General features: G+C 70.0%; 99 protein-coding genes and 3 pseudogenes (1 of these 102 cut by a window edge). 47 read left to right on the plus strand and 55 right to left on the minus strand.

The window, feature by feature from the left end:
• Positions 1-354 (minus strand): alpha/beta fold hydrolase (locus ACGFMK_RS23975; RefSeq protein ID WP_392767094.1); only part of this gene is annotated, 354 nt, incomplete at its 3' end.
• A 154-nt stretch (positions 355-508) separates the two neighbouring features.
• Here ACGFMK_RS23975 and ACGFMK_RS23980 point away from each other — a divergent pair.
• Positions 509-1156, plus strand: a complete 648-nt coding sequence (locus ACGFMK_RS23980) for a class I SAM-dependent methyltransferase (protein ID WP_392767096.1) — start codon at positions 509-511, stop codon at positions 1154-1156.
• A gap of 15 nt (positions 1157-1171) precedes the next feature.
• Here ACGFMK_RS23980 and ACGFMK_RS23985 read toward each other — a convergent pair whose 3' ends face one another.
• On the minus strand, positions 1172-2005 hold the full coding sequence (locus ACGFMK_RS23985) for an NAD(P)H-binding protein (protein WP_392767099.1): 834 nt from the start codon (positions 2003-2005) through the stop codon (positions 1172-1174).
• An 83-nt stretch (positions 2006-2088) separates the two neighbouring features.
• Between ACGFMK_RS23985 and ACGFMK_RS23990 the strand changes: the two genes are divergently transcribed.
• Complete coding sequence (locus ACGFMK_RS23990) at positions 2089-3045, plus strand: AraC family transcriptional regulator (protein ID WP_392767102.1); 957 nt, start codon at positions 2089-2091, stop codon at positions 3043-3045.
• Here the strand turns inward: ACGFMK_RS23990 and ACGFMK_RS23995 are convergent.
• From ACGFMK_RS23995 to ACGFMK_RS24005, 3 genes and pseudogenes are all read right to left on the minus strand, one after another.
• Positions 3035-4201, minus strand: a complete 1167-nt coding sequence (locus ACGFMK_RS23995; RefSeq protein WP_392767104.1) for a hypothetical protein — start codon at positions 4199-4201, stop codon at positions 3035-3037. The genes ACGFMK_RS23990 and ACGFMK_RS23995 overlap by 11 nt on opposite strands.
• Before the next feature lie 212 nt (positions 4202-4413).
• On the minus strand, positions 4414-5223 hold the full coding sequence (locus ACGFMK_RS24000) for an alpha/beta fold hydrolase (protein ID WP_392767106.1): 810 nt from the start codon (positions 5221-5223) through the stop codon (positions 4414-4416).
• Between the two features lie 55 nt (positions 5224-5278).
• A pseudogene (locus tag ACGFMK_RS24005) lies at positions 5279-5530 on the minus strand (epoxide hydrolase N-terminal domain-containing protein); the annotation flags it as partial.
• Between ACGFMK_RS24005 and ACGFMK_RS24010 the strand changes: the two are divergent.
• Positions 5493-6053: a TetR/AcrR family transcriptional regulator gene (locus ACGFMK_RS24010; RefSeq protein ID WP_392767109.1), complete on the plus strand. Its 561-nt coding sequence runs from the start codon at positions 5493-5495 to the stop codon at positions 6051-6053. The pseudogene ACGFMK_RS24005 and the gene ACGFMK_RS24010 overlap by 38 nt on opposite strands.
• A 239-nt stretch (positions 6054-6292) precedes the next feature.
• On the opposite strand, the gene ACGFMK_RS24015 is transcribed toward ACGFMK_RS24010, so the two are convergent.
• From ACGFMK_RS24015 to ACGFMK_RS24025, 3 genes are all read right to left on the minus strand, one after another.
• Complete coding sequence (locus tag ACGFMK_RS24015; protein WP_392767112.1) at positions 6293-9706, minus strand: S8 family serine peptidase; 3414 nt, start codon at positions 9704-9706, stop codon at positions 6293-6295.
• Between the two features lie 215 nt (positions 9707-9921).
• Positions 9922-10863, minus strand: coding sequence for a hypothetical protein (locus ACGFMK_RS24020; protein ID WP_392767114.1), 942 nt, complete (start codon positions 10861-10863; stop codon positions 9922-9924).
• Between the two features lie 126 nt (positions 10864-10989).
• Positions 10990-11631 carry a TetR/AcrR family transcriptional regulator gene (locus ACGFMK_RS24025; RefSeq protein ID WP_392767116.1) on the minus strand — a complete coding sequence of 214 codons (642 nt, stop codon included), beginning with the start codon at positions 11629-11631 and terminating at the stop codon, positions 10990-10992.
• A 211-nt stretch (positions 11632-11842) separates the two neighbouring features.
• Between ACGFMK_RS24025 and ACGFMK_RS24030 the strand changes: the two genes are divergently transcribed.
• Positions 11843-12889, plus strand: coding sequence for an LLM class flavin-dependent oxidoreductase (locus tag ACGFMK_RS24030; protein WP_392767118.1), 1047 nt, complete (start codon positions 11843-11845; stop codon positions 12887-12889).
• Positions 12886-13521 carry an isochorismatase family protein gene (locus tag ACGFMK_RS24035; protein ID WP_392767121.1) on the plus strand — a complete coding sequence of 212 codons (636 nt, stop codon included), beginning with the start codon at positions 12886-12888 and terminating at the stop codon, positions 13519-13521. Before ACGFMK_RS24030 ends, ACGFMK_RS24035 begins: the two co-directional genes overlap by 4 nt.
• On the opposite strand, the gene ACGFMK_RS24040 is transcribed toward ACGFMK_RS24035, so the two are convergent.
• Positions 13509-14486, minus strand: a complete 978-nt coding sequence (locus ACGFMK_RS24040) for a helix-turn-helix transcriptional regulator (RefSeq protein WP_392767124.1) — start codon at positions 14484-14486, stop codon at positions 13509-13511. The genes ACGFMK_RS24035 and ACGFMK_RS24040 overlap by 13 nt on opposite strands.
• Before the next feature lie 119 nt (positions 14487-14605).
• On the opposite strand from ACGFMK_RS24040, the gene ACGFMK_RS24045 reads away from it, so the two are divergent.
• A complete protein-coding gene (locus ACGFMK_RS24045) occupies positions 14606-15292 on the plus strand; it encodes an alpha/beta fold hydrolase (RefSeq protein WP_392767127.1) in 687 nt (228 codons plus the stop codon).
• Positions 15293-15419: 127 nt separating this feature from the next.
• On the plus strand, positions 15420-15800 hold the full coding sequence (locus ACGFMK_RS24050) for a DUF5684 domain-containing protein (RefSeq protein WP_392767130.1): 381 nt from the start codon (positions 15420-15422) through the stop codon (positions 15798-15800).
• A gap of 88 nt (positions 15801-15888) precedes the next feature.
• On the opposite strand, the gene ACGFMK_RS24055 is transcribed toward ACGFMK_RS24050, so the two are convergent.
• Positions 15889-17079: a PP2C family protein-serine/threonine phosphatase gene (locus tag ACGFMK_RS24055; RefSeq protein ID WP_392767344.1), complete on the minus strand. Its 1191-nt coding sequence runs from the start codon at positions 17077-17079 to the stop codon at positions 15889-15891.
• A gap of 229 nt (positions 17080-17308) precedes the next feature.
• Here ACGFMK_RS24055 and ACGFMK_RS24060 point away from each other — a divergent pair, with 229 nt between their 5' ends.
• The gene (locus ACGFMK_RS24060) at positions 17309-18310 is read left to right on the plus strand and encodes an RNA polymerase subunit sigma-70 (protein ID WP_392767133.1); all 1002 of its coding nucleotides are present in this window, start codon (positions 17309-17311) and stop codon (positions 18308-18310) included.
• Between the two features lie 37 nt (positions 18311-18347).
• On the opposite strand, the gene ACGFMK_RS24065 is transcribed toward ACGFMK_RS24060, so the two are convergent.
• Together ACGFMK_RS24065 and ACGFMK_RS24070 are read right to left on the minus strand one after the other, a co-directional pair.
• Complete coding sequence (locus tag ACGFMK_RS24065; RefSeq protein WP_392767135.1) at positions 18348-18914, minus strand: dihydrofolate reductase family protein; 567 nt, start codon at positions 18912-18914, stop codon at positions 18348-18350.
• Positions 18915-19004: 90 nt separating this feature from the next.
• Positions 19005-19724, minus strand: coding sequence for a DinB family protein (locus ACGFMK_RS24070; protein WP_392767137.1), 720 nt, complete (start codon positions 19722-19724; stop codon positions 19005-19007).
• Positions 19725-20098: 374 nt separating this feature from the next.
• Between ACGFMK_RS24070 and ACGFMK_RS24075 the strand changes: the two genes are divergently transcribed.
• Positions 20099-20647 carry an RICIN domain-containing protein gene (locus ACGFMK_RS24075; protein ID WP_392767139.1) on the plus strand — a complete coding sequence of 183 codons (549 nt, stop codon included), beginning with the start codon at positions 20099-20101 and terminating at the stop codon, positions 20645-20647.
• Positions 20648-20726: 79 nt separating this feature from the next.
• Here ACGFMK_RS24075 and ACGFMK_RS24080 read toward each other — a convergent pair whose 3' ends face one another.
• Positions 20727-23534: a BTAD domain-containing putative transcriptional regulator gene (locus tag ACGFMK_RS24080; protein ID WP_392767141.1), complete on the minus strand. Its 2808-nt coding sequence runs from the start codon at positions 23532-23534 to the stop codon at positions 20727-20729.
• A 572-nt stretch (positions 23535-24106) separates the two neighbouring features.
• Between ACGFMK_RS24080 and ACGFMK_RS24085 the strand changes: the two genes are divergently transcribed.
• The gene (locus ACGFMK_RS24085; protein ID WP_392767142.1) at positions 24107-24724 is read left to right on the plus strand and encodes a hypothetical protein; all 618 of its coding nucleotides are present in this window, start codon (positions 24107-24109) and stop codon (positions 24722-24724) included.
• A gap of 132 nt (positions 24725-24856) precedes the next feature.
• On the opposite strand, the gene ACGFMK_RS24090 is transcribed toward ACGFMK_RS24085, so the two are convergent.
• From ACGFMK_RS24090 to ACGFMK_RS24105, 4 genes are all read right to left on the minus strand, one after another.
• Complete coding sequence (locus ACGFMK_RS24090; RefSeq protein WP_392767145.1) at positions 24857-25654, minus strand: SDR family oxidoreductase; 798 nt, start codon at positions 25652-25654, stop codon at positions 24857-24859.
• Positions 25654-26535 carry an amidohydrolase family protein gene (locus tag ACGFMK_RS24095; protein ID WP_392767147.1) on the minus strand — a complete coding sequence of 294 codons (882 nt, stop codon included), beginning with the start codon at positions 26533-26535 and terminating at the stop codon, positions 25654-25656. The genes ACGFMK_RS24090 and ACGFMK_RS24095 overlap by 1 nt, the downstream gene beginning before the upstream one ends.
• Positions 26532-28202 carry a class I adenylate-forming enzyme family protein gene (locus tag ACGFMK_RS24100; protein ID WP_392767150.1) on the minus strand — a complete coding sequence of 557 codons (1671 nt, stop codon included), beginning with the start codon at positions 28200-28202 and terminating at the stop codon, positions 26532-26534. The genes ACGFMK_RS24095 and ACGFMK_RS24100 overlap by 4 nt, the downstream gene beginning before the upstream one ends.
• Positions 28203-28327: 125 nt before the next feature.
• Positions 28328-28708, minus strand: a complete 381-nt coding sequence (locus ACGFMK_RS24105; protein ID WP_392767153.1) for a winged helix-turn-helix transcriptional regulator — start codon at positions 28706-28708, stop codon at positions 28328-28330.
• 72 nt (positions 28709-28780) lie between these two features.
• On the opposite strand from ACGFMK_RS24105, the gene ACGFMK_RS24110 reads away from it, so the two are divergent.
• The 4 genes from ACGFMK_RS24110 to ACGFMK_RS24125 all read left to right on the plus strand — a co-directional run bounded on the left by ACGFMK_RS24110 (position 28781) and on the right by ACGFMK_RS24125 (position 32468).
• Positions 28781-29704, plus strand: a complete 924-nt coding sequence (locus ACGFMK_RS24110) for an NADP-dependent oxidoreductase (RefSeq protein ID WP_392767156.1) — start codon at positions 28781-28783, stop codon at positions 29702-29704.
• Positions 29705-29813: 109 nt separating this feature from the next.
• Positions 29814-30515 carry a TetR/AcrR family transcriptional regulator gene (locus tag ACGFMK_RS24115; RefSeq protein WP_392767159.1) on the plus strand — a complete coding sequence of 234 codons (702 nt, stop codon included), beginning with the start codon at positions 29814-29816 and terminating at the stop codon, positions 30513-30515.
• A gap of 118 nt (positions 30516-30633) precedes the next feature.
• Complete coding sequence (locus ACGFMK_RS24120; protein ID WP_392767162.1) at positions 30634-31251, plus strand: TetR/AcrR family transcriptional regulator; 618 nt, start codon at positions 30634-30636, stop codon at positions 31249-31251.
• Between the two features lie 197 nt (positions 31252-31448).
• Positions 31449-32468 (plus strand): NADP-dependent oxidoreductase, encoded by a 1020-nt coding sequence (locus tag ACGFMK_RS24125; protein ID WP_392767164.1) that lies wholly within the window; start codon positions 31449-31451, stop codon positions 32466-32468.
• Between the two features lie 520 nt (positions 32469-32988).
• On the opposite strand, the gene ACGFMK_RS24130 is transcribed toward ACGFMK_RS24125, so the two are convergent.
• Positions 32989-34623, minus strand: a complete 1635-nt coding sequence (locus tag ACGFMK_RS24130) for an MFS transporter (protein ID WP_392767166.1) — start codon at positions 34621-34623, stop codon at positions 32989-32991.
• A gap of 121 nt (positions 34624-34744) precedes the next feature.
• On the opposite strand from ACGFMK_RS24130, the gene ACGFMK_RS24135 reads away from it, so the two are divergent.
• Positions 34745-35212 carry a MarR family winged helix-turn-helix transcriptional regulator gene (locus tag ACGFMK_RS24135; RefSeq protein ID WP_392767168.1) on the plus strand — a complete coding sequence of 156 codons (468 nt, stop codon included), beginning with the start codon at positions 34745-34747 and terminating at the stop codon, positions 35210-35212.
• 125 nt (positions 35213-35337) lie between these two features.
• Here ACGFMK_RS24135 and ACGFMK_RS24140 read toward each other — a convergent pair whose 3' ends face one another.
• Positions 35338-36189, minus strand: coding sequence for a LysR family transcriptional regulator (locus tag ACGFMK_RS24140; protein ID WP_392767171.1), 852 nt, complete (start codon positions 36187-36189; stop codon positions 35338-35340).
• A 68-nt stretch (positions 36190-36257) separates the two neighbouring features.
• Here ACGFMK_RS24140 and ACGFMK_RS24145 point away from each other — a divergent pair, with 68 nt between their 5' ends.
• Together ACGFMK_RS24145 and ACGFMK_RS24150 are read left to right on the plus strand one after the other, a co-directional pair.
• The gene (locus tag ACGFMK_RS24145) at positions 36258-37148 is read left to right on the plus strand and encodes a DMT family transporter (protein WP_392767174.1); all 891 of its coding nucleotides are present in this window, start codon (positions 36258-36260) and stop codon (positions 37146-37148) included.
• Between the two features lie 28 nt (positions 37149-37176).
• Positions 37177-38445, plus strand: a complete 1269-nt coding sequence (locus ACGFMK_RS24150) for an alpha/beta fold hydrolase (RefSeq protein ID WP_392767177.1) — start codon at positions 37177-37179, stop codon at positions 38443-38445.
• Between the two features lie 117 nt (positions 38446-38562).
• On the opposite strand, the gene ACGFMK_RS24155 is transcribed toward ACGFMK_RS24150, so the two are convergent.
• Positions 38563-38910, minus strand: coding sequence for a putative quinol monooxygenase (locus tag ACGFMK_RS24155; RefSeq protein WP_392767179.1), 348 nt, complete (start codon positions 38908-38910; stop codon positions 38563-38565).
• Between the two features lie 126 nt (positions 38911-39036).
• Here ACGFMK_RS24155 and ACGFMK_RS24160 point away from each other — a divergent pair, with 126 nt between their 5' ends.
• Positions 39037-39957, plus strand: coding sequence for an AraC family transcriptional regulator (locus ACGFMK_RS24160; protein WP_392767181.1), 921 nt, complete (start codon positions 39037-39039; stop codon positions 39955-39957).
• A gap of 176 nt (positions 39958-40133) precedes the next feature.
• Entirely contained in the window at positions 40134-40595 is a 462-nt protein-coding gene (locus ACGFMK_RS24165; RefSeq protein ID WP_392767184.1) for a VOC family protein, read from the plus strand.
• Between the two features lie 23 nt (positions 40596-40618).
• Here the strand turns inward: ACGFMK_RS24165 and ACGFMK_RS24170 are convergent, their stop codons facing one another.
• From ACGFMK_RS24170 to ACGFMK_RS24185, 4 genes are all read right to left on the minus strand, one after another.
• A complete protein-coding gene (locus tag ACGFMK_RS24170; RefSeq protein ID WP_392767347.1) occupies positions 40619-41614 on the minus strand; it encodes a helix-turn-helix transcriptional regulator in 996 nt (331 codons plus the stop codon).
• Between the two features lie 439 nt (positions 41615-42053).
• Complete coding sequence (locus ACGFMK_RS24175; protein WP_392767186.1) at positions 42054-42971, minus strand: helix-turn-helix transcriptional regulator; 918 nt, start codon at positions 42969-42971, stop codon at positions 42054-42056.
• A gap of 86 nt (positions 42972-43057) precedes the next feature.
• Positions 43058-43954 (minus strand): MBL fold metallo-hydrolase, encoded by an 897-nt coding sequence (locus tag ACGFMK_RS24180; RefSeq protein WP_392767189.1) that lies wholly within the window; start codon positions 43952-43954, stop codon positions 43058-43060.
• A gap of 51 nt (positions 43955-44005) precedes the next feature.
• The gene (locus ACGFMK_RS24185; RefSeq protein ID WP_392767192.1) at positions 44006-44428 is read right to left on the minus strand and encodes an organic hydroperoxide resistance protein; all 423 of its coding nucleotides are present in this window, start codon (positions 44426-44428) and stop codon (positions 44006-44008) included.
• Between the two features lie 299 nt (positions 44429-44727).
• On the opposite strand from ACGFMK_RS24185, the gene ACGFMK_RS24190 reads away from it, so the two are divergent.
• Positions 44728-45792: a hypothetical protein gene (locus tag ACGFMK_RS24190; protein WP_392767194.1), complete on the plus strand. Its 1065-nt coding sequence runs from the start codon at positions 44728-44730 to the stop codon at positions 45790-45792.
• A gap of 36 nt (positions 45793-45828) precedes the next feature.
• Complete coding sequence (locus ACGFMK_RS24195) at positions 45829-47349, plus strand: carboxylesterase/lipase family protein (protein WP_392767197.1); 1521 nt, start codon at positions 45829-45831, stop codon at positions 47347-47349.
• Here ACGFMK_RS24195 and ACGFMK_RS24200 read toward each other — a convergent pair.
• Positions 47287-48132, minus strand: coding sequence for a helix-turn-helix transcriptional regulator (locus ACGFMK_RS24200; protein ID WP_392767199.1), 846 nt, complete (start codon positions 48130-48132; stop codon positions 47287-47289). The genes ACGFMK_RS24195 and ACGFMK_RS24200 overlap by 63 nt on opposite strands.
• A 166-nt stretch (positions 48133-48298) precedes the next feature.
• On the opposite strand from ACGFMK_RS24200, the gene ACGFMK_RS24205 reads away from it, so the two are divergent.
• Positions 48299-49306, plus strand: a complete 1008-nt coding sequence (locus ACGFMK_RS24205) for an NAD(P)-dependent alcohol dehydrogenase (RefSeq protein WP_392767202.1) — start codon at positions 48299-48301, stop codon at positions 49304-49306.
• Positions 49307-49362: 56 nt separating this feature from the next.
• Here the strand turns inward: ACGFMK_RS24205 and ACGFMK_RS24210 are convergent, their stop codons facing one another.
• Both ACGFMK_RS24210 and ACGFMK_RS24215 read right to left on the minus strand, forming a co-directional pair.
• Positions 49363-49986: an NADPH-dependent F420 reductase gene (locus ACGFMK_RS24210; protein WP_392767203.1), complete on the minus strand. Its 624-nt coding sequence runs from the start codon at positions 49984-49986 to the stop codon at positions 49363-49365.
• The gene (locus ACGFMK_RS24215; protein WP_392767206.1) at positions 49983-50936 is read right to left on the minus strand and encodes an NAD-dependent epimerase/dehydratase family protein; all 954 of its coding nucleotides are present in this window, start codon (positions 50934-50936) and stop codon (positions 49983-49985) included. Before ACGFMK_RS24215 ends, ACGFMK_RS24210 begins: the two co-directional genes overlap by 4 nt.
• Positions 50937-51060: 124 nt before the next feature.
• Between ACGFMK_RS24215 and ACGFMK_RS24220 the strand changes: the two genes are divergently transcribed.
• From ACGFMK_RS24220 to ACGFMK_RS24240, 5 genes are all read left to right on the plus strand, one after another.
• The gene (locus ACGFMK_RS24220; RefSeq protein ID WP_392767209.1) at positions 51061-51990 is read left to right on the plus strand and encodes a LysR family transcriptional regulator; all 930 of its coding nucleotides are present in this window, start codon (positions 51061-51063) and stop codon (positions 51988-51990) included.
• A gap of 101 nt (positions 51991-52091) precedes the next feature.
• Entirely contained in the window at positions 52092-52820 is a 729-nt protein-coding gene (locus tag ACGFMK_RS24225; protein ID WP_392767210.1) for an SDR family oxidoreductase, read from the plus strand.
• A gap of 222 nt (positions 52821-53042) precedes the next feature.
• Positions 53043-53960, plus strand: coding sequence for an aldo/keto reductase (locus tag ACGFMK_RS24230; RefSeq protein WP_392767213.1), 918 nt, complete (start codon positions 53043-53045; stop codon positions 53958-53960).
• Between the two features lie 616 nt (positions 53961-54576).
• Entirely contained in the window at positions 54577-55431 is an 855-nt protein-coding gene (locus ACGFMK_RS24235) for an NmrA family NAD(P)-binding protein (RefSeq protein WP_392767216.1), read from the plus strand.
• A 130-nt stretch (positions 55432-55561) separates the two neighbouring features.
• Complete coding sequence (locus tag ACGFMK_RS24240) at positions 55562-56557, plus strand: 4,5-dihydroxyphthalate decarboxylase (protein ID WP_392767218.1); 996 nt, start codon at positions 55562-55564, stop codon at positions 56555-56557.
• Positions 56558-56651: 94 nt separating this feature from the next.
• Here ACGFMK_RS24240 and ACGFMK_RS24245 read toward each other — a convergent pair.
• Together ACGFMK_RS24245 and ACGFMK_RS24250 are read right to left on the minus strand one after the other, a co-directional pair.
• Positions 56652-56987 (minus strand): annotated as a pseudogene (locus tag ACGFMK_RS24245) (hypothetical protein); the annotation flags it as partial.
• Between the two features lie 1117 nt (positions 56988-58104).
• Positions 58105-58413 (minus strand): hypothetical protein, encoded by a 309-nt coding sequence (locus ACGFMK_RS24250; protein ID WP_392767220.1) that lies wholly within the window; start codon positions 58411-58413, stop codon positions 58105-58107.
• 444 nt (positions 58414-58857) lie between these two features.
• On the opposite strand from ACGFMK_RS24250, the gene ACGFMK_RS24255 reads away from it, so the two are divergent.
• Entirely contained in the window at positions 58858-61506 is a 2649-nt protein-coding gene (locus tag ACGFMK_RS24255) for an alpha-L-rhamnosidase C-terminal domain-containing protein (protein ID WP_392767222.1), read from the plus strand.
• Between the two features lie 450 nt (positions 61507-61956).
• On the opposite strand, the gene ACGFMK_RS24260 is transcribed toward ACGFMK_RS24255, so the two are convergent.
• From ACGFMK_RS24260 to ACGFMK_RS24290, 7 genes are all read right to left on the minus strand, one after another.
• On the minus strand, positions 61957-63111 hold the full coding sequence (locus ACGFMK_RS24260; protein WP_392767225.1) for an FAD-dependent oxidoreductase: 1155 nt from the start codon (positions 63109-63111) through the stop codon (positions 61957-61959).
• A 216-nt stretch (positions 63112-63327) separates the two neighbouring features.
• On the minus strand, positions 63328-64608 hold the full coding sequence (locus ACGFMK_RS24265; RefSeq protein WP_392767226.1) for a thiolase family protein: 1281 nt from the start codon (positions 64606-64608) through the stop codon (positions 63328-63330).
• The gene (locus ACGFMK_RS24270; protein WP_392767229.1) at positions 64605-66164 is read right to left on the minus strand and encodes a long-chain fatty acid--CoA ligase; all 1560 of its coding nucleotides are present in this window, start codon (positions 66162-66164) and stop codon (positions 64605-64607) included. Before ACGFMK_RS24270 ends, ACGFMK_RS24265 begins: the two co-directional genes overlap by 4 nt.
• Before the next feature lie 50 nt (positions 66165-66214).
• Positions 66215-66841, minus strand: a complete 627-nt coding sequence (locus ACGFMK_RS24275; RefSeq protein ID WP_392767231.1) for a hypothetical protein — start codon at positions 66839-66841, stop codon at positions 66215-66217.
• Complete coding sequence (locus ACGFMK_RS24280; protein WP_392767234.1) at positions 66838-67188, minus strand: hypothetical protein; 351 nt, start codon at positions 67186-67188, stop codon at positions 66838-66840. The genes ACGFMK_RS24275 and ACGFMK_RS24280 overlap by 4 nt, the downstream gene beginning before the upstream one ends.
• Positions 67189-67215: 27 nt before the next feature.
• Positions 67216-68124, minus strand: coding sequence for an aldo/keto reductase (locus ACGFMK_RS24285; RefSeq protein WP_392767237.1), 909 nt, complete (start codon positions 68122-68124; stop codon positions 67216-67218).
• 41 nt (positions 68125-68165) lie between these two features.
• On the minus strand, positions 68166-68798 hold the full coding sequence (locus ACGFMK_RS24290; RefSeq protein WP_392767239.1) for a nitroreductase family protein: 633 nt from the start codon (positions 68796-68798) through the stop codon (positions 68166-68168).
• 266 nt (positions 68799-69064) lie between these two features.
• Here ACGFMK_RS24290 and ACGFMK_RS24295 point away from each other — a divergent pair, with 266 nt between their 5' ends.
• Entirely contained in the window at positions 69065-70030 is a 966-nt protein-coding gene (locus ACGFMK_RS24295; protein ID WP_392767242.1) for an AsnC family transcriptional regulator, read from the plus strand.
• 466 nt (positions 70031-70496) lie between these two features.
• On the opposite strand, the gene ACGFMK_RS24300 is transcribed toward ACGFMK_RS24295, so the two are convergent.
• Both ACGFMK_RS24300 and ACGFMK_RS24305 read right to left on the minus strand, forming a co-directional pair.
• Positions 70497-70709, minus strand: a complete 213-nt coding sequence (locus ACGFMK_RS24300) for a hypothetical protein (RefSeq protein WP_392767243.1) — start codon at positions 70707-70709, stop codon at positions 70497-70499.
• Positions 70710-70837: 128 nt separating this feature from the next.
• The gene (locus ACGFMK_RS24305; RefSeq protein ID WP_392767246.1) at positions 70838-71488 is read right to left on the minus strand and encodes an NAD(P)-dependent oxidoreductase; all 651 of its coding nucleotides are present in this window, start codon (positions 71486-71488) and stop codon (positions 70838-70840) included.
• Between the two features lie 119 nt (positions 71489-71607).
• Between ACGFMK_RS24305 and ACGFMK_RS24310 the strand changes: the two genes are divergently transcribed.
• The 8 genes from ACGFMK_RS24310 to ACGFMK_RS24345 all read left to right on the plus strand — a co-directional run bounded on the left by ACGFMK_RS24310 (position 71608) and on the right by ACGFMK_RS24345 (position 80205).
• Positions 71608-72234 carry a TetR/AcrR family transcriptional regulator gene (locus ACGFMK_RS24310; RefSeq protein ID WP_392767248.1) on the plus strand — a complete coding sequence of 209 codons (627 nt, stop codon included), beginning with the start codon at positions 71608-71610 and terminating at the stop codon, positions 72232-72234.
• A gap of 960 nt (positions 72235-73194) precedes the next feature.
• Positions 73195-73956 carry a 3-oxoacyl-ACP reductase FabG gene (fabG, locus tag ACGFMK_RS24315; protein ID WP_392767251.1) on the plus strand — a complete coding sequence of 254 codons (762 nt, stop codon included), beginning with the start codon at positions 73195-73197 and terminating at the stop codon, positions 73954-73956.
• Between the two features lies 1 nt (position 73957).
• Positions 73958-74410, plus strand: coding sequence for a MaoC family dehydratase (locus tag ACGFMK_RS24320; RefSeq protein WP_392767253.1), 453 nt, complete (start codon positions 73958-73960; stop codon positions 74408-74410).
• Between the two features lie 89 nt (positions 74411-74499).
• The gene (locus ACGFMK_RS24325) at positions 74500-75522 is read left to right on the plus strand and encodes a phosphotransferase family protein (protein ID WP_392767255.1); all 1023 of its coding nucleotides are present in this window, start codon (positions 74500-74502) and stop codon (positions 75520-75522) included.
• On the plus strand, positions 75522-76745 hold the full coding sequence (locus tag ACGFMK_RS24330) for an acyl-CoA dehydrogenase family protein (protein WP_392767258.1): 1224 nt from the start codon (positions 75522-75524) through the stop codon (positions 76743-76745). Before ACGFMK_RS24325 ends, ACGFMK_RS24330 begins: the two co-directional genes overlap by 1 nt.
• On the plus strand, positions 76742-77926 hold the full coding sequence (locus tag ACGFMK_RS24335; protein ID WP_392767261.1) for an acyl-CoA dehydrogenase family protein: 1185 nt from the start codon (positions 76742-76744) through the stop codon (positions 77924-77926). Before ACGFMK_RS24330 ends, ACGFMK_RS24335 begins: the two co-directional genes overlap by 4 nt.
• The gene (locus ACGFMK_RS24340) at positions 77923-79014 is read left to right on the plus strand and encodes an acyl-CoA dehydrogenase family protein (RefSeq protein WP_392767264.1); all 1092 of its coding nucleotides are present in this window, start codon (positions 77923-77925) and stop codon (positions 79012-79014) included. The genes ACGFMK_RS24335 and ACGFMK_RS24340 overlap by 4 nt, the downstream gene beginning before the upstream one ends.
• Positions 79015-79317: 303 nt before the next feature.
• Positions 79318-80205, plus strand: a complete 888-nt coding sequence (locus ACGFMK_RS24345) for an alpha/beta fold hydrolase (protein WP_392767267.1) — start codon at positions 79318-79320, stop codon at positions 80203-80205.
• Between the two features lie 11 nt (positions 80206-80216).
• Here the strand turns inward: ACGFMK_RS24345 and ACGFMK_RS24350 are convergent, their stop codons facing one another.
• From ACGFMK_RS24350 to ACGFMK_RS24360, 3 genes are read right to left on the minus strand one after another with little or no spacing between them, the layout of a single operon-like run.
• Positions 80217-80843, minus strand: a complete 627-nt coding sequence (locus tag ACGFMK_RS24350; RefSeq protein WP_392767269.1) for a TetR/AcrR family transcriptional regulator — start codon at positions 80841-80843, stop codon at positions 80217-80219.
• A gap of 43 nt (positions 80844-80886) precedes the next feature.
• Positions 80887-81846, minus strand: a complete 960-nt coding sequence (locus ACGFMK_RS24355; RefSeq protein WP_392767271.1) for a phosphotriesterase — start codon at positions 81844-81846, stop codon at positions 80887-80889.
• The gene (locus ACGFMK_RS24360; protein WP_392767274.1) at positions 81846-83486 is read right to left on the minus strand and encodes an AMP-binding protein; all 1641 of its coding nucleotides are present in this window, start codon (positions 83484-83486) and stop codon (positions 81846-81848) included. Before ACGFMK_RS24360 ends, ACGFMK_RS24355 begins: the two co-directional genes overlap by 1 nt.
• Positions 83487-83749: 263 nt before the next feature.
• Here ACGFMK_RS24360 and ACGFMK_RS24365 point away from each other — a divergent pair, with 263 nt between their 5' ends.
• Complete coding sequence (locus ACGFMK_RS24365; protein ID WP_392767277.1) at positions 83750-84541, plus strand: hypothetical protein; 792 nt, start codon at positions 83750-83752, stop codon at positions 84539-84541.
• Positions 84542-84552: 11 nt separating this feature from the next.
• Here ACGFMK_RS24365 and ACGFMK_RS24370 read toward each other — a convergent pair whose 3' ends face one another.
• Positions 84553-87630 (minus strand): glycoside hydrolase family 2 TIM barrel-domain containing protein, encoded by a 3078-nt coding sequence (locus ACGFMK_RS24370; RefSeq protein WP_392767279.1) that lies wholly within the window; start codon positions 87628-87630, stop codon positions 84553-84555.
• Between the two features lie 149 nt (positions 87631-87779).
• On the opposite strand from ACGFMK_RS24370, the gene ACGFMK_RS24375 reads away from it, so the two are divergent.
• Entirely contained in the window at positions 87780-88583 is an 804-nt protein-coding gene (locus ACGFMK_RS24375; RefSeq protein ID WP_392767282.1) for an enoyl-CoA hydratase-related protein, read from the plus strand.
• A gap of 131 nt (positions 88584-88714) precedes the next feature.
• Here ACGFMK_RS24375 and ACGFMK_RS24380 read toward each other — a convergent pair whose 3' ends face one another.
• The 6 genes and pseudogenes from ACGFMK_RS24380 to ACGFMK_RS24405 form a co-directional block, all read right to left on the minus strand.
• Positions 88715-89476: a hypothetical protein gene (locus ACGFMK_RS24380; protein WP_392767285.1), complete on the minus strand. Its 762-nt coding sequence runs from the start codon at positions 89474-89476 to the stop codon at positions 88715-88717.
• The gene (locus ACGFMK_RS24385; RefSeq protein WP_392767287.1) at positions 89473-90141 is read right to left on the minus strand and encodes a hypothetical protein; all 669 of its coding nucleotides are present in this window, start codon (positions 90139-90141) and stop codon (positions 89473-89475) included. The genes ACGFMK_RS24380 and ACGFMK_RS24385 overlap by 4 nt, the downstream gene beginning before the upstream one ends.
• Before the next feature lie 2 nt (positions 90142-90143).
• The gene (locus ACGFMK_RS24390) at positions 90144-92573 is read right to left on the minus strand and encodes a hypothetical protein (protein WP_392767289.1); all 2430 of its coding nucleotides are present in this window, start codon (positions 92571-92573) and stop codon (positions 90144-90146) included.
• Positions 92573-93529 (minus strand): SIR2 family protein, encoded by a 957-nt coding sequence (locus ACGFMK_RS24395; protein WP_392767293.1) that lies wholly within the window; start codon positions 93527-93529, stop codon positions 92573-92575. Before ACGFMK_RS24395 ends, ACGFMK_RS24390 begins: the two co-directional genes overlap by 1 nt.
• 290 nt (positions 93530-93819) lie before the next feature.
• Positions 93820-93984: a hypothetical protein gene (locus ACGFMK_RS24400; protein ID WP_392767296.1), complete on the minus strand. Its 165-nt coding sequence runs from the start codon at positions 93982-93984 to the stop codon at positions 93820-93822.
• A gap of 903 nt (positions 93985-94887) precedes the next feature.
• Positions 94888-97551: pseudogene (locus ACGFMK_RS24405) on the minus strand (lectin).
• Between the two features lie 190 nt (positions 97552-97741).
• Between ACGFMK_RS24405 and ACGFMK_RS24410 the strand changes: the two are divergent.
• Complete coding sequence (locus tag ACGFMK_RS24410) at positions 97742-98260, plus strand: dihydrofolate reductase family protein (protein ID WP_392767298.1); 519 nt, start codon at positions 97742-97744, stop codon at positions 98258-98260.
• On the opposite strand, the gene ACGFMK_RS24415 is transcribed toward ACGFMK_RS24410, so the two are convergent.
• The 5 genes from ACGFMK_RS24415 to ACGFMK_RS24435 all read right to left on the minus strand — a co-directional run bounded on the left by ACGFMK_RS24415 (position 98257) and on the right by ACGFMK_RS24435 (position 102380).
• Positions 98257-99804, minus strand: a complete 1548-nt coding sequence (locus ACGFMK_RS24415; protein WP_392767301.1) for an acyl-CoA carboxylase subunit beta — start codon at positions 99802-99804, stop codon at positions 98257-98259. The genes ACGFMK_RS24410 and ACGFMK_RS24415 overlap by 4 nt on opposite strands.
• On the minus strand, positions 99801-100571 hold the full coding sequence (locus ACGFMK_RS24420) for an SDR family oxidoreductase (RefSeq protein ID WP_392767303.1): 771 nt from the start codon (positions 100569-100571) through the stop codon (positions 99801-99803). The genes ACGFMK_RS24415 and ACGFMK_RS24420 overlap by 4 nt, the downstream gene beginning before the upstream one ends.
• On the minus strand, positions 100568-101320 hold the full coding sequence (locus tag ACGFMK_RS24425; protein ID WP_392767306.1) for an SDR family oxidoreductase: 753 nt from the start codon (positions 101318-101320) through the stop codon (positions 100568-100570). Before ACGFMK_RS24425 ends, ACGFMK_RS24420 begins: the two co-directional genes overlap by 4 nt.
• Positions 101321-101431: 111 nt before the next feature.
• Positions 101432-101731, minus strand: a complete 300-nt coding sequence (locus ACGFMK_RS24430; protein ID WP_392767309.1) for an EthD family reductase — start codon at positions 101729-101731, stop codon at positions 101432-101434.
• Positions 101732-101831: 100 nt separating this feature from the next.
• A complete protein-coding gene (locus ACGFMK_RS24435) occupies positions 101832-102380 on the minus strand; it encodes a helix-turn-helix domain-containing protein (protein WP_392767311.1) in 549 nt (182 codons plus the stop codon).
• A 77-nt stretch (positions 102381-102457) separates the two neighbouring features.
• Between ACGFMK_RS24435 and ACGFMK_RS24440 the strand changes: the two genes are divergently transcribed.
• Both ACGFMK_RS24440 and ACGFMK_RS24445 read left to right on the plus strand, forming a co-directional pair.
• Positions 102458-103342, plus strand: a complete 885-nt coding sequence (locus tag ACGFMK_RS24440) for an alpha/beta hydrolase family protein (protein ID WP_392767314.1) — start codon at positions 102458-102460, stop codon at positions 103340-103342.
• 64 nt (positions 103343-103406) lie between these two features.
• Positions 103407-104252: a CPBP family intramembrane glutamic endopeptidase gene (locus ACGFMK_RS24445; protein WP_392767317.1), complete on the plus strand. Its 846-nt coding sequence runs from the start codon at positions 103407-103409 to the stop codon at positions 104250-104252.
• Here the strand turns inward: ACGFMK_RS24445 and ACGFMK_RS24450 are convergent.
• Together ACGFMK_RS24450 and ACGFMK_RS24455 are read right to left on the minus strand one after the other, a co-directional pair.
• Positions 104201-104953, minus strand: coding sequence for an isocitrate lyase/phosphoenolpyruvate mutase family protein (locus ACGFMK_RS24450; RefSeq protein WP_392767320.1), 753 nt, complete (start codon positions 104951-104953; stop codon positions 104201-104203). The genes ACGFMK_RS24445 and ACGFMK_RS24450 overlap by 52 nt on opposite strands.
• Positions 104954-105065: 112 nt before the next feature.
• Positions 105066-106043, minus strand: a complete 978-nt coding sequence (locus ACGFMK_RS24455; RefSeq protein WP_392767322.1) for a sigma-70 family RNA polymerase sigma factor — start codon at positions 106041-106043, stop codon at positions 105066-105068.
• Positions 106044-106229: 186 nt separating this feature from the next.
• Here ACGFMK_RS24455 and ACGFMK_RS24460 point away from each other — a divergent pair, with 186 nt between their 5' ends.
• The 5 genes from ACGFMK_RS24460 to ACGFMK_RS24480 all read left to right on the plus strand — a co-directional run.
• Positions 106230-107327: a ferredoxin reductase gene (locus ACGFMK_RS24460; protein WP_392767325.1), complete on the plus strand. Its 1098-nt coding sequence runs from the start codon at positions 106230-106232 to the stop codon at positions 107325-107327.
• 16 nt (positions 107328-107343) lie between these two features.
• Positions 107344-108627 carry a fatty acid desaturase family protein gene (locus tag ACGFMK_RS24465; RefSeq protein WP_392767328.1) on the plus strand — a complete coding sequence of 428 codons (1284 nt, stop codon included), beginning with the start codon at positions 107344-107346 and terminating at the stop codon, positions 108625-108627.
• Between the two features lie 149 nt (positions 108628-108776).
• The gene (locus tag ACGFMK_RS24470) at positions 108777-111545 is read left to right on the plus strand and encodes a ricin-type beta-trefoil lectin domain protein (RefSeq protein WP_392767330.1); all 2769 of its coding nucleotides are present in this window, start codon (positions 108777-108779) and stop codon (positions 111543-111545) included.
• Between the two features lie 253 nt (positions 111546-111798).
• A complete protein-coding gene (locus tag ACGFMK_RS24475; protein ID WP_392767333.1) occupies positions 111799-113403 on the plus strand; it encodes a beta-1,3-glucanase family protein in 1605 nt (534 codons plus the stop codon).
• 88 nt (positions 113404-113491) lie between these two features.
• Positions 113492-114208, plus strand: partial view of a pentapeptide repeat-containing protein gene (locus tag ACGFMK_RS24480; protein WP_392767336.1) — the 5' portion only. The gene runs 459 nt beyond the window's last position; 717 of the gene's 1176 nt are visible here — the first part of the coding sequence; its start codon is at positions 113492-113494; its stop codon lies off the right edge, out of view.

Below are 114208 nucleotides of genomic sequence, written 5' to 3' on the forward strand. Positions count from 1 at the left end.
CTCCACGCGGTCCGGGTGGGCCGCCGCGTACGCCATCGCGGCGCAGCCCCCGGACGAACCGCCGAACAGGCTCACCTTCTCCCCGGCCGCGTCGACGACGGCGCTCAACGCGTCCACCTCTTCGGCGAGCGAGGTGACCAGCGGCCCGGCCGGGTCGGACATGCCGACACCGGGCCGGTCGTAGCGGACGAGCGTGAACCGGTCGCCGAGCAGCCCGCCGAACCGCCGGAACAGCGGGTTCCGCCCGTCCAGTTCGAGGTGCCCGCACCACCAGCTGCCGACGACCAGCGGCGGGCCCGTGCCGACGGCGGCCCAGGCGATCGGGCGATCGTTTGGGCCGCCTGTGAAGCGCACGACTTGGTCCTGTCCCGGCATTTCCCCAGCTTAGGTCGTTGCGCGGGCGGCCGTGGCCCATTCCGGCCAGCACCCGGAATGGCACGGGCGGGTGATGCGGCGGGCAGGCGATGGCTGATGTGCTGCGTCGTACAAGCGGTGCGGAGGAGGAACGATGGCCGGAGGGGACAGCGTGGGGGCACGGGACGGGCTCTGGGAACGGTTCGGAGCGGCACTGTACGACCCGTTCCTGCGCCGGGGGGAGCGGCAGGGCCTGGCCGGCCGGCGCGCGGAGCTGCTGCGCCGCGCGCACGGACGGGTGGTCGAGATCGGGGCGGGGACCGGCCTCAACGTCCGGCACTACCCGGAGACGGCGGAGGTCGTGCTGACCGAGCCCGTCCCGGCGATGTACCGGCGGCTCGAAAAGCGCGTGCGGGGACGCGCCGGGATGCGGCCGGTGGAAGCCGCCGCCGACGCGCTGCCGATGGCGGACGCCAGCGTCGACACGGTCGTGTCGACGCTGGTCCTCTGCACGGTGCCCGACGTCGACCGGGTGCTGGCCGAGCTCGTGCGGGTGCTGCGCCCCGGTGGGCGGCTGCTGTTCTGCGAGCACGTGCGCGCCGAGGACCCGAAGCTGGCGCGACGGCAGACGCGCCTGGCGGGGCCGTGGGCGGCGTTCGCGCAGGGCTGCCGGTGCGACCGCGACACGGTCGCGCTCGTCAAGCAGCGGTTCGACATCGAGGAGATGAGCACGGCGCGCTGGCGCGGGATGCCCTCGGTGGTGCACCCGCTGATCATCGGGACGGCGACGCCCACCCGATGACGCCGCCCGGCCGGGTCACCGCCGCCACCGTCCCGCGGCGGCGGCCTCGGTGACGTAGTCCTCGAACCTCCGCGGCGGCCGGCCGAGAGCGAGTTCGACGTCGCCGGTCGGCGTGGTGCCGAGGCCGCCTTCGCGGACTTCGGTGAGCACCCCGGCGAGCAGTCGCGCGGTCTCGGGAGCGACGCCGGCGGCGATCTGGCGCTCGGTGAACGTTTCCGGGGTGAGGTCGACGTGCCGGACGGCGCGGCCCGTGGCCGCGCCGATCAAGGCCACGGCTTCGCCGAAGCTCAGGGCGCGCGGGCCGGTGAGCTCGTAGGTCCGGCCGTGGTGCCGGTCGCCGGTCAAGGCCGCCGCGGCGACCTCGGCGATGTCTTCGGCGTCGATGAACGGGGCGCGGCCGTCACCGGTCGGCAGGTACAGGGTGCCGTCGAGGATTCCCATGCGCCAGAAGCTTTCGCTGAAGTTCTGCGCGAACCAGTTCGGCCGCAGGACGGTCCACTCGGCGCCGCTCTCGCGGATCGCCTGCTCCGCGTCGTGGAGCGGATGCTCCGGCCGGCCCGCGGCCGGGGCGGACAGCAGGACGAGCCGCCGGGCACCGGCCGCGACCGCGGCTTCGGCGAACCGGCGGATGCGCGTTCGGCCCGCGCCGGTCTGCAGCGCCGGTTCGACGACGTACGCGGCGACGGCGCCGTCGAGGGCGGGCGCCCAGGTCGCGGGCTCGCCGAGGTCGAAGGCGACGTCGCCGCCGGTGCGCGCCGCCGTCCGCACCGGGTGGCCTGCGCGGCGCAGGTGGTGGGCGACGCGGCGGCCGGTCTTGCCGGTGCCGCCGAGGATGAGGGTGGTCGTCATGGTCCTGATCGAAGCGGACCGCGGCGAGACGATCCATGGGAATTGGTCGCCGATAGCTTTGTGAACGTCTACTCTGCGCCCTTGTGGACGTCTTGAGCGACCTGCTGCGCCGGGCCCGGGCCGGCACGACCGAGGTGCGGCAGCTCGTCCGGCGGCCGCCCTGGTCGCTGACCTTCGCCGAGTCCGGCGAGCCGGGGCTGATCACCTTGCTCGCCTCGCTCGGCGGTCCCGCGCACCTGCGATCCGGCGGCCGTGGGTGGGTGCTCCCGGCGGGCGGGCTCGCCCTGGTCAAGGGCGCCGGCGGGTACACCGTCGCGGACAGCGCGGAGACCCCGGCCCAGGTCGTGATCGCGGACGGGCGCAAGCACGTCCTCGGCGAGGCGGGATCGGCTGCCCGGCAGCGCATCGGGCCCCGGACCTACGGTGACGGCCTGCCCGGTGCCACCACGCTGGTCCGGGGGACCTGCGCGCTCCACGGCGACGTGGGGGAGCGGTTGCTGGAGCTGCTGCCGCCGGTCGTGGTCGTCCCCGCCGGGGAGCGCACCGGCGCGGCGCTCGCGCTGCTCACCGCCGAAGCCGCCCGCGACGAACCGGGGCAGGACGCCGTGCTCCACCGGCTGGTGGACCTGGTGCTCGTGCTGGCGTTGCGGGCGTGGAGCGCCACCTCGGGCGAGCCGCCGCCCGGCTGGTACCACGCGCTGGCCGACCGGCACCTCGGCCGTGCCCTGCGCGCGCTCCACGAAGAGCCGGCGCGCCGCTGGACCGTGGCCGCGCTGGCCGCCGAAGCCGGGCTCTCGCGCGCCGCGTTCGCGGCCCGGTTCCGCGCGGCGGTGGGCCGGCCGCCCTTGACGTACCTGACGGACTGGCGGATGACACTGGCCGCGGATGCGTTGCGCGACACCGGGGACACGGTCGCGGTCGTCGCCCGCCAGGTCGGCTACGACGACGCGTTCGCCTTCAGCGTCGCGTTCAAGCGCGCTCGCGGGGAGACCCCGTCCGCGTGGCGCCGACGGGGCGGCGGCGTCGCCGTCACGCCGTGACGGTGCTCGTGTCGAGGGTCAGGTAGACGGCGCGGACGGCCAGGGTGCGCTCGATCTCGTCGATGATCGGGGCGAAGAACTGCTTGCGGTGCTCGGTGTCGCTCATCGACGTGACCGCGAAGTACATGCTGCCGAAGCCCGCGAGCAGGGTGGCGTTGCGCAGCAGGGCGACCGGGACGCCGGGCAGCAGCGGCGAGGTCGCCGGCGGGTGGCCGATCCACTGTTCGGCCGCGGCGGGGGTCACGATGATCACGCCGAGGAGCACGAAGAAGGCGAACAAGGCGAGGCCGATGACCGCGGCCTGCACGAGCTGGCGGGTGGCGAGCATCAGCAGCAGGTTGCGTTTCTGGCGTCCGTTGAGGCTGACCGCACGGACGGGGCCGTCGATGGTGACGGCGGCGAGCGGGGTGCCGGCGCAGGCGGCGGTCAGCATGGACGGGCTGAAGTCCTGTTCGACCCGGCCGATCTCCTCCCGGAGGCGGGCGGCCGCGGCGAGGACGGTGACGGCGCCGAAGAGGGCGACGACCAGCGCGAGGCGCCACCAGGCGAGCTGGTTCATCAGCTGCCACAGCTCGCCGGTGAAGAAGAGGAACAGGGTGACGAACAGCAGGACCGGCAGGGCCCGGCCGAGGACCTGCACGCTGTTGCGGAGGTCGGTGATCGCCTGTTTGACGGCTTGGCGCACGAGGGTGCCGAAGCCGTAGGTCGTGGCGAGGCTGGTGGCCGCGAAGACGGCGGCGAAGAACACGAGGAACGCCAGCACGCCCAGCGCCCGGGCGCCGGGGAGGGTGATGGCGCCGTCGAAGGCGAGCTGCAGCAGCGGGACGGCGACCGGCATCGCGGCGTAGGTGACCAGGATGGCGACGGTCGCGGCGCGGGAGAAGCGGGGGAGGCGCCGGACGAACAGCGAGATCGTCACCCAGGCCGCGAGGGTCACGGCGACGACGACACCGAGCAGGACCCAGCGGCCCGAGCCGGCGGTCTTGAGCGGGACGAGCCAGGCGAGGCTCGCGAGCGTGACGAAGACCAGCGCGGGCAGCATCCGGGGCAGGACGTGCTCGGTGAAGCCGTACCCGGCGATCATCGTCGGGGTCCCGCGCCGGAGGAACCAGCGTTCGGTCCGCTGGACCCGCGCCCGAGGTGAGGAGGTGGGCATGGGGAGATGATTCCCGGTCCCGCCGGCCCGGTCCCGGTCGGCCCGGCTACCCGGCGGGGTGAGTCCACCGTCGCTCTCAACGCCGCCGTCGCTCCTCGTCCCGAACTGTCACGACGACCGGGACCTGTACCGGTATCTCGGCGCCCTGCCGCACCTGGGGAGAGGTCCAGACCGCGCCGGTGATCCGGGCGTCAAGCGCACCGGCCATGAGCTCAGCTGCCCAGCTTGACCGCTCGGCGGACGTCGGCGGCGTAGGCCGCGGGTTGTTCCCAGGCCGCGAAGTGGCCACCGGCCGGGTGCCGCACGTACTCGCGCACGTTCAGGAACGCCTCGGCGTAGCTGCGCGGCTCCGGCTTGAGGTCGTGCGGGAACACCGACAGCACGGTCGGCGTGCCGACCCGGTCCGGGAGGGTGCCCGGTTCGGTGTACGTGGCGAACGAGGTGCCGATCGTGCCGGTGACCCAGTAGGCGGAGACCCAGGTGAGCAGTTCGTCCGGGGTGAACGCCGACTCGTCGGACCAGGACTCCAGCTTCTCGGCGATCCACGCCGCGAGGCCGGCGGGGGAGTCGCCGAGGGCGACGGCGAGGGTGCTGGGCCGCGTCGACTGCTCGGCGATGTACCCGCCCTCGCTGCGGAACCACTGCGCCGACCGGGCGAGGTAGGCCGCCGCGTCCGGGGCGAGCTTCGCCGGGTCGGCCGTGAGCGCACGCAGCGGCGCGACGTTCGTGAGGTGCAGGGCGGTCACCCGGTCCGGGTGTTCGCCGGCGAGGATCTCCGCGACGGTGCCCCCGACATCGCCGCCGGACACGGTGTACCGCGCGTAGCCGAGCTCGGCCAGGGCGGCCGCGACGATCGCCGCGATCCGGTTGACCGACATGCCCGCCGTGGTGAGCGGGGCGGCGAACGGGAAGCCCGGCAGCGCGGGTACCACCACGTGCACGTCCGTGAGCAGGGGCAGGACGCGCTCGAAGCGCAGCACCGAGTCCGGCCAGCCGTGCAGGAGCACGACGGACCGGGGCACCGGGATCGGCGGACCGCTGGTGGATCACCCGCAGCTCGGTGCCCTCGGCCGGCACCGTCGCCCAGGGCAGTTCGGCGATGCGGCGCTCGTGGACGTCCCAGTCGTACCCGTCGGCCCAGCGGCGAAGCAGGTCGTCGAGGTGGGAGCCCGTGATGCCGCGTGTCCTGTCGTCGTCCCAGGGGGTCGGGACACGCCGTGTCCGCCGGAGGCGTTCCCGCAGTTCGTCAGCCATGTGTACGACGATACACATCATGTGTATGCTCGTACACATGACTTCGCGCAACGCCGCGGCCACCAGGCAGCGCATCCTGGAGCACGCGCGACGCCAGTTCGCGCGGCACGGGTACACGGCGATCACGGTCAAGGGCGTGGCCGACGCGGCCGGGGTGTCGCCCAACCTGATCACGCGTTACTTCGGCGGCAAGGACGGCCTTTTCCTGGCGGCCACCCGGGTGGAGATCCCGGTCTCGACGTCCTTCGACGGCGACCGTGCCACATTGGGCGCGCGTCTCGCGGCGAGCATCGTCGAGCGCTGGTTCGGTGAGCCGGGGGAGGACCCGCTGCTGGTGCTGCAACGGGCGTCCGGCGAACGCCCGGAGGCGGCGGAGGCGCTGGCCGGGTTCCTGGACGCGAACTCGCTGGAACCACTGCACCGCTACCTGCGCGACAGCGGCCTGGACGACGCGGAAGCCCGCAACCGGGCGGCGGCGATCGACGCCTTCGTGCTGGGTGTGTCGACTCGCCGCCGGGTGCTGCGTGCCGAACTCGGTGATCGCACCGGCCTGCAGGCCTGGCTGAGCGCCATCATCCAGCGCCTCGCCGACGGGTGAGCCCATCCCGGCTTCACCGCCGGGGAAGGGCAATGTCCACGGGCACGCCGAACTGGCCGCCACCGGCGTGCTCGCTGATCCGCCGGAGAACCGGTTCTCCGGCGGATCAGGGGTGAACGGTCCTCGCCGGGCACACCGGCGTTGCGGTGAGCCGCACCAAGCACCGTCGATCGGCCGTTCCGGACGGCGACGGGCCGCCGGTTCCACTCAGGAACCGGCGGCCCGTCGTGCCGCCCGGGTCAGCCGATCCGGTAGTGGTAGGGCAGGGTCGCGATCACCTCGCCGGTGCCCTCCTCCGGCAGGCCGGTCGAGCCGGTCGGCAGGGTCGGGACGGTCACCAGGTTGAGGTGGCCCGTGACGTCGGTGCCGCGGGCGCCGGACGGGGTGATCGTCACCTGGACGGTGGCGGTCCCGCCCGGCTGGATGATCACCGGGGTGCCGCCGGTGCCGGCGGGGTCGATCGCCTGGTCGTACGGGTCTCCGGTGGACGAGGTCACGGCGTGGTCGAAGCCGGCGGTCACCAGGGACGAGGTGTAGCTCGCGTGCCCGGCGGGGGCGCCGGCCGGTCCGAACGGGCCGAGCTCCTGCACGTCGGCGAACCAGATTCCCTTGGTGACGTAACCCTTCTTCTCCCCGATCGTGGCGACCGAGACGGTGCTGCCGCCCTGGGCCCGTTTCAGGTCACCGAACACGTCGATCCCCGCGGCCGAACCCTGCAGCTCGACCTGGGCCGGCACGGTCGACGACGTGGCCACCGTCAGTTTGCTCGTGTCCGGCGGCACTTCGTAGACCGGCGCGATCGAGCCCGGCTCGGGCAGGTCCACCTCGGTCTGGCCGCCGACCGGGACCGGCTGGAGCGTCTGCGTGGTGTTGGTGCGGGCGTCGACGCCGATCGCGATCGGTTCGACGCCGGTGTTGTGCACGGTCACCGGCACTGTGACCGCCTGGCCCGCGGCCAGCTTGCCGCCGCCGGGCAGCGCGGGCGCGGACACCGAGACCCGGTCGAAGGCGACCGTGCCGGTGAACGGCTGCTGCAGTTCCTTGCCCGTCACCGGGTTCTGCACCACGAGCACCAGGTGCCAGCGCCCGGGCAGCGGGTTCGCGTCGGTCAGCTGCAGCCCGGGGCCCTGTGACACGGTCGTCGGCGAGGCCAGGGAGATGGTGCTGTTGACGTCGCCGAGTTCACCGTTCGGGTCGACGAGGACGCCGTCGAGGACCGTGCCCGGGTCGGACAGGTGCACGGCGACGTCGAGGTCCTTCTTGCCCCGGGGCACGTCGAACTCGTAGCTGAACGTCTGCGCCGGCGAGACCGCGCGGGCGTTGCCGCCGGTGATGGTGCCGCTGAACGTCCCCGGACCGTTGCCAGTCGGGATGAGCGAGCGCAGCACCGCCGACACGGACGTCTGGTGGCCGTCGGAGCTGCCGAAGGTCACCGAGTAGTCCGCGTCGCCGCCCGAGGCCGGGGTCGGCAGGGCGATCTTGACCGGCTTGGTCTGGCCCGGGGCCAGGTTCAGGATCTGCGGTGAGACCTGGCCGTAGGGCACCGCGCGCTGCGCGTCCGCGGCCAGCTGGACGTCACCGGTGTAGCCGGACGCGCCCGCGACCGAGTACAGCACCGCCGTCCAGGTGCCCGCGGCCGGGTGCCGGACGTCGACGTTGGCGTAGTTCGCCGTCGCCGCACCACCTTGCGGGCGGCTGTTCGCGACGAACGTGCCGTCCGGCGCGAGCAGCGTCAGCCGCACCACCGGCGTGACCGGGGCGCCGTTGACCGTCTTGGGACTGCCCTGCCACGCCATCCTCGACAGCAGCCGGTCGGTGGCCGGCGGGACGCTGAACTTCACCGTCTTCTGCGCCCACTGCGCGCCGTTGTAGTAGGTGAACGTCGGCAGCTTGGCCGAGTCGAACGGCACGGTCTGCGTCTGCGTCGACGACGTCGCGAACCCGCGCGTGCCGGCGGACACCGTGAGCGGCTTGGTCCCGATGTTCGACACCTTGACCGTCGCGGTCTGCGTGCTGCCGGGTGCGCCTTCGAGGGTCAGCTGGTCGGTCGAGAGCGCGATGTTCGACGACACGCCGGCCGGGGCGCCGGTGGTGCCGGGCGCGGTCGTGGCCGCCTCGACGGCCGCGCGCGCGTCCAGCAGGCCGGAGCCCTGCTCGTCGGCCGGCAGGCCGAGGTCGCGCGTGGTGCCGGTGATCAGCTGCTTGACCAGGGCCGGCGTCGGCGACGCGCCGTGGTGCGTGCCGCGGTAGGCCTGGATGACCAGCGCCGCGACGCCCGCGGTCAGCGGCGCCGATTCGCTGGTGCCACCAAAGGATTCCAGGTCCGCGCCCTGCGGCGGCGACTGGAACGTCCGGCACTCCGCGTAGCCCGGTTCGCAGTCGGCCCAGTTGCCCTCACCGGGCGCGACCAGGTCGATCGTGCGGCCGTTCTGCGTGATGCCCGAAGAGGACAGTGCGGAGATGTTGTCGCTGACCCACTTGCCGTTGGAGAACGGGAAAGCGGCGTAAGTGGTCTGCGCGTACAGCCGGTTGTCCGTGGTCGCGCCGGCGGAGATGACCAGCGGGTCGGTGGCCGGGCTGCCGATGGTGGACGTCGTGCCCGCGTCGCCGCTGGAGGTGGTGACCGTGACGCCGGCGGCGACGGCCTCGTCGTTGAACACCTGGAACAGCTCGCGCGAGCTGGCGTCCGGGTACTGGTTGAGGCCGAGCGACTCGTTGATGACGTCGACGTGGTCGACCGTCACCGCGTAGTCGATGGCCTGCAGGATCGCCGAGTTCGTCGCGGTCGAGCCGAACACGTTGAGCCCGACCAGGCTCGCGCCCGGCGCCACGCCCTTGACGACGATGGTGCAGCCGGGCGGCAGCGGGTGCGCCTGGTTGACGAACTTCGAGAGGTCGTGCACCACGGTGCCCTGCGCGGCGATCGACGACGCGTCGCCGAACGCCTCGGCGCCCGAGTCCGTGGTCGCCGGGCCGTCCCCGGAGAAGTCCTGGTAGTCCGAGAAGACCTTGGACCCGTCCGGCCGGATGAAGTCGGCGTAGTTCGGATCCATGTTGTCGGCGAGGAAAGCGACCTTCACGCCGGAGCCGTCGGCGAGATCGGACGCGCTCTTCGAGCCGTCGGTGCTGTAGGCGTGGATCGAGGTGAGCGCCTCCGGCTCCAGCAGCGGCTTCGCGGGGTCGGACGGGCAGATCGCGCCGGGCGCCGACGACGACCGGGGCTGCGCTTTCGGCGCCGCCCCGCTCGCCCCCGCCGCGGGCGTGCTCGGCGCGGGCAGCGTGACCTTGCTGTCCGGCAACACCGACGCCACCGCCGGGTCCTGCGCGAGCGCGGCCGCCTGCGCGGGGCTGACGGTCGCGGAGAAGGCGTTGCCGACGGCGAAGTGCTTGACGTTCGCCGGTGCCGGTCCGGTGAGCTTGCCCAGAACCGCGTTCTGCGCCTTGGTCGCCTGGTCGCGTCTGTTCCCGGACGCGGCCTTCGTCGGCGGTGCCGCCGCGAGCTGGTCGCCCAGCACCACGATCACCGCCTGCGACGTGGTGTCCGCGCTCGCCGGGGGAGCGGCCGCGGCCGCGGGCTGAGCCGATGCGGCCAGCACCAGACCGCCGACCGCGGCGAGCACCACCGGACGGAATATCAACGACGAACGCCGCATATGCAGCTCCCTGGTCGTAAGGCCCAAATCAATCAGACTCGGCTGAATCGGACGCAATTCGGAGGTTCGATTCAGCTGCCCGGCGACTATTGCCGCTCCACGTCCCGTCCACAAGCGACAATGGTCGGCAATTCCGCGAGAATCCGTGCCACAAAGGGGGTTACCTGCGTATTTGACCGATGTCGTGAACGGAGCCGGCTGTCGGCATCTTTCGGTCACCGACGCCGGGAGCGTGAACTGTTCACGACGGCGTGGACGGCGGGCGTGCTTGTCCCGGATCTCGGCGGTTTCGCGGTGGCGCGCCCCGAGGTTCGGGGCAGCCAGCGTTCCGTGACGGCCCGCACCGGCAGCATCAGCCAGCTCTCGTCCGGCAACCCGGTGAGCAGAACCATCGTTGTGTCGCTGCCGGCGAGAAACCCGGTTCGCCCGGGAACTTCGGCCAGCCGGGAGTACGTGCGTGACAGGCCAGCGGACGGGCGCAACCGGATGCGGCTGCCGTCGGCGAAGTCCGCCAGGACGGCGCCGGGCTCGGTCAGGTCCAAGCCGGCCGGGCGCCATCCGGTCCGGAGAACGGCTCGCCTGCGGTCCCACCACAGCACACCGAACCGGATCGCGGCGATCGTGCCCGCCGTTCCGGCGACGATCGACATGATGCCTGCCAGCAGGCCGACCCGGTCCATGATGATGTCCTCGGGATAGCGGACCTGAAGCGGATCGGCGGGTGAGTACACGACCTCGACCTGGTCACCGGGACCGTGGGGCTCGGCCCTGCGCTGTGGCAGCCAGATCAGCCGCTTGCCGTCGCCCACCGGGTAGGCGAGCTCGAAGGATGCGGATCGCAGGTCGACGACGCGGCCGGTGACGGTGATGTCGGAAGCGTGCGCCCGGGTGGCCGCGACGTCGAGGGTGTGCAGGTACTGCCCGCCGAAGACCACGAGTCCGGCAGCTGCCAGACCGGTGAGCGACGCCGCCCCCAGCCGCCGTCGGATGTGAGCCGGGACGGTCACGGCACCGGCCGGACGCGCGTCGTCGCCGGGTGGCAGCCAGGGGCCGTCGAGCGCCCAGAGGCCGCTGGGCCAGCGTTTTCTCGCCCGAGCGAGCTTGCCGGCCGGGCGAGTCTTTCCGGCGGTGGTTTCCGCCTTGCGGCCCGACTTCACAGAGCCGAGCCTACGACCACCGAACGCGGCTTGACCACGGACAACGATGCGAGCGAAAACACCGGAAGACGAGGCAACCGACCGGCCTCCGGCAGCGTCACGGGGCGGGCCGTCAGCCGGCCGTGCTCAGCCCGGCCGGCTGATCTCCAGGGCCCGGTAAAGCTCCCGTGGCGGCGGCGAACCGGGCAGTGGGCCGGTGTTGCCGGCCGCGCACGCCTGCAGGAGGTAGCCGACGAGCCGGTCGGCCGCCGCGGCCAGGGCCGGGGTGCCGGCGCGGGTCACCCCGCCCGTCGCCAGCATGATCAACGGCAGGTCGTGGGGGGAGAAGTCCGGGCGCAGGCCGCCGGCCTCCTTGGCCCGGCGCACCAGGCGGATGAACTCGCGCAGCCCGCGCTGGCGTTCCGATTCGAGCGCCTCGACCCCGGGGAACATCGTCGTCAGCACCTGGCCGAACCCGCGGTCGCGCCGCGGGATGCGGCAGACGTACTCGATGAAGCCGCAGAACGCCCGCCACGGGTCCGGGTCGGCCGCCGCGGCGGCCGCGGTGTCCGCGTAGGCGGTCATCGCGGCGCCGAAGACGGCCGCGATCAGGTCTTCGCGCGCCGGGAAGTTGCGCGCCAAGGTCGCGATGCCGACCCCGGCGCGCCGGGCCACCTCGCTCATCGGCACGTCGATGCCGGCCTCGCCGAAGACCTCGGCCGCGGCGTCCAGCAGGCGTTGGTGGTTGCGCGCCGCGTCCGCGCGGGGCCGCCGGGGGCCGGGTGGCATGGCTCACTCCGCTCGATCTGGAAGGGGTCTTCCGGATAGCGTACCGTAAGTAAACCGGAAGACCCCTTCCAGATTCCGCGACGTCAGGAGCTGCCATGCCCCCACCCACCCGCACGAACGAGCTCAGCTTCTTCGGCGGCACCTGGCGTGCCGAGGGCCGCGGCGGCGGGATCCCGGTCGACGACGAAACCGTCACGCGGGCCGGCCGGCGATGAGCGTCGAGATCGGCGTGGCGACCCTGGCCGACCGGCAGCCGCGGACGGTGGACGGCCGGGAGGTGACGGAAGCCGCCCGCTTGGCGCAGATCGTGGAACTCGGGGTGCAGGCCGACGAGGAAGGCCTCGACGTCTTCGGCGTCGGCGAGCACCACAGCGGGGACTTCGCCGTGTCGTCGCCCGTGCCCGTGCTCTCCGCCGTCGCCGCGCGAACCTCCCGGATCCGGCTGACCAGCGGCGTGACGGTGCTCAGCGTGCACGACCCGGTCCGGGTGTACCAGGACTTCGCGACGCTGGACCTGCTCAGCGCCGGACGCGCGGAGATCACCGCCGGGCGCAGCGCCTACCCGGAACCCTTCGCGCTGTTCGGAGTGGACATCGCCCGGTACGACGAGGTCTTCGCCGAGAAACTGGAACTGCTGCTGCGGCTGCGCGACGAACCCGTGCTGTCCTGGCACGGACGGCACCGGCCACCGCTGGACCGGGCGACTGTGGTGCCCCGCAGCGCGTCCCTCCCGATCTGGATCGGCGCCGGCGGCTCGCCCTCGAGCGTGGCGCGGGCCGGCGCGCTCGGGCTGCCCCTGATCCTCGGCTACCTGGGCGGAAACCCCGGGCACCTGCGGCAGCTGGCCGACCTCTACCGCGCCGCGGGGCGGCAGGCCGGCCACGGCGACCGGCTCCGGGTCGGCGTCGCCGTGCACTACTTCGGTGCGGGCTCGGCGGAGGAGGCGGCCTCGACCTACCGCCACTACCACGACTTCATGCGGCCCAAGCGCCCCGGCGGGGGTGGGTACGCCGTGTCGCAACAGGACTTCACCGACGGCACCGGACCGGACCGGCCGCTGATGATCGGCACGTCCGAGCACGTGGCGGACAAGCTCGTGCGGCTGCACGACGTCGTCGGCTACGACCGCGTGCAGCTCCTCGCCGACTGGGGTGGCCTGCCGCCCGGCCGGGTGCGCGCATCCGTGCGCCGCCTGGGCCGCGAGATCGCCCCCGCCGTCCGCTCCGCCATCGACCTCACCCGAAAGGAACCGGCATGAACCTCGAACCCCTGTCCCCGGACAACGCGACCGTCGTGCTCGTCGACCACGCCGTCGGCTTCGCGAACCTCCTGCGCTCGCACGACCTGCGCGAGCACGTGAACAACGTGGTCGGCCTGGCCAAAACCGCGAAGCTCTACGGCGCCGGCCTGGTCGTCACCAACGGCGAGCCGGCGAAGCCGTCCGGGCCGCTTTACCCCGAGCTGCTCGCCGCGCTCGGCGACCAGCCGGTCATCGAACGTGCGACCGCCTTCGACTCGTTCCTCGACCCCGCCTTCCGGGCCGCGGTCGAGGCCACCGGCCGCCGCCGGCTGCTGATCGGCGGGATCGCCACCGACGGGTGCGTCCTGCAGACGGCCCTGGGTGCGCTGCGCGCCGGCTACGAGACGTACGTGGTGGCCGACGCGACCGCCAGCACCAGCAAAGAAGCCCACGACACGGCGATCCAGCGCATGGTGCTCTCCGGCGTCGTCCCGGTCACCTGGTGGTCGATCGCCGCGGAGTTCCAGCTCGAGCCACGGTTCGCCGGCTCGTCGATCCGGGCGCAGCTGATGAGCGAGTTCCAGCCGGCGATGACCATGGGCGGCCGCACGTTCTTCGCCGGCGTCGCCCAGGGCCGTCACGCTTCCTGACCGGCGTCCTTCGGGTTCAGTGCCGCGGCGAAGCGCGTCGAGACCGCGGCGACCGCGGCACGCAGCTCGTCACCACCCTCGACACGGAAGCCGAACGGGATGGCCGCCAGCCATTCCTGCGCGTACATGGCCGGGTTGTTGGTGCTGCCGACGAGAACGCACCCGTCTTCGGCCGGGTGGAGCCGGCCCATCGGCGGCCCGATCCAGGGCGCGACGTCGGCCGGCGGGGCGTGGAACACGACACGGGTGGGGAACTTCCAGCCGCTGCCCAGGTTTTCCTCCAGCACCGCCACCGGGTCGAGGTCGCCGGGCGGCTCGAACTCGCGGGTGGTCTGCTCGACCGCGCGGACCCGGTCGACGCGGTAGGTGCGGATCGCGTCCGCGCGGTGGGAGTGGCACAGCAGGTACCAGCGCCCGTGGCGGGCGACGACCGCCCACGGGTCCACTTCGGACTCCCACTCGCTGCCGCTTTCGCCGCGGTAGGTGATGAGCACCCGGCGCCGGGCCGCGACGGCGGTGACGAGTGCGTTGGTGGTGGCGGGATCGGGGCGGGCGGAGCGCCGGTCGGGTGCGGCCGAGGCGTGCTCGCGCAGCGCGGCCGCCTGCCGGCCGACGTTCTCGGGCAGCGCCTGGATGACCTTGCCGAGGGCCTCCCCGACGAGGTCGTCGACGTCGGTGGCGGCCGGCTGGCCGTCGAGCACCGCCATCACCAGCCCGAGGGCTTCGGCCTGGGTGAACACGATCGGCGGCAACCGCGTTCCCCGCCGGAGCCGGTACCCGCCGTGCGGCCCGCGGGCCGACTCGACCTGGATGCCCGCCTCCCGGAGGATCCCGACGTACCGGCGGGCGGCGCGCTCCGTCACGCCCAGCGCCTCGGCGAGCTGATCGGCCGTCGCACCCGGACGGACTTGGAGGATCTCGAGGGCGCGCAGTGCCCGCGCGGTCGGGCTGAGGTCGCTGGGCACCTCGGGCAGGCTAACCGGTCTTTTGCCGAACCGGAAGCCGATTGTCCGGAATTGGCTATAGCGTGACGGGCCGAAGCGCCGCGGCGACCGGCCGCGCGGGAACAAGGGAGAAACCGATCATGGACGTCCTGCTCATCGGCGGCCTGTGGCTCGACGGATCCGTCTGGGACGACGTCGCGTCCACGCTCCGCTCGCTCGGCCACAACCCGGTGCCGCTGACGCTGCCGGGCCAGGGCGACGGCTCGGCTTCCGCCACGCTCGAGGACCAGGTGGCGGCCGTGCTCGCCGCCGTGGACTCGGCCGCGGGCACGCCGGTGGTCGCCGGGCACTCGGCCGCCTGCGCCCTGGCGTGGCTGGCCGCCGACGCGCGGCCGGAGAAGGTCGCCAAGGTCGTCCTCATCGGCGGCTTCCCGACCGGTGACGGGAAGCCCTACGCCGACTTCTTCGAGCTGCGGGACGGCGCCATGCCCTTCCCCGGCTGGGCCCCGTTCGAGGGACCGGACTCGGCCGACCTCGACGAGGAGGCCCGGCGCGGATTCGCGGCCGCCGCGATCCCCGTTCCCGAGGGGGTGGCGAAGGGGATCGTGCGGCTGACGGACGAGCGGCGCTTCGACGTGCCGGTCGTGCTCGTGTGTCCCGAATTCAGCCCGGCTCAGGCCAAGGAACTGGTCGACGCCGGCGAGGTGGCCGAGCTCCCGAAGGTCAAACACCTCGAGTACGTCGACATCGACTCCGGTCACTGGCCCATGCACACCAAGCCGGCGGAGCTCGCCCGGCTCCTCGCCGAAGCGGCGGACGAGGCCTGACGCGGCACCACTCGGGTCGTCTTCGGGCGACACGTTCGGAACCGACCGCCCGAATGCGGCGATCCGGATCGGCCGACGCTAAGGTCACCCGACTTGGCTGCCGCTCCTGGAAGGACCTTCCCGCTTCATGAACAACGACAATGCGCCGTCCGTCTTCGGTCCCGGGCTCGGGTTCGGTTCGGGCCTGATCTTCGCCGTGATCACGATCATCGCGCTGTGGAAGGTGTTCACGAAGGCCGGGAGGCCCGGCTGGGCGGCGATCATCCCGATCTACAACGTCTACATCCTGCTGAAGATCGCCGGCCGGTCCGGGTGGTGGCTGCTCCTGCTGCTGATCCCGCTGGTCAACCTGATCGTCGCGATCATCGTCTCGATCGACGTCGCGAAGGCGTTCGGCAAGAGCGGGGTCTTCGGGTTCTTCGGGCTGTTCCTGTTCTCCATCATCGGCTACCTGATCCTCGCCTTCGGCAAGGCTCAGTACACCGGCCCGCCCGCCGGGGCGCGCTGACGACCACAGCCGCACGCCCCCGGCGACGGAATCCCTCGCGCTCGGCCTCACCCCGGGAACGGTCCGCAACCACCCCGGCGAGTTCGACTCAGGTGCGGAGCCGCGGATCGGCCGGCCGGCGAATGGCCAGGAGCACCGTGTCGTCCGCGTGCACGACGATGTCGTGCATCCGGGTGACGATCTCGCGCGGCAAGGTTGCCGCCGGGTGGTCGGCGTGGGTGCGGGCGACCTCCAGCAGGCGGTCCTGGCCCTCGGTGATGTCCTTGCGGGACTCGACGAGCCCGTCGGTGTAGAGCAGCAAGGTGGCCCCCGGCACCAGGTCCACGTCGACGAGGCACGGGCTGCCGGGGGCCGGGAAACCGACACCGCGGCCGACGACCGGAGGACGGAGCAGCCGCGTGCCGCCCGAGGCGTCGGCCAGGACGGGTTCGGGGTGGCCGCCGTTGGCGAGCCGGGTGTGGCCGGTGACGGGGTCGATCCGGGCCAGCAGCGCGGTCGCCATGAGGTCCGGGGCGATCGTGGCGAGGGTGCGCGAGGTGTGGGCGATCAGGTCCTGGAAGGGGTGGCCCTCCAGGGCCAGGGTGCGGATGGCGTGGGTGACGGTGAGGGCGTCCCTGGTCGAGGCGACGCCGTGGCCGACGGCGTCGACGAGCGTCACGTGCAGCCGGCCGTCGGGCAGGACGAACCAGTCGTAGAGGTCGCCGCCGGTGGGGGAGTCCGGCTCGGTCGGGGAGTAGCGGACGCCCAGCTCCAGTCCCGGGACGGCCGGGGGAGGCGGCCGCAGCGCGTCCTCCAGTTCCTGGAAGATCCGGGCGTGGGCGTGGCGGAGCTGCTCGTCGCGTTGTTCGAGCTCGACGTACATGGCGAGCACGCCGCTGTTGGTCTCGGCCAGCTCGTCCCGCAGGTCCCGCTGTTCCCGGGCGAGCGTGTCCGCGCGGCTGGTCAGGGCGAGCATCTCCTGCCGGCTCGCCCGGTCGTCGTCGGCGGGCACGGGGATCGGCCGGTCGCCGGTGACGAGCTGCCAAGTGACGCTGCCGTCTTCGGTCGCGAGGCCCGGCTGGGGCAGAGCGCCGGCCCGCAGCCGGCTGACCGGTTCCGGCAGCCGGACGCCGAGGGTGAGCACGCCCCCGGCCACCGCGGCTTCGAGGCCGACCCGTCCACCGCGGTCGAGGACGGGCTCGGCGAGGAGGGTGACCGCCAGCACCAGCCGGGCCCGGTCTTCCACGAGGATCCCGGCTTCCGCGCACGCGGCGCGGACACGACGACGCAGCGACGCCATGATTCCGGCCGGCTCGACGTCGGGTACCGCGGGTGTCCCGTCCGGAGCTGGTTCCGCCCGAGACAGATCCACACCGTTCACTGTCGCATCCCGCGGCCGATCCGGCAGAACGGTCCACCCGATTCGACCGGGCTGGACGAGGTGGACGGCGGCCCCGCACCGATCAGAAATCCGCCGCCACGTCGTCAGTTCTGGTAGCCCCCTCGTACCGGTGGAAGGATCGACGACCATGACCGACGCCAGGCCGCTGGGCGCCGACGAGGCCACGTTCCTCTCGGCGGTCCGCTCCGGCGATCCGACGCGGTTCGCGCTCATCACGGAGCGTCACCGGCGCGAGCTGCAGGTGCACTGCTACCGGATGCTCGCGAACTACGAGGACGCCCAGGACATGACGCAGGAGACGTTCCTGCGGGCGTGGCGCAAGCGGGAGACGTTCAAGGGCCACGCCGCGCTGCGGACCTGGCTGTACCGGATCGCGACCAACGTCTGCCTCGACTTCCTGGACAAGCGGAGCGACCGCACGGCCGTGCCGTCCGAGCTGCCCGACTCCGAAGTGCCTCACCTGCAGCCGTACCCCGACCGGATGCTCCCCGAGGACCCGCAGGAATCGGTGGTGGCGCGGGAGACGATCGAGCTGGCGTTCGTCGTCGCCGTCCAGCACCTGCCGCCGCGGCAGCGGGCGGTGCTCATCCTGCGCGACGTCCTCGGCTGGCCGGCGTCGAAGGCCGCCGGCGCCCTCGAGCTGACCGTCGCGTCGGTGACCAGCGCGCTGCAGCGGGCGCGCGTGACGATGCGCGAGCAGCTGCCCGGCCGCCGCCTCGACTGGCGAAGCCCCGCCACCCACGAGCTGTCGGATGACGAGCGCCGGGTGCTGAAGTCCTACATCGACGCCCACGAGCGCAACGACCTCGACGGGCTGACGGCCCTGCTGCGCGACGACCTGCGCTTCGCGATGCTGCCCGATCCGGGGGCCGTGGTCAGGACGGCCAAGGACGCGGTGGACGGCTGGGTCGCCGGTGGGCTCTTCCGGCGCGGCAAGGACGACTGGCGCGGCGTCGCCACGACGGTCAACCGCATGCCGGCCGCCGCGCTGTACCTGCGCACTCCCGGTGATCCGGAGTACCGGTTGCTGAACATCGCGGTCCTGCGCATCGCCGACGGGAAGATCGCCGAGCTCACCGGATTCGAGGTCACCGGCACACCGTGGCTGGACCTGCCTCCGACACTGTGATCACCCCAGCCCCGCCGGCGTCGCCGGCGGACCGTGCTCATCGCCTCGTCTCGTACCGGGCCAGCACCACGCCGCCGGGAAGCGTCCGCGACTCCACGAGGTTCACGTTCACCCAGCTGTCCAGCGCGGTGAGGAACGGCGTGCCGCCGCCCACCAGGACCGGATGGGTGACGATCTGGTACTCGTCGACCAGCCCGGCCCGCACGGCCGCACCGGCCAGCGTCGCACCACCCACTCTCGCCGGCCCGCCGTCCTCGGCCTTGAGCCGGGAGATCTCGGCGACCGCGTCGCCGGTGACCAGGCGGGTGTTCCAGCCGACCTTGTCGATCGTCGAGGAGAACACCACCTTCGGCGTGTCCCGCCAGTTCCGCGCGAACTCGATCTGCGCCGGGGTGGCGCCGGGCTGCTGGTCGCCGGTCGGCCAGTAGGAGCTCATCGCCTCCCACAGCTTGCGCCCGTACAGCGTCAGATCGCTCGCCAGCTCCTGGTCGAGCCACCACCGGAACAGCTCGTCGTCCGGCGGCCCGCTCCAGCCGATGTCGTCGCCGGTCGCGGCGATGTAGCCGTCCAGGGTCACGTTCATGCCGAAGATCAGTTTCCGCATCGTGCCAGCCTCTCGTGAGGGGATCTCACACGTACAGACGGGCGCGGCGCACAAACCTGATCGGTGCGTGTTCTTCGTGGACGGCCGGTCCTACCCGGCGTCCGGTGCCTCGATCAGGTCGAGGTCGCGGACGCAGAAGCCGTGGTGCTCGAAGGTCTCGCGGAGCACCGTGCCGAGGCACTGCCGCACCGATCGGCCCCGGGCGTACGGCGGCCAGACGTCGTCGTCGGGCACCGGCGCTGGTGCGGCGAGCTGCGCGGCGGTGACGTCGTCGAGCCAGGCCTGGAGCTCGGCGGCCTGGGCGTCGCGCACGCTGACGATCTCGTCGAGGCCCGGATCGACCGAGAGGACGATCCCGTGCGCGCCGCGGTAGGGCTCGACGGCCGGCCCGATGCCCATCGGCGTGAACAGCTCCGTCGAGCCCAGGCAGCAGCGCCGGAACCACGAGTCGTGGACGAAGACCAGGTGGCGCAGCGTCTCCACCGCCGACCACTCGCCGTTCACACTGCGGCGCTCGATGCCGGGCGTACGGCGGATTCGCTCGATCGTGGCGGCCCAGGCGGCATGAAGCTGACGTGACGCCTCGCGCAGATCGGCCGGCTCTTCGGAGCGGACCAGCACCCGCACCGGATGACGCCGGTCGAGCTCCGCCTCGACGTACCCGGTGACCTCGACCCCGTTCACCACGAGGTCGGTGACGAGCCCGTCGATCACGGCATCCTGCATGACGACGCCGATCAGGCGCGTCCCGGTCAGATCACACTCACGGAACTCAGCACCGCGCAGATCCTCGTCGAAGTACCGCGTCATGCTGCACATACTAGGTCCGGGCACCGACAATCCGCGGCGCGCAAGGAAGTCCCTCCGCCCGTGAAGAGAGTCGGCCGGAGGTCGGCACGGCCGCGGCGGTGCGCACCATGTCCTCTTCCGCACCCCGCAGGTGGGTCAAGACATCGTCACTTTCGCCACGATCCCCGGCACCTGGACTCCGTGCCGCCGGTCTGCGCCGGCTCCGGCCGGCTGCGGTGACCGTGACCAGGGCACTAAAGGGCCACCAAAGACTTTCTACGGCTCGGCCGGGCACCTTGATCGGCGGGCCGCTGCCGCTGGGCAGGGCCGATGAGCCCACCGGATCGGCCACGTCGGCTGCGGGTGATCCGGTGGGCGCCGAGAAAGGGGAGAGCATGAGACGTGGTCTGATCCGTGCCGTCACCGCGGTCGCCATGGCCGTCACCGCGGCCGTCGGTGTCGTGGTTCCGGCGACGGCGGCGACCTTCGGGACGGCCTCGCCGGCCGGTGTCGTCGCCGACGGCACCTACCGGTGGGCCAACGCCAACAGCGGGCTGTGCCTGGCCTACGACGTGGAATCGCGGGGCGCGAACCGCCAGGAAGGCTGCGATGACGGCGACTACACCATCTTCTGGGACGCCGTGAACGTCGGCGGCAACAACTACCGGCTCGTCAACGAACACAACGGCCAGTGCCTGTCCATCTGGCGCGGCGACACCAACGACAACGCCCAGGTCGGCATCTACGCCTGCGTCGACACCCCCGCGGAGGTCTTCACCCTGGTGCCGGCGACGTCGCCGGCGTTCGCGGGCGCCTACCAGTTCGTGAACGTCAACAGCGGCAAGTGCGTGGCGGTCGGCGGCGCCCGGACGAACAAGGGTGCCTGGGTCATCCAGTGGACCTGCGCACAGAGCGGCGAGTTCATGTGGCGCCCGTACAGCTAGTGATCCGCGGGTGAGGTGAACGGGCGAGGATCTCGCGAGCCGCGAACGGCGCGGGATCCTCGTTCCGGCTCCACCGGGGTCACCGAGAACCCTGATCGTCGAGGGTCTTCAGCCGTCGCCGGACCTGGGCGGCGTCGGAGTCGCGTCCGTGCGCTCCGTACAGCTCCGCCGCTTCCTGCCAGACCGCCCGGGCCTGCTCGTGCCGGCCGAGGGCGACGTACGGGTGGCCGAGCCGGTCGAGGGTGGCGGCGGACTCGTAGGTGTTGCCCAGCCGGCGGAAGAGCGTGAGCGCCTGCCGGTAGTGGTCGACGGCCCGGTCGTGGTGGCCGGTGTGGTGGTCGATGTAGCCGAGGCTGTCCAGGGTGTCCGCCTCGCCGCTGGGGTTGTGGTGCCGGCGGTGCAGGGCCAGCGCGGCCTGGCAGTGGGCGCGAGCGGTGTCGTGGTCACCGAGCCGGGAGGCGTGCCAGCCCACGCCGTTGAGCGCGTTGGCTTCCCAGTCCGGCCGGCCGAGGGCGCGGCACAGGTCCAGCGCCCGGGTGGCGTGCTCGAGGGCTCGGCGGTGGTCCTGCCGCCGCTCCCAGGCCCGGGCGAGCTGGTGGTGGGCGAGAGCCTGCTCGGCGGTGTCGCGACGGCGCTCCGCCAGGGCGAGGGCCTGGTGCAGGTGACGGCTCGCGTCTTCGTGACGGTCCAGCTCGCCCTGGGCGCGACCGAGGTAGCGGTGCGCGCGGGCGGCGGCGAGGTCGGGCAGGTGCGCGGCGGCGCCCACCGCGGCCCGCCACGCGGAAAGATCGTCTTCCCGGTGTCCGCGCCGGGCGTGGAAGGTGGTCAGGACCCAGGCCAGCCGCCAGACCCGGAGGTGCCAGCCGTGGTCGAGGGCCGCTCGCTGGGCGGCCGTCAGGTTGGCGTGCTCGGTCTCGAACCAGGCCATCGCCGCCGGCATGTCCGGCGGCTCGTGGGGTTTCGCGCCGGGGGCACGTGCCTCGAGCCGGACCGCCGGGCGGCGGGAATCCAGCCGCCGGTCGGCGGCGTGGGCGATGTGGAGGTAGAAGTCGAGCACGCGCCGCAGCACCGTCTCCCGTTCGGCCGGGCCGTGCCGCTGGGTGGCGTATTCGGCGGCGTGGAGGCGGACCAGGTCGTGCATCCGGTACCGGCCGGGGGTGGGCTGCTGGACCAGGCACGCGTTCTCCAGCTCGTTGAGCAGCGCCCGGGTCGCGGCCGCCGGCCGAGCCAGCAGGCCGGCGGCGGCGGGCAGGCCGATGTCGGGGCCCGGGGCCAGGCTCAGCAGGCCGAACGCGATCCCGGCCGCGTCGGACAGCGCGTGGTGGGACCAGGACAGGACCGTGCGCAGCGCCGTCTGCGGATCGCCGGGGTCCAAGGCGTCCAGGCGACCGGACCGGTCGCGCAGCTCGTTCGCGAGGACGGCCAGGGGAAAGCCGGGGTGGCGGGTGGCGCGGGCGGCCACGATGCCCAGCGCCAGCGGCAGGCCCGCGCAGCTGGCCACCAGCTCGTCGACCGCCTCGGGTTCGGCGGCGACCCGGTCGTGGCCGAGGTGGCGGGTGAGCAGGTCACGGGCCTCGTGCTCGGGGATGACGTCCAGGTCGAGGCAGTGCGCACCGTGGGCGGTGACCAGTCCGCCGAGGTGGCGCCGGCTGGTGACGAGCACCGTGCAGGTGGGGCTGCCGGGCACCAGCGGGCCGGCGTGTGCCGTGTCGCGGGCGTTGTCCAGCACGATCACCATGCGCTTGCCGGCCACCAGGCTGCGGTACAGCCGCACCTGGGCGTCCGGGTCGACCGGGATGGTGGCCGGGTCCACCCCGAGGCCGTCCAGGAAGCCGCGCACCGCCGTCACCAGGGGAACGGGTTGCCCGGCGGGGTCGAAACCACGCAGGTCGACGTGGAGCTGCCCGTCCGGGAACCGGTCGAGGCGGGTGTGGGCCCAGTGCAGCGCCAGCCAGGTCTTGCCGATCCCGCCGGTCCCGCCGATCGCGGCGATCACCACCGAGCCGCCCGTGTCCGGCTGGTCGTCCAGGAGGGCGTCCAGCCGGGCCAGTTCGGCGGCGCGGCCGGTGAACAGCCGCGGTGGGGCCGGCAGTTGTCGTGGCACCGGCGTGGTCGCCGGCTCGGGGCGGGCCGCCGGCACGGCCAGCTCGGGGGCGGCGTGGAGGATCTGCTGGTACAGCTGCCGCAATGGCGGGCTCGGGTGCACGCCGAGCTCGTCGGCGAGATCGCGGCGAAGCTGTTCGTACCGCGCGAGCGCGTCGGCCTGCCGGCCGCTGCGGTAGAGAGCGAGCAGGAACTGGCCGGCGAGGCGTTCGTCGAGCGGATGACGCTCCACGCGGTCGGACAGCTCGGCGAGCAAGCCGGCGTGCTGCCCCCGGCGCAGCCGGATGTCGGCGAGGTCGAGCTCGACCGCGTGGCGCTGCTGCAGGAGCGTGGTGCGCACCGAAGCGACCCAGGCCGTGTCCGTCACGCCCGCGAGGGGATCTCCCCGCCACAGCCCGAACGCCTGGGTGAACGCAGCCACGGCGTCGTCGTCGTGCCTGCCGGCGCGGGACTGCTCGACGAGAGCCCGGAACCGGTGCAGGTCGACGAGTTGCGGATCGACGACGAGCCGGTAACCGGCCGGGTGGGTCGTGACGGCGACACCAGGCACGGCGGCGATGGCCTTGCGCACCAACGCAATGCGCTGGTGAACGGCGTCGCGCGGGTGCCGGGGAAGGCGGTCTGGCCGCCAAGCCCGATCGAGCAGCTGGTCGACCGACACGACGTGGTTGGCCTCCACCAGCAGCACCGCCAGCAGACAGCGCAGCTGGGCGAAGCCGATGGCGACCGGCGCGCCGTCGACGGCGGCCTCGACCTCGCCGAGCAAGCGGAATTCCACCGTCACACGAGCCCCCCGTCGAAGCCGCACCATCCGACTCGATCCGCCGCAGACATACCTATCCGCCCGGGCCCGCCGGCACAACCCACGACCGGGCGAACCGCGCCCCGCCGTGCGGAGCAATGAGCCGCACATCAACAAGACCCGACGTGAACGGACGATCAGCGGCATGAGCGCGCGCATGACCTGCGGGCGGAAGTATTGCGTCGCTGCCGGTGCCGCTGAAAGCCGTCCGGGACAGCGACCCGGGCGCGCCGTAACGCCTGGCATGTCCCGCGCCAGTGCGCCGAGCCGCGTTCGTACTCACTCGGTCACGTCGCGCAGGACATGAAGGTCAGGCCTTTGTCATCTCGCGGCGGAGGGGGCGGTCGACCAGCGGCAGCCGCCGCAGGCGTACGTCGGTGGCGCTCACCGCGTCACGTCCGGCGCGAGAACGTCGGACAGGTGCTGCATCCGGTCAGCAGCTAGGACATCGTCGTGATGGGCGCGGTGACCGGACGCGAAGGGATGATGGTGTGGTCGTGTGAGGTGGTCGAATTCCGCGACGGTGCCGCGATGCGGTCTTCCGAGCGGCTCCGGTGTCCAGCGCCGGCTCAGCCGGAACCGGGCAGTTCCGCCGCCTGGGCAACCCGCAGGGCCTTTCCGGGCGTCAGTCCGGCAACGAACGCCGGGAGGTCGCCGTGGGTGTGCCGACGAATGTTCTGTTGCCGGGTGAGCGGCTGCTGTGGTCGGGACGGCCGCAGCGGTTCATCCTCGCGCGGTTCGACTGGTACCAGTCCGGGTTCGGCCTGTTCTGGGTGATCATGGCCGTCGTGGTCCCGTTGGCCAGGCGCCACACGCTGTCGCCGTTCGAATGGGCTCTCGGGGTGTGCGGTGTCGTGTTCGTCTGGGTTCCGGTCGCCGTCAGGTTGCGAGCGCGGCGCAATGGTGAGTATGTCGTGACCGACCGGCGGATTGTGCTGGCCGATCGGTTCTCGGGGAGGACGCGTGCGTCGGTGTGTCTCGGCACGCTGCCGCCGCCGGTCGCCCGGATCCGGCGGGACGGCAGCGGGACGATCGACTTCGGCCGGTTTGGCCGTACACCGGTAAAGCCCTTTTCTTCGTCGGGATCCCTGATGTTGACGGGTCTGGTCGCCGTGCCGGAGGCTGGGCGTGTCCGCGACGTGATCGCGCGGGCGCAGGCCGGGCAGGCCTGACCTCACCTGGACGACGGCGTCGGCGCAGGTCGATTTCGCCAGCACCAACCTGCCGAGACCATCCTGAGCCGCCAGGCTCCGGTCCCCTGCCCGGCGCCCGAATTCCTCGCCTCCACCGGCGGAGACATGCTTTCACGCCGGGGTGTGCGCCGAGCCGAAGCCCGCCCCGACGAGGGACCCGCCGTCCACGGGGATCACCGACCCCGTAACGAATCTCGAGTTGGGCGACACGAGCGTCGCGACCATGTTCGCGAACTCGTGCGGTTTCCCGATTCGTCCTATCGGCACCCTGCCCCCGAGTCCGCCTTTGGAAAGCTCCGGCTGCCGGTCGATCATCTTGTCGACGAGCTGTGTGTCGAAGAGCCCGGCCATCAGGGTGTTGACGTTGATGTTGTGCTCGCCGACCTCCAGGGCCAGGGTCTTGGCGTAGCCGATCACCGCGGACCAGACCGCGACCGGGGCTGCCATGGTGACGGCCGGGCGCTCGACGACCGCGGAGACGACGTTGAGGATGCTGCCGCCTTCGGCCGTCATGTGCGGCAGTGTGGCCCGCACGGACCGCACCACGTAGAAGAAGTGCCGGGCGAAAGCCGTCATCCAGACGTCGTCGGTCAGCTCCGAGATGGGGCGGACGGGCGGCCCGCCGTCGTTGGTGACGAGGACGTGCACGGCTGCTCCGAACCGTGCGACCGTCGAAGCCGTGACCCGGTCGATGTCGTCCGCGTTCGCACAGTCGGCGGCCAGCCCCAGGATCCGGTCATCTCCGTGCCGGCGAGAAAGCTCTTCAACGGCCGCGGCGGCCTTCTCCGCACGTCGTCCGAAGATCGTCACGAAGGCACCCTCGTCGAGCAGTCGATCGGCGATCTCGAAGCCCAGCCCGTCGCTTCCGCCGCCGACGATGGCCACCTTGCCGGTCAGCCCGAGGTCCATCAGCCGACTCCGATCGAGGTCAGGAACGATTCGGCGTTTCCGTGGAAGACGTCGTCGAGAACGTCCGGCGCGAAGCCCTGCTCCCGCCATTCCCGAACCAGCCGTTCGTGGCTGAGCATCGGGTAGTCGGCGGCGAAGAAGACCTTCTTGCGAAGCCGTTTGCCGATCTCGCGCTTGAGCTCGTCGGGGTAGTAGCGCGGCGACCAGCCATGCAGCTCCATCCAGACGTTGGCCTTGTGCAGCGCGATCGCGATCATCTCCGACTGCCACGGCCACGCCACCCGCGCCGCGATGACGTTCAGGTCCGGATACCGCGCGGCGACGCGGTCGACGTGTCGCGGGTGACAGCTGTCGAGCTCGAGGCCCATGCCGCCACGCATCCCGGCACCGTTCGCCGACATGCCCACGAGGATCAGCACCGGACGGTTGGCCTCGACGCACAGGTTCAGGCATTCCTCCCACCCCGGCTGGTCCGGCGTCCCCGCCGCGGAGAACGGGTGGAGTCCCACCCCGACCAGGCCCGGACCGTCACCGAGACAACGCTCCAGCTCCTTGACGTGGCCCGGCCGGGTCGGATCGATGCCGATCCAGTTTCCCAGCACCACGTCGGAGTGCGCGCGCGTGTAGTCGAACGCGTAGTCGTGCTGGTCCCGCATCGCACCGACGTCCATCTTGTAGGTGTAGGCGAGGTCGAGCATCACCTTGGTGTTGGCCTGACGGAACCGGACCGCTTGCTCCTCCTCGCTGACGAAGGTCATGTCCCACTTGAAGTAGCCACGCACCGCTTCCCGGGCCTCACGGGTCTCGAACGGGCTGCCCTTCCAGCCTTGCTCGGTGCCCCAGTGGGAGTGGAAGTCGATCAGCCGGGGCGGTGTGGTCATCGTGCTGTTCCTTCGGGGGTGTGCGCTGCGCGTCGTGCCTCGACCTCGTCGGTGAGGTCGCGCTTGAGGACCTTGCCGGTGGGTCCGAGGGGGAAGTCGTCGAACAGCTCGAGGTGTTGGGGGAGCTTGTACTTGGCGACCTCGTCCGCCAGGAAAGCGACGAGGTCCTCCAGAGTGGGCTCCGCGCCCGGCCGGGGAATGACGCAGGCGCAAGTGTTCTCACCGAAGTAGTCGTCGCGGATGCCGATCACGGCGACATCGGCGACGTCGGGGTGCCGCACCAGGATCTCCTCGAGCTCCCGGGGCCAGATGTTCGCACCGCCGTGGATGATCATGTCCTTGGACCGACCCGAGATGGTGAGCCTGCCGTTGACATCGAGGTGACCGCGGTCGCCGGTGCGGAACCAGCCGTCGGGGGTCCAGCTCTCCTTGTTCTTGTCCGGGTTGCGGTAGTACCCCACGCAGATCGTCGGGCCGGCCGTCACGATCTCGCCCTCGACGCCGGTGGGCGCGTCCGCGTCGTCGGAATCGAGGATGCGGACCCGCATGAACTCGTAGGGACGGCCGACCGTGCCCACCCATTCCTCGTAGGGCTCGGCCGGGTCGGTGCACGAGGTCACCCCGGTCTCGAGCATTCCGTACAGATCGACGACGGGACAGCCGAGCCGTTCGTTGGCCTCACTGAGCACCTTGACCGGCGTGGACGACCCGCCGGTCTGCACGATGCGCAAGGAGGAGAGGTCCCTGCCGTCGAGGCCGTCCTCCCTCAGGAGGGCGAGGACCGCAGTCGGCGCGGCGAGGAACGTCGTCACCCGGTGGCGCTCCACCAGGTCCAGCAGCCCGGCCGGTGAGAACTTCTCCATCAACACGCCCCGGGCCCTGGCGTTCGCCACCTGGACGACGGTGCCGAAACCGGCGTTCAGGCCCACGGGGAGGAGTACGAGGATGGTGGCATCGCCGTCGATGCCCCGCTCTTCGTTCTCATGGCGAGTCATGCAAAGCGTGGTGTTGGCGGTGTGCATCACGGCTTTGGGCTCACCGGTGGTTCCCGAGGTGAACGCGATCCGCATGACGTCGTTGGCGTCACCGGGCCGGTCCGGTGCAGGGTCGTCCGGATCCAGATCACGACGAAGCCCAGCCAGCGTGACCCAGGCATCCTTTTCGATCACCGTCGCGGATTCCCCAGTGGTCACCGCGACCGTGTTGACCAGCTTGGGCAGCCGGTCGCGGATCCCCTCGATCATCTCGGTGTGGTCGAAACCCCGGAACACGTCGGGCACCACGACGGTGTGCGCCTCGGAGAACCGGAGGATGAACTCGATCTCCCGTGCCCGGTAGTCCGGCGGGAACTGGCAGAACACCGCACCCAGGCGAACGACAGCGGCCAGCACCAGCACGAACTCGATCCGGTTCGGCAGCTGCACCGCCACCACGTCCCCGCGTCCCACGCCCCGGCGGGCCAGACCCGACGCCACCTCACCGCTGACCTGCCACACCTCACCCCAGGTGACCTGCGAACGGTCATCGACGTAGGCGACCTTGCCGGGGGAATCCTGCGCGTTGCGCCTGAACAGATCGGCCGGCGTCGTCTCCGACCAGTAGCCGGCCGCGGTGTAGTCCTCGATCAGCTCCGGCGTGAGAAGCGTGTCCTCCCGAGTAATGGCCATGACCATCCCTTCGACGATTGCTGTCCGTCACCGGGGCGGACGACCCGTTGAGAGCACTTACTGACATCTCTATCATTAACTGCCCGGACGAGCATGACGAGGTCCCCCGCGGGTGTCAAGAGACCTCAGGCGCTCTCGCTGACCGACTCGCTGCCGGCGTCGAGGGCATCGAGGACCGCGTCGCCGTTCGCTCTCGCCCACTCGGTCAGCACCCGAATCGGCTCAAGCAACGTCGACCCGAGCGGAGTGAGCTCGTAGTCGACGCGGGGCGGCACTCCGGCGTAGGCGTGGCGACGGATGAGCCCGTGCGCTTCAAGCCGCCGGAGCGTCTGGGTAAGCACCTTCCTCGAGATGCCGCCGATCAGCTCGGCCAGCTCACCATGGCGAACCGGGCCCTCGCCGAGGCCGTAGAGGACGACCGCGGACCACTTGTCGGCAAGCAGTTCGACCGTCAGGCGCGCCGGGCAGTCGGCGAGAAAGCCGCCGCCGCGATCAAAACCGCTCATGGCGCCTCAGGTACCTGCGAGTTCCTATGGCGAACATAGGCTGGCTACGCCCCTTCCGATACCAGGAGAGTCATGCGAGTCATCACCCAGCAGGAGTTCGGCGGCCCCGAGGTGCTCACCATCGTGGACGCGCCCGAGCCCCAGCCCATCCCGACCGAGGTCCTCGTCCGCGTCAAGGCGATCGGGCTGAACCCGTTGGACACGCGCCTGCGCGCCGGCGAGATGCCCGTGCAGCTGCCGTTCACCCTCGGCTGGGACATCAGCGGCGTGGTCGAGAAGGCGCCCCACACGTGGCGGCTCAAGCCCGGCGACGAAGTGTTCGGGATGCCGCTGTTCCCGCGGATCGCGAGCGGGTACGCCGAGTTCGTGTCGGCGCCCGCGCTGCACCTGGCCCACAAGCCGGCGGCGCTCTCGCACATCGAAGCCGCGGCGCTGCCGTCCGTCGGGCTGACGGCGTGGCAGGGTCTCGTCGACCTCGCCGACGTGACCGCAGGCGACCGCGTCCTGGTCCACGGCGGTGGCGGCGGAGTCGGCCACGTCGCGATCCAGATCGCGAAGGCACTCGGCGCGTACGTGATCACGACCGCGAGCGGGAGCAAGCGCGAGTTCGTCGAGAACCTCGGCGCCGACGAGGTCATCGACTACACGGCCGTCGACTTCGCCGAGGCGGTCCGCGACATCGACGTCGTGCTCGACACGATCGGTGGTCACACCGCCGAGCGCTCGATCGCGGTGCTCCGCCCGGGCGGTCATCTGCTGACCGCAGTGGAAGATGACGATCCGGAGCTCGCCGCCCGTTGCGCGGCAGCCGGCATGCGCTTCAGCGGCATCGTGGTCGATCCCGACCCGGTCGGCTTGCGCGGTCTTGTCGAGCTCGTCGAACAGGACAAGCTTCGAGTCCACGTGCAAGAGACCTTCCCCTTCGAGCGCGTCGTCGATGCGCACCGAGTGCTCGAGAGCGGCCACCTCCAGGGCAAGCTCGTCCTCACCGTCTGACTCCCCGGCGAACCGCGACCACTTACTGACAGCAGTGTCATCAAGTGGTAACCTGAGAATACGCTCATCAGCCGACCGGATGTCAACCAGATTGCCAAGGGGCGGAACGGTGCGACGCACGCAGCAGGAAAGAAACGAGCAGACCCGCGGCGCACTGCTGGAAGCGGGCGCCTCACTGCTTCGCGAAGTGGGCTACGCCCGCACTTCGGTCGCCCAGATCACCCGACGAGCGAACCGTGCACACGGGACGTTCTATCTCCACTTCGAGAACAAGCGGGACCTCGTATCGGTCCTGCTCGACGACATGGCCGACGAGACTCGACGGCACACCGGCGAAATCTGGCGCGCCGCACCCAGGGTCGATGCGATGTGGATGGGGATCCGGGATTTCCTCGCCCTCATAACGCCCGAACGCAGTCTGTGGTCGTTGCTGGAGGAAGCGGTCGCACTCGAAGAAGGTGCGGCGTCATTGAGGTCCCGGCTCCGGCAGATGTACGTCGAGCCGATACTGCGGAGCATCCAGGAACGGCCCGACGGACTCCTCCCCCGCGACCCGAACCTCGAACTGGTGGCGAACCTCCTGACATCGACGGGTCTCTACTTCGCCCGGACCGGCAATCTCCCCGCATCCCCGGATGTCACCGCGCTGCACTTGACGGTCGTCTGGTGCCGCGCCGTCGGACAGCCGATAACGGAAGCGGATCTGGCCGGCCTGCGCGACATGTTCGAGGTGAGCCAGGAGTCCGATCGGCCTCACACCGCGGTCGCGGAGATCAGTGGTTCCGCGAAACGAGGCGCTGCAGCCGGTTGACCCGGTGACGGACGAACCCGAAGGCGCGCCGGATCCGCCCTTCCTTCGATGGTGCCCCATTCCGCGGCGCACCAGGTGATCGACCGGTCGCAGGACGAGTCCCGGTACGCTGCTCCTCGTGCCCACGCAGAAGGAGCGCAACGCCGAGACGCGGCGTCGCTTGCTGCGCGCGGCCCGGGAGGCGTTCGCCGAGCAGGGCTACGCCCTCACCAGCGTCGCCGACATCGTGCGAAGCGCCGGCCGTGCGCACGGTTCGTTTTACCTGCACTTCGCCAACAAGGAGGCCGTGCTGCAGGCCCTGCTCGCGGACGCGATGGCTCGGTTGTCGCTCGAGGCGAAGAGCGCGTGGCGGTGGGACGAACCCGAGACGAGCGTGCGCGAGACCGTCCGCAGGTTCGTCGAAGCGTACGACCAAGATCGCGACCTTTGGCTGCTCCTCGATCAGCGCAGCAGCCTGGAACCGACCTTCAAGAAGCTGAGCGACCAATGGTTCCAGCAGCTCGCGACCAGCATCGTGCACGGCATGGATTCCGCCGGGACCCCCGGCTTGCCGCCTGGCCTTGATCCCGAGATCCTCGCGCAGGTCCTCGCCGCCATGCTTTCCGAGAGCACCCGCGCCTTTTACCAGGAAAACCACCCCTGGACGCCCGACGAGATGGCGGACGAGATCTCGGCGATCTGGTCACTCACGCTCGGATACGACGACGGGTCGTCCTCGCCCGCGGGTAACGCGTAAGCCCTCGATCCGGGATCTTGCGGACACACCCCCGCCACACGTTTGCCGTCGAGCTTCCGGGGGCCACGCAGGTGGCGAGTCAGGTCGAGCCCTTCGTGGGAGCGATGACTTGCCCGCGCGACCCTCTTCAATATACTGACATAGCTATCATTAAATCGTCCAGCCTCCACCGGGCGGCCCCACCCCAAGAAGGACAGATGTCTCTGACGACACGCGAGTGGCGCTTCGTGCAACGACCTGTCGGGCTCCCCGGCCCCGAGACGTACCAGCTCGTGGAGCGCGACCTGCCGCCCCTGCAGCCGGGTCAATGCCTGGTGAGGAATCTCGTCCTCTCGGTCGACCCCTACACTCGGCCACGCATGGACGACGTACCGTCCTACGCTCCCCCGTTCGAGCTCGGGGAGGCCATGACCGGCGGCGCCGTCGGTGAGGTCATCGAAACACGGAGCGCTGAGGTCCCTCTGGGAGCTTGGCTCGTGCACCAAGCCGGCTGGAGAGAGCACGCCGTGGTCGAAGCCAAGGCGGCCCGCGTCGTCGACAAGGGCCGGTACCCGAGCTCCTACTATCTCGGCGTCCTGGGGGGACCTGCCTTCGCGGCCTTCGTCGGGCTCTTCCGCACCGCGGGCTTCGAGCCCGGGGACTCCGTCTTCGTGTCCGGCGCGGCCGGTGCCGTAGGCAGCATGGCGGGGCAGTTCGCCTCGCTCGCCGGCGCCAAACGAGTTGTCGGAAGCGCAGGGAGCGCCGAAAAGACGAAATACCTCGTCGACGAACTGGGATACGACGCGGCGTTCAACTACAAGGACGGTCCCGTACTACAGCAGTTGCAGAGCGCGTTTCCCGACGGCCTGGACGTGTTCTTCGACAACGTGGGGTCGGATCACCTGGCCGCGGCGGTCGAAGTGCTCAATGAATTCGGGCGGGTGGCGGTGTGCGGAACCATCTCGGCCTACAACGCGTCCGAGCATCGCGCAGTGCCGGTAAACGCGTTCAAGATCGTGACCAAACGGCTCCGTCTGCAGGGGTTCCTCGCCTTCGACCACGAGGACCTTCGGGAGGATTTCGATTCCCGGGTGGGAACGTGGCTGGAGAACGGCCAGCTCACGTACCGAGAAACGATCAGCCAAGGAATCGAGGCCGTTCCCGCAGCGTTCACCGGCATGCTGACCGGTACGAACACGGGAAAGGCGATCATCCGCTTGGCGGATGACCAGGTCTGAGAAGCCTCCACGGCACAGGAGTACCCGGGACACCTGGCCTGGCGCGGGGTGGTTGCGGAGAGCGCGCTGGATGCTGGATCGGTCCTGAGCTCGGTGATACCAACAGGTCTCGTGGGAAAGGCCGTGCTGCCGGCGGTCGGGCTCTCCGCGCCGAGGGCGATGTGCGTGCGGCCGAAGAGCAGGCGTGACAGGCGGACGACCTCGACGAGTTCCCTTGTGCGGTAACGAGGTGACGTCGTAGGTCTGGTACGCCTCGCCACCACCGTGCCCACGGCCGTGGTGGGGCGCGCCAGTCCCGGCCGGCGCACTACGTCCACATCGAGCACCATGAGACGGACCCCGCCCGCCTCGCCGCTCCGACGGCTACAAGCAGGCCATGCGCGCGAGAGGACTGGAGGTCGACACCGACCTGCGTCCCGGATCAAGCTTTCGCCGAAACCGGTCCCGCGGCGCACCACCGCTCCCCCGTGCCCCTGAAGCGGTTCACGATCGGGAGATACCGCGCGTCGCCACCACCGCGTCAGTCGTGCAACGACTCCTCCGTGACCATGGGCCGGTGCGCCGCACCGCCCAGCGCCGCCGCGGCCAGCACCGCCGCGACGAGCGCGGAGATCCCGCAGACCAGATAACCGATCGAGTAGGCGTGATCGAGGGCGTGGAACGCGACGTCCTGGATCGGGTTGCCGGCGACGGCGTTGGCGCCGAGTGGACCCGAGTTCACCGCGCCGACGGCCTCGGGCGGCGCGCCGGTCCTGAAGTGCTCCATCGCCACCTGCAGCGCGGGGCTGGCCCGCAGCTGGTCCTGGATCTGCGCGGCGGCCAGGCTCAGCGCGATCGCGCCGATGACCGCGGGGCCCAGTGTGAAGCCGAAGTCGCGCAGCTGGCTGGTCGTGCCCGCGGCCATGCCGGCGAGGTGGTTGGGGACGGTGTTGACCGCGACGGCGGTCACGCCGGAGAGCGCGAAGGCGAATCCGACACCCACCAGTGCCAGCGGCGCGACGATCGGCAGGAGAGACCGGTCGGTCGCCGGCTGGGTCGCGATCCAGAAGTCCCCGATGGCGATCAGCAAGAAGCCCGCACCCAGGGCCCACCGCGGGTTGTAGGAGTGGATGACCTTCGCGGTGATCGGCATGAGCAGCAATGCGAAGCCCTGCAACAGAACGAACGCGACGGCGGTCTCCATGGGCGAGAACTCTTGGATCGCCGACAACCGGATGCTGGTGGAGTACGCGGTGCCGAGGAAGGCGAACATCCCCAGCACGGTCACCACCGAACTCACCGCGAAGGCCCGGTTGCCGAACAGGCTCAGCCGCAGCAACGGAGCCGGCGCCCGGCGCTCGGCGGCGATGAACGCGGCGAAGAAGGCGACGGCAACGACGAAGCCGCCGATCACCAGCGGGCTGGACCAGCCGCTCGTGGCGCCCTGGATGACGGCGAACAGCAGCGCGAACAGCGAAACGGCAATGGTGATCTGGCCCGGCCAGTCCAGCGAACGGCCTTCCGGAGCCGACGAATTCTGAGCGGTGAACGCGACGCCGGCGCTGACGAGGGCCAGGACGAACACCGCGACGAACGCCCAGCGCCAGCTCGCGGTCGGATCGCTCCCCCACGACAACTTCGTGACCAGCCCTCCCAGGAGAGGGGACACGAATCCACCGGACGACAACGCCGCCGCCCACATCGCGATGCCCTTCGCCCGGTCCTGCGCCGTGTGAGTGCCGGCGGCGACCATCGCCAAGGACGTGGGGAACAGGACCGCCGCCCCGATGCCCGTCAGGGCCTGTCCCGTCCACAACGTGGCGATGGCCCCGGTGTTCGACGTGCCGACCGACGGAGTCAGCACGCTGAGCAACTCGCCGACGGCCATCAGCAGGCTGCCGCCGATGAGCAGCCGCTTGCGGCCGAAGAGGTCGCCAAGGACGCCGAAACTCAGCTCGAGAAGGGTCACCGGCACCAGGAACGCGTCGGAGATCCACGTCAGCTGGGCAGACGTGGTGTGCAGGTCTTGCTGGAACAGACCGTTGAGCACGGCCGGAATGGCGAGCCCGACCTGCGCCACCAGCACCGCGAGGGCAGTGGCCACACGGGTGCCGGGCGTGAGGAAGGGAGTGGTGATCGCGCGCCGGGCGGCCGGCGTGGCGAGGGGATTGCTCATCGAGCCTCCAGAGGCGGCGGAGCCCGGATGCGGCCAAGGTGAACTGTGTCACGCGTCACGACGGATGTACAGGTTTCCTGGGTGCTTTCTCGGCGCCTCCGAAGTCGGGGAAGATGACGGGGTGACCAGACCAGCCGCTTCCGACGACGTCCGCGCCAAGGCACCGCCATCCCTGCTGTACCTGGTCAAGCAACTGGAACTCGCCGTGCGGTCCCGGCTGGACGAGGCACTGCGACCGGTCTCCATCACGCCGCTGCAGTACACGGCGCTGACGGTCCTCGAGCGCCGGTCGGATCTGAGCACGGCCGAGCTCGCCCGCAATTCGTTCGTAACCGATCAGAGCGCCGCGGACATGGTCGGCGTCCTCGAGGGTCGCGGCCTTGTCCTGCGGCACCCGGACCCGGGCGACCGGCGCCGACGGGTCCTGCGGCTCACCGCGGAGGGCCAGGAGCTGCTCGATCGGGTGCGCGAGGACGTGGCGGCCGTGGAGCAGCGGATGCTGTCCCCGCTGGCCGCGGATGAGGCGGCCGACCTGCGCCGCTACGTGACCGCCTGCCGCGGCGCGTTGTCGAGTTCACTTCCGCACTAGAACGCCGCACGTCCTCGCCCGCGCCGCCCGGCGGCGGGTGCAGGACAGGGTGAGGTCTTCGATCCCGGCGACGGTCATGCCGTCGGCGTCACCGGATTCTGCCTGTTCGAAACACGCTCAGTCCGTCATGTGCGGTAAAGCTCGGTAAGCAGCTCGAGCACGGAGCGGGTGGCCGGGTGGGGGTCGTCGCGCCACCAGACCAGTCGTACGGCCACCGGTTCGGCGTCGCGTACCGGCCGGTAGACGATGCCGGGCCGGGGATACTGGTCGACGACGGACTGCGCGGTAACCCCCACGCAGCGGCCGGTGGCGATCACCGTGAGCCAGTCGTCGATCTCGCGGCTCTCCTGGGTCGCCGGGCGCGCGTCCGCGGGCCACAAGTCCGCATTGGTCGACCCGGTGCGCTGGTCGACGAGCAGGACGCGGCTGCTGAGATCGGCCAGACGCACCGAGCGGCGCCGCGCCAGGGGGTCGGCGGCGGCCATCGCGCACCACCGCGCTTCCAGACCCACGATGGCCCCCTCGAAGCGGCGGTCTTCCGGTGGCCTGCGCATGACCGCGAGGTCCGCGGTGCCCTCGGCCAGGCCGGCGGTAGGGGAATTGATGCGATGCAGGTGCAGTTGCGTTTCCGGGTGCGATTCCCGCCACCGGTCCTGAAAGGCGGGGGTGAGTCGGCCGAGTGCCGACCAGGCGTGGCCGATACGCAGTTCGACGTGGCCCGACGCCGCTTCCCGTACCAGGTTGTCGATCTCGGTCAGCGCGCGCCGGGCGTGCGCCACGACGCGTAGTCCGATCGCCGTCGGCGAGGTTTCGCGGGACGTACGTAGCAGCAGCCGTACGCCGAGGCGCTTCTCGAGCGCCGAAAGCGCGCGTGAGACCGCAGGCTGGGAGACACCCAGCGCGATCGCGGCGTCGGTGAACGTGCCCTCGTCCACGATCGCGACGAGACAGCGCAACTGACGCACGTCGACATCCATAACCGAAGCGTATAGCTGCCGCGCTCCATGCATTTTGCGCATGGCCCGCCGCGGTACAGGATCACCACGTGCCAGCAGCCCCCACTCGCCCCGCAGACCCCGCCGTCCTGCTCACGCAGCGTGGCGTCGCGCCCGTGGCCGGGGTCTGCGCGATGCTCACCAGCGGCCTGTCGACCCAGCTCGGGGCCGCGATCGGGTCGCTGGCCTTCCCGGTGCTCGGCCCGGTCGGCGTCGTCGCGGTCCGCCAGTGCGTCGCGGCGGCGGTGCTGCTCGCGGTCGGCCGGCCCCGCCTTCGGACCTTCACCAGGCGCCAGTGGGGGCCGGTGCTGCTGCTCGCCGCCGTCCTGGGTGTGGTGAACCTGTCGCTCTACACCGCGATCGACCGGATCGGTCTCGGCCTGGCGGTGACGCTGGAGTTCCTCGGTCCCCTCACGATCGCGCTGGCCGGCTCCCGCCGACGCGTGGACCTGGGCTGCGCCGTGCTTGCCGTGGCGGGAGTGGTCGTACTGATGCGTCCCCGCCCCACCAACGACTACCTCGGCATGGGGCTCGCGCTGCTCGCCGCGGCCTGCTGGGCCGCTTACATCCTTCTCAACCGTTCCATCGGGCAGCGCATCCCCGGGGCACAGGGCACGGCCACCGCGGCGGGACTGTCCGCCTTGGTCTACCTGCCCGTCGGAGCCGGCGTCGTGGTGCACCACACACCTTCGGCCGGTGCGGTCGGCGCGGCCGTCGCGGCCGGAATCCTGTCCTCCGCAGTGCCGTTCCTCGCGGACTTGTTCACGCTGCGCCGCGTTCCGGCCGAAGCGTTCGGGTTGTTCATGAGCGTCAACCCGGTGTTCGCCGCAGCCGTCGGCGTACTCGTTCTGGGACAGCAGCTCGACGTGGCCGCTTGGTCGAGCATCACGGCGATCATCGCGGCCAACGCCATCAGCATCCTCGCGAAGCAACGCCGGTAAGCCCATCCGTTACCGCAAAGGAACTTCCATGCCCGGTCTCACGCTGACCGATCATTTCTTCTCCGTCCCCCTCGACCACGATCGGCCGGCGGGCGAGCACATCGAGATCTACGCGCGCGAGGTGGTGGCCACCGGACGCGAGCGCGAGCAGCTGCCCTGGCTGCTGTTCTTGCAGGGTGGCCCCGGCATGCTGCCGCCGCGTCCGGTCGGCCGGGACTCCTGGCTGGACCGCGCGCTCGACGACTACCGCGTCCTGCTGCTCGACCAGCGCGGTACGGGCCGCTCCAGTCCGATCACCCGGCAAACGCTCCCGGCCCGTGGCGAGCCCGCCGCGCAGGCCGACTACCTCACCCACTTCCGCGCCGACTCCATCGTCCGCGACGCCGAACTGATCAGGCGCGAACTGTCCGGCGAACCATGGTCGGTGCTCGGCCAGAGCTTCGGCGGCATGTGCACCGTCACCTACCTCTCGTTCGCACCCGAGGGCCTGCGCGAGGCGATCATCACCGGCGGTCTTCCCGGCTTGCGCGTCACGCCCGACGACGTCTACCGCGCCGCCTATCCGCGCGTGCACCGCAAGAACACCGCGTACTACCGCCGGTACCCGCAGGACGCCGCCTCGGTCCGCCGCATCGCCGCGCACCTGATCGAGCGCCCGGCACCGATGCCGGACGGATCCCTGCTCACCGTCGAGGCCTTCCAGTCGCTCGGCATGCTGCTCGGCACGAGCGACGGCGCGGAGGTGCTGCACTACCTGCTCGAAGACACCTGGGCCGGAACGGAGCTGTCCGACGGCTTCCTCGCCCGCGCCGCGGCGTTCCTCAGCTACGCCCAGCTGCCGCTGAAATCGCTCATGCTCGAACTCACCTACGCCCAGCGCGGCACTGGCGCGCCGGACTGGGCGGCTCAGCGGGTGCGCGGCGAGTTCCCCCAGTTCGACGCGCGCCTGGCGGTGGCCGGGGACGACCCGGTGCTGTTCACCGGTGAGACGACCTACCCGTCCCTGTTCGACCAACCGTGTCTCGCGCCCCTGCGCGAGCCGGCCGACGTGCTGTTCGCCCGCGAGGACTGGCCCGACCTCTACGATCCCCGGCGCTTGGCCGCGAACGACGTTCCCGTGGCCGCCGCCGTCTACCTCGACGACATGTACGTCGATGCCACCTACTCGCTGCAGACCGCCGAGACCATCAGGGGCCTCCGGCTGTGGGCGACCAACGAGCACGAGCACGACGGGCTTCGGGTCACCAGCGGACGCGTCCTCGACCACCTGCTGCGCATGCTGCACGGCCAGATCTGAAGCGCAGCGCCAGTCCCGTTCAGCCGGCGAGGCGCTGACCGTGGACAAGGCGACGCGGTCGGCGTCGGGATCGTCGGCACGTACCCGGTGTCACGGCCCGAGCCGGCGAGGGGGCGTTCAGAGGGGCGAGCTCCATCCGGGCGCGTCGGCGCCGGGCGCCATGAGTCCGGGTACCTGCCCGAAGTACTCGGCCATGAACGGCTGCTGAACGTGCTTCACGATCGAAGCTCCGTTCTCCCATTCCTCGTAGATGAGATAGGTCGAGGCGTCCTCGTGCGAGCGGTTGACCGTGTAGTGGACGTTCCCGTCCTCCTGCCGGATCTTCGGCAGGATCGAGCGGATCAGCCCTTCGAACTCGGCTTCCTTCCCCGGGAGGATCCGGGCTTGACCGACCAGGGCGACCGGGCCGGTCGAGGTCGCGATGTCGGCCGGTAGCGGACCTTCAGCCACGTCGGTGTCACTCATTCGTTGTGCCTTTCGCCAGTTGGCCGTGAACCTGCTACCAAGAGCCTAACCAGCAGATCTGGGCCGAACAATGACACAATGGAGCGCAAACTTGTCCGTTTGACCCACTCGCTCTACGGTGGGGGCATGGACGTCCTGTCCGAAGTGCTCGCCGCGTCCGGCATCACGGCAAGCTCGGGACTGCGTGTCGTCGCGGGCGGCGACTGGGGCATGATGCGACCCGAGTGGACGGACGCCGCGCTCTACGGTGTCGTCTCCGGGGAGGGAGTTCTCCTCACCCGGGAAGACGGCTTACGTCCGTTCGCCGCGGGCGACGTCCTGCTGCTCACCTCCGGTATCGCGCACGTCATCGCCTCCTCCCCGTCCGCCGAGGCCGCGATCTGCGATGGCCGCGCCGTCGCCGAGGCGCAGCACAGCGGTGACTTCATGAGGCTCGGCACCGGCGACGCCACCGTCCAGCTGGTCGCCGCGTCCTATTCCCGCGACATGATCGCGCCGCTGCCGTGGCTTCACCAGCTCCCTGATGTGATCCACGTTCGCGCCGGAGCCACCGACGCGCGCACGGTGACGACCATGCACTTGCTCGACCTCGAGCTGACCGAGCCCGGCGCGGGTTCACGGGTCATCATCGATCGGCTCGTCGACGTGCTCCTGGCCTGCGCGCTGCGATCCTGGGCGAACGGCGAGACGGAATGCGAATCAAGCCTGTGGCGCGCCCTCCGCGACCCCGCCGTCGTCTCCGCTGTGGCAGCGATTCACCGCGACCCGTCCCGCGCCTGGACCGCCGCCACGCTCGCGAAGGAAGCGGCCGTGTCGCGCACGACGCTCAATCGGCGGTTCGAAGCAGCGACCGGCGACGGTCCCGCCACCTACCTCACGCGCTGGCGGATGCACCTCGCGGCACGCCGTCTCCGCGACAGCGACGACACCGTCGAGCACATAGCCGCCGAAAGCGGATACACGTCGGTCGCGGCCTTCAGCCGCGCGTTCCGCCGCGAACTGAACACACCGCCGGCACAGTTCCGGCGAGCCTCCCGCGTCACCTGACTCCCTTCGTCGGTGCCGTCGACGCGAAAGCCCGGCTGGTCACCGTCAAACGCTCGGTTACCGTCCCCGCCGACCAGCTGACCGTAGAGCCGGGTCGTGGTGCCGGTGAGCCGAGGGCAGCGAATCGCGGCTAATCCGGACCGGTTATGTCCAGTATCAGAGATAGCGTCGTGATCATGACCACGAACACCGTCCAACTGGCCTCCGTCCGCGTGATCACCGACGACCTACCGCAACTCGTCCGCTTCTACGAGGTCCTCACCGGCGCCACCCCGCAGTACCTGACCGACGACTTCGTCGAGCTGGTGACACCGTCCGCGACATTCGCGCTCAGCACGCCGGAGCGGGTCGCTTTCATCACGGACAACCCACCGCGAGCGGCCGCCAACCGCACCGCGATCGTCGAGTTCGTCGTGGAGGACGTCGAATCCCTGCTTGCCCTCATGAAAACCGAGCTCGGCGAAGACCTCGACATCGTGCAGGCGCCGACGATGATGCCCTGGGGCAACATGTCCGTTCTGATCCGCGACCCCGAAGGGTCACTCGTCAACCTCTACACGCCGGTCACGCCGCAGGCGCTGCAACTGCAGCAGAACCGGACGCCCAAGATGCCACCGCCCACCAGCAAGGCGGACTGAGTCAGTGCGAGCGCCTCGCGGTCCTAGCCCGAGTCGCCGCGGGGATCGACGGTCGCCGCGGCGATCAGCTTCTGTCCCAGCGCGGCAACGACCCCGTGCAGAGCTTCCGGCTGCTCGATGACGAACGGCCGATCGAGAGCGGCCAATCTTCCCGCGACCCATTCCAAACGTTCCGCACGGACGAAGATTCTCAGCCAGTGACCATTCCCGGCGACGCCGGCCACCGGTTCGACCGACGCCAGCGTCTCCGGGAACAAGGCTCGCACGTGCGTTGCGTCAGCGTCGACGAGCACTGACACCTCATGCCGCCCGGGACCCGCCGCGAGCGGGCCCACCACCCGCTGCACCGGGTTCAGGTCGTCCGGCACCTCGAACGTGCCCTCCAGCAGGCGCAGGCCGGCGATGCGGTCCAGGCGGAACGTCCGCTCCGCCTGGCGCTCGACGTCGTGGCCGGTGAGGTAGAGCAGCCCGTGCAGGGCAACGATGCCGTGCGGATGAACGGTGCGTAACCGGGCACGTCCGTGCCGCGGCAGGTAGTCGAAGGCAATCGGACGCCGTTCCCCCGCCGCCCGCGCCAGTCCGAGAAGCACTCTCGCGCTTGCCTCCTCGCCGCCCTCGGCGCGCGCTGCCTCGCCGATCCGACCGCCGGTGAAGTTCACGGTTTCGACCACTGCGTCGATCTGTCGTGCCAGGGCCGGGGGCAGTACCCGGCGCACCTTCGAAGTGGCGGCCTCCACGTCACCGATCGAGGCCGGACCGGATCCCGGCCGGCCCGTCAGCAGCAGCCCCCAGACGACCGCCAGTGCTTCCTCGTCGGTGAGCATCAACGGAGGCATCCGGTAGTGGCGCGCGAGTCGGTAACCGCCGTAACGACCACGCACGGAATCCACCGGAATGCCGAGGTCACGCAGGTGCTCCACGTAGCGGCGCACCGTGCGTCCATCCACGTTCAGCCGCTCGGCCAGCTCAGCGGAGGTACGGGTGCCACCGGACTGCAACAACTCGAGCAACGTCAACACCCGAGCTGTCGGCCGTGCCACGTCACCCCGCACCATGATCGGGCTGACGCAGGTCACGCCGAACGGATCCGCCCGTCGCAGGACCCGCCGGTGCGCCCACACCGGGCAGGGTTCCTGCGGAGTCGATCAGCGCGCTGACGCCATGGCCGGGGACTACGGACCCCGAAGTCCTCCGGCCCATCCCGCCCACGGGGCACCGACCCGATACCGCCACACGATCCCCTCAAGCATCACGATGATCGTTCCACAGGCGACCCGCCCGCCCACCAGGACGGGGCCACACCGGCTCGATCAACGCCCACGACTAGTCAGAGAACACTAGACCAATCCGTCCTCACGTTCACGGACCTGCCACACCTCGGAACTCCTCGTGCGGCCACGGCCTTACCCGTCCAGGTGAGACCGAAGCCTCACACATCAAGGTGGCAACCGAACCCGGCTATCGCCCGGGGCTTTGACCGGCGACCGGCCTGTGGTGCGATTCCCGCTCGCCGGCTTCCGGGGTGGTGAGCTGGGCCAGGAGGGCGAGCGCCGCGCGCGAGGGCGAGTCCGGTTCGGTGGTGACGATGACGATCCGCTGCCCGCGCCCGTCCGGGAGCGGCATCGCCTGCTGGAGAACGTCCACCGGGCCGACCAGGGGATGGTGCATCCGGTGCGTGGCGATGTCCCAGTCCCGGACCCGGTGCTCCGACCACAGGGTGGTGAACTCCTTGCTGTGCATGACCAGTTCGCCGATCAGCTCGGCCAGCACCGGGTCGTCCGGGTACTGGCCGACGGCGAAGCGCAGCTTCCCCACCACGTCGCGGGCTTTCTTCGGCCAGTCGTCGTAGAGGTCGCGGACGTGGGCGTCGAGGAACACCATGCGCGCGCTGTTCGGGCGCCGGCCCGGCTGGTCGGGGCTGCGCGGGTCGAGGTGACCGGCGAACAACGCGTGTCCGATGGGGTTCCAGGCGAGCATGTCGCTGTAGCGGCCGAGGACGACGGCCGGGGTGTCGCCGAGGGAGTCGAGCAGTTGCCGGGTGGCCGCGTTCACCCGTTCCGGTGCCGGGCGGCGAGTCCGGCCCTTGCCGCTCTGCCGCGCGGTGCCGGCGAGGTCGTGCAGGTGGCGCCGTTCGGTTTCGTCCAGCCGCAGCGCACGGGCAAGCGCGTCCAGCACCTCGGGTGACGCGTTGAGCGACTGGCCCTGCTCGAGTCGGGTGTAGTACGACTCGCTCACCCCCGCCAGCTGGGCGAGTTCGTCGCGACGCAGGCCCGGCACCCGCCGCCGCTCGTCGTACCTCGGCAGTCCGACGTCCGCGGGCTGCAGCTGCGCCCGGCGTGTCTGCAGGAACCGTCCGAGCTCCGACTTGGTGGCCATGGAGTCGAGTATGGATCGGTGCCGCGGTGTTTGCCTGCCCCTGCTGGTGTAGGGCAGGTCCCGGTCGCCGAGCCGCCTTCGGTCCGTCACTGCCCGAAGCCCCAGCGCCGCACCGCGAAGCCCGGCCCGGCCTCGGTGACCTCGACCGCGAGGCCGCCGCCCAGGTGCGCGGGGAACACCAGCGCGTGCTGCCCTGCTGCCCGGGCGAGGATGCGCCGCCGCGTCGTGCTCGCGGCCGCGGGGTCCTCGCAGAAGCAGCTGCTCAGGTCCGGTGCCACGATCTGAATCGGGTTGTGCAGCAGGTCACCGACGAACAGGGCGTGGTCCCGGCCGGAGGTGAGGGACAGGATCGCGGAGCCGGGTGTGTGGCCGGGCGCGGCTTCGAGGCGCAGCCCGTGGCCCAGTTCGAGTACGTCCTCCCACAGCCGAAGCTGCCCGGCCCTCTCGACCGGCCGGATGCTGTCGTCGAAGACGCCCTCGTTGGCCGCGGCGAGCCGCGGCCGGTGACCGCCTTCCGGGTGCCAGTACTCGAAGTCCGCCCGGGCCAGCAGGTAGGTGGCGTTCGGGAACGTCGGCACCCAGTCGCCGCCGACGAGGCGGGTGTTCCAGCCGACGTGATCGGCGTGCAGGTGCGTGAGAACGACGGTGGTCACGTCTTCCGGGTCGGTGCCGGCGGCCCGCAGCCGGGTGAGGAAATCGGTGTCGAGCCGGTCGAACGCGGGCGCCCCCGGCCGCGGCTTGTGGTTGCCGACGCCGGTGTCGATGAGGATCGTCTCGTCGGCGGTGCGCACGACCCAGGTCTGCACGCAGGTCTGCAGCAGGTCGGTGGCCGGGTTCCAGAAGGCCGGCGCCAGCCAGTCCTCGTGCGCCCGCCAGGTGGCGCGGTCGAGTCCCGGGAACATCGCCTCCGGTGGCCGGGTCGCCCCGGTGTACTCCAGGACCCGGGTCACGTCGACCGATCCCAGCGTCAAGGTCTGGTTCATGCGGATACCCTTCGTGAAATTCCGGCCCCGCCCGCTATTTTCGCGCCCGGCTCACACCGTCGCGGTCAGGCTCACGTCGATGTTGCCTCGGGTGACGTTGGAGTACGGGCACACCTGGTGGGTGGCCACGACGAGCTTGTCGGCCGTGGCCTGGTCCAGACCGGGCAGGTGCACCGCCAGCCCGACCGCGAGGGTGAAGCCGCCGGTGTCCAGGGCGAGCAGGCTCACCGTGGACGTCACGGCCGACCCGGCGACGGCGACCTTCTCCTCGCGGGCGATCACCTGCAGCCCGTTGTGGAAGCACGCGGCGTACCCGGCCGCGAACAGCTGCTCGGGGTTGGTCTTGTCGCCGCCGGGGCCACCCATCTCCCGGGGAATCGCGAGCACCTCGTCGAGCACGCCGTCGGTGGTGCGGACCTCGCCGTTGCGGCCGTCGCCGGTCGAGATCGCCTCGGTGGTGTAGAGCACGGACATGGTTCTTCTCCTTCGGTGTGCACTGTGGACGGACTTCCGGGTTGCCGCTCCGGCTCGCCGGTCATGGAGTCGAGTATGGATCGGCGCCACGGCGGCTGCCTGACCCTGCGGGTGTAGGGCAGGCCGGGTCGAAGGTGATCCCGCCAGGGTCAGGCTGTGCGCCGCCGGGTGCCGCACTATCGGCTCAGTGCGCCGCACGGTCCGCGCCGGCCCGAACCCAGGAATCGTTACGCATCCTGGTGCGCGAATTCGGCGGCCGTAACGGCATCAACAGGTTTCGCACCAGTGAGAGGTCACCGATGAATCTGCGTTTCTCCGGCATGAGGGGCGTCTTCGCCGCCGCAGTGCTCGCCACCCCGGTGCTGCTGGGATCCGTCGCCTACGCCGGGCCCGCCGAACAGCCCACCGGGAACCACCGGACCACGCGTTCCCCGCTCGCGACGATCGCCGTCAAGGCGCCCGAGGTCTTCCCGCACTCCGCCGACTACGACCCCTGCACCGGCAGTTTCCTGGTGGGCTCGCTCAAGAAGGGCACGGTCACGGTCATCGGCCGTGACGGAACCGCGCACACCCTCGTGAACGACCCGGCGCTGGTGTCCGTCCAGGGCGTCCGCATCGACCGCGAGCGCAACCGGGTGCTGGTCACCAATGTGGACCTCGGCACCGCCGACAGCACCAGCGCGGCCGGGCCGCTGAAGGTGGCCGGGGTCGGCAGCTACGACCTGCGCACCGGCCGGCGGCAGTGGTACACCGACCTGGCCGCCGTCGCCCCCACGAGCACCTCGCACCTGGCGGCCGACGTGGTGGTCGACGCCGACGGCACCGCCTACGTCGTCGACACCCAGAGCCCCACCCTGTTCCGCGTCTCCCGCACCGGCCGGGCGTCGGTCCTGCTGACCAGCCCGCTCCTGGCGGGCACCCCCGGCCTCGGCGTCCCGGGCGTCCTGCCCGACATCGCCGCCAGCTCTGTCGCGCTGGTGCCCGGGAACCTGCTCATCGTCGCCAAGGGTGACGGAACCCTGGTCCGGGTGCCGATCCAGCACCCCGGCCAGGCTTCCGTCGTCAAGCTCGACACCGGCCTGGTCCCGCTCGCGGCGTCCCTGCGGGTCCTGCCGGACAGCTCGATCGCCGCCCTCAGCAGCGGCCTGCTCACCCAGAAACCCGCAGTGGTGCAACGCGTTCGTCCCGACGGCTCCTGGCGCAGCGCGAAGGTCACCGTGACCGACACGGTGCCCGACCCGATCACCAGCGGCATCACCGCCGGGCCGCACGGTTCCACCTACACCGTCAGCGGCGGCCTCGCGGACCTGCTCCAGCACCAACCCAACACCGGCTTCACCCTGCGCCAGGTCCACGTCAGCTGACTCTCGCCCGCACACCGGATCCACAATGGAGTCTCCGTGACCACGCGCATCTCCTTGACCACACGAGTCACCGGCGGGCTGCTGCGGGGAGCCGCCACCCCGACCGGTGTCGTCTTCCACTCGATCCCCTACGCGGCACCACCCGCCGGCCCCCGGCGATTCGCGCCACCCGCGGCCGCCGCGCCCTGGACGGGGGTTCGTGACGCCTCCGCCGCCGGGCCGAGCGCTCCCGCGCCGCGCCGGTCCTTCGGCACCCTGGACCTCACCCCGATCCTCGGCACCGGCCGGCACACCGGTGACGACTACCTCACCGCGACGGTCAGCACGCCCGATCCTCGTGCCGGTGGCCTGCCGGTGCTGGTGTTCGTCCACGGCGGCGGCCTGACCGCGGGGACCGGGTCCGCCGAGGTGTACGACGGAAGGTCCTTCACCCGGGACGGCGTCGTGCTGGTCACGCTGAACTACCGCCTCGGCGTGAGCGGCTGGCTCGACGTCCCCGGCGCCCCCGCCAACCGGGGGCTCCTCGACGTGCTCGCCGGCCTGCGCTGGGTGGCCGGGAACATCGCATCCTTCGGCGGCGACGCGGCCCGGGTGACGGTCGCGGGCCAGTCCGCCGGAGCGATGATCGTCGCCGCACTGCTGGCTTGCCCCGCGGCCGACGGGCTGTTCCAGCGGGCGATCAGCCAAAGCGGCAGCGGGGACTGCGCGTTCGAGCCCGGCCAAGCGGCCTTGGCCACGCGAGGGATCTCGTCGCTGCTAGGCCGGGACGCCACCGCGGCGTCGTTGAGCGACCTCACCGATGACCGGCTCATCGAGCTGGCCACCGCGCTACCGCCCCTCGACCACGCCGCACACGGCTTCCTCGACACCGCGGTGGGGGCCAGCCCGTTCAAACCGGTGATCGACGGCGTGCTGCTGACCGGTCAGCCGGCCGACACCCTTCGCCCCGGGCTCGGCACCGATCTGCTGATCGGCAGTACCGCCGACGAGGCCAACCTCTACACCGTCCCGAACGGCCTGAGCGAGACCGCCGGCGAAGCTGATCTGCTGGCCGCGGCGCGACGCCGCTTTCCCGACCCGGAAGCCCGCCTGGACGGCTACCGCGAGCTGTTCCCGGACAGGTCCCCCGGTCAGCTGCTGTCCAGGGTCATCACCGACGCGTTCACCGGGGGCAGCCGCCGGCTGGCCGCGGCCCATATCGCTCGTTCACGAGGCCATACCTTCTCCTACGAGTTCCGGTGGGCCTCCAACGCCTACGAGGGCCGGCTGGGCGCGTGTCACTGCGTCGAGCTGCCCTTCGTGTTCGACCAGCCGGAATTGGCTTCTCTGCGCGGACCGCGCAGTCTCCTCGGGCCGGGAGAACCGGATTTCGCCTTGGCCGACGAGACTCATGGGGCCTGGATCAGGTTCGTCAAGACCGGTCATCCCGGCTGGGCCCCGAACAGCTGGCGCTTCTTCGGGGACAAGACGAACTTGCGTGATGCCATCGACAGCTCACCGGTTCGCCGGGTGTCCTTCCCAGCTGGCGATCAGCGGGAGCAGGCGAGCGGTGGGTGAGTCCGGTTCCGCGGTGTAGACGACCAGGCGCTGATCGGGTTGGTCCGCGGCGCCGATGATCTCGATGTCGAATGTGAGCGGGCCGGCTTGGGGGTGGTCGATACGTTTGGCGACCGAGGCGTAGTCGCGGACGGTGTGGTCGTCCCACCACCGGGCCACTTGCGGATCGGCTGCTCGCAACTCGTCGACGAGGGCGATCAGTCGCTGGTCGAAGGGGCGGCGGGCCGCCTCGCGGCGCATGGCCGCGATGGCCGTCGAGGCGAAGTCGGTCCAGTTGACGATGCGTTCGCGCGCCAGCGGGTCCTGGATGAGGAACGTGAAGAACGACGTGCCGAGCTCGATCGGGCGGCCCAGGACCGCGTCGAGCAGCGCATTGCGGGCCAGCACCTCGCCCCGGTTGCCCAGCAGCAGTACGGGAAGGTGGTCGAGCGCGGACATCACCCGCAGCAGGCCCGGCTCGGGTCGTTGCGGCGCTTCGGTGACGTGGGTGTTTCGCCTGGCGATCGGGTGGGCGAGGTCGAACAGGTGCGCGCGCTCGACCGAGGTCAGGCGAAGCGCGCGGGCGAGGGCTTCGAGGACGGCACGGGAGACGTTGCGCTGGCGGCCTTGTTCGAGGCGACTGTAGTACTCGGCACTGACGCCGGCGAGAACGGCGAGTTCGTCACGGCGCAGCCCGGGCACGCGACGCGGACCGGGGAAAGGCGTGATTCCGGCTTGGGCGGGCGTGATCCGATCGCGCCGAGCGCGCAGGAACGCGCCCAGCTGTGGCCGAACTGGTGGCATGCCTTCACGGTACCCAGAACGAGGCAGGGCTGGGTGGTCCTGCGGTAACCAGGCTCAGCGGGGTGTGGCTGGTACCTGCTCCCGCCGTCGACGCTGGGAGGCGAACCCGTCGCGGGTTCGTCGATCAGCACTCGCGGCTCAGCCGCTGAAAGGAACGGTACCGAGGATGAAGCGCTGGATCCTGCCGGCAGACGCCACCACGGCCGACCGGCTCAAGTGTGAGGACGCCCCGGTGCCGCAGCCGGGTCCGCGTCAGGTGCGGATCACGGTGAACGCTCTGTCGATCAACGCGCGCGACCAGATGGTCCTGGCCGGGCCGTTCGGCCGGACCCCGGGGCGTGATCTCGTCCCGCTGTCCGACGTCGCCGGCGTGATCGACGCGCTCGGCGAAGCGGTCCAGGGCTGGGCGATCGGTGACCGCGTGCTGACCGCCCACGTCCCCGGCTGGTCGGACGGACCAGCCCCGACGTTCGGCCCGGGTGCCGGCAGCTTCGACGACGACGGTGTCGCCGCCGAGCAGATCGTCGTCGACGCCGCCGCCCTGGTGGCCACGCCCGAGAGCCTCAGCGATGTCGAGGCGTCGACGCTGCAGGTGGCCGGCGTGACCGCGTGGAACTCGTTGTTCGGCCGGCACCCGGTCCGGGCCGGGGACCGGGTCGTGGTCCTCGGCAGCGGTGGCGTGTCGGTCTTCGCCGCGCAGCTCGCCACGGCGGCCGGCGCCCAGGTCACGGCCGCGGTCCGGGCCCACGCCGACGATCCGCGATGGGCCCGGATCGGGGTCGCGGATGTCATCACCACCGCACCGGGCTGGGGCCGGCGATTCTTCGAGTCGACCCAGGGGGCCGACAAGGTCGTCGACGCGGTCGGACCAGGCATGGTGCCGGAGTCGCTCGCGGCGTTGCGCGGCAGTGGCGAAGTCGCGGTTCCGGGCTTGATCGACCTGACGAATCCCGGTCTCGACTTCATGGCGATGATCGCCAAACAGGCCAGCGTCCGCGGCGTCGCCGTCGGCAGCGTCGCGATGCATCGCGACCTGGCGGTGTTCGTCCAGGAGCGCGGCATCCAGCCCGTGATCGAGCGGAGCGTCGCCTTCGCGGACCTGCCGGAGGCGTACCGCGGTCACGGGGCCGCCGGCGTGTTCGGCAAGACCGTCATCGTCGTGGATCGAGACTGAGAACGGACGCGGGAGTCTGACTTCGGGAAGTAGGACCTCGGCCGGGGAACCCCGTGCTACAACTCGAGAGCGGTACGAAGCTGCTTGGCGTCGAGCCGAACGTCGAAGGCGGGTGTGCCCCGTCCGATGTGGTGACTGGCCTCGAGCGGGCCGGCGTCGACGGTGTCGAAGCCGATCTGGTCGACCAGGGCCGCGACGGTGGCTTTCGCCTCGGTGTCGTCTCCGGTCATGGGCAGCGCCCGCCGCCCCGGCGAACCCGCCGGTTGCCCCTGGTCGCGGAGGTGTTCGTAGAAGATGGTGTTGAACATCTTGACCACCCGGCTGTCCGGGAGCAGGGCGGCGAGCAGCTCGGTGCCGGTGGTCCGTCCCTCGTCCAGTTCGGGGATGGGTCCGTCGCGCCCGGGGTCGTAGTTGCCGGTGTCGATGACCACCTTGCCGGCCAGCAGGTCGGCGGGCAGGTCCTGGTAGGCGCGGACGGGGACACTGACCACGACCAGCTCGCCGGTCCGGGCGGTGTCGGCGACCGTGGCGGCGTGGGCGTGCGCGCCGAGCGGGGCGAGCAGGCCGGTGAGGCTCCGCGGGCCGCGGCTGTTCGCGACCCACACGTCGTGTCCGGCCTGCACCAGCAGCGCGGTGAGCGTGCGGCCGATCTGCCCGGCTCCGATGATCCCGATCCTCATCGCGCCGCCGCCTCGCCGGTCGCGGACCTGGCGGCCACCCACTCGCGGGTGGCGGCCAGGCCGGCCTCGTGGGACACGATCGGCCGGTACCCCAGTTCGGCGACGGCCTTGTCGGTCCGCAGGGTGCATTCCTGCCCGAAGAACCACCGGGCCGGCACGGGTACTTCGCGGTCGGCGGTGCCGGTGTCCAGATCGGACGGTGAGGCGTGGACGCCGTAGATGTCGAACATCGTCTCGATGAATTCGCGGAAGACGACGCGGTGCTGGTCGGTGACGAAGTAGGCCTGGCCCGGGCGGCCGCGCCGCCGGCCGAGGATCAGGCCTTCGACGACGTTGTCGACGTAGGTGACGTCCGTGATCTGCCGGCTGCCGCCGATCCAGGAGAACTGCCCGGCCCGGGCGGCCTCGGCCAAGCCGTCGACGAGGAAGCTTTCCGGACCCCAGACGAACCTCGGCCGGATCGACACCGTGGCGAAACCGGGCGAGCTCGCGTCCAGCACGATCTTCTCGGCGATGGCCTTGGTCGCGGAGTAGGCGGCCGGCGAGTCCGGCCGGAGCGGCGCGGTCTCGTCGGCGTCGACGAGCGGGGCACCGGCGAGTAGCGCCGCCTCGGTTCCACAGTGGACGAAGCGGGGGACGCCCGCCTCACGGGCCGCGTCGACGACTGCTTGGGTCCCTCGCACCGTCACGTGCTCGTGCCGGGCGCGATCCGCGGTGACGTCCGTTTCGGCGGCGAGGTGGAAGACCACCTCACAGCCCTGGATCTCGCGCTGCCAGCCGGCCGGTTCGGTCAGCTCGCCGTGCACCGGCGTGGCGCCGAGCGAAGCGACCACGTCAGCCGACGCTGTGCTGCGCACCAGCACCCGTACGGCGCATCCGTCTGCGACCAGCCGACGTACCAAGGCCCGGCCGATGAACCCCGACCCCCCGGTGACGAACACCTGTTCCACAGCCGCCTCCTTTGGTGATTTCCACCAGCCCGCGCGGCCGGTTCACCTCAGTAGAGCAACGGGCGGCACCGGGTTCTTCCCTCAACAATATTCATGTTTTCGATGCCAAGTATATGATCTTTGGATGGCTTCCCTGAGAGCGTTGGAATGTCTCGTCGCGATCGCGGACACCGGATCGATCACCCAGGCCGCACGGCTGCTGCACTCGTCGCAGCCCGCCGTCTCCCATCAGCTCGCCATGCTGGAACGCGAAGCCCGGACGACCTTGGTGCGGCGTGACCGTCGTGGCGTCACGTTGACTCCCGCCGGACGGGCCGCCGTCGCGGACGCCAGGCGAGCGGTCACCGCGGCCGCGGCCGCGGTTCGGTCCGCCCGTGCGGCCGGGGAGGCGGCCGGCGGGACGCTGCGGCTGGCGTGCGCGCAGAGCCTGTGCGTGCCGCTGGTGGCCCCGGTCATCCACGAGTGGCACCGACGTCACCCGGACGTGACGGTGACCCTGCGGGAGTCGGCCGGGATGGCCGAGCTGGCCGGATGGCTCGACTCCGGCGAAGTCGACCTGGTCCTCGTGCCGGCCCCCGTGCCCGACCGGCTGGCCGCCGCCGCGGTCACCGTGGCCGAGGAAGAGATCGTGCTGACGGCGCCGATCGGCCATCACCTGGCCGACCGGGCGACCCTACGGGTAGCGGATCTCGACGGCGTCCCGCTCGTGCACTTCGCACCGGACAACGGCCTCAGCGTCTGGCTCGACCGATCGCTGGCCGAAGCCGGCGTGCGCCCGGAACCGGTGATGAGGACGTCGGTCACCACCGCGGCGCCACAGCTCGCGGCCGCCGGCCTCGGCGTTGCCGTATCGCCGGTCAGCGCGGTCAGTCCCGGATTCCCGGGGGCGGTCAGATCGTTCTCGCCGCGATGGGTCAGGCAGCTGGTGGCGCTGCGGCCCACCACTTCGGACCCCCTCACCGACCGGTTCGTCGACGACCTGCGGACTCGCGGGGTAGGCGTGCCCGAAGACGTGCGAGCCCAGCTCGCGGGGAATTCCGAGCCATCCACATAGTGGATGTTGAGCCCTCAAAACATCGATGTCGTTGTGGGAAGAACTCGGCGTGATCGCCGGTTGGAGGTGTCTGAATCCGCTCGCACGAAAGGGAAAGTGAAATGGGAGAGTCGTCTTTGCGCGGCCGGCGTGTGGTGTTGATCGGTGGCACGGCCGGGTTGGGGCTGGCCACCGCGCACGCGACGGCCGCGGCCGGCGGGCAGGTCGTCGTGGTGTCCAGCCGGCAGGCCACCGTGGACGAGGCGCTGGCCGAGCTGCCGGCCGATGCCCAGGGCGAGACGGTCGACGTACGCGACGAGGACGAGATCAAGGCACTGTTCGATCGGATCGGCCCGTTCGATCACCTGGTCTACACCGCCGGTGAGCCGATGAAACCGGTGCCGGTGCTGACCACCGAGATCAGGGCGATCCGGCAGTTCTTCGAGACCCGCTTCTGGGGTGCTTACGCTGCGGTGAAGTACGGCGCCCCGCACATCCGGCCCGGTGGCTCGATCGTGCTGTCCAGCGGCGGCTCCTCACAGCGGCCGGGGCCGGGCTGGGCGGCGGCGTCCAGCGCACTGGGCGCGATGGAAGCGTTGGGCCGGGCCCTGGCCGTGGAACTGGCGCCGATCCGGGTCAACGTCGTGCGGCCCGGCATGGTCCGCAGCGAAATGTGGCGGGAGTACCCGGCGGAGGTGCTCGAAGAGATGTTCCGCTCCACCGGCAGCGCGTTGCCGGTGGGCCGGATCGGCGAGACCGCCGATGTCGCCCGTAGTTACGTCCACCTGATGGAGCAGCAGTACGCGACCGGCAGCGTGATCACCGTCGACGGCGGCGGCCTGTTGGTCTGAGCTGCGGCACCGCGACAACCTGGGCGGTCTCTGCAACGTCCGCATGTCGGCCCAGACGTGGTTCTCCGCCGACGCGTTTCCCCTGAGCGTGCAGTACTTGGCTTCCTCGGCGGAGCCGAGGCGGCCCGGCAGTAGTCGATCACGGCGTCGTGCAGGCGGTCGGCCGTGGCCGACCGCTGTGCCCCGGTTTCCTTCCGTCACGGCCGGGTTACGTTGGAAAGCATGACGAAGCTCGGCACCACGGAACTGAACATCTTCGGACTCAACCTCGGCGGCGCCGTCTTCGGGCGCACGGCGGACGAATCCACGTCGTTCGCCGTGCTCGACGCCTACACCGGCGCCGGCGGCAACTTCTTGGACACGGCGAACGCCTACGGCGGTGGCGGCGGCTCGGAGACGATCATCGGCAAGTGGCTCACCGCGCGCGGCCGGCGGGACGACCTGGTGATCGCCACCAAGGTCGGTGCCGGGGACCAGCGGCCGGGTCTGTCGGCGGCGAACATCGCCGTGGCCGTCGAGGAATCCCTGCGCCGCCTGCAAACCGACCACATCGACCTCTACTACGCACACCGGGACGATCTCGACACCCCGCAAGAGGAAACGCTCGCCGCGTTCGACGGGCTCGTCCGCGCGGGCAAGGTACGGTACGTCGCGGCGTCGAACTTCGAACCCCACCGGCTCGCCTCCGCACTGTCCATTTCGGACCGCGAAGGGTTCGCCCGATACGTTGCCGTGCAACCGCATTACCATCTCATGAGACGCGACTACGAGAAGGAACTGGCACCCCTGGTCGCTCGCGAACACCTCGCCACCCTGCCGCATTCCGGTCTGGCACAGGGATTCCTCACCGGCAAGTACCGCTCGAAGGACCAGCACTCGAGCGACCCGACACGCGCCGCGCGAGCGCTGAAATACCTGGACGCGCGCGGCGAGCGAGTGCTTGCCGTTCTCGACGAAGTCGCTGCCGCAAAAGGGGTCTCCGTCACCAGCGTGGCACTGGCTTGGTTGCGCTTGCAGCCAACGGTCGCCGCACCGATCGCGAGCGCACGCTCCGCGGAACAGCTGCCCGATCTGCTCGAATCGGTGTCTCTCGAGCTCACCGACGGTGAGCTCACCGCGCTGAACCAGGTCTCGAGCTGATCCCTGCCGAACACTGGCCCACCCCGGGCACTCTACCGCCGTAGATCTGCACGACCGGGTCGGCTGGTCACTAGCCGCGGTCGCCGTGCAGTTCGAGGCGGCAGTGGCCGACGATCTGGTCGAGCCACACGGCGAACGGTCCACGCGCAGGTCGCTCGGCCATCACCGAGCGAGTGTCGAGCCAGCCGGCCGCAGGAAGCCGGCGCGGAAGGGCGAATGCCTTCTCCACGTCCGGTCGCCCCTCGACCGAGCCACGGCCGGATGTCGCTTCCGCAGGCAAGCGGCGCATACGGGGAACAACCTCGCCGGCGACCAGAAGTGGCGACCCGGCGCCGACTCCCAGGTCGTCCGCCGCGCTCCGAAGGCGCGCTAGCCCTACGGCATCTCGGCCGACCGTGCAACGCACGAAGCGTGCCTGCGCTACCACTACGAGCAGGGCCCGTCCTCGCGGCCATTCACGCTCGGCCGAGGGCTCCGGATCAGGGAAAAGCAGACCGCAAACAGCCGCAGCGGTGGTCGGTGCGTCAGCGAACTTGCGCAGGTGCCGCAGCCTTGCCTTGCCACGTTTCCAGCGATATCGTCATCATGTTACCAGTGGAACCGTGAGGGGTCGTTCATGATCGTGATCACCGGAGCGACCGGAGCGCTCAATGGCGCTACCGTCGACCACCTGCTCGAACGGATCCCGGCAGCGGACATCGCCGTGGCCGTTCGTGACGTGACGAAAGCCGAGCGGTTCGCGGCGCGTGGGGTGGCGGTGCGTCGCGCCGACTACGCGGAGCCGGCGTCGCTGCCCGCCGCGTTTGACGGGGCCGATCAGCTGCTGCTCGTGTCGTCGAACGACCCCCGCGCCGACATAGTGAGCCTGCACCACTCGGCGATCGACGCGGCCGTCACGGCAGGGGTCGGCCGCATCCTTTACACCAGCCATCAGGGTGCGGGACTCGACAGCCCGTTCGTCCCCGCCCGGAGTCACGCCCGGACGGAACACCTGCTCGCCGAGTCAGGTGTCCCGTGGACGTCCTTGCGCAACGGCTACTACGCGCACAGCCTGAACCGGCTGCTGGGCTCGTGGCGTGAGACGGCGACCATCGAGGTTCCGACCGACGGACCGGTGTCATGGACGGCGCGGGAAGACGCCGCGGAGGCCGCTGCGGTCATCCTCGCCTCGAACGGTGCCTACGACGGGCCGACGACGTTGACCGCGACCAGCGCCCCCACCTTCGAGGACATCGCCACGATCGCGTCGGAACTCATCGGCCGAACCGTCGAGCGGGTGATACTCGGAGAGGAGGAGTGGATCGCGAAACAGGTCGCCGGAGGCTTGCAGGAATTCGTGGCGCGGTTCTCACTCGGGCTCTACCAGGCCGCGCACAAGGGCCGCTTCGCCGGAGTCGACCCACTTCTCGGTGAGCTCCTCGGTCGCGAACCACGCACGGTGCGCGACCTGCTCACCCAGCCGTCCGCCTGACGACGGTTCGGCCGAACGCGAACGACCGCGGTCGTTTGACCGGGAACAACCTCAACTGCATCGCCGCGTAGCACATCTGCAGTGTCGTCCCACTGGCGACTACTGCTGCGATCGACAGGAAGAGCCTTCCATGCCGGCACCACGCACCATCTCCCTCGGCTGCTCGCGTTACGACCACACGGACGCGCTCTTGCAGGGCGCGATCCCGGTTGGCGAATTCACCATGCGACCGGAGCCCAGCACGGACATCGCGGAATTGTTCGAACGCGTCATGCGGGGCCAAGAGTTCGATGTCGCGGAGCTCGGTTTCACGTTCTTCGCGCGCTCGATGGACCTCCGCGATCCGCCGTTCTACGCTCTGCCGGTTTTCCTGCTCCGCAAATTCCAGCATTCGACCACGTTCATCAACAGCGCCAGCGGCATCCGGACGCCCTCTGACCTGGCTGGGAAGACCGTCGGGGAGTTCGCCCTGTTCGGACACGACATGGGCGTGTGGCCGAAGGGCATCTTCCGGGACGACTACGGGCTCGATCCTGCTGAGTGCAAGTGGATCGTCGGTGGAGTCACCCGGCCGATGCCGCCATTGGACTTCGTCCCCCTTCGGCGTCCCCCGGGCGTTTCGGTCGAGGCCGTCCCCGTCGACGGGGCCCTCGGCCCGATGCTGGAAAGCGGTGAGGTGAGCGCCTTGATATCAGCCCAGCCTCCCGAGGGTATAAGCACCGGATCTTCCCTCGTGCGGCGCCTCTTTCCCGACTACCGGGTGGTGGAGGCCGATTACCACGCTCGGACCGGGATCTTCCCCATCATGCACCTCGTGGTCGCGAAGCGAGAGCTCATCGATCACCATCCGGGCTTGGCACGAGCCCTGTTCACGGCCTTCGACGGCGCGAAAGCGGCTGCCATCGCGAGGTACCGAGCAGAGGAACCCGCCCCCGAAGGCGGCCCTTGGTTCACGCAACTGCTTGACGCCGACGGGCGGCTGGCAGACGACGGCAGGTGGAACTACGGAGTGAGCGCGAACCGCAACGCTGTCGACACCTTCCTTCGCTACCACTTCGAGCAGGGCCTGTCCGACCGGCTGTTGACCTCGGACGACATCTATCCCGCGGAACTCCTTGACACGTGATCCGACCGTCAAGCCGGATCCCTACGACGAAGCAACAAAACCGGAGGTTCGCGCGCGTTTCGGGGCATCGACGGCAACTACGAAGAGGCGATGCTCATCGTCCCTGGTTGATGCCCGTACAACGGGCACATCGCCGGCCTCCTCGACACCTCCGACCGACAGCGCCGAAAAACCCGTCACCGCGGGGGACCCAGCACACCACCACCGGTCGAGTGCCCAGGCGAATCGCGCGTTGAGGTCGCCGATCTCGGCGCGGGTGGCGGCACCGAGAGTCATCACTGGTGCACCGGGTTGGCCAACGTCCCGATCCCCTCGGTAGGTGACGGTTCTGCACCGCCCCCGCAGCCGACGCGCCTAACGCCGTGCCCATCCCGATCACGCCGCCCGGCTCCAGGGTCAGGTAGCGGGATGCGAACGCGATCGCTTCGGCGACGGTGAACTCAGGTTCGCCGTGGTGTCATCAGTGATCGGATCGCCGTTGTGCGAGCGCGTGATCCGCAGGGTCTGCGGATCAGGGATTTCGTCGGCTGTGACCACCCGCGGGGCCGTCACCCGCGATTCGGCGCCCAGTCCGTTCAGACGATCAACCCACGGGCGAAGTTGTGCGATGACGCCGCTGTACGGCCGGCCTGCTTGAGCAGCCGCGCCGCACCCGATAGTCACGCTCCTCGAGCCCCAACTCCCAAGAGGCAGCCCAGTTCCACTGTCGCAGCACCGTCTCCCCCGACACCGGCCGGAACGGAACCTCGATGACATCCGGGTGTCGACCGGCGCCTCGGCGCCCCCGCCGAACGCTGGCATACGGTCTGGCTGACCCGCTACGACGTCGCCGCCCTCCACGGCTGCCCAGCCGCCTGCTACCTGATCACGCCGCCGCTGCGCATCCGCCCGGTTGGCGCGCCGCCGCCAAACCGCTCTTGACGATCCACTAGATCCGGAAAGGACGGTGGGCGGACTCGTCACCGTCTGGTTCGAAGGTATCCCTGGTTCGGCCGGCGATCCCGAGCCCCTGTCGCCGCCCCTCCCGAAAACTAGAGTTCCTCTCGCCGAACAGGTAGAAGACGAAGCGCACGAAGACGCAGGGTCCTCGTACGCGCTCCTCAGTGAGCAGACACCGATCCCGACGCACGACCAATCGGACATACCGGTGCAACTCGCGTAGCCGGTCCAGTTCGCGTCGGACGCGTCGGTAGGCCCGGCGTCGCCGTGCCAGCACCAATCGAGGTTTCCGCTGATGTTCTCCCAGTCCTGGGTCGCACACTCCGGCGAATCAGCCCAGGGAACTTTCCGCCAGAGCTGCCACGGAACCATCCGGACGCTTGACCGTCAGCCCGGTAAGCGCTTTCTCTTCGTCGGATTTGATGTTCGCCTTCGCCGTACTCTGCGATTGAAACGATCTTTCGAATCCGGCACCGCTGCCTGCTGGCGCTGCCGGAACAGCTTCTCGCATTGCACTCGGTGCCGATGCGGCGGTCGCCGAGCACGTAGCCGGGGCGTTCTCGTACTCGGCCGCGAGGCGGATCGGCACCTCGAGTCGGTCGTGCGCCCTAATCAGGGCATCGATCCGGACCCGGGCACGGGCACGCTCGTCCGTGAGTCGGCGTGTCATCTGCGGGGTCGCGACGAGGGTCTTCCTCGACGTCGACGACGGAATTGGCCACCGACAGCGACAGGTTCTCGTGAGCGTGGATCCCGATCTGCGTGGCCGGGTCGAGGACATCGCGGTAGGCACGGACCCGGTCGCGGACGTCGCCCATCGTCAGCCGGCCACCGGAGTCGGTGACATACACGCACTGCGCGCCGGCCTGCTCCATCAGCTTCGCCTGCGCGGCCAGATCGGCGGCGGCGACTGGCATTCGGCGGTGTCCGTCGGCGAACGTGGCCTCACCGTCCCGAGTGGACGTTCGGCACGAGAAGGTGTTGCGGCGCAGATTTTACGAACGAGGTGCGCGTGCTCGAGTGCACCGATCCGCCGAGCAGGTCGGGACGCGCGGTCGGCCGGACCCACTGCGCGGACCGCTCTTTTCCACGCATGAGATGAGCTACCACCACCCCTCCCTTGCCGTACTGGCCCGATCTCCTGCGCCGCAACCTTCCATGTTGACGCAACCCACCAGTCGCACGTATTCTTGAGGCGAACCAGTTGAAACGTTTCATATCGACGACGGCTTCCACCGTCGCGCAGTCCCGCTTCCGCCCGGACACATCGACAGCCCGGGCGATCAACGACGATCTCATGTGGAGCGCGCATGCCCATGCACAGTCGGTTCACGCGACCGGTCCGGCGACGCCGGACCGGGGTGGTCGTCGTCCTGGCTCTCACCCTTGCCGGGGCATCGCTCGTTCCACCCACGCTCGCCGGCGCCGAACCGGCACCAGGCCCGCACGTGGACCTCTCCACGGTGGCTCCGCACGCCGCGCCCGACTGGCAAAGCTACGTGCAAACCCCGCGCCGGTCGGATGTCTGCCCCACCGGCCTCGTAAGTACGTCGGGAACCGTCACCGGCGCCGGCAACCTGCTGTGCGGCCGCGCCGGCGGAGCCACGCTGACCATGCTCGAAGGCGGCGATACCCCCACCATCGTGCTGGACTACGGCAAAGAAACCGGCGGCTTGCCCTACTTCGTCGTCGCCTCCACCGCAGGGTCACCGAGCTTGAAGGCCGCCTACAGCGAAGGACGCGGGAACCTGACTCCCACCGGCGACGGGTCACCACCATGGGCCGATGGTGACCCCGCACGGTCCGACGTCTACCAGATCTCCGGGCCCGGCACGATCACGAACCGCTACGTCCAAGGCGGCGAACGATACGAAGCGATCACCCTGACCACACCGGGCACGCTCACCCTGAGCGGGGTCGGGATCCGCTACATCGCCGACCGTACCCAGGCCGACGAATACCGCGGACATTTTCTCTCCAGCTCCGACGAGCTCAACCGCATCTGGTACGCCGGCGCCTACACCCTGCAAACCAACCTCGTACCCGCACACTCCCTTCCCGGCAGTTGGACCGTCAAGGACGGCGCCCTGCAGGCCGGCGGCTCGCGGATCAACGACGGAGCCGGAATCCTCAACACCGGCAACGCATGGCGCGACTACACGAGCACATTCCAAACCAAGATCACTCGCAACCAGGCCGGCTGGATGACCCGAGCACAGACCGCGCAAGACGGCTACCTGTTCATCCTCAACAGCAGCACCGACACCACCGGTACACCGAACACACTGCAGAAGTTCGTCCTGAACGACGGCAACTACACCAGTCTCGGCTCGGTAGCTCTTCCGCACCCGGTCGACCAGGACACCTGGCACACCGTCGCCACCACGGTGTCCGGCAGCACCATCCGCATCTCGCTCGACGGCACACCGGTCGACCAGACCGATACATCCACCGCACCGGCCGGGGCAAACTCCCACCCAGCCGGAACCGTGGGCTTCCGAGAGTTCGATGGGGAGCAAGCAGCCTTCCGCAACCTCACCGTCGCCAATGCCGACTCCACGACGTTGTACCGCAACTCCTTGGCAACCGAGGCGAGCGTCACCGACTTCACCCCACCCGGGTCCAATGTCGTGCCGTCCGTCCTCGACGGAGCCAGACGCGATCGCGCGATCTGGAGCGGCGATCTCCTTGTCGAAGGTCCCACCGACTACTACTCGATCGGCAACGCCGAGAACATCAAACAGTCACTCGCCCTGCTCGGCAGCCGTCAGCTCTCCAGCGGCTTCATTCCCGGCGCCCTGCACCCGGCAACCGTCCCGCACGTCGGACCCCCCATTCCCGGCGACACCACGACGTACTCGGCCACCTACTCGATGGCCTTCGTCGTCGCACTGGCGACGTACTACCTCTACACCGGCGACAGGGACTTCATCGTCAAGGAGTGGCCCGTCGTTCAGCGCCAGCTCGCCTGGAACGCGACCCGAATCGACGGGAACGGGCTATTGGCCACCCGGAGCGGTATCGATGGGGCCGACTGGGATTTCTACGACCATGACAAAGCCGGCGAGGTCTCGGCCTACAACATCCTCTACTACAAGACGTTGACCGACGGCGCCACATTGGCGACTGCAGTCGGGGACACCGCCGCAGCCGCCGCCCACACCACGGCCGCCGCCGCACTGAAGACCCGGATCAACGACCGTCTCTACGATCCCGCCACCGGCCTCTACAAGATCAGCGACACCCAGGCCTCGGGAACAGCCCAAGACGCCAACATTCTGGCTGTCCTGTACGGCGTCGCGCCTCAGTCGAAACACGCGGATATCCTGAACCGCCTCAAGACCAGCCTCTGGAGCACGCCCTACGGCCCGCTCCCCTACTCCCGCGACACGGGATACCGAGACCTGGTCAGCCCCTACATCAGCGGGTTCGAACTTCAAGCGCGACTGGCGACCGGCGACACCGCAAACGCGCAGAACCTCCTGCACTCCGTATGGGGCCGGATGATCGCGCCCGGACCTGACCAGACCGGGACCATGTGGGAGAACATCTCCGGCACGGACGGCACCCCCGGACTCGGAGCCGGGACAAGCCTGGCCCACGGCTGGTCCACCACCCCCACCTCGGCCCTCTCGGGTTACGTCTTGGGAGCACGCCCCACGACCGCGGGGTACGCGACCTGGATCGTGCAGCCCCGCCCCGGCGACCTTGCCTGGGCACGAGGACAGGTCCCCACGCCACACGGCCCGATCAACGTCGACTGGACCGCGCAGAGCGGCACCCACCGATTCGGCATGACGGTCACCGCGCCCCCGAACACCCAAGGCACGATCGCCGTCCCGACAGGCGGCGCCAGTCATCCGACGGTCATCGTCAACGGCCGGGTGGTCTGGCGCCACGGGACCTTCGCCGCCAACGCAGGTGTCACCGCTGCGCGGGCTGACGCCGACTACGTTTACCTGACAACAGGTCGGCAAAGTAGCTACACGGTCATGTCACTCCCGGAGTAGCCGACATCGACGTACATCACGATCTCGAGCGAGAGGCGAGGTGTTTCGACGATCGGGTACAGCTCCTGCGACCGTGATTGGACCAGAGTTGACAGCCTCGGCTGAACTGGCGGCAACCCCGGCTCGGTCGGGCACCACGCATGGTTGCTGCCCCGCAGAATCTCCGTATCAGGCCAGTTCTTGCGGGCGGCGGGAAGGGTGCGCGGTGACGGCGCTGCGGGCAGGTTGGCCGGGACGCGGTGCGGCGGATCGGGTCATGCGCGGTTCTACGGCCGTGCTTCGCCGCTCACTCACCGCGCCTCAAGTGTCTGCCGGTCCGCCGGGTCCAAAGTTCTCGCCGCGTCAACGCCTGCCGGCCCTCGCACGAGAACACTGGAAGTGTGCACGGCGGGCTCCCGAGGCAATTCCATCTCCAAGAGGCGGAATCTTGAGACTCATCGGGGCTGTTCATTATGCTGCGGTATTGTTCAGCCAGTTCAGGTAGCGGGAGAAGCGTTCCACATAGGACACTGGGGTCGGCGCGGCGGCCATGGCTTTGGCGTGCTGGCGCACCTGCCGATATCGGGCGATGCGGTCGGTTTGGTAACTGTCCAGTGCCGGTGCGATATCCGCTTGGCTGAGCCGGTCGCCAAGCACGCGCGCGTCCTCGATGCCCAGTGAGGCACCGGATCCGATGTGCGGGGACATGGCGTGTGCGGCGTCCCCGGCGAGCACGATGCGGTTGCTCTTCCAGCGTGGGATCTCCGGCACCACGGCAACCCGGTTGTCCAGCACCGAATCTTCCGGGGTGGCCAGGACGACCTCGCGCAGCACGAACCGGGAAGGCCCGTCGTGCAGGTTCTCAACCCTGGCCAAGGCTTCCTGCCTGGGGCTGCCGGTGAACCCGCCGGTGACACCGAACTGGGCCAGCACCCAGAAGCAGGAACCGTCGGCGAGCCGCGTAACCGTGCCGCGGGTGCGGTGGTACCCGATGGTCGGGTAGCCATCGCCGATGTCCCCGTCGAACTGCAGTATCGCCCGCCAGACATGGTGGCCCTCCTCGTCATAATGGCTTTCAGAGCCCGGAACGAGCCTCCTGCGGACCCGGGAGTTCAGACCGTCGGCGCCGACGAGCAGATCCGCGCGTTCCTGGTCGCCATCGGCGTAGTGCACGGTAATGCCGGCCTCGTCCTCGGTGTAGTCGACCACTTCCTTGCCGGTGCGTATGTTCTCTTCACCGACAGCCGAGACGAGCAGCGCGCTGAGCTGCCGACGGTGCATCACCCGCCCCGGCGGCATGTCGCCTACGTCCAGCACGGCACCGGAGGGGTCGCGAAAGCGTTGGAAACTTTGTTCGGCCTTGATCTCGGACAGCCGTGGACCGAGTCCGATACGTTCGAGCTCGGTGATCGTGTGCTGCCAGACTCCGAGCCCGGCACCGGTCTGTCTGATCTGCGGCTCCCGTTCTCGAACCGCGACCTCGAACCCCGCCCGACGCAGCGAGAGCGCGGTACTCAACCCGACTATGCCCGCACCGGCCACGATCGCCCGGCCGCGCGCCCTCGTACCGTTGCTCACGTGCAGCTTCGGGCCCCGGTGGCCGGGGCCGGTCGGAATCTCGGTCATTTCGCCCTCCCAGCTGGCGGTCCCGATGGGTTGGTGTGGTGGCTCCTGGTGAATACTCGCCGTACAAGAGCGCAGACGAACAGCGGGATCGCTACCCAAAACGGTATGCGCCATCCCCAAGCCGGCATCGCGTCCGCACCGTCGCCACGCTCGCTCGGCGGCGCATTGCCCGATTCACGATCGGGCCGGCTGTTTCGCTGATTTCCCCGACTGCGATCAACCCAAGCGAGCGGGAGCGCCGAGAATCGTCACCGCGGAGACGGCGTTGTCGTGACCTACGATCCCGCCGCCGTTCTCGGCGAGCGCCACCCGCGCCCGGGGCAGCTGCAGCGCCTCGGCTTCGCCGCGCAGCTGCAAGGCGACCTCGTTGAGCATCATGATTCCCGTTGCACCGATCGGATGACCACGGGACACGAGTCCTCCCGATGTATTGACCGGGATCTTGCCGTCCGGTGCCGTCGCGCCGGATTTCGTGAATGATCCGCCCTGCCCTCGGGTGCAGAGGCCCAGATCCTCGACGAGCAGGATTTCCGCGATCGAGGTGGCGTCGTGCAGCTCTACCAGGTCCAGATCCGACGGCCCGATGCCTGCCTTTTTGTAGGCGCGTTCGGCTGCTCGGGCGGCCGAGCGGTCATCCTCGAACAACGACCATCGCCGGCCACCGCAGGCGGCGTGTCCGAGAATCGGCAACGCACGCTCGCGCACGGCGCGGGGTTGTGATTCCAGGTACCCGCGTGAGCACACGAGGACGGCTGCTGCCGCGTCACCCGTCGGGGCACACATGGCACGTGTGAGCGGCTGGGTGACCATTCTGTCGGCGAGGACATCCTCGATGCTCATCGGGAATCGGTATTGGGCTCGGGGGTTGTTCACGGCGTTGGTGTGGTTCTTCGCGGCCGCGGCGGCGATCTGCTCGTCTGTGGTCCCAAAGGCCTGTTTGTGCGCCTGGGCCCACAGGGCGTAGACATCCATGGCGACCGACCGGCCTTCTTCGCCGGGACTGAAGCTCACGTCGAGTTCGGCGGCGAGCTTGCGATGCGGGCCGTAGAAGTATTCCGCGTCGAGCTGGCCCGCGGTGCCTTCGATCCAGGCGAGGATGTCGCGCCGTGGCCGTGCCGGATGGTTCATTTTCTCGACCCCGACCGCGAGCGCGACCTCTGCTTCGCCGGACAGGACGTCGCTCAGTGCCCCGAAGAACGCCATCGTCCCGCTGGCGCATCCGGCTTCCACGTTCTGGATGCACAGACCGTGCGGCAGCAAGCCTTCATCACACAGCGGGGTGAGGACTTCTTGGCCGCGGCACGCACGCTGGCCCCAGAAGTCCATCAACACGCTCGAGAACCACACGCGCTCGACAGGCAGCGAGGCGAAGCCGGCGTCTTCGCCGGCTTCGACGACCACGTTGCGGCACAGGTCGAAGAACGTCTGATCGGGAAAACGGCCGGCAGCTGTACTTCCGATGCCCAGAACGAAAACGTCCCCGGTTGAAGTCATCATGTGCCTTTCGTAAACTTGCCGGACTCGCGCCGGTACGGCGCGCTCAGCACACGCTTGTCGATCTTGCCCGTCCCGGAAGTCGGAAGAGCGTCGACGAACTCCACGCTGCGCGGCGCCTTGTATCCCGCTATCTGCCCCTTGGCGTGCTCGCGGATCTCCTCGCCGGTCGGCGTCCGTGCACCGGGTTTGAGCACCAGGACCGCGTGCACCCGCTCGCCCCAGCGGTCATCCGGGACCCCGATGACGGCACACGCGGCGACGGCCGGGTGCTTGACGACGGCGTTCTCGACCTCGGCCGCGTAGACGTTCTCGCCTCCCGAGATGATCATGTCCTTGATCCTGTCGGCGATGAAGAGGTAGCCCTCGTCGTCCATGTAGCCGCCGTCGCCGGTGTGCATCCATCCGTCGCGCAACGCCGTGGCCGTCGCTTCGGGCTTTTTCCAGTACCCGAGCATGACGTGGTCACCGCGCACGACGATCTCGCCGGGCGTGCCGCGTGGCACCTCGTTGCCCTCCTGGTCGACCACTCGCACCTCGGCGTGCGCCGCGACGCGACCAGCCGAACGCAACCGTGATCCCTGGCGATGGTCTTCCCCTGACAGCATCGTGGCCACGGGAGCGAGCTCGGTCATGCCGTAGCACTGCACGAAGTCCGCCCGGGGGAAGGCGTTCATCGCCCGCTCGAGCAGAACCTCGGTGATCGGCTCGGCGCCGTAGACGATGACACGCACGCTCGACAGGTCGTGTCGCGCCAGCTCCGGGTGGTCCACCAGCATCTGGATCATGCTGGGCACCAGGACGACGTTGGTGACGCGGTGCTCGTCGATGGCTGCCATGACCGTGGGCGGGTCAAAGGCGGGAAGCACCACGTGCGTGCCCCCGACCATCAGCTGGGCCACCCACATCGCGAGGTCGGCGAGGTGGAACATCGGCGCGACGTGCAGCGCACGCCCGTCTGGAACGACGAAGGGGCAGGTGGCCTGGCTGCCGAACGCGGAGGTCAGGATGTTGGCGTGGCTGAGCATGACCCCTTTCGGGAAACCCGTCGTGCCACCGGTGTAGAACAGGCCGGCGAGCGCGTGGCCGCCGCGCATCGAGTCGGCGAGCGGCGCGGCCGCGGCGATCAGATCTTCGTAGCCGAGGGCGCCGTCGAGCGGCGGCGGCCCGCCGCCCAGGTGGATCACGACACGCAGGCCCTCGTAGTCCGGGCGCACTGCGGCAACCATCGGGGCGAACGTGTCATCGACCAAGAGGATCTCGGTGTCGGACTCCGCAAGCGCGTAGCTGATCTCGGCTGCGCTCCAGCGGAAGTTGACCGGGTTGAGCACGCCGTCGGCCCACGGCACGGCCAGGAGCGCCTCGAGGTATCTGTCGGAGTTGTGCGACAGGATGCCCACCCTCTCGCCGTCGACCACTCCCAGCTCCCGGAGCGCTCCGGCGAGCCGGGCAACGCGGTCGGCTTGCTCGGCGAACGTGCGCACCCTCTCGCCGCAGATCGTGGCGGGTGCGTTCGGGCTCTGTTGAAGCGAGCGGTGCAGACCCTGAGTCAGGTACACGGTTCTCTCCCTTCCGCCGTTGGAAGGCAACCTCGATGAACAGAATGGTTTCAGTGCCGGTTCTGTGATTCGCCGGCCAGCGCGGCGATGCGCTTCCGCACGTCTTCCATCGTTCCGGACGGCTCCTCGCCCTGGCGGCGCGTCGCGTGGAATTCCGTGACGACTACGGTGCACGGCTCCTCGGAGATCACTTGCCACCGGTGGTTCGAACCACAAAAGACGGCCACGTCACCCTGTTTCAGGATTTCGCGGGTTCCATCGGACGCCTCGAGCGCGATCGTTCCGCTGACAACCGTATCGATGGCAATACTGTCGTGAGAATGGAAACACCCGAAGCCGGGTCCCTCATACCAATGGATCCCGCTGGGCTGCGCGTCGATGAGTTTCTTCTGGTCCGGGGCCGCCGGCGACCACTTCATCTCCGCCAAGTGCGACAGCGGGGGAAAGTGCGCGCCGAACACCCGTACTCCGCCGGGATTGGCCAGGACGCTGCGAACCCGGTACGGCTCATCCGGGTAATAGGGCAAGGTCGGGGCCTCGTCGTAGCCCCAGATGTAGCCGGCGCCGAAACCGTTCGGGTCCGTGGACTCTACCTCCGCGATTTCGAACTTCGACACCCCCGTCTCGACCTCGCCGAGCAAGACCCTTCGCCACGGAAGAGTTCCCATGTCCTTCATCTCCTTTGGTTCGCCCAGATCTGGTGCATCACGTCGACCTTGGCGATGAACATTTCGTCGAGGAGTTCGACGGGAAGCCGGCCGGAGGGATCCGCGGCTTGGTACTTCGCCCTCACAGCGGCAGCTTCGGGAGAATCCATCAAGCGTTTCGCGGCCACATCGAACTCGTCGCCGTCCCCTTCGTGACTGACTGCCCACACGAACTGGTTCGTGGATCGGTCCACGAAGGCGAAGAGCACGTCGAACCCATGCTGTTGCCGCAAGGGTATGATCAAATCCCAATGCTTGACGAAGTTTTCCAGCTCGTCCGGCTTGACCTGATAACGTCGAAGCTGCACGGTTGCCATGAACTGATCATCCTTCCCGACTTCCGGTTACGACGATGACGTGCCGGTCCGAGGCGGCGCAGGCGGAACAAGACCGTCGAGGACGGCCATCGCCGAATCGTCCAGTTGGACGAAAGCCGACGCCACGTTCTCCCGGAGATGGCCCACACTGGCGGTGCCGGGGATGAGCAGCGTTGACGGATCGTGCGCGAGCAGCCACGCGAGCCCCACCTGGGCGGGAGTGACGTCGAGCCGGGCGGCGACGTCGAGCACAGCGGGTTCGGTGAGGACGTTCCGGCTCCCGGGCGTGGCGGAGCCGAGGGGGAAGAACGGCACCCAGGCGATTCCGTTCTCGCGGCAGAGCTCGAGCACCGGGCGGTCGGCTCGGTGGAGGAGGTTGTAGAAGTTCTGGACGCACACGATCCCGGCGGGCAGCGCCCGGCGGAGCTGGTCGGCGTCGACCGAGCTGAGGCCGATCGCGCCGATCTTGCCCTCGTCGCGGAGCGCGACGAGCTCGGCCAGCTGGTCGTCCAGATCGACGATCTGGTCGTCGGGGACGGTGAAGGTGCCGGTGTGGCCGTGCTGGACGCTGCGGATGTTGACCACGCCGACCTGGTCGACGCCGAGGCCGCGCAGGTTGTCCTCCACTTGGGCGCGCAGCTGTTCGGGCCGCTGCGCGAGGACCCTGCCCTCGCCGTTGTGCACGGCGCCGACCTTCGAGACGAGCACGAGGTCGTCGCCGTACGGGGTCAGCGCTTCCCGGATCACCTCGTTCGCCGTGCCGTGGCCGTAGAAGGCGGCGGTGTCGATGTGGTTCACGCCCAGTTCGACGGCGGTGCGCACCACGTCGATCGCGGTGTCGCGGTCGACAGCCGGCCGGCCCGGCAGTTCCCCCAGCTGCATCGCGCCGAAGCCGACGCGCGTGACATCGCGGCCGGCCATCCTGCACGTCTGCATCGTTCGAAGCATGTCCGTTCCTCTCGGTCCGTGAACGCCGGTCACCAGGTCTCGAAGTGCATGACGTCCTCGATCGGCTTCCGCTTGAGCCGGCCGAACGGGCGGGCCGCCCACCCCACCGCCATGGTCACGCCGATGATCTTGTGGTCCGGCACGCCGAGCACCGCCCGGACGCCTCTGGTGTTGAGCGTGTGTATCCCGGTCGGGGCGACCCCCAGGCCCATCGCCCGTCCGGCCACGAGCATGTTCTGCGCAGCCCCGTAGATGGCGGCGAACTGGTAGCGATCCTCCTTCGGGTCGCCGGGAACCCACGACGATGCGCAGATGAAGATGAGCACCGGAGCGTCTCGAAGGGTGGTCAGCAGGTGCGATCCACCGTCGTACATGCGGCGCTTCACCGGGTCGGTGACACCTGCAGTCCGCGCCTTGACGCCGTCGAGTGCCGAGATGTCGGGAATGATGGTCTCGTGGAGACGCGCGCGCTGTTCCGGTGACGTGACCACGATGAAGTCCCAGAGCTGGGAGTTCTCCGGAGTCGACGCCCTGGTCCCGGCCCAGACCAATTTCCGGACCACCTCGTCCGGCACCGGCTCCTCGGTCAGCCAGCGCATGGTCATGGCCGAGCCCATTGCCTCGAACACGTCCATGGTCCGCACGTCGATGTCGTTCGTCATATCGATCTCCAGCTCTTACTGATCGGCGGTGATGGTCGGGCCGCGTCACCGCACGGGTCCGAGGCAGACGCCGCCCACTCGGCCCTCAGCCACCCGGAGCGCGGGTCCGCTCGCGATGGCCGTCTCAGCGCGCCTTGTCGCCTTCGAGATGTCGACCGGCCGGACTCATGCCTTCGGTCACCGCGCGAGCAAAAGTCCGAATATCGGCGTTTGAGTCCGATATTCGGAGGTTAGTATGCTATGTTGTCCGAGTCAAGGAGGTTTGCGTGCCTGAGTTCGACGCGCTGGACAAGAAGATCTTCGGGTTGCTGGCCGAGAACGGGCGAATGTCCAACCTCGACATCGCCGCCCAGGTCGGGGTGTCGGAGAAGACCGTCCGCCACCGCATCAGGCGGCTGATCGAGCGCGACGGCATGCGGGTGGTGGCCACGCTCGACAGCGCCGCGCCGGTGTCGCGGCTGATCGTCCTGGTGCGGGTGGAGTCAGGCCAACGATTCGTCGTCGCCCAGCGCCTCGCGGCGATGCCCCAGGTCGAGGAGGTCCACCTGACCACCGGGGCCTACGAACTGATCGTCCTGGCGTCGTTCGACTCCGACAGTGACGCTCTTGAGTTCTACGTCCGCCACATCGAGCAGGCGCCGGGGGTCGCAGAGTCGTTCTCGACGCACGTCGTCGAGACGATCACCCTTGGCACCGCCTCCCGACCGGACCACTTCGAGCAGTTCGACAAGCAGGCGTCCTCGGTCGACAGCTTGACCGAGCTGCTCGACCTCGCCTGCGACGTGGCCAGTGCCTCGCTCGGCGCCGACCGGGTCCACGTAGCCACCGGGAACATCTGGCCCGCCGATCCGACACTCCCCCCGCCGACGATGCGCTGGCGGGGTCTCTCCTCCCGCTACGTCGAGGAGATCCTCATCAAGGGCCGGGCCGAGGGGGTGGTCCTGCCGAACATCGTCAAGCACAACCAGCACGTCTTCTCCGCCGACGCCCAGACCGACCCACTCTTCCGGTCCGCGACCGATCTCGTCGTCTCCGAAGGCTTCCACAGCTGGATGGGTATGCCGGTGTGCAGCGGGGACACGCTGCGCGGCACCATCTGCCTGTACTGGGACAGTGTCATCACCTATCGCGAAGATCTGGTCCGCCAGGCGCAAGAACTGGCCGACACGCTCGGCAAGCACCTTCCGCGCCTCTCGTCCGGATCGGCGGACGCAGCGCCGGCGCCGGACTGAGCTCCGACCTCACATGCTCGCCCGAGCACCCAGCGCCGGCGTTCCCGCATCCTCGGTGGCGGCTGCCGAGGCCTACGGCCAGAACTCGAGGTTACGTGGTCGCAGTTCCTCGCAGCCAGACCATCCCGGCTGTTGCCGGACCCGCTCGCGCCGGCCACGCCCATCTGGACCTCATCGTCGCGACGTCCTCAGCCGACTTCGAGGAGACGTTCTCTCGCGGGAGGGTGCAGCAGAAACCCACGCGTCTTCGTCTCGGAGGCCGAGTGGCCGAACCTGCCCAGGTCGCCGGAATGATGTTCACGCTGATCGTCATGCATGCGAGAGCTCAGAGCGAAGCGAACCTCAGCCCTCGTCTCCTCACGCCCCCTGACCTCCGCCTGCCCCGAGCTTCCGAACACCGCGCTTCCAGCTCAACCCCACGTGCCATGGAGCGCCTCGCAGCGACTTGACAGGAGCCGCTTCAAGATCAACAGCCGAGGCGGAGCACCGTAGCCGCTGGACTCGGCTTCATGTAGCCGGCGGCGTCGGAAACGAATTTGGTCGCCACGGTACCTGGGTGGAATGCGGCCGCGGAGATGCCTTGAAGGTGGAATCGTTGATGCAGTTCCTGGCTGAACAGGATGTTGCCGAGTTTAGCCTTGCTCGCGATGAGCCTGTCCATCAGCAGGCTGGTCAGCACGTCGATGCGGGGGCAGCCGGAGGCCGGCGTGCCGGCAAATTCACGGACCTCGTCGAGGCGGGCAAGTCAGCAGTGACAACGCGGTGTCCGTCTTGCGTGGTTAGCGTGCGGCGGCGGCACCGACGCCGTTACCTCAGCTCTTGTCCGTTACCTGCGGTGATTACGGCGATGCGTCGGATCCATGTGTCCGATGCGGCGGCGTCGAGGAGGAACGCGGCAACGTCCGCGCGGGAGATGCGGGGTAGCCCGGGCAGGCGCGTGAGGGTGGCGAGATCGGTCGCGGTGACCTTGCCGGTGCGGGGACCGTTGGTGAGCATTCCGGGATAGGCGAGTGTCCAGTCCAGGCCGGTTGCCGTCAGAAGTTGCTCGCCTGCGGCTTTGTCGCGGAACACGGCGGGGGCCAGGTGGTATCCGAGGCGCATGAGGATCGACGATTTCGGGTAGGAGGCGCCGACCCCGAAGGCGGACTGGAACACCACGCGCCGAAGACCGGTCTGCCCGGCGGCGAAGATGACCGCGCGGGCGGTGTCGAGGATGAGGTTGCCGGGACTACGGGTGCGGCCGACGCCGAGGGCGCTGACGAGGGCATCGGCTTTTCCCGTCGCGTCCGTGAGGGCGCGCGCGTCCCGGGCGTCGCCGGCGATGACGTGCAGACCAGGTCGTTCCGGCATTTTCTGAGGGTTCCGCACGAGTGCGATCACCTCGTGTCCTGCGTTCAGAGCTGTATCCGTGAGCAGCGAACCGGTGGCGCCGGTCGCTCCGAGGATCAAGTACTTCATTGCCGCCAGCCTCTCGAGTGGGCCATGCCGCGGATCATCGAAGCGGCCCGCATCATGTCGATGCACGACAAATATGTCAGAGTCTGACAGTCTTGACAAGATGTGTAATAATGGCCTTGATGAGTGAGCGTGGTGGACGTCTCCAGGAACGCAAGCGTCGCGCCGTGCGGGCGGACATCGTCGACGCAGCCGAGCAGCTCTTCATGACCCGCGGCTACGCCGCGACAACCATCGACGACATCGCGGCCGAATTGGGCATGTCGGCACGAACCGTGTATCGATACTTCCCCGCGAAGGACGACATTCTCGTGGGGCGGTTTGCCGACTCCACCAACGCGCTGGTCGAAGCCTTGAAGGCGCGGCCGGATACCGAGCCGGCGTGGGTGTCGCTGCGAGCGGCGTTCGAGCCGCTCGCCGGACACGCTGATGGTCAGCATGATCGTGAGTCGGTGCGTCGAGTGCACCGAGCGATCTTCGCCACGCCCGCGTTGCTCGGTCGATATCTACAGCAGTTGCACGCCGCCCAGCTGCACGCAGCAGACGCACTGCGCGCCCGGCCGCAAATCGCCCGCTTCCTCAACGACACCACAGCCGGTGATGCCGCATTGCTCGCCATCGTCGGTACGGCCTTCACCTGCTTCGTGGCGGCTCAGGAAACGTGGAGTCGCCGCGACGACACCCTGTCGCTGACATCCGTCCTCGACCGCGCGATGGCCGCCGCCGCCCCGACTGCCCACATGTTCTAGCGACTCACGTAGCGCTGCATTGAGGCTGGAATCCCGTTCGCGGGCCTGCCGCGAACGATCTGCGTGCTTCTTCCACCCGAAGACCGCCGAGCAAAGTCGTCCTGGTAGGCCTCAAGCAGCAGCGCTTCACGGGTCGAGAGGTGGCGGTAGAGAGTCTCCACAAGTGATGCGGGCACCTGTCCGATTAGTGATGCGTGGCCTGAAGGAGATCTACTTCAGCTGGTACAGCTGCGCCGACGACCGGCTGGCCCACGCCGTCTGCGTCCCCGATCTGCTCCGGCCCTCGGGCCGACCACCCGCAGAAGACCCGCGGCGGTCCGACCTGGAGGCGTTCCAGCACCAGGTGCGGCAACAGGCCACGAACGACGGACAGCGCCGCTACGTGTTCATGGTCGGTGACCATGCCCTGCGCACAACCGACGCCGAACGCGCCCACGGGGCGACACACATCGACGTCCGGGTCCTGCCGGCCTCGACCGCGCCGGGACCGTTCACCGTCTTCGAATCGGGAACCAAGCCCATCGCCGTCGCGCTCAAGCACGACCACCGCACCACCTACCTGACCGACAGAGACCTACATCGATCCGATCGCTATCCATCCCCTGATCGACTCTGCGGCGTCCCCGGCACCGCCGCCTTCCAGCCACCGCACCAACGCCGACAGCGGCAGATCCCCCGCCAATGCCCCGCTGCGACGCCATCGGCCGCCGCGAACAGGGCATCCCGCCCCACCAGGACCGTCTCGGCCGCCGATGAAGCAGCGGCCGATCGGCGCATCCGCGCTCACCACGCGGGCGGGTGTGACGTCGGCCACCGGCCCGGTCCGACCAGGCGGGACGCCTCGAACCTCAGTACCTTGGCATCCAAAAGAGCCACCGTTCACCGTAGCCGCGGTGACCGACCGCTTAGTAGGCTCGCGAGCGGCAGACAACCCGCTTCTCAACGACGAGGAGGTCCCCCGTGACCGATTCCCCTTCCCGTGTTGCCGTGGTCACCGGTGCCGGCCGTGGCATCGGGGCCGCTGTGGCGGCCCGGCTGGCCTCCGACGGCTTTGCCGTCGGGCTGCTCGACCTCGACGAGGCCGGTGTCAAGCAGGGCGCCGACGCCATCGTCGCCAACGGTGGCAAGGCCGTCGGCGTGACGCTGGACGTCAGTGACGCCGAGCAGGTCGACGCCGCCGTCGCGCGGGTGGCCGAGGAGCTCGGGGCGCCGACCGTGCTGATCAACAACGCCGGTATCACCCGTGACAACCTCATCTTCAAGATGACCGAGCAGGACTGGGATTCCGTGCTCGGCGTCCACCTCAAGGGCTCGTTCCTGATGACCCGTGCGGTGCAGAAGCACATGACCGCCGAGAAGTGGGGCCGGATCGTCAACCTCTCCAGCACCTCGGCGCTCGGCAACCGCGGCCAGGTCAACTACTCCGCGGCCAAGGCCGGCATGCAGGGCTTCACCAAGACCCTCGCGATCGAGCTGGGCAAGTTCAACGTCACGGCGAACGCCATCGCGCCGGGCTTCATCGCCACCGACATGACCGCGGCCACGGCCGAGCGGCTCGGCATGTCGTTCGACGACTTCAAGGCGGCCGCCGCGTCGCAGATCCCGGTGCAGCGCGTCGGCACTCCGGAGGACATCGCGAACCTGGCGTCGTTCCTGGTGAGCGAAGGCGCCGGGTTCATTTCGGGCCAGGTCATCTACGTCGCCGGCGGACCGAAGGACTGACATGCGCGAATTCGAGAACCTCGACGCCTTCGCCGCCGCGGTCGGCGAGCACCTCGGGTACAGCGACTGGCACACGATCACCCAGGACCGGGTGAACAAGTTCGCCGACGCCACCGACGACCACCAGTGGATCCACGTCGACGAGGCGATGGCGGCCGCGGGCCCGTTCGGCACCACCATCGCCCACGGTTTTCTGACGCTTTCGCTGCTCTCGGCGTTCGGGCCGAAGATCTACAAGGTCAACGGCATCAAGATGGGCATCAACTACGGCCTCAACAAGGTCCGCTTCCCGCAGCCGGTGAAGGTCGGCTCGAAGGTGCGCGCCGGGGCCGAGCTGGTGGAGGTCACCGACATCGAGGGCGGCAAGCAGGCGGTGTCGCGGTGGACGGTCGAGATCGAGGGGGCGGCGAAGCCCGCGTGCGTCGCCGAATGGGTGACGCGCTTCCTCGCGTGACGAGCCCGGCCGAGCGACCCTCGGCCGGGCGGCTGTACGACATACCGACTGGTCGGTATCATCGCTCGAACGAAGCTTGAGGAGGCTGGATGAGCACCGATCCGCCGGGTCTCGACCTGGGCAGGCTGCGCGCCCACCTGGACGCGCAGCGGCCCGGACTGGTCGCCGGGGAGCTGAGCGCGGACGTCGTCGAGGGCGGCCGGTCGAACCTCACCTACGTGGTGGGCGACGGCCGGTCGCGCTGGGTGGTGCGCCGCCCGCCGCTCGGGCACGTGCTGCCCACCGCGCACGACATGACCCGCGAGTTCCGGGTGATCTCCGGGTTGCGCGACACCGCCGTGCCGGTGCCCGAGGCGCTGCTCCTCTGTGAAGACCCCGACGTCATCGGCGCGAACTTCTACGTCATGAGCTTCGTCGAGGGCACGCCCTACCGGACCGCGGACGAGCTGGCCGCGCTCGGCGCCGGGCGCACCGGGGCCATCGCCGACGCGCTGGTCGACACGCTCGTCGACCTGCACGCGGTCGACCCGGCCGCGGTCGGGCTGGGCGACTTCGGCCGCCCCGAAGGCTTCCTCGAGCGGCAGCTGCGGCGGTGGAAGAAGCAGCTCGACGCGTCCCTCAGCCGCGACCTGCCGGGCATCGAGGAGCTGCACGGCCGGCTCGCCGAAGCCGTGCCGACGTCCGGGAAGCCGTCGATCATCCACGGCGATTACCGGCTCGACAACGTCCTCGTGGACGGCGACGACCGGATCTCGGCGGTGCTCGACTGGGAGATGTCGACGCTGGGCGACCCGCTGACCGACCTCGCGCTGCTGGTGGCCTACGCCGAGCGGGACAAGGTGTCGCTGCAGTTCGTGTCGAACGCCAGCTCGGCGCCGGGCTACCCGAGCACCGACGAGGTCGTCGCCCGCTACGCCGAACGCTCGGGCCGGGACGTCTCGCAACTCGGCTGGTACGTCAGCTTCGCCTTCTTCAAGCTGGCCGTGATCCTGGAAGGCATCTACTACCGCTACCAAAAGGGCCAGACGGTCGGGGCGGGCTTCGAAGGCGTCGGAGCCGGCGTCCCGCTGCTCATCTCGCACGGCAACGAGATTCTCAACGAGGAGAAGTAATGGACTTCGCGTTCGACGCCAAGACCGAGGAGCTGCGCGCGAAGCTCCTCGAGTTCATGGATTCCCACGTCTACCCGGCCGAGGCGGTGTTCGAGCGGCAGCTGGCCGAGCGCGACGACCCGTGGGCCATCCCGCCGGTCATGGACGAGCTCAAGGCCGAGGCCCGCAAGCGCGGCCTGTGGAACTTCTTCCTCCCCGGCGACCACGGCGCGGGCCTGACGAACCTGCAGTACGCGCCGCTCGCGGAGATCACCGGCCGCAGCATCCGGCTGGCACCGACCGCGGTCAACTGCGCCGCGCCCGACACCGGGAACATGGAAGTCCTGGCCATGTTCGGCAACGACGACCAGAAGAAGCAGTGGCTGGAGCCGTTGCTGAACGGCGAGATCCGCTCCGCGTTCGCGATGACCGAGCCGGACGTCGCCTCCTCCGACGCCCGCAACATCGAGACCAGCATCCGCCGCGACGGCGACGAGTACGTCATCAACGGCCGCAAGTGGTACATCTCCGGCGCGATGAACCCGGCCTGCAAGATCTTCATCGTGATGGGCAAGACCGACACCGAAGCCGCGCCGCACAAGCAGCAGAGCATGATCCTGGTCCCCCGCGACGCCCCGGGCCTGACGGTCAAGCGCGGCATGCACGTCTTCGGCTACGACGACAGCGACCACGGCGGCCACGCCGAGGTGCTGTTCGAGGACGTCCGCGTGCCGGCCGAGAACCTCATCGCCGGCGAGGGTGACGGGTTCGCCATCGCCCAGGCACGGCTCGGGCCGGGCCGGATCCACCACTGCATGCGCGCCATCGGGATGGCCGAGCGCGCGCTGGAGCTGATGTGCCGCCGCGCGATCTCGCGCGAGGCGTTCGGCAAGCCGATCGCGCAGCAGGGTGTCGTGCAGGACTGGATCGCCGAGTCCCGGGTGCGCATCGAGCAGCAGCGGCTGCTGGTGCTCAAGACCGCGTGGCTGATGGACACCGTCGGCAACCAGGGCGCGCACACCGAGATCCAGGCGATCAAGATCTCGACGCCGTCCGCGGTCGAGTGGATCCTGGACAAGGCCGTGCAGGTGCACGGCGCCGGCGGGGTCAGCCAGGACTTCCCGCTGGCCGCGATGTGGGCGGGCAACCGCACGCTGCGCCTGGCCGACGGCCCGGACGAGGTCCACAAGCGGTCGCTGGCCCGCCGTGAGCTGAAGAAGTACCTGTCGGAGGGCGCGAAGTGACTGTCACCGCCGAAGAACTGAAGGGCCAGGTCACCGAGTTCCTGGCCGCGCACGACCCGAAGACGACCGATCGCATGGAGTTCCTGCGGGCCCGCTACGACGCGGGTCTCGCCTGGATCCACTTCCCCGCCGGGCTCGGCGGGCAGGACGCGCCCCGCGCCCTGCAGTCCGTTGTGGACGGTCTCTTCGCCGACGCGGGCGCGCCGGACAACAACCCGCGCCGGATCGGCATCGGCCTCGGCATGGCCGCGCCGACCATCCTCGCCTTCGGCACGCCGGAGCAGCGCGAGCGCTTCCTGCGTCCACTGTGGACCGGCGACGAGGTGTGGTGCCAGCTGTTCAGCGAGCCGGGCGCCGGCTCCGACCTGGCCGCGCTGGGCACCCGCGCGGTGCGCGACGGCGACGACTGGATCGTCACCGGCCAGAAGGTGTGGACGTCGGGCGCGCACGAGTCGCAGTGGGCGATCCTGGTCACCCGCACCGACCCGGACGTGCCGAAGCACCAGGGCATGACGTACTTCCTGTGCGACATGACCGCGCCGGGCGTCGAGGTCCGGCCGCTGCGCCAGATCACCGGCGAGGCCGAGTTCAACGAGGTGTTCCTGACCGAGGTCCGGATCCCGGACACGCAGCGCCTCGGCGCCGTCGGTGAGGGCTGGAAGGTCGCGCAAACGACGCTGATGAACGAGCGCGTCGCGATCGGCGGGCACGTCCAGCCGCGCGAAGGCGGCCTGATCGGGATCGTCGCCAAGACCTGGCGCGAACGTCCCGAGCTGCGCACGCCGGAGCTGCGTGACCGGCTCGTGCAGCGCTGGGTCGAGGCGGAGACGCTGCGGCTGGCCGGCACGCGGCTGCGCCAGCAGCTCACCGCGGGCGCGCCCGGCCCGGAGGGCTCGGCGATGAAGGTCGCGTTCTCGGAGCTGAACCAGGCCCTCACCGGCCTGGAGGTCGAGCTGCTCGGCGAGGAGGGGCTGGCCTACGACGACTGGTCGTTCCGGCGCCCGGCGATCGTCGACTTCACCGGCCGCGAGGCGGGCTACCGCTACCTGCGCGCCAAGGGGAACTCCATCGAGGGCGGCACCTCGGAGGTGCTGCGCAACATCATCGCCGAGCGCGTGCTGGGTCTCCCGTCGGAGCCGCGCGTCGACAAGGACGTCGCCTGGAAGGACCTCCCCCGATGACCGACTTGCTCTATTCAGACGTCGAGGAAGACCTGCGGGCCAGCGTCCGGGACCTGCTCAAGGACAAGGCAGACGCCGCGACGCTGCTCGCGCGGATCGAGACAGCCGAGGGCTACGACCTGAAGCTGTGGCGCACCCTGGCCGCCGACCTCGGCGTCGCCGGCCTGGCGGTGCCGGAGGAGCGCGGCGGGCACGGCGCGTCGGCCCGCGAGGTCGCCGTCGTGGCCGAGGAGCTGGGCCGCAGCGTCGCGCCGGTGCCGTTCCTCGGCAGTGTCGTGCTGGCCACGACCGCGCTGCTGAACACCGACGACCGCGAGTTCGTGGGCCGGCTGGCCGCGGGTGAGGCGATCGGCGCGCTGGCCGTGCCGCTGTCGACGGCACCGGGGGCGGGCTTCCCGTCTTCGGTGACCGCGACGGACGGGACCCTGACCGGCCGCGTGGGCACGGTCGCCGACGCGTCGGTGGCGGACCTGCTGGTGGTCCCCGCCGCCGGGCCGGACGGCCCCGCGCTGTACGTCGTCGAGGCGTCGGCGGCGACGGTCACGGAGCTGGTCTCCTTCGACCTGACGCGGCGCGTGGCCGACGTCGTGCTGGACAACGCGGCGGCGGTGCTGGTGGCCTCGGGTGAGCAGGCGGCGGCCGCGCTGGAGCAGGCGCTGCTCACCGGGGCGGGCATCCTGGCCTCGGAGCAGACCGGGATCGCCGAGTGGGCGCTCACCGAGACCGTGGGCTACCTCAAGGGCCGGTACCAGTTCGGCCGGCCGGTCGGCGGGTTCCAGTCGCTCAAGCACCGGCTGGCGAACCTCTACACCGACCTGGTGCTGGCCCGCGCGACCGCGCGCAACGCGGCCGATTCGCTGGCTTCGGGCGTCGACGTGCCGATCGCGGTGTCGGTCGCCCAGGCCCGCAACGCGCCGATCGCGGTCAAGGCCACCGAAGAGGCCATCCAGCTGCACGGCGGCATCGGCATGACCTGGGAACACCCGGCGCACCTCTACCTGAAGCGCGCCAAGGCGGACGAGCTCGCCCTCGGCACCCCGGGCCGGCACCGCGCCCGCCTGGCCGACCTGGTCGACCTGCCCGCCTGAGCACGTCCCACCGCCGAGAGAAGTCCGTGAATGGCCCATCGAGGGACATCAAGTCCCTCGATGGGCCATTCACGGACTTCGGGCCGACCTCGGGCCGACCTCGACCGCACCGGCCGCCCCACGCGTCACAACGCGGCCGAGCGTTTGCAGCTGCAGATTTCGTGAATAGGATTCATAATTCTTTCGCTTTTTCGCTCATCTGAGCGAAGATTTTGTGAGCCAGGCCACTACTCGGGTAAAAGGGTGGCAAATGTGCCCTTCTTCCCATGGTTGGAACCGCTTTCACGTTCTAGCCTGGGCGCCATGGAATTCGCCGTCGCGCCGACGGAAGCCGGGCCGCCCGGCACGCTGGAGGAAGTGACCGTCGCCGTCGGCGACCACCACCACAGCGCGCTCGCGGCCGGGCCCGTGACCGGTGAATTCGTCCTGCTGCTGCACGGCTGGCCCGAGTTCGCCGACGCCTGGACCGAGCAGCTGCACGCCCTCGGCGAGGCCGGCTACCGCGCGCTGGCCGTCGACCAGCGCGGCTACGCCCGCGGAGCGCGCCCCGAGCGGGTCGAGGACTACGCCATCGACCTGCTGGTGGCCGACGCGCTCGCCTTCGCCGACAGCCAGGGCGCCGACCGGTTCCACCTGGTCGCGCGCGACTGGGGGAGCATGGTCGCCTGGACCCTGGCCACGAGGCACCCCCATCGGCTGCGTTCGCTGACCGTGCTCGGCACGCCCCACCCGGCGGCGCTGCAGCAGGCCATCGCGATCGACGACGGGCAGGCCCACGACCTCGGTTACGTCCGTTTCTTCCGCCACACCGCCGGTAAAGCGGAGAAATTCCTGTTACGCGACGAGGCCGCACAACTACGCGCGGTTTACGACCACCGAATACCGGTCGAAATCCTCGAAAGCACCGTGGCGCGCCTTTCGGAGCCGGGCGCGCTGACCGCGACGCTGAATTGGTACCGCGGCGCGACGAACGACGTTTACGACATCCCGGCGGGCCGCATTACGGTGCCGACCCTGTACCTCTGGGGCAGCGAGGACCCGTACCTCGGGCAGAGCGCCGCCGAGCTGACCGTCCACCACATCGACGCGGAGTACCGCTTCCAGATCGTCGAGGGCGCGAGCCAGTGGATGGCGATGGAGACCCCGGACGAGGTCATCGCCCTGCTGCTGGACCACGTCCGCCGCCACTAGGCCCACTGGAACTAGCTGATGGGCGGGCGCAGGGCGTCCAGCAGCAGGTCCGCGTAGTGGTCGCCGATCTGGCGGGCCGACAGCGAGCCGCTGCGGTGGTACCAGGAGCCCAGGTGGTGCACGGAGCCGAAGTAGAAGTCGACGACGACGTCGGCCGGCTTGTCCGTGCGGAACTCGCCCGATGCCTGGCCCTCCTCGACCAGGCCGCGGAAGCGCTCGTGGTACTTGCGGCGCTCGGCGCGCACCGCCTTCTGCTTGTCCGGGGACAGCTGGTGCATCGACTGCAGGAAGATCGTGTTGTCGTCCAGGTTGTCGATGCTGGACACGACGACGTCCGACGCGGCCGCGGCCAGCCGTTCGCGCAGCGGCGCGCCCGAGGACGCGACGCTCTCCAGCTGCCGGGTCTGCTCGCGCAGCACCCGGGCGTAGATCTCGTAGAGCAGGTCGTCCTTCGAGCCGAAGTAGTGGTACATCGCGCCCTTGGTGACGCCGGCGGCCTCGACGATCTCCTGCACGGACGTGCGGTCGAAGCCCTTCTTGGCGAAGAGCTTCGTGGCCTGCTCCAGCAGGCGCCGCGGCACGGCGGCCTGCTCGTCGCCGGCCGCCTCGCCCGGCTTGCGGGTGCTTGCGCGGGTCACGGCAAGGCCCCCTTCCGTCGGGTTCGGACGCACAGGATATCGCTCACCCCAGGAACCGCCTCGGCACGTCGACCAGCATGGTCGTGATGTCCGTTTCGCTGACGCCGCGCTCGCGCAGCGCGGGCAGCACGTCCCGGGTGATGTGCAGGTAGTGCCAGTTCGGCGTGAGCACCGGCAGCTGGTCCGCGGGCAGCCAGTCGATGTAGCACGACGCGTCGTGCGAGAGCACCATGCTGCCCGCGTAACCGCGTTCGCACATCGCCGCGACGGTGTTCACGCGCTCCTCGAACGGCAGGAGCAGGTCGAGCCCGAAGCGGTCCATGCCGAGGATCGAGCCGCGGTCGGCCAGCTCGGTGAGGTACCCGAGGTCGGTCGAGTCGCCGGAGTGCCCGATCAGCACGCGGCTCAGGTCGACACCTTCGTCGGCGAAGATCGCCTGCTGTTCCAGCCCGCGCCGGCTGACGGCGTGGGTGTGCGTCATGATCGGCGTCCCCGTTTCGAGGTGCGCCTTCGCCACCGCGCGCAGCACGCGTTCGACTCCGGGCGTCACGCCCGGCTCGTCGGTGGCGCACTTGAGCAGCCCGGCCTTGACGCCGGTGCCGGCGATGCCGTCGCGGATGTCCCCGACGAACATCCCGACCAGCGGGTCCTCGCCCTGCAGCAGCGTGCCGGGCCCGCGGAAGTGCAGGTAGTGCGGCACGTCGTTGTAGGTGTAGAGCCCGGTGGCGACGACGATGTTGACCTCGACCTCGGCGGCCACGCGCTGCACCCGCGGGATGTAGCGGCCGAGCCCGATCACCGTCGGGTCGACGATCGTGTCGATCCCGGCGTCCTTCAGCTCCTTGAGCCGCCGGATCGCCTCGGGGACGTGCTCCTCCTCCCGGAACCCCTCGTGCTCCGGGTAGTTCTCGACGAACTCGGGGCTCAGCACGAAGAGGTGCTCGTGCATCAGGACCTTGCCCAGCGCTTCCGGCGCGATCGCGCCGCGGACGGTCTCGACCATCAGCCCCTCGCCCGCAGTTCGCGGCGCAGGATCTTGCCGCTGGTCGTCTTCGGCAGCTCGTCGAGCACCTCGATGGTGCGCGGGTACTTGTAGGCCGCCAGCCGCTCCTTGCACCAGGCCACCAGCTCGGCCGGGTCGGCGGTCACGCCGGGCGCCGGGCTGACGTACGCCTTGACCGTCTCGCCGCGGTACTCGTCGGCGATGCCGACGACCGCGGCCTCGCGGACCGCCGGGTGCGTGTAGAGCACGTCCTCGACCTCGCGCGGCCAGACCTTGAAGCCGGCGGCGTTGATCATGTCCTTCTTGCGGTCGACGACGTAGACCCAGCCGCGTTCGTCCATGAACCCGATGTCGCCGGTGAGCAGCCGGCCGCCGGGCAGCGCCTCGGCCGTCGCGTCCGGGCGGTTCCAGTAGCCGGACACGACCATCGGGCCTTCGACGGCGATCTCCCCCGGCTTGCCGAACGGCAGCTCCTCGCCGTTCTCGCCGAGGATGCGGACGATCGTGTCGGGCACCGGCAGGCCGATCGAGATGGTGCCGGACTCCGGGTCGATCGGCGCCTCGAGGTCACCGGGGACGACCACGCAGCCGGCCGTGGTCTCGGTGAGGCCGTAGCCGTTGTGGATGTAGTGCCCGGTCTTCGCGCGGAAGGCCTCGACGACGGCGGGCGGCAGCGCGGCCCCGCCGGAGTAGAGCAGCGCGAACGACGTGAAGTGCTCGCGGCTGAAGGACGGGTGGGCCATCAGCGCCATGTAGGCCGTCGACGGCCCGACCGTGTACGACGGCTCGTGCTCGAGGAAGGCGTCGAGCACGACCCCGGCCTCGAAGCGGTAGGCCAGCGCGAGCGTGCCCCCGATGTCGATCGCGGAGCCGACTTCGCAGACCATGCCGGTGATGTGGAACAGCGGCGCGAGCCCGAACAGCGTCGAGCCGGCGGGGAGGCCGCTGAACGAGCCGAGCCCGGCGGCGTTGGTGCCGACGTTGCCGTGGGTGTTGGTGGCGCCCTTCGGCGTGCCGCTGGTGCCGGAGGTGTAGCTGATGAGGGCGACGTCGTCGAGCGCGAACGCGGGCTCCGGCGGCTTCGGCCCGGGTGTCTCGGCGGCTTCGAGGAGTTCGGTGGCGCCCGGGGTCTCCTCGCGGACGACCTTGCCGAGCACGCGCTCGTCGTTGCGGGTCTGGAACTCGAGTTCGCTGGTGGTGAGCGCGATCGGGAGGGCGCTCGCCGTCTCGCCGATGTAGGCGTTCCAGCCGCGCTGCGAGCAGACGATCGCCTTGACGCCGGCGTCGGTGAGCACGTGGGTCAGCTCGCGCTCGCGGTACATCGGGTTGACCGGCACCACGATCCCGCCGGCCTTCCACGCGCCGAGCAGCGCGATGACGAACTGCGGGATGTTCTGCAGCACCAGGGCGAGCCGGTCGCCGCGCTCGAAGCCGTTCTGCGTGAGGTAGCGGGCGACGCCGTCGGAGAGCTCGTCGAGCCGCCGGTAGGTGAGCCGGCCGTCGAAGTAGGCGATGGCGTCCCGGTCGGGCCCGTGGTCCACGGCCCGGCGGAACGTCTCGGGCAGCGTTGTCGCCTCGGCCGGTTCCACCGGCCGTTCGCCGTAGCTCGCCAGCCACGGCTTGTCGTCGTACCAGCTCATCCAGTGACCTCCTTTGGACACCGACCGGTCGGTATGGCGACGCTAGGAGGCGGCGCTGGTCCCCGTCAAGACCCAGCCGGGCGCCGGCGATTCCGGAATACGCAGAACTGCCGCGTCACCGAAGAACACGAACAACGGTTCGACGTGGTTCAGATTTTCTTTTCCTCTCCCTCGGCACTGGACAATCCCCTGGTCGAGAGGTCAAGATGGCGCCTGGCCGCGCATATGTTCACGCTAACGAATACGGAACATGGGAGCCATTCATGCCTGACAACGGTGGACGACACCGCATTTCCCGGCGCACGAAACTCGCGACGGCGGCACTGGGCCTCGCCCTCGCCGCCGGGGCCCTGGTGATCGCGACGACGGCCGGCCAGACCGGCCAGGCCAGCGCGGCGACCGCCCAGCAGATCACGTGCCCCGACGTCGCCGGGCAGCTGCCCGCGATCCCCGCCCAAGCCCAGGCCGAGGTCCAGCGCAACCTCGCCCTGCTCGACACCCAGATCGCGGAGGCCAACAACCGCCTTGTCACCAGCGCCGGCCAGGGCGGCGCGAACTTCGTCCAGAACGCCATCCTCGGCCCGCTGAAGGACAAGCGGGCCAGCACGATCGATCGCATCGCGATCGCCATCGGCCGCGTCGCCGGGAAACCCCAGGGCCTCGGCGGTCTCGCGGCCTGCTCCCTCGGCGGCCAGGCCGCCGCCACGACGACCGCGGCCGCACCGGCCGCACCGGCTTCGACGGACCCGAGCGCCGCGGAACCGGCGGCCGGTCAGATCACCTGCCCGGACGTCGAGAGCCGGCTGCCGGCGATCCCCGCCCAGGCCCAGGCCGAGGTCCAGCGCAACCTCGCCCTGCTCGACACCCAGATCGCCGAGGCCGACAACCGCCTGGTGACCAGCGCGGGTGAGGGTGGCGCGAACTTCGTCCAGAACGCGATCCTCGGGCCGCTGGAGGACAAGCGGATCGCCACGATCAACCGGATCGCGACGGCGATCGGCCGCAACGCCGACAAGCCCCAGGGCCTGGACGCGCTCGCGCCCTGCAGTCTGTGAGTTCCTGCGGGTCAGCTCGCCTCGAGCGCGCTGACCCGCAGGAATCCCCGCGCCGTGCCGGGTGTGGGGCTGGTCATCGTGAGCCGGACCTCCCCGGTGACGACCGAAGTGAACGTGAGCGTCGCCTGATCACCCGCCCACGTGATCCGCGGGTCCCGCACCGGCTCGAAGCCTCGTGACGTCCGGTGGGCGACCTGGATGGTCGCCGGCCGGGCCAGGACGTCGGACACCACGAACCGCGCCGTGACCGTGCCGATCCGCCGGGGCGCGGGCCAGGTGAGCGACACCCAGTCCTCGGCTCGCGACCGGCTCACCGCGTTCAGCGTCGCCGTCGCCGGCTTGAGGTAGTGGTTCGACCAGCCGGTGGCCGGGTCGCCGTCGAGCATCGCCGAGGGCAGGGTGTCCGGCGCGCCCGAATAACTCGCGTCGGCCGATGGCCCAGCGGCGAGGCCATCGGCCGACTCCCGGGCCCGCGCACCCGGGCCGTTGCGTTGCCCGGAACTCGTCCCGGGCAACGCGATCTTCGCGGTCTTCAACCCCGGTGCGGTCGCGGTGACGGTGATCGTCCCGCGCCCGGTCGCCGCGATCACGGCGACGGCCTGGCCGTGGAACGCCGGGATCGTCGGCCGCTGGTAGCTCTGGGCGAGTTCCTGCCGGCCGTTGTCCACCCCGGCGACCCGGCCCGGCCCGCGGACGGTGAACCGCAGCACCGGTTCGGCATCCGGCACGACGGTGCCGCGGGCGTCCACGACGGAGGCCGTCACGAACATCATCGCGCCGTCCACCACGCCGGCGCGGTTTTCGGCGGTCAGCGTGAGCGCGTGCGGCGGTCCGGCCGTGACGAGCTGGTCGCGCGCCACCTCGCGGCCACCGGCGGTGGCGATCGCGGTCAGGGTGCCGGACGCGAAGGGCACGGTCCAGGTCAGGTGCAGCTTGCCCGTGCTGCCGTTCGGGCTGGTGTAACTGCCGGAGGGATCGTGCTTGTCGTCGCCGGACGGCTCGCTCGTCTCAAGGTACGGCCGTCCGTCCACAGTGGTCTTGTGGTCGAACTTCTTTACCCCCAGGGACTTCCCGTTGAGCACCAGCTCGACGGTGTCCACAGTGGAGTAGGCCCAGACGGTGACCGGCTCGCCGGGGCGATGGTTCGTCCAGTCCGTCGGGAGCAGGTGCACCATAGGCTCGGTGGTCCACTGGCTGCGGAAGAGGTGGAAGGCGTCCTTCGGCAGGCCCGCGCTGTCGACCGCGCCGAAGAAGGACGTCTTGACCGGAAAGACGTCGTACGGCGTCGGCTCGCCGAGGTAGTCCTGCCCGGCCCAGAGGAACTGGCCCTGGCAGAACTTCCGGTCGCGGTCCTTCTTCAGCGAGTACTCCCCGCTGAAGGTCCACGAGGCCAGGTTGTTGTCGTAGGACGACGCTGCCCGCTTACCCGGGGTGTGGTTCTCCCCCGTGTTCGGCAGGTCCGGGTCCTGGTACGCCCCGCGCGTCGAGGTCTCCGACGACGACTCGGACTCGAAGAAGAACTTGTCCGGGTAGGTCGTGTGCAGGCCGTCGATCGACTGGGCGGTGTTGTAGTTGACGCCGAGGCCGTCGAGCTGCCGCAGGATCAGGTCCTGGGGCGAGCCGGGTGCGGGCACGCTGCGGTAGCGGTCGGAACCCATGATGACCGGCCGGGTGGTGTCGATCGCCCGGACCGCGGCGATCAGCCCGGCGGCGATCGCCGGGCCGCCGGCCATCGAGGCGTCCGGGACCTCGTTGCCGATCGACCAGAGCACGACCGCGGGCGAGTTCTTGGCCGCGTGGACCATCTCGGCGATGTCGCGCGCGCTCCACTCGTCGAAGTCCAGGTGGTAGTCGTAGGCGACCTTCCCCGTCCGCCAGCAGTCGAACGCCTCGACCATCATGAGGATCCCGAGCCGTTCGCAGACGGTGACCAGCTCCGGGGCGGGCGGGTTGTGCGCGGTCCGCAGGGCGTTGACGCCCATCGCCCGCATCAGCCGCATCTGGCGTTCCAGCGCGGCGGGGTCGATCACCGCGCCGAGCGCGCCCTGGCTCGCGTGGAGGTTGACGCCGCGCAGCTTCATCGGGACGCCGTTGAGCGAAAAGCCGCTGTCCGGGTGGAAGGCGAAGGAGCGGATGCCGAAGTCGGTCGTGGTCGTGTCGAGCACGCGCCCGGCCACGACGACGTCCGTGCTCAGGCGGTACCGCGCGGGTCGCTCGGTCGACCACAGCTGCGGCCGGCTCACCGGCAGGTCGGTGCTCGCCCGGCGCGTCTGCCCGGCGGGCAGCGGAATCGTCGCCGAGCCGCGCGCGACCACCCGGCCGGCCGGATCGGTCACCGTCGTGCGCACCTCGGCCGCGAGCGCGCCGCCGGAGTCGTTCGCGACGTCGGTCGCGACGCGCACGAGCGCGTGCCCCGCGGTGATCTCGGGCGTTGTGACGAACGTGCCGTGCCGGGCGACGTGCACGGGCTCGGTCACGACGAGCCGGACGTTGCGATAGATGCCGCTGCCGGAGTACCAGCGGCTGCTCGGCAGCCGGCTGACCGCGCGCACCGCGAGCACGTTCGGGGTGCGGCCGTCGGTGTGCAGCTTGCCGGTGAGGTCGAAGCTCCAGCCCGTGTAGGCGTACGGGTGCCGGCCGAGCAGCTCGCCGTTGAGGTGGACGTGCGCGTCCGAGTAGACACCGTCGAACTCGACCGAGACGCGCTTGCCCGCGAGCGCGGGCGGCAGCGTGAACGTCTTCCGGTACCAGCCGAGGCCGCCGCGGAAGAAGCCGGACGCGCTGCTGGTGCCGCCGTGGTCGACGGGCGGGAGCTCGATGCTCCAGTCGTGCGGGACGTCGACGCCCGGCCAGGCCGAGTCGTCGAAGGCCGGGTCCGCGTAGTGGTCTTCGGGACCTGTGACGTCGTCGGCGTCGACGAGGACGAACCGCCAGCCGGTGCCCAGGTCCGTGGCGCGGCCGGTGAGGGTCAGGCCCGGCCGGGAGAGCGCCTCGGCCGCCTGCGCGACGGGTGCGAGCGCCGCCGTCAGCGCGGCCGCGCCGACCCCGCCGAGCACCTGCCGCCTGCTGGGACCCGGATCGTTCGGCATGGGGCGTTCCCTTCCCGGCGACGGTGCTCGGTGGCGCGAAAGCACTATGGCACAGGATTTTCCCGCCGGACAAAGGCTTCGATCATTTCGAACCGTGACAGCGAGCCAAGCGACCGCTTAGTATGGGTGCCGACCCCGAGGAGGCGGTTATGACCGAGTCCATTGTGGACGGCGTACGGTACGGACGGGACGGCGCGGTCGCCACCGTGACGTTCGACAAGCCCGAGCGCAGCAACGCGATGGACGTCCCGATGCAGGCCCGCTACGGCGCGGCGCTGCGGGAGGCGGACGCGGACCCCGAGGTGCGCGCGGTGGTCGTCACCGGCGCCGGACGGGCGTTCTGCCCCGGCGCCGACCTGGGGTTGCTGGACGACATCGCCGCCGCCCCGCCCGCGCAAGGCGGCGGCCACGAGAACTTCCGCGACGTCCTGGCGGCGGCGACGGTGGGCGTCCCGGTGGTGGCGGCCATCAACGGCGGCTGCGCCGGCCTGGGTTTCGTGATCGCGTGCGCGGCGGACGTCCGCTTCGCGGCGGCGGGCGCCAAGTTCACCACGGCGTTCGCCCGGCGTGGCCTGATCGCCGAGTACGGCGTCGCGAAGCTGCTGCCCGAGCTGGTCGGCCAGGGCCGGGCCCGTGACCTGCTGCTGTCCGGCCGCACGTTCACCGCGGAGCAGGCGCTGGACTACGGCCTGGTCCAGGAGATCGTCCCGGCCGAGGAACTGGGCATGCGCGCCCACGCGTACGCGACGGAGCTGGCGACGTACAGCGCCCCGAGGTCGATGGCGGTGATGAAGCAGCAGTTCCCCCGCGAGGCGGCCCTGTCGTTGGCGGACTCGGCCCGCGAGGCGACGGCGCTGATGATCGACTCCTTCGGCCGCCCCGAGCTGGCGGAGGGACTGGCCAGCTGGAACGAGCGCCGGATCCCGAAGTTCCCGCCCCACCCGGCGGGCTAGGACGTGTCTGACAATGTCGCGATCCGAGTGATCACAGCGTGGAGCACGATTGCGCGGTGATGGACGATTGGGGATTTGCTGCGCTGGGGCCGCGTGCCAACGCGGGCAGCCGAGCAGTTTCGGCAACGGGATCAGGGCTGGGCGGAGGTGGGCAGGCGGGCGGCCCCCCAAATCTCCTCGAACTGACGAGCCCAGTACCGAAACCATTCGTCGCTGTCCCGGCGCCTTAAAGTCAGGTGCATCCGGGACCCGGTGGCTTCATTGTGGTAGCCGTGGAACTCGACGATGACGCGGCCGTCGCGCGTCGTTGGGTCGACTGCCACGAAGCTGAAGCCTGGGTTGTAGCCAGCGAAGCCGTAGGCGAATCCGTCGATGGGCCAAGCCGCCATCCGCTCCAGCCGGCGGATGCTCGTCTGCAGGGAGGCACGGAAATCCTGCAGCTGAAACTGCAGCGAGTCGTCGAGGTGCCGGACCGCCAGCGTCACCGCTTCGTGCTGCTCCGGATCGAGGACGACCACTCGTACCTCTCCGCCGCGATCCAACACCGACTTCCGGATCGCTTCGCAGTTCGCCGGGCTGAGTACATTGATCGCGGATGGGGCGAAGATCCACAACTGGCGAGCGTGAGCGATCAGCTCGGGAAACGGCGTCCGATCAAATGCGTCCCGGTCGGCCAGCAGCGCGTCGGCCGCGGCCGACGGCCAGTCGGGCAAGGCCAGCCGAAAGAGAAGCACCCCAAGCCCGGCGAAGACAGCCGACCACTTCAATCCTTCCGGGACGATGTCGCCAACGATTCCCAGCGCTGCGAAGACCCCGGCGACGAGCGCCGCCACATAGGATTCGAGATTCCGCCGGGCGCGCACGTCCTGCCACACACGTTTGAGCACCTTCACGACCGCCTGCCTTCGTCGCTCGCGATCCGCCGTCGAGCCACGATCTGAATCCCCTTTACCACCAAGCCGAGCAGCGAAATCACCCCAGCCTCACCCGCCCAGCCCAGGATCGTTTGTACCCGTTCTATCCCCTGATCCAGGAAGGTCTGAGCCAGCACGACACCCGCAGCCATCCCCCAACACCAGCCAAAGAAGCCGAGACCCCGCTTGACCAACTGCGGCAGTGCGGTAAGAGGCAGGATCACCGCCATCGCGAGTTCGCTATAGCGCAGTCCCCACGCTTCTACAGCGTAGTTGCCATGGTCGAGCAGCCCGATCATGATCGCCGACAGACTGCACGCCGAACCGAACCCGGCCAGCAGCGCTGGTCCTGGTCGTCGCAGATAGAACCGTAGGAGGGCGTTCCGGCTGCTGAGCGGCGTGGTCCTGTCGGCCTCGGGCAAGCCGACGCGCCCACCTGTGGCACTGAGTGCACCTGGATCATCAAAATCGTCGATCGCCGCCAGCAAGGACGATGCGAGCACCAACTGCAGAGCGACCGTGTAGCCACCCGTCATCGCGATTCCGCCCGTCAGCTGGAAGTACGGCATCGACGCAGTCAGCAGCATGATCAGTCCAAGGGCGGCCGCCGCGTAAGCTGGGGCCGCGAGCCGGTTGATGCGCATGGTCAGCCTCCACCGCCGGTCGTGGCCGGTGCTGTGCGCAGCCCCAGCCTGAGTTCACCTGTGCCCCCGGCCTTCCTGCTCAGCCACAACGCACACGGCTGGTTTGCTAGGACGAGGGCGAGCAGCCGCTGCGAAGGGTCCGCGACCAGCGGGGACGATGATGGGCACCGAAGATCAATCAGGAGCCCGTCCGGTCTCGGGGAACTGGCGAACACGGTGTCTTCAGCCGGCAGAATCGGATACGCCGTCGCGGGAACACCGTCAGGCAGTACCAGAACCTGGCTACCCGCAGGACCGAGAGCGGGCGAACCGAACGATCGGATCGTCAGCACGCAATCGATCGTAGCGTCGTAGGACCCCAGGACCAGCGTGTGTTTTCCCGGGACAGTCGGCAATGGAATCATGGAGTTCTCCGCGCCCAGAAACGGCCGGAGCACGTGTTCTCCGGTCGTGTCGTCGATTTCGGCAGAGGAAAGCTGGGCGCTCCCAGTGCAGGTTCCTTCTAGGCCTAGAGGCGCCTGGCTTTTCCCGGCCTCGTAGCTGAGGAGCACCGCGTCCGTCACGGTGATCTTGGTCTGCGCGTCCCGTCGCAGCGGCACGGGATCGGGCAGAACGCGACGCCGGACGATCGCGTCGGTCGGCGCTCCTCCCGTCACGGCATCCTGCAGTGCGACGGCAGCGAGGGCTGCGGGATCGGCTGCACGGACGACCGCCCAGCCACCTCGCTCGTCAATGGCGAGCAGACGAGCACCTGAGACGCCGCTCAGCGATGCGTGCTCGACCGTAAGGAGCTGGGCCGCGGAGCCCGCGGCCGGGATCGGGATCGCGACCTCGGTCGTCGACAGGCCGGTCACCGCGTCGTCAGTGAGCTTCGCCAACGGAAGCGGGTCGGCCTGGATCCGGTAGGGACGCTGCTCCTTTCCCTCGCCGGACAATGCGATCTTGTAGGTGCTGTTCGGCACAGTCTCGACCACCAGGCTCGCATCACCGCCCATCGACGCCTCGAACGCCCTAGTGCCGATCGGCGAGCCCGAGCTTCCCAGCACGGTGAGCTTGATCCGGAGGTCGCCGGGCGCAACGTTGGCCCGGATGAGCGTCGCGGTCTCGGTGGCCTTGAACGACGCTCCCACGGGCTCCGTGCCAAGTACACCAGACTGATCGAGAAGGTGGTCACCGGTGGTCTGACGTAGGGTCGGGAACAAGGCGAGCAAAAAGGCGAGCAAGGCGAGCAGCACCGCAGCCCGACGGTAGCGCCGACGGTTACGCCGACGGAGCCAGACGTCGTTCGACTCGGCAACGGCATCGGCCATGCTGTCGTGGGTGAGTTCGGCCAGTTGTGCGCCCTGGCGATGCTCCACCTGCACGAGCTTGGCCTCCGCGAGTGCGTTCACGACCGTGTTCGGCAGCCCGGCCGTCAGGTCCTCACCGACCTGCAGGAAAGCCCGCCGTCCCGCCGAAGTCAGCAGCCGGTGCCCCAGCCACCAACGCAGCGACAGTTCGTCGACGTGTCCCGCGGTCACGACTCTGGTGATGGCCTCGTCGACGAAATGCACAATCGCCGTGTCCAGGGTGAAGTCCAGCTTAAATGCCCCTGCCCCGCCGAGCATCGGGTCCTTTCGCTGAGCCCGCTCCGACCACAGTTGGCGGCAGACGATCTGCAACTGGATCGCGTTGACGTGTTCGAGCTGCCCGGTGGGGTTACGCGGGCTGTCGAGGAGCAGCTCCATCACTCGTTCGAGATCACCCTTTCCGAGCTCCACACCGGTGGCCTCGAACGCTGCCCAGATCGCACCGGTGGCCCGATCCCGGCCGAGCGGCTCCAACTGGTAGCGCACGGTCAGGTGATCCGGCAGGTTCTGCTCGTGCGGTACGAGTTCCGCCAGATAGTCGCTCCGCAAGGCGATGATCACCCGAAGCCAGGTGTGGTCGGCAAGCGTTTTCCGCAACACGGTAAAGAACTCGTCGCGCTGCCGCCACCGCGAAGGATCCGCGAAAACCTCTTCGAACTGGTCCAATACCAGCAGGACCAACGACGAATTGTCGCTCCGCCAGCGGGCGGCCGCAGCGGCGATATCCGGCACCGACTCGGCATCATCCGATCCGATCGCATCGATGACCATCCGAACGAATTCGTTGTCCACGTGCGCCGTACCGGCACGGGGCGCTGGGCCCATCCGCACGACAGGCAGCACTGCTACCCCGAACCGCTTTTCGAGGTAGGGAAGCACACCGGCCTGCAGGAGCGACGACTTCCCCGTGCCCGACGGCGCGTAAAGAAGTGTCGCGCTGCTCGACAAGACAAAGGAGGTAAGCTCCTCAGTTTCTTCGGTGCGGCCGAAGAAATACTTTTGCTCGATCCGCCGGTAGGCGGACGGTCCGGGAAAGGGATTCTCGGTCTGGGCGGTCGTCTCGACTGCAATCCTGGCCGACATCAGGCCACACCGCCCACTGTGGCGGGCTGCAGCCTGACTTCCAGATCGGCGAGGAACGAAGTCGCCGTGCCCCAATAGACTTCGATCTTCGACGTGCGTAGGAGATAAGCTTCGAGGAAGCGTTCAGCGCGGATCCGCCGCTCTGGTGACATCCGGTGGTCGGACAGCTGGATGCTGATGCTGCTGCGCTGGCCGTGTGGCTGAACTCGCTGCTGTTTCATCAGGTAGCGCATCATCACCCGGAAGTTCCAGTCCTCCAGGCTGTACCCGATGAACAGCAGGTTAGTGTGACCGAGGGCGCGGCGTGTGAAGTGCGGGATGACCGCGTTTTTCCCGGTCGCCCGTTCGGCCAGGCTGACGGTGAAGTCGATATAGTCGTCCTCGGTCACGAGGATCGAGCCAGCCCGTTCGGAATGGCCGTGGAGGTGGAACACCATCGGCGCCTCGGCGGTCGGCTCGGCCGCAGGATAAGGGGGAAGCTCGGCGACCAACTCATCGTTCCAGCGGCAGACTTCCACCGATGGCACGGATCGGCCCGCTGCCACCAGCGCACGCTGTAGATAGTCGTCGTAGTTAGTGGTCACATAGATTGGCAGCTCCAACCGGGCAAGCCGGAGGTAGTTTTCCGGCAGGTTGCCGCCGAGTTCCGCGGCGCTGGCCTCTTGAGCGTCACGGATAGCTTTGCAGACCCTCCTCTTGACGAAAGCCGGCTGACGGAGGCTGGCGATATACTGCGTCACCCTGGCGAGGTTCGTGACGTCTTCGAGAGGATATTCGAATTCACTGGCAAGTGCGGTGGCGAGCGCACGTCCGGTTGGCAGATGTGGTACTGCGATACCGGCGCCCAAGAACGGCGTGCATTCCTGGGCTTTGATCGAATCGACCAGGGTCTCCCAGGTCTCCTGGGACAACGAAGCCGACCTGTATTCGGCGTCATGGTCGTTTTGCGCTGTCATCGGCAGGTGGTCCCCTCGGCGTGTGCTGTCCGAAGAGTCGCTTCGCGCACTTGGCATGTTGCAACTCGTCTCCGCTGAGACCGATTCGTGACAGATCGTCCGCGCCGACGGAGCTCAAGCCCTCTTTCGAGTAGGCGCAGCACCTCACATTCGGTCGCAAAGCGGATGCGTTCCGCCGGTCGGCTTCTACCGGGGCGGCAGTCACGCCACGAGCCGACCTCGCGGCGAATGAGGGCCGGGAAGCATCGGGCTCCGTGGCGAGCGTCCGACAAGGTCGTGTCCCGGCCGCCTCAGTTGCCTGTTTCGCGGCGACGGTTGCCGCCGACCATGGTCGTGCCGATGTCCTGGCCAGGAGGCACCCAAAGTGCACGAGCATCAACTAAATGGGTGTTTGCGGCCTGCTCTTCAACATCCCCGGCAACGGTGCACAGCGGCCAAAGGTCGCCGACGACCACCAGGGTAGCCGGCAGAGAGCGCGTCCCGCCGAACTGCAGATGAGGCGGATCTGGCCCGAACATCATTCGGTCGACTAATCGACCCGAGCGCCCATCGGCCACGCGGGACGTGCTCGATAAGGGTGGGTCCGCACGGGTCGGCGGGAGCAGGCCCACGAGGCTCCTCGCGAGCTGGCCGGCGACCAGGAGTACTGGGTAACGGTCGTAGAGCAGCTAGGCGAACCGCGTTCCACCTGGTCGATCACCGCGACCGCGCAAATGATTCAGCCTGCTCAAGCAATGTCACTGCCTGGCCACCCCGTTACGACAACTCGCCATCGTCTACCGATCTGCGGACATCTTCCACGCGGTGGTCACCTGGCCGAAAACATTGTCAGACACTCCCTACGCCGCTCGCCGAGTAGCTTCCCAGCGCTTGAACAGGTCAAAGCCCACGGCCACGCCGCTGACCGCGAGATTCTGCACAGACGACAAGCCGTGGTCGCGGCCACCTGCTCTTGCTCAACGAAGACGAACGAGCCGTTGATGAGCTCCCAGCCTTCCCAACAGACGGCGTCGAGAGCCTCGCCCGATCGCCCGCCGTGGTGTCTTCCAGCACTTCGACAAAGCTCTGGAACACCTCATTACCTCGGCTGTATCCTGCGCGTGCTCGGCCGACCGGCAACCGTTCGAAGGTTGCTGCTCCTGCTCTTCCGACAACGCCGGTTGCTCGCCGCATGCACGCGTGCCCCGATCGGCATTCTTCGCTTCCGCTTCTCCTGTCGGCTTCTGCTGAACAGTGACACCTGCGACCTCTGAGTTCTTCAGCACCCATCCGGCTAAGCTGCCGGTATCGGTGCTCGGGTGCCGGTGGTTACAGGTACCTGGTGAGGGGCGAGCCGGAGCCCGCCCCTCACCCGCTGGTCAGCCGCGGGTCCAGCTCTGGGCCGCGCTCTGGTTGCAGTCGTAGATCTGCAGTTGCGTCCCGTCCACCGTGGTGCTGTTCGGGTCGTCCAGGCACTTGCCGGACTGCGGGTTCACCAGCGCTCCCGCCGTGCCCGCCTGCCACTTCTGCGCGCCCGAACCGTTGCACTGCCACAGCTGGACCTTCGTGCCGTTGACCGTGCCGCTGTTGCTCACGTCCAGGCAGCCGCCCTGGGCCTGCAGGGAGCCGTCGGGGGCGGAGAACCACTTCTGCGCGCCGCTCGAGTTGCACGTGTACAGCTGGGCGTGCGTCCCGTTCGCCGTGCCGCTCGTGGCGACGTCCAGGCACTTGCCCGCCAGGCCCGACGTCACCGGGCCGAGGTGCGGCAGTGTGCCGCCGTAGGACGGCGGCGGGTTCGACGCCGCCCACGACGTGTTCGCCGACGTGCCGAGCGTGAAGGCCAGCGTGCCGCCCGAACCGAGAGCCGACGTCGGGGCGTACGCGTTGTTCCACGCTCCGCCGTTCCACGTCGCGCTCTGGACGTACGGGGCGTTGTCCGCCGCCGCCGGGGCGTTGACCGTCAGGGTGTTGCCGCTCGGCAGGCTGACCACCGCCTGGGTGAACAGCGGGCTGCCCAGCGCGAGGTCGGCCGTGCCCGGGGTCATCGGGTAGAAGCCCAGCGCGGAGAAGACGTACCACGCGCTCATCGCGCCCAGGTCGTCGTTGCCGGCCAGGCCGCCGGGGGCGTCCGTCCAGATCTGGTCCTGCACCTGGCGGACGACCTTCTGCGTCTTGTACGGCTGCCCGACGTAGTCGTACTCCCACGGCAGCTCGAGGCTCGGCTCGTTGCCGAGGTCGGCCTGGCTGCCGCCGCTGCCGTGGAACCCGGCCAGCACGCTGTCGAGGTAGCTGATCAGCGACGCGTTGCCACCCCGTGCCGCCGCGAGCCCGGCGACGTTGAACGGCACCATGCCGGTGTACTGCCACGACGTGCCCTCGACGAAGTTCGAGCCGCTCGCCGGGTTGAAGCCGGCCGTCCAGCCGCCGCCCGCGTCCTTGGGCTGCATGAATCCGCTGGCCGGGTTGAAGGTGTTCTTCCAGTTCTGCGCGCGGCCGGCGTAGAACGCCTGGTTCGCGGTGTCCCCCAGCGCCCCGGCGAATGCCGAGAGCGCGAAGTCCGCCGTGTCGTACTCCAGCTGCGTCGAGACCGGGCCGTAGAAGTTGCAGCACTGGTAGGTGCCGTTGGCCGGCAGGTAGCCCGGCGCGTTCGTGGCGTTGAGCCCCGGCCGGATGTTGTTGGCCGCGCTCGCCTCGTGCAGCATCGCCTGCAACGCCGCCGAGGTGTCGAAGTTCTTCGCGCCGAAGGCGTAATAGCTCGCGAGGATCGCCGTGCCCGGATCACCGACCATCACGTACGTCTCGCCGTTGTTCTGCGCCCACTTGGGCAGCCCGCCGCCCTGGGCGTAGTCGGCGATCATCGACTGCGCGATGTCGCTCGTCTGCGTTGGCGCCACCAGGGCGGTCAGCTGCGCTTGCGTCCGGTAGATGTCCCAGCCGGAGAAGTTCGCGTACTGCGCCGAATGTCCACTCGCGACGGTGTGCACCTGGTTGTCGAACCCGATGTACTGGCCGTTGCTGTCGGAGAAGACGTTGGGGTGCAGCAGCGAGTGGTACAGCGCGGTGTAGAAGACGCGCTACTGCGCCGTGGTCCCGCCGGCGACCTGGATCTTGCCGAGCATCGCGTTCCACGCGTTGTGCGCGGCGGTGTGGGTGGCGTCGAAGTCGAACGCGGGGATGTCCGCGGCCCGGTTCGCGACGGCGTTGGCCACCGAGACGTAGGAGACGCCGACCTTGGCCTGCACGGTCCGGTTGGTCGTCGTGTCGAACCGGACGTACGAGCTGCCCGGGCCGGCGGCCGGGGCCGCCGGAGCCGCCGCGACCTTCGAGGTGCCGTGCATCTTGTCCGGAGACGCCTTGGGCGTCGCGGCCGGGGCCGCCGCCGTGCCGCTGGTGCTGAACGGCCGGTCGAAGACCAGGTCGAAGTAGAGCGTGTAGGTGAACCCGGCGCCGCAGAAGTGCCCGGAGGTGACCGAACCGGACACCTCGGTCGGGCTGACCACCGTCCACGTCTGGTTCGAGGTGCCGTTCTGGCTGCCGTTGAGCTTGAAGAGCAGGTTCGCCTGGGACGTCGACGGGAACGTGAACCGGCTGATCCCGGACCGCAGCGCGGTGGTCAGCTCGGTCTTGACACCGTTGTCGAGGCCCACGGAGTAGTACCCCGCGTCGGCGGTTTCGTTCGCGTGGGAAAAGGAGTCCGTCGCGCCGGTGTTGACCGCGCCCACCGTCGGCAGAATGGGGACGTCACCGTCGGCACCGCAGCCCGGACCGGACAAATGCGTCAAACTGAAACCGGTGATCGAGGAGTCCTTGTATTCGTACCCGCCGCCGTCCGGGCGGCTGGGCGTGTCGGGACTCCACTGCACCATGCCGAACGGAACGTCGGCGCCGGGGAAGTCATCGGCGGCATTGGAGGTGCCGATGAAGGGGTTCACGACGGACGCGGGATCGGCGACCAGTGTCGCCGCGGAAGCGGAAATGGGGATCAAGCCGGCCATGGCCAGCACGGAAGCGGCGGATAACCGCATGAGGGAACGCAAGACCATGTCACTTGTCCTTCACCGTTGAGCACAAGTACTTGAGCTATGCGTTTCGAAACGGTCCTCGTGGGCTGACACCGTTGTCAACGGTCCGTGGTGATCCTGTCGCGTTCCGGACACGACCGGGTGAAGCCGATGACTTTTCCGGCCGCCGTCGTCAGTACTGAAGTCCGCGAATCACTCAAGGAGACACCCCATGGCGAAACTGCTCTACGGCTTCAGCATGTCCCTCGACGGCTTCCTCGCCGGCCCCGGCGGCGACATGTCCTGGCTGACGCCGTACCTGCGCCCCGACCCGGCGGTCGACGAGCTGATCCCGCGGATCGGCTCCCTGCTGGTCGGACGGCGGACGTTCGGCGGCGACGACCCCCACCGCGGCGACCCCGAGCGTGAGGGCAAGGCCTTCGGCGGCGGCTGGGAGGGCCCGCAGTTCGTGCTCACCCACCGGCCGGCCGCGCCGGTCCCGGACGTCACCTTCGTCGGCGACCTGCACGAGGCCGTCGACGCGGCGAAGGCGGCCGCGGGCGACAAGTACGTCAACGTCCTCGGCGCCGACGTCGCCCGCCAGTGCCTCGAAGCCGGGCTGCTCGACGAGATCCTGGCGATGCCGGTCCCGGTCCTGCTCGGCGACGGGATCCGGATCTTCGACCACCCCGGCGGCAAGACCGTCCCGTTGGAGCAGCTGGCGCCGAACTGGTTCCGGGTGGTCCGCTAGGGCCGCATCCCGAAGGACGGGCGGCCGAGCAGCTTCGGGAGCACGGCGTAGGCGTCCGGCACCCAGTCGCACAGCCGGGCGCGGGTCTCGCGGGGGTCGATGACGTCCTCCACCGAGAACCGCTCGGCCGTGCGGAAGGGCGAGCGGACGGCGTCGAGGCGGGCACGGATCTCCTCGATCCGTGCCTCCCGGTCGTCGGCCGCGTCCAGTTCCGCGCGGTAGGCGGCCTCGATACCGCCTTCGACGGGCAACGAGCCCCAGTCGCCCGAGGGCCACGCCCAGCGCCGGACCAGGCGGTGGCGGTTGGTCTGGCCCGCGCCGCCGACGCCGAACACGCGCCGCACGATCACCTCGGCCATCGGCACCCGCGCCTGGTAGACCGCGGTCACCGCGCGGGCGCCGTGGCGGATCGCGCCCGCGCGTTCGGCCGCCGCCCCGATCACCATGCCGGCCTGGTCGGTCAGCGAGACCAGCGGCAGGTGGAACGTCTCGCAGAGGTCGACCAGGCGCGTCATGACGTCGGCGCCCTCGGGCGTCAGCGTCGCGCCGCGGTACGGGTCGGTGGCGAGCACGCCGACCGGATGTCCGTTCAACCGCGCCAATCCCGCGTACGCCGAACCGCCCGACACGGCGTAGTCGAACACCGAGCCTTCGTCGAAGACGCCCTCCAGCAGCGGCCGCAGCCGGTAGGGGTGACGCCGGTTGCGCGGGACGAGCGAAAGCAGCGCCTCCTCGCGCCGGTCCACCGGGTCGCCGGTGGACCCGACCGGCGGCAATGAGTCCACAGAGGACGGCAGGTACGACAGGAACCGCTTGAGTACCGCGAAAGCTTCGGCCTCGGACGCCACGATCCGGTCGACCGCGCCACTGCGCCGGTGGATGGCGGCCCCGCCCAGTTCCTCCTTGGTGAGGTCCTCCCCCGTCGCGTGCTTCACCACCGGCGGCCCGGCGACGAACAGCTGCGCGGCGTCTTCGACGAGCACGCACAGGTGCGACATCACGGCCCGCGCGGCGCCCAGCCCGGCCACCGGGCCGAGGCACGCCGCGACGACCGGCACCGTGGACAGGTTGTCCACCACCAGGTCCCAGCCGGGATTCACCGGGACGTAGGTGAACCCGTGCTGCTCCAGCATCTTGACGCTGCCGCCACCGCCGGTGCCCTCGATCAGGCGCACCATCGGCAGGCGGAGCTCGTTGGCCAGCCGCTCGGCGTAGACCTGCTTCTCCATGATCGCCGCGTCGGCCGCGCCGCCGCGCACGGTGAAGTCGTCGCCGCCGATCGCGACGCGGCGCCCGTCGAGCCGAGCGGTGCCGATGACGAAGTTGGCCGGCGTGAACGACTCGAGCTCGCCGTCCACATAGGACGCCGTGCCGGCCAGCGCGCCGATCTCGTCGAAGGTGCCGGGGTCGGCGAGCGCCGCGATGCGCTCGCGGACGGTCGAGCGTCCGGCCGCGTGCTGGCGGGCCACCTTCTCCGGCCCGCCCATCCGCTCGGCCAGCGCGCGCCGCCGCGCGATCTCGCCGACCTCCGGCTCCCAATTCAACGCTGGTCCAGTGCCTGCTCGACCTTGCGCTGCAGCTTGTTCATCCCGCCGAGCCACCGGTCGGTGTCGGTGGCGCGCGCGGCGTAGTACCCGGCGACCTCCTCGTGCGGCAGCACCAGGAACCGCTTCTCCTCGATCGCCTTGAACAGCGCGTCCGCGACCTGCTCCGGCTCGATCGCCGACGCGCCCATCAGCAGCTGCCCGGCGGTGCCGGTGCTCTCCAGCATCGCCGTGCGCACGCCCTGCGGGCAGATCGCCTGCACGGTCAGGCCGCGGTGCCGGTAGGTCGCCGACAGGTATTCGGCGAAGGCCAGCGCGCCGTGCTTGGTCACCGAGTACGGCGCCGAGCCGAGGCTGGTGAGCAGCCCGGCGGCGGAGACCGTCGCGATGAAGTGGCCCTGGCCGCGCTCGAGCCACGCGGGCAGCAGCAGGTTGGCCGCGCGGACGTGCGCCATGACGTTGACGTCCCAGGTGCGCGCCCAGACCTCTTCGGGGCTTTCCGGGCCGCCGAACGGCGCGATCCCGGCGTTGGCGCAGAAGACGTCGATCTCGCCGAGGGTCTCGCGCGCGCTCTCGACCAGCTTCGCGACGCCGTCGACACTCGCGACGTCGCCGACGAAGGCCGTCGCGCCGATCTCGGCCGCGACCTCGCCGACCTTGTCGCCGTCGAGGTCCGCGACGACGATCCGGGCGCCATCCGCGGCGAAGCGGCGGGCCAGCGCGGCCCCGATGCCGCCGCCCCCGCCGGTGACGACAACGCCGGTCACAGGCCACCGCCCAGGGTCACGCCGCCGTCGAGGACCATCGTCTGGCCGGTGATCCAGCCCGCGTCGTCGGACAGCAGGAACGCCACCGCGCCGGCGATGTCGGACGGCAGGCCGAGGCGCTTCATCGGGTACGCCGAGGCGACCTCCTCTTCGCGGCCTTCGTAGAGGGCGGTCGCGAACTTCGTCTTGACCACGGCCGGGGCGACGGCGTTGACCCGGATCTTGGGGCCCAGCTCGGCGCCGAGCTCGACGGTCAGCCGGATCAGCGCGGCCTTGCTCACCCCGTACATCCCGATGCCGGGAGAGGCGCCGAGGCCGGCGACGGAGGCGACGTTGACGACGGCGCCGCCGTGCTCGCCCATCCACGCGTCGCGGGCGCGCTTGGTCCAGCCGAGCGGCGCGAGCACGTTGACGCCGAGGATCTTGGCCGCGGCGCCCGGGTCGATGTCGAGCGTCGGGCCGTAGACCGGGTTGATGCCGGTGTTGTTGACCAGGTAGTCGAGCCGGCCGAAGGTCTCGATCGTCTTCGCGACGGCTTCGTCCTGGTGGTCGGTGTCGTCGGCCTTGCCCGGCACGAACATCGCGACGTCCGGGCCGCCGAGGGAGTTGACGGCCTCTTCCAGGGCTTCGGGCTTGCGCGCGGTGATGCACACCTTGGCGCCGCGTTCGACGAGCGTCTTCGCGATGCCGAGGCCGATGCCCCGGCTGGCCCCGGTGACGATCGCGACGCGATCCTTGAACGAGTTCACGGCAGTGTGTCTCCTTCGACGGTTGCCCGGAACATACTAAGCGGTCGGTTGTCGGTGCCATTATGCGCGATCCGCCCGCGTCCTCAAGACCGCGCGCGTCACACGCGGCGCTCAGCTCAGCTCGTAGTGCACCAGCTGCGCACCGCCGGTGGCGTAGTTCGCGACATCCGCGGAGACCGCTTTGCCTTCCTCCGACCCCAGCGCGGCGGCCATGGCCTCGGCCGACTCGAAGTCGCCGTGGAAGACCGCGAAGTACGGGCTGGGCGCGCCCAGGCCCTCGACGTCGAAGGCGTGCTGCATCCGGACCAGGCCCGGGAGCTTCGCCGCCAGCGGCAGGTGGACGCGGACGTAGTGGTCGCGGAAGTGCGCGGGATCGGCGGGCGGCGGGTAGAGAACGGTGAGCCGGTGCACGGGCAGTCCTTTCAGCGAGGGGAGACGGCCTGCCGAGCGGGACCGGCGACCGCCTCCAGGACAGTAGCGAAGGACGTCTCCCCCAGCCCGGCGGCGGCGCTCAGTCAGCGGGCCCGGCGCCGGCCTTCGGTGCGTCCGGCACGACGACGAGGCTGACGACGCGCCGGACGCGGCCGTCCCTGGCGTGGCCCATCCGCGAGACGACCGCCCGCTCGATCTCCTCGACCAGCACGTCGAACTCGTCTTCCGTCAGCCACACCGCCGCCTGGCGGTAGACCACGCCGTCCGCGACCGGATCGGCGTCCTCGTGGGCGAGGTAGCGGTCGAAGTCCCCCATCAGCGACGCCGCGAACGTCGTGTACGCCCGCAGGTGCTCCTCCTTCGACATCGCCGCGCGCGCCGCGGGGTCGACCACTGCCTCCTCCTTGCGCACGCGGTAGCTGCGCTCGGTCGTGCCGCGCACGCGCCGCTCTTCGGCCACCTCCAGCACGCCCGCCTCGGCCAGCACCGCGATCTGCCGGTACATCGTGGCCGGCGCGATGTCGGGGATGCGCTCACGCAGCTGCGCGGTGGTCAGCGGGTCGGCGTCGAACAGCGCTTGCAGGATGCGCATCCGGACGGGGTGCAGGAGAAGGTCCGCGGTCGCCATGGACGAATGTTCTCACATACGATACCGTTCTCGCCGTTGAGAACATTCGCAAGATCGAGAATATTAGGGGGACGGACGTGCGTGAGGTCGACATGACGGTGACCGGGGACGACGGCCTGCGGCTGGCCGGCACCCTGGCCCGGCCCGCGGGTCCGGGACCGCACCCGGCCGCCGTGCTGCTGCACGGGTCCGGGCGGCTGGACCGCGACGGCAACACCACCCGGCTGCGCGCGGACACCGGACCGGCGCTGGCCGCCGCGCTCGCGGAGGCCGGGATCGCCACGCTGCGCTACGACCGGCGCGGGGTCGGCGCCACCCCCGGTGACTGGCGTGCGGCCGGGTTCACCGACAACCGCCGCGACGGGGCCGCCGCCGTGCGCGCCCTGGCCGAGCGTCCCGAGATCCGCTCGGACGCCGTCGCCGTGGTCGGGCACAGCGAAGGCGCCGTCCACGCCATGGCCCTGGGCACGCGGCCGGACGTCGCCGCGGTGGTGCTGCTGGCCGGGTTCGCCCGCCTCGGCGAAGACGCCTTGCGCTGGCAGGCCGCGAACATCGTGCGCGAGCTGCCAGGATTCGTGCGGCCGGTCGTGCGAGCCGTCGGGAGGCGGCAGCTGGCCCGGATCAAGGCCGGGAGCACGCGCGTGGACGGGAAGCCGGTGAACGCCCGGTGGGTGCGGGAAATGCTCGCGCACGACCCGCGCCCGGAGCTGGCGGCCATCCGGGTTCCCGTCCTCGCGATCACCGGCGGCAAGGACGTCCAGGTCGACGCCGCGGACCTGGCCGAGATCCGCCGGCTCGTGCCCGGCCGAGCCGAGGTCCACCGGATCGACGACCTCACCCACCTGCTGCGCCGCGACCCCGGCGCCGCGTCGGTGCGCTCCTACCCCCGGCTGCTGCGCCGGCCGGTCGACCCCGGCCTGCTCTCCCAGGTGTCCGGCTGGCTCGCCGCCGAACTCTCCTGACGAACCCGCACTTCCGCATTGTCTCCGGGCTCGGTGCTGCCCATTTTCGAAGGAACGGAAACCAGTGACCACCACCTCCCCCACCCGGCGGAAAACCGGCCTCGCGCTGTTCTGGGCCGTCACGTTCACGACGAGCTGGGCCTGCTGGCTCGTCGCGATCCTGCTCGGCGGATCACCGCTGAGCCCGCCCACGGCGATCCCCTACCTGCTCGGCGGGTTCGGCCCGGTCGTCGGCGCGATCGTGCTCCGCGTGCGCCGGGCCCGCCGCCGCGAAGACGCCCCGGCGCACGCGGTGAGCTCCCGGCCGGGCGTGCGGTGGCTCTGGGTGGTGCCCCTGCTGGCGCTGGCCTCGGCCACCGTGGTGGCCGCCGCGTACCTCGCGGACGCCCTCGGTGGTCCCGCCCCGAGCCTGACCGCGGGGAAGGACCTGATCACGACCCTCGGCGGGCCCGTGCCGTTCGTCGTCGGCATGCTGATCGGCGGCCCGCTGGCCGAGGAACCCGGCTGGCGCGGCACGGCGTACCCGCGCCTGCGCGCGTCGATGGGCCGCCTTCAAGCCGGGTTGCTGCTGGGTGTCGTGTGGGCGGTGTGGCACCTGCCGCTGTTCTTCGTCGCCGGCACCGTCCAGTCGTCGTTCGGGCTGGTCAGCTGGAGCGGGCTGCTGTTCACCCTCAGCGTCGTCCCGATGGCGCTGCTGACCTGTTACGCCTACGAACGCGCCGGGGTCGTGGCGTCGATCGCGGTCCACTTCGGTGTCAACACGACCGTCGCGCTGCTGACCGCCACCGCGCCGATGACGCAGGCGCTCGTGCTGGCGGTGCAGCTCGTCGTCGTGCTCGGGTTGCTCGGCCGCGCTCCTCAGCGCAGTTCCTCGACGGCGGATTTCAGGCCCGCCAGGGCCGCGCGGTAGAACCGGGGCCCGTAGGACACCCGGGCCACGCCCAGCTCGCGGAGCGCGGCCAGGTCGAGCCGGTCGCCGGTGTTGCCGTTGACCGGGCCGGGCAGTTCGGCGACGAGGGTGGCCAGGTCGCGGCGCTCGCGGACGCCGATCGGGTAGACGCAGTCGGCGCCGGCCTCCAGGTAGAGCCGGCCCCGGCGGACCGTTTCCGCGACGCGGTCCGGCTCGGGGATTCCGCTGGCGGGCAGGAAAGCGTCGACGCGGGCGTTGATCACGATCGGAACGCCGCGTTGCGTCGCGGCGGCGCGGACCTCCGCGAGCCACGCGGCGTGCGCGCCGGCGTCGGCCAGGCCGCCGGCGCGGTGGTCGGTGTCCTCCAGGTTGCAGCCGGCCGCGCCGATCTCCAGCAACCGGTCCACCAGCTCCCCCGGCGCCAGGCCGTAACCCGCCTCGGCGTCCACCGTGACCGGGACCGGAACGGCCCGGGCGATCCGCCCGGCCGCGGCGAACATCTCCCGCCAGGGCGCGCCTTCGCCGTCGGGGTGGCCGAGCATCGCCGAGATGGCGGCGCTCGCGGTGGCGACCACCGGGAACCCCGCTTCGGCCACGATCACCGCGCTGGCCGCGTCCCACGCGTTGGGCAGCACCAGCATCGGGCCGCTGTGCAGCACGCGGAGCTTTTCGGCGTGGGCCTTCAGGTCCGTCTCACTCATCGTTTCTTCTCCTCCTCGGATTCCAAGCACGCGTCGTGGGGCGGCCTGCGGTCGCCGTCCCGCGGCGCTCTCGGACGTACGGACACCGCCGGCGCCGGAAAGTGGGCGGGGGTCAGCCCGGAAGGACGCGGGGCAGCCCGAACGACGGGAGGACGTCGTTGTCGAAGCGGGTCAGGGCGCTGATCCGGTCGCCGGCGATGCTGAGCACGAGCAGGCCGGCGCCGTGCCGGCGGCCGCTGTCCGGGTCGCGCAGGTAGGTCCCGAACGCCGGCTGGCCGTTCGCCCGCGCCGGCACGAGGTGGTAGGCCCGGTGCCGGAGGATCCCGGCGAAGAAGCGGGCCACGTCCTCGCGGCCGTGGTACTCGAGCGGGATCGGCGGCATGGAGACGCGGACGTCGGCGGTGAGCAGCGCGACCAGCGCGTCGACGTCCCCGGCGGAGTAGGCCTGGACGAACTTCGCCACGAGGGCCTGCTCGGCCGGAGAGCCGGGCGCGGGCGGCGGATCCTGCGGACGGAGCCGCAGGCCCGCCCGGGCGCGTTTCAGGGCGCTGGTGACCGATTCGACCGTCGAGCCGAGCATCTCGGCCACCTCGTCGGCGTGGTAGCCGAGCACCTCGCGCAGGATGAGCACGGCGCTCTGGCGCGCGGGCAGGACCTGCAACGCCGTCACGAAGGCCAGCGAGACGGCTTCGGCCTGCTCGTAGCTCGCCTCGGGGCCGGGCGCGGCTTCGAGGAGGTGCTGGGGGTAGGGCTCCAGCCAGACGATCTCGCCGAGCCGGGACGGCGCGGGCGGCTCGAACTGCGGGACGTCCCACTCCTTGGCCGGGCGCCGGCCGGCCGAGCGGAGCGCGTTGAGGCACCGGTTCGTGGCGATCCGGTAGAGCCAGGTGCGGACCGACGCGCGGCCCTCGAACCCGGCGAGGCCCTGCCACGCGGACAGCAGCGTGTCCTGCAGGGCGTCCTCGGCGTCCTGAAACGACCCGAGCATGCGGTAGCAGTGCACGTGCAGCTCCCGCCGGTAGGGCTCGGTCAGCTCGCGGAACGCGCTGCCGTCCCCCGCCCGCGCCCTGGCGACCAGTTCGGTTGACACTCCCTCACCCTTCCACCCGTCTCGTGTCCCGGCTCCCGTACGGACACCGGCCACGCCGAAAACTGGGCGCCGGAACCGCTGGTTCAGGCTGCGAGTTGAGTGCACGCCTGTACACTCAATTGCCATGGTGTCCACCATCTGGTCCAACGAGGTCGTGACCGCCGGCCGTGCGCGGGGTGGTCGTTGATGGCCGAAGTAGGGATGCGTCCTCCGGCTTCGCCGTTGCGGCGGCGGGCGTTGCGCGCCGTGCGGTGGCTGTTCACGCCGCTGCGCCCGGACGACTACCTCGAACTGATCAACCCCCTGTGGTCGACGCGGGAGCTGCGCGGCCGGGTCGAGCGCGTCGAGCCCGAACGGGGCGAGGCGGCCACCGTGCTGATCCGGCCGGGGTTCGACTGGGTCGGGCACCGGCCCGGCCAGTACGTGCGGCTCGGGGTGGTCATCAACGGCGTCCACCACTGGCGCGCGTACTCGCTGACGTCGAGCCCCGACCGCGCGGACGGCCTCATCTCGGTCACCCCCAAGAAGGTCGACGGGGGTGTCGTCTCGCCGTACCTGGTCGAGCGGGCGCGGCCCGGCGAGGTCGTGCGGCTCGGCGAGGTCGAGGGGTCCTTCACCCTGCCGGACCGGCTCGAGCGCGGCCTGCTGTTCGTCACCGCGGGCAGCGGCATCACGCCGGTGATGAGCATGCTGCGGCACCTGGACCCCGGGCCCGGCCTGCGCGACGTCGTCCACGTGCACTCGGCGCGGGAGGAGGACGGCGTCACCTTCGGGGAAGAGCTGGCCGCGCTCGAAAAGCGGCACGAGGGGTTCCGCCTCGAGCTGCGCATCACCAGCCGCGACGGCCGGCTCACCCCCGCCGACCTGGACACCCTGTGCCCGGACTGGCGCGAGCGGGACACCTACACCTGCGGCCCCGGCGAGCTGCTCGACGCGCTGCAGGCGCACTGGAAGCGCCACGGCGACGTCGACCGCCTGCACCACGAACGGTTCCAGCCGATCGTCGGCGGTGACGCCGCCGAAGGGTCCGGTGGCACCGTGCGGTTCGCGCACCGCAACGTCGAGGCGGACTGCCCGCCCGGCACGCCGATCCTGGCCGCCGGGGAGAAGGCGGGTGTCGACATGCCGTTCGGGTGCCGGGTCGGGGTCTGCCACACCTGCGTGCTGCCGATCCGGGACGGCCGGATCCGCGACCTGCGCACCAACGTCGTCAGCCAGCTGAACAACGAGATCGTGCGCACCTGCGTGCACGGTGCCGAAGGCCCGGTAACCGTCGAACTCTGAGCGAGGAAAGGAACTCATGCCCACGCAGAACACCCTGTCCCCCGAAGTCGCGCACCCGTTCGCGCACCTGAGCGCGGACCAGCTCGACGAGCTCGCCCGCGAGTTCGACGCCATCCACGACCAGGTCCGCGCCGACCTGGGTGAGCGCGACCGCCGCTACATCAAGGGCGTCATCAAGCTGCACCGCCAGATCGCGGTGGCCGGCCGGGCGCTGCTGCTCGGCTCCCGGTCGAAGCCGGCGTGGCTGATGGGCACCGGCTGCCTGGCGTTCGCGAAGATCCTGGAGAACATGGAGATCGGGCACAACGTGCTGCACGGTCAGTGGGACTGGATGAACGACCCGTACATCCATTCGTCCACATGGGACTGGGACACCGCCTCGACGGCGGCCGCGTGGAAGCACTCCCACAACTTCATCCACCACACGTACACGAACATCCGGGGCAAGGACAAAGACCTCGGGTACGAGATCATGCGCATCGACCCGCACCAGAAGTGGCACCCGGCGTACCTGGCGCAGCCGTTGTACAACCTGCTGCTGATGGCCTTCTTCGAATGGGGCGTCGCCGTCCACGACCTCGACGTCGAGGCCATCCGCGCGGGCGAGAAGCCGATGAAGGACGTGTGGCACGACATCAAGGGGATCTCGGGCAAGGCCCGCGACCAGATCCTGAAGGACTACGTCGGCTGGCCGCTCGTGAGCGCGCTCGCCGCCACGGCCGTGGGGCGGCTCATGAAGCCCGAACCCCGGTCCCGGCTGCGGGTCCTGGCGGACCGCGCCGGTGGCCGGCGCCGGAAGGGCGCGGTGCGCGCCCAGCTCGAGGCGATCCGCACGGAGGGCGGCGGCACGTTCGCCGCGACGTTCTGGGCGAACTTCACCGCGAACATCATCCGCAACCTGTGGGCGCACTCGATCATCTTCTGCGGCCACTTCCCCGACCAGACCTACACGTTCAGCCAGGAAGAGGTACGGGACGAAACCCGCGGCGGCTGGTACGTCCGGCAGCTCGTCGGCGCGGCGAACATCACCGGCTCCCCGTTCTTCCACCTGATGAGCGGGAACCTCGGCTACCAGGTCGAGCACCACCTGTTCCCGGACATGCCCAGCAGCCGCTACGCCGAGATCGCCCCGCAGGTCCGGGAGATCTGCCGCCGCTACGGCCTGCCGTACAACACCGGGCCGCTGTCGAAGCAGCTCGGCACCGTGCACCGCACGATCCTGCGGCTCGCCTTCCCCGGCGGGAAGGCCCGCCCGAAGCCCGGCCCGTACCGCGGTGACGAAGTGGAGCGCGCCGCCTGAGCTCGTTCGGCGGCGCAAACCGTTGCGCCCGCGGACAAGACCGATCACCGGACAGCTTCGCCGACGTTCCTTGACTTCCCGCCCGTCCGGGACTTCGCTGGAACGAAGGCGCTCGACAACGTTGTCACCTTGTCCGAAGGAGCACCGCCATGCGCGGCCGCACGTTCCGCCGGTTCCTCCTCCTGGTCTTGTCCGCCCTGCTGACCACGACGACCCTGGTGGTGACCGCGACGCCCGCCGGCGCGGCCACCACCATCGCCGTCAACGGCGGCAGCACCGGGCGCACCTTCGACGGTGTCGGCGCGATCAGCGGCGGTGGTGGCAACTCCCGCCTGCTGATCGACTACCCGCCCACCCAGCGGGCGCAGATCCTCGACTACCTGTTCAAGCCCGGTTACGGCGCCGCCGTGCAGCTGCTGAAGCTGGAGATCGGCGGGGACGCGAACTCCACCGACGGCGCCGAACCCAGCCACCAGCACGTGCGCGGCGAGATCAACTGCAACGCCGGTTACGAGTTCTGGCTCGGCGAGCAGGCGGTCGCCCGCAACCCGGGGATCAAGCTCGTCGCGCTGCCCTGGGCCGCGCCGGGCTGGATCGGCGGCGGGAACTTCTGGTCCCAGGACATGATCGACTACGACATCTCCTGGCTGGACTGCGCGAAGCAGCACGGCCTGACGATCGGCTACCTCGGCGGCTGGAACGAACGCGGCCACGACAAGACCTGGTACGAGAACCTGCGCGCCGCGTTGAACTCCCACGGCTACGGCGCCATCCAGATCGTCGGCGACGACACCGGCTGGAACACCGCCGACGACATGCGCTCCGACAGCGGGTTCAACGCCGCGGTCGGCGTGGTCGGCTCGCACTACCCGTGCGGCTACCTCTCGGACGCGACGACGTGCGCGTCGTCCGCGAACGCCGTCGCGACCGGGAAACCCCTGTGGGCCAGCGAGTTCGGCTCGCAGGACTTCAACACCGGTTCGGCCGCCTACATCCGCACCATCACCCGCGGCTACCTCGACGGGCAGATGACCGGGTTCATGAACTGGCCGCTGGTGGCCGCGCTGTACTCGAACCTGCCCTACAGCACGGTGGGGCTGGCGACCGCGAACACCCCGTGGTCCGGCACCTACGCGCTCGGGAAGAACCTGTGGGCCAACGCGCAGGTCGCCCAGTTCACCCAGCCCGGCTGGAAGTTCCTCACCGGCTCGGCGAGCGGCTACCTGGGCGGCAACCGCGCGAACGGCAGCTACATCTCCCTGAAGCCCGCCAGCGGCACCGACTACTCGACGATCTACGAGACCACCGGCGCGACGGCCGCCCAGACCGTGAACGTCACCGCTTCGGGCGGGCTGACCACCGGCACCGTGCACGTCTGGTCCACCGACCTCGGCTCGTCGAACCCGGCCGACTACTTCGTCAAGCAGGCCGACGTCACCCCGGCGTCCGGGTCGTATTCCCTGACCCTGCAACCGAACCGGATCTACACGGTCACCACGACCACCGGCCAGGGCAAGGGCACCGCGGCCAGTCCCCCGGCCGGGAACCTGGGCCTGCCCTACTCCGACAACTTCGACGGCTACAGCACGCACAGCGCCGCGAAGTACTTCTCCGACATGCAGGGCTCGTTCGAAGCACGACCGTGCACCGACGGGCGCGGCGGGCAGTGCCTCCAGCAGATCGCCCCGGTCCGGCCGATCAACTGGCAGGACGACAGCGACGCCTTCACCCTCGCCGGCGATCCACAGTGGAGCAACTACACCGTCGGCACGGACGTCGACATGAAGCAGGCCGGCACCGTCACCCTGCTCGGCCGGGCCAACACCCAGAACCGCCCGCAGAGCCACCAGGCGGCCTACCAGCTGCGCGTCGCCGACACCGGCGCGTGGTCCATCGCGAAGAACAGCAGCGGCGGCGTCCTCACCACCCTCACGTCCGGCTCGCACGCGGCGCTGGGCCTGAACACCTGGCACAACGTCAAGCTCGGCTTCAGTGGCAACCAGATCACCGCGAGCCTCGACGGGGCCACGCTCGGCAGCGTCACCGACACGGCGTTCACCACCGGCCTCGCCGGGGTGGGTGTCGTGGGCTACCAGACGAACCTCTTCGACAACTTCTCCGTCACCCCGAACGCGGACGGCAACCTGGGCGGCATCCTCAAGGGCCAGGAGTCGGGGCTGTGCGCCGACGTCCCGGCCGCGAGCCAGGCCAACAGCACCGCCGTCGCGCTCTGGGACTGCACCGGCGGCGCCAACCAGAGCTGGACCGCGACCCCGGCCCACCAGCTGATGGTCTACGGCACCAAGTGCCTGGACGCCCGCAGCAGCGGCACGGCGGACGGGACCGTCGTCCAGATCTACGACTGCAACGGCAGCGGCGCCCAGCAGTGGACCGTCAACCCGGACGGCACGGTCGTCAACACCGGGTCGGGCAAGTGCCTCGACGCGACCGGGCACGGCACGGCCACCGGCACCGCGCTGGTGCTGTGGGGCTGCAACGGCGGCGCGAACCAGAAGTGGGCGCGCGCCGAAACCACCGGCATCCTGAAGGCCGAGGAGTCGGGCAAGTGCGCCGACGTCCCGGCGGCGAACCAGGCCAACGGCACCGTCCCGGCGCTGTGGGACTGCAACAACGGCACCAACCAGGCCTGGACGTCCACCACGAGCAACCAGCTCAAGGTCTTCGACACCAAGTGCCTCGAAACCGCCGGCGGCGGCACGGCCGACGGGACCGCGGTCCAGATCTACGACTGCACCGGCGCCGCCACCCAGCAGTGGCGGGTGCAGAGCGGCGGCGCGGTCGTCAACGCCGGGTCGGGCAAGTGCCTGGACGTGACCGGCCACGGCACCGCCAACGGCACCCCGTTCGTCATCTGGACCTGCACCGGGGCCGCCAACCAGCGGTGGTCGCGTGGCTGAGTGCGGCCGCCGGGGCAACGCGGCTGCACGACTGACCCTCATATACGTCTAGACCATTGACCCGCTGAGTGGCACAGGCTTACCGTCGGCTTCTGCTCCCTCGACGATCTTCGGCCCCGTGAAACCCCGTTCGGCCCGCTCCAGAGTTCCGAGGTGTCCGCGCCCCTCGTGATGGTCGCGCGCCGACGACGTCGTCACGTCCGGCCTTCGGGATTCGATCCGGAGCCATCCACCCTGGACAAAGGAGTCGCCGGTGCGCACTCGAAGAAAACTGACCGCGATCATCGCCGCCCTCGCGGCGGTCGCGGCGCTGGCCGTGTCCGGCGGCGCCACGCCCGCCGCCGCGTCCGGCCCCGCGCTGCTGCCCCTGTCCGTCACCAACAACACCGGCCGCGCGGACGCCGTCTACCTGTACGTCCTCGGGGTCAACCTGAACACGGGCAGGCTCGGCTACGTCAACGCCGGCGGCACCTTCACCCCGTGGAGCGGCGGCGGCAATCCGCCGACCCCGGCGCCCGACGTCTCCATCGCCGGCCCCGGCAACGGCGGCACCACGACGATCCAGGTGCCCCGCTACATCTCCGGGCGCGTCTACTTCTCCCTCGGGCAGCGCCTGAACTTCTACCTCACGCCGGACGGCCTCGTCCAGCCGGCGCCGTGGGCCGGCGGTGACTCGAACCGCGACATCCTCTTCGACTGGAGCGAGTTCACCTACAACGACGCCGGCCTGTGGCTGAACAGCTCGCAAGTGGACATGTTCGCCGTCCCGCACACGGTGAGCGTCACGACGAGCTCGGGCGCGGTGAACTCGACCGGCACCCTGGTGGCCAACGGGCGTGACAACGTCATCAACGGCATCAAGGGCCAGTCCGGCTGGGGCGGTTCCGTCTACACCCGCTCGGACGGCACGGTGCTGCGCGTGCTGGCGCCGGGCAAGGCGGCCGACGCGGGTCAGCTCAGCACCACCTACCTCGACCCGTACATCAACTCCGCCTGGAACGCCTACACGGGCAAGACGCTGACCGTCGTCCCGTTCGGCGACCAGCCGAACACGAAGTACTTCGGCCGGACGTCGGGCAACGTCATGAACTTCACCAACACCGCCGGTCAGCAGGTGGCCTCGTTCACCAAACCGTCCTCGGCCAACGTCTGGGGCTGTGACGGCGCGCTGGCCGCCCCGAACGACCAGGTCGTCGGCCCGATCTCCCGCACGCTGTGCGCTGCCCTCAACCGCGGCACGCTGGGCACGATCGACACCCAGCCGAGCACCAACCCCGGCGACTTCTACAAGAGCAACCCCACCAACCAGTACGCGCGGCTGGTCCACGCGAACATGGCCGACGGCAAGGCCTACGCGTTCGCCTTCGACGACGTCGGCAACTTCGAGTCGCTGGTGAACGACGGCAGCCCCCGCGCCGCGGGCATCACGCTGAACAGCTTCACCGGCGGTGGCGGCACCACCCCGCCGCCGACGTCGGGCAACCGCGTCATCAGCGACTGGAACGGCAAGTGCATCGACGTGCCGTCCCAGAACTTCGCCGACGGCGTGCACCTGCAGACCTACGGCTGCAACAACACGATCGCCCAGGACTGGACGTTCACCGGCGGCACGCTGCGCACGCAGAACAACATGTGCATGGACGTCGCCTGGGGCTCGACGGCGAACGGGGCGGTCATCCAGATCGCCACGTGCAGCGGCAACGCGGCCCAGCAGTTCGTCCTGTCCGCGGCGGGTGACCTGGTCAACCCGCAGGCGAACAAGTGCGTCGACATCCAGGGCTGGAACGGCAACGACGCGGCACCCCTGGTCCTGTGGGACTGCACCGGTGGCGCGAACCAGAAGTGGCACCGAGGCTGATTCCCGGCCTTGCCGAAGAGGGGACCGCGAGTGCGGTCCCCTCTTCGGTGTCCGGACTCCTTTCGCACCGGCATGGCAGAGTCGGGTGGTGAGCACACCACCAGGACGCGATGAGAACGAGCATCCCGAACGGCTGGACCGGGTCCTCACCACCCGCGCGATCGTGGTCGCCGGGCTGGTCGTGGTGGTCCTCTCGGTCAGCACGCTCTGGCTGCTGCTGGTGCTGTTCGGCACCGGTACCCCGGCCGACCAGGCCCGGCTCGACGTGTTCCGGGCGACCGGCAACGTGGTGCTCGGTGCCGGCGGGGCCGTGGCGCTGCTCCTGGCCGCCCGCCGGCAACGGCTGGGCGAGCTGGACCTGCGCCGCAAGGAAGCGGAACTGGCACAGCGGGAACACGCGCAGGACCACGTCGAGCGGGTGGCCGCGGACAACCGGGCACACCAGCTGCGACTCGGGGACGACGCGGCCGTCGACGCGGTGGAACGCCGGATCACCGAGCTGTACACCAAGGCGGCGGACCAGCTGGGATCGGAGAAGGCGCCGATCCGGCTCGCCGGTCTCTACGCGCTCGAACGGCTCGCGCAGAACACTCCCGGTCAGCGGCAGACGATCGTCAACCTCCTGTGCGCCTACCTTCGTCTGCCGTACACGCTCCCGGACGGCAAAGCCGGGGATCCCGCGAACCACCAGGAACTCGAAGTCCGCGGAACCGCGCAGCGCATTCTGGCCGACCACCTCTTCCCCGGCGACGATCCCGGGGTCGAGCGTCCCGAGTACTGGCCGGGCATCACCCTCAACCTCACC

It is taken from the genome of Amycolatopsis sp. NPDC049252, from assembly GCF_043197175.1.
Classification (GTDB): domain Bacteria; phylum Actinomycetota; class Actinomycetes; order Mycobacteriales; family Pseudonocardiaceae; genus Amycolatopsis.

What these genes read in the sequence shown, in the direction of transcription:
- ACGFMK_RS23980 (WP_392767096.1), top strand. Translation starts at nt 509, where the DNA reads ATGGCCGGAGGGGACAGCGTGGGGGCACGGGACGGGCTCTGGGAACGG.
- ACGFMK_RS23985 (WP_392767099.1), bottom strand. Translation starts at nt 2,005, where the DNA reads ATGACGACCACCCTCATCCTCGGCGGCACCGGCAAGACCGGCCGCCGC.
- ACGFMK_RS23995 (WP_392767104.1), bottom strand. Translation starts at nt 4,201, where the DNA reads ATGCCCACCTCCTCACCTCGGGCGCGGGTCCAGCGGACCGAACGCTGG.
- ACGFMK_RS24010 (WP_392767109.1), top strand. Translation starts at nt 5,493, where the DNA reads ATGACTTCGCGCAACGCCGCGGCCACCAGGCAGCGCATCCTGGAGCAC.
- ACGFMK_RS24015 (WP_392767112.1), bottom strand. Translation starts at nt 9,706, where the DNA reads ATGCGGCGTTCGTCGTTGATATTCCGTCCGGTGGTGCTCGCCGCGGTC.
- ACGFMK_RS24025 (WP_392767116.1), bottom strand. Translation starts at nt 11,631, where the DNA reads ATGCCACCCGGCCCCCGGCGGCCCCGCGCGGACGCGGCGCGCAACCAC.
- ACGFMK_RS24030 (WP_392767118.1), top strand. Translation starts at nt 11,843, where the DNA reads ATGAGCGTCGAGATCGGCGTGGCGACCCTGGCCGACCGGCAGCCGCGG.
- ACGFMK_RS24035 (WP_392767121.1), top strand. Translation starts at nt 12,886, where the DNA reads ATGAACCTCGAACCCCTGTCCCCGGACAACGCGACCGTCGTGCTCGTC.
- ACGFMK_RS24045 (WP_392767127.1), top strand. Translation starts at nt 14,606, where the DNA reads ATGGACGTCCTGCTCATCGGCGGCCTGTGGCTCGACGGATCCGTCTGG.
- ACGFMK_RS24050 (WP_392767130.1), top strand. Translation starts at nt 15,420, where the DNA reads ATGAACAACGACAATGCGCCGTCCGTCTTCGGTCCCGGGCTCGGGTTC.
- ACGFMK_RS24055 (WP_392767344.1), bottom strand. Translation starts at nt 17,079, where the DNA reads ATGGCGTCGCTGCGTCGTCGTGTCCGCGCCGCGTGCGCGGAAGCCGGG.
- ACGFMK_RS24060 (WP_392767133.1), top strand. Translation starts at nt 17,309, where the DNA reads ATGACCGACGCCAGGCCGCTGGGCGCCGACGAGGCCACGTTCCTCTCG.
- ACGFMK_RS24065 (WP_392767135.1), bottom strand. Translation starts at nt 18,914, where the DNA reads ATGCGGAAACTGATCTTCGGCATGAACGTGACCCTGGACGGCTACATC.
- ACGFMK_RS24070 (WP_392767137.1), bottom strand. Translation starts at nt 19,724, where the DNA reads ATGACGCGGTACTTCGACGAGGATCTGCGCGGTGCTGAGTTCCGTGAG.
- ACGFMK_RS24075 (WP_392767139.1), top strand. Translation starts at nt 20,099, where the DNA reads ATGAGACGTGGTCTGATCCGTGCCGTCACCGCGGTCGCCATGGCCGTC.
- ACGFMK_RS24090 (WP_392767145.1), bottom strand. Translation starts at nt 25,654, where the DNA reads ATGGACCTCGGGCTGACCGGCAAGGTGGCCATCGTCGGCGGCGGAAGC.
- ACGFMK_RS24095 (WP_392767147.1), bottom strand. Translation starts at nt 26,535, where the DNA reads ATGACCACACCGCCCCGGCTGATCGACTTCCACTCCCACTGGGGCACC.
- ACGFMK_RS24100 (WP_392767150.1), bottom strand. Translation starts at nt 28,202, where the DNA reads ATGGCCATTACTCGGGAGGACACGCTTCTCACGCCGGAGCTGATCGAG.
- ACGFMK_RS24105 (WP_392767153.1), bottom strand. Translation starts at nt 28,708, where the DNA reads ATGAGCGGTTTTGATCGCGGCGGCGGCTTTCTCGCCGACTGCCCGGCG.
- ACGFMK_RS24110 (WP_392767156.1), top strand. Translation starts at nt 28,781, where the DNA reads ATGCGAGTCATCACCCAGCAGGAGTTCGGCGGCCCCGAGGTGCTCACC.
- ACGFMK_RS24125 (WP_392767164.1), top strand. Translation starts at nt 31,449, where the DNA reads ATGTCTCTGACGACACGCGAGTGGCGCTTCGTGCAACGACCTGTCGGG.
- ACGFMK_RS24130 (WP_392767166.1), bottom strand. Translation starts at nt 34,623, where the DNA reads ATGAGCAATCCCCTCGCCACGCCGGCCGCCCGGCGCGCGATCACCACT.
- ACGFMK_RS24140 (WP_392767171.1), bottom strand. Translation starts at nt 36,189, where the DNA reads ATGGATGTCGACGTGCGTCAGTTGCGCTGTCTCGTCGCGATCGTGGAC.
- ACGFMK_RS24150 (WP_392767177.1), top strand. Translation starts at nt 37,177, where the DNA reads ATGCCCGGTCTCACGCTGACCGATCATTTCTTCTCCGTCCCCCTCGAC.
- ACGFMK_RS24155 (WP_392767179.1), bottom strand. Translation starts at nt 38,910, where the DNA reads ATGAGTGACACCGACGTGGCTGAAGGTCCGCTACCGGCCGACATCGCG.
- ACGFMK_RS24160 (WP_392767181.1), top strand. Translation starts at nt 39,037, where the DNA reads ATGGACGTCCTGTCCGAAGTGCTCGCCGCGTCCGGCATCACGGCAAGC.
- ACGFMK_RS24165 (WP_392767184.1), top strand. Translation starts at nt 40,134, where the DNA reads ATGACCACGAACACCGTCCAACTGGCCTCCGTCCGCGTGATCACCGAC.
- ACGFMK_RS24175 (WP_392767186.1), bottom strand. Translation starts at nt 42,971, where the DNA reads ATGGCCACCAAGTCGGAGCTCGGACGGTTCCTGCAGACACGCCGGGCG.
- ACGFMK_RS24180 (WP_392767189.1), bottom strand. Translation starts at nt 43,954, where the DNA reads ATGAACCAGACCTTGACGCTGGGATCGGTCGACGTGACCCGGGTCCTG.
- ACGFMK_RS24185 (WP_392767192.1), bottom strand. Translation starts at nt 44,428, where the DNA reads ATGTCCGTGCTCTACACCACCGAGGCGATCTCGACCGGCGACGGCCGC.
- ACGFMK_RS24190 (WP_392767194.1), top strand. Translation starts at nt 44,728, where the DNA reads ATGAATCTGCGTTTCTCCGGCATGAGGGGCGTCTTCGCCGCCGCAGTG.
- ACGFMK_RS24200 (WP_392767199.1), bottom strand. Translation starts at nt 48,132, where the DNA reads ATGCCACCAGTTCGGCCACAGCTGGGCGCGTTCCTGCGCGCTCGGCGC.
- ACGFMK_RS24205 (WP_392767202.1), top strand. Translation starts at nt 48,299, where the DNA reads ATGAAGCGCTGGATCCTGCCGGCAGACGCCACCACGGCCGACCGGCTC.
- ACGFMK_RS24210 (WP_392767203.1), bottom strand. Translation starts at nt 49,986, where the DNA reads ATGAGGATCGGGATCATCGGAGCCGGGCAGATCGGCCGCACGCTCACC.
- ACGFMK_RS24220 (WP_392767209.1), top strand. Translation starts at nt 51,061, where the DNA reads ATGGCTTCCCTGAGAGCGTTGGAATGTCTCGTCGCGATCGCGGACACC.
- ACGFMK_RS24225 (WP_392767210.1), top strand. Translation starts at nt 52,092, where the DNA reads ATGGGAGAGTCGTCTTTGCGCGGCCGGCGTGTGGTGTTGATCGGTGGC.
- ACGFMK_RS24230 (WP_392767213.1), top strand. Translation starts at nt 53,043, where the DNA reads ATGACGAAGCTCGGCACCACGGAACTGAACATCTTCGGACTCAACCTC.
- ACGFMK_RS24235 (WP_392767216.1), top strand. Translation starts at nt 54,577, where the DNA reads ATGATCGTGATCACCGGAGCGACCGGAGCGCTCAATGGCGCTACCGTC.
- ACGFMK_RS24240 (WP_392767218.1), top strand. Translation starts at nt 55,562, where the DNA reads ATGCCGGCACCACGCACCATCTCCCTCGGCTGCTCGCGTTACGACCAC.
- ACGFMK_RS24250 (WP_392767220.1), bottom strand. Translation starts at nt 58,413, where the DNA reads ATGCCAGTCGCCGCCGCCGATCTGGCCGCGCAGGCGAAGCTGATGGAG.
- ACGFMK_RS24260 (WP_392767225.1), bottom strand. Translation starts at nt 63,111, where the DNA reads ATGACCGAGATTCCGACCGGCCCCGGCCACCGGGGCCCGAAGCTGCAC.
- ACGFMK_RS24265 (WP_392767226.1), bottom strand. Translation starts at nt 64,608, where the DNA reads ATGATGACTTCAACCGGGGACGTTTTCGTTCTGGGCATCGGAAGTACA.
- ACGFMK_RS24275 (WP_392767231.1), bottom strand. Translation starts at nt 66,841, where the DNA reads ATGAAGGACATGGGAACTCTTCCGTGGCGAAGGGTCTTGCTCGGCGAG.
- ACGFMK_RS24280 (WP_392767234.1), bottom strand. Translation starts at nt 67,188, where the DNA reads ATGGCAACCGTGCAGCTTCGACGTTATCAGGTCAAGCCGGACGAGCTG.
- ACGFMK_RS24285 (WP_392767237.1), bottom strand. Translation starts at nt 68,124, where the DNA reads ATGCAGACGTGCAGGATGGCCGGCCGCGATGTCACGCGCGTCGGCTTC.
- ACGFMK_RS24290 (WP_392767239.1), bottom strand. Translation starts at nt 68,798, where the DNA reads ATGACGAACGACATCGACGTGCGGACCATGGACGTGTTCGAGGCAATG.
- ACGFMK_RS24305 (WP_392767246.1), bottom strand. Translation starts at nt 71,488, where the DNA reads ATGAAGTACTTGATCCTCGGAGCGACCGGCGCCACCGGTTCGCTGCTC.
- ACGFMK_RS24310 (WP_392767248.1), top strand. Translation starts at nt 71,608, where the DNA reads ATGAGTGAGCGTGGTGGACGTCTCCAGGAACGCAAGCGTCGCGCCGTG.
- ACGFMK_RS24320 (WP_392767253.1), top strand. Translation starts at nt 73,958, where the DNA reads ATGCGCGAATTCGAGAACCTCGACGCCTTCGCCGCCGCGGTCGGCGAG.
- ACGFMK_RS24325 (WP_392767255.1), top strand. Translation starts at nt 74,500, where the DNA reads ATGAGCACCGATCCGCCGGGTCTCGACCTGGGCAGGCTGCGCGCCCAC.
- ACGFMK_RS24330 (WP_392767258.1), top strand. Translation starts at nt 75,522, where the DNA reads ATGGACTTCGCGTTCGACGCCAAGACCGAGGAGCTGCGCGCGAAGCTC.
- ACGFMK_RS24340 (WP_392767264.1), top strand. Translation starts at nt 77,923, where the DNA reads ATGACCGACTTGCTCTATTCAGACGTCGAGGAAGACCTGCGGGCCAGC.
- ACGFMK_RS24345 (WP_392767267.1), top strand. Translation starts at nt 79,318, where the DNA reads ATGGAATTCGCCGTCGCGCCGACGGAAGCCGGGCCGCCCGGCACGCTG.
- ACGFMK_RS24355 (WP_392767271.1), bottom strand. Translation starts at nt 81,846, where the DNA reads ATGGTCGAGACCGTCCGCGGCGCGATCGCGCCGGAAGCGCTGGGCAAG.
- ACGFMK_RS24360 (WP_392767274.1), bottom strand. Translation starts at nt 83,486, where the DNA reads ATGAGCTGGTACGACGACAAGCCGTGGCTGGCGAGCTACGGCGAACGG.
- ACGFMK_RS24365 (WP_392767277.1), top strand. Translation starts at nt 83,750, where the DNA reads ATGCCTGACAACGGTGGACGACACCGCATTTCCCGGCGCACGAAACTC.
- ACGFMK_RS24370 (WP_392767279.1), bottom strand. Translation starts at nt 87,630, where the DNA reads ATGCCGAACGATCCGGGTCCCAGCAGGCGGCAGGTGCTCGGCGGGGTC.
- ACGFMK_RS24375 (WP_392767282.1), top strand. Translation starts at nt 87,780, where the DNA reads ATGACCGAGTCCATTGTGGACGGCGTACGGTACGGACGGGACGGCGCG.
- ACGFMK_RS24385 (WP_392767287.1), bottom strand. Translation starts at nt 90,141, where the DNA reads ATGCGCATCAACCGGCTCGCGGCCCCAGCTTACGCGGCGGCCGCCCTT.
- ACGFMK_RS24390 (WP_392767289.1), bottom strand. Translation starts at nt 92,573, where the DNA reads ATGTCGGCCAGGATTGCAGTCGAGACGACCGCCCAGACCGAGAATCCC.
- ACGFMK_RS24395 (WP_392767293.1), bottom strand. Translation starts at nt 93,529, where the DNA reads ATGACAGCGCAAAACGACCATGACGCCGAATACAGGTCGGCTTCGTTG.
- ACGFMK_RS24410 (WP_392767298.1), top strand. Translation starts at nt 97,742, where the DNA reads ATGGCGAAACTGCTCTACGGCTTCAGCATGTCCCTCGACGGCTTCCTC.
- ACGFMK_RS24435 (WP_392767311.1), bottom strand. Translation starts at nt 102,380, where the DNA reads ATGGCGACCGCGGACCTTCTCCTGCACCCCGTCCGGATGCGCATCCTG.
- ACGFMK_RS24450 (WP_392767320.1), bottom strand. Translation starts at nt 104,953, where the DNA reads ATGAGTGAGACGGACCTGAAGGCCCACGCCGAAAAGCTCCGCGTGCTG.
- ACGFMK_RS24460 (WP_392767325.1), top strand. Translation starts at nt 106,230, where the DNA reads ATGGCCGAAGTAGGGATGCGTCCTCCGGCTTCGCCGTTGCGGCGGCGG.
- ACGFMK_RS24465 (WP_392767328.1), top strand. Translation starts at nt 107,344, where the DNA reads ATGCCCACGCAGAACACCCTGTCCCCCGAAGTCGCGCACCCGTTCGCG.
- ACGFMK_RS24470 (WP_392767330.1), top strand. Translation starts at nt 108,777, where the DNA reads ATGCGCGGCCGCACGTTCCGCCGGTTCCTCCTCCTGGTCTTGTCCGCC.